Annotated in this window: 120 protein-coding genes, 1 tRNA gene, 1 pseudogene and 1 riboswitch (2 of these 123 only partly in view); of the genes and pseudogenes, 24 read left to right on the top strand and 98 right to left on the bottom strand. The window is 59.8% G+C overall.

The annotated features are described in order from the left end of the window. The 12 genes from rpoN to PYK22_RS16755 form a co-directional block, all read right to left on the bottom strand. Positions 1-109, bottom strand: partial view of an RNA polymerase factor sigma-54 gene (gene rpoN, locus PYK22_RS10955; RefSeq protein ID WP_041977160.1) — the 5' end (the start) only. The gene continues 1466 nt to the left of window position 1, outside the view; only the first 109 of its 1575 coding nucleotides appear in the window; the start codon lies at positions 107-109; the stop codon falls past the left edge of the window. A gap of 170 nt (positions 110-279) precedes the next feature. Further along, positions 280-1131, bottom strand: coding sequence for an LPS export ABC transporter ATP-binding protein (gene lptB, locus PYK22_RS10950; protein ID WP_211197678.1), 852 nt, complete (start codon positions 1129-1131; stop codon positions 280-282). 8 nt (positions 1132-1139) lie between these two features. Then, a complete protein-coding gene (locus PYK22_RS10945; protein ID WP_041977157.1) occupies positions 1140-3437 on the bottom strand; it encodes an LptA/OstA family protein in 2298 nt (765 codons plus the stop codon). After that, on the bottom strand, positions 3430-5166 hold the full coding sequence (gene recJ, locus PYK22_RS10940) for a single-stranded-DNA-specific exonuclease RecJ (RefSeq protein ID WP_060635572.1): 1737 nt from the start codon (positions 5164-5166) through the stop codon (positions 3430-3432). The genes PYK22_RS10945 and recJ overlap by 8 nt, the downstream gene beginning before the upstream one ends. 369 nt (positions 5167-5535) lie before the next feature. Then, entirely contained in the window at positions 5536-6423 is an 888-nt protein-coding gene (gene uppP, locus PYK22_RS10935; RefSeq protein ID WP_041977155.1) for an undecaprenyl-diphosphatase UppP, read from the bottom strand. 109 nt (positions 6424-6532) lie between these two features. Further along, positions 6533-7312 (bottom strand): SDR family NAD(P)-dependent oxidoreductase, encoded by a 780-nt coding sequence (locus PYK22_RS10930; protein ID WP_041977153.1) that lies wholly within the window; start codon positions 7310-7312, stop codon positions 6533-6535. A 43-nt stretch (positions 7313-7355) separates the two neighbouring features. Further along, positions 7356-9014 carry a ribonuclease J gene (locus PYK22_RS10925; RefSeq protein ID WP_060635571.1) on the bottom strand — a complete coding sequence of 553 codons (1659 nt, stop codon included), beginning with the start codon at positions 9012-9014 and terminating at the stop codon, positions 7356-7358. 85 nt (positions 9015-9099) lie between these two features. Continuing rightward, entirely contained in the window at positions 9100-10077 is a 978-nt protein-coding gene (locus PYK22_RS10920; RefSeq protein ID WP_041977150.1) for a COX15/CtaA family protein, read from the bottom strand. A 52-nt stretch (positions 10078-10129) separates the two neighbouring features. Then, on the bottom strand, positions 10130-10951 hold the full coding sequence (rsmA, locus tag PYK22_RS10915; RefSeq protein ID WP_041977148.1) for a 16S rRNA (adenine(1518)-N(6)/adenine(1519)-N(6))-dimethyltransferase RsmA: 822 nt from the start codon (positions 10949-10951) through the stop codon (positions 10130-10132). Positions 10952-11052: 101 nt separating this feature from the next. Beyond that, the gene (gene ribD, locus PYK22_RS10910; protein WP_211197677.1) at positions 11053-12267 is read right to left on the bottom strand and encodes a bifunctional diaminohydroxyphosphoribosylaminopyrimidine deaminase/5-amino-6-(5-phosphoribosylamino)uracil reductase RibD; all 1215 of its coding nucleotides are present in this window, start codon (positions 12265-12267) and stop codon (positions 11053-11055) included. After that, on the bottom strand, positions 12264-13418 hold the full coding sequence (ftsY, locus tag PYK22_RS10905) for a signal recognition particle-docking protein FtsY (protein ID WP_083437785.1): 1155 nt from the start codon (positions 13416-13418) through the stop codon (positions 12264-12266). The genes ribD and ftsY overlap by 4 nt, the downstream gene beginning before the upstream one ends. Positions 13419-13556: 138 nt before the next feature. Further along, a complete protein-coding gene (locus PYK22_RS16755; RefSeq protein ID WP_060635570.1) occupies positions 13557-15374 on the bottom strand; it encodes an HD domain-containing phosphohydrolase in 1818 nt (605 codons plus the stop codon). 223 nt (positions 15375-15597) lie between these two features. On the opposite strand from PYK22_RS16755, the gene PYK22_RS10895 reads away from it, so the two are divergent. From PYK22_RS10895 to PYK22_RS10870, 6 genes are all read left to right on the top strand, one after another. Further along, a complete protein-coding gene (locus PYK22_RS10895; RefSeq protein ID WP_041977146.1) occupies positions 15598-16215 on the top strand; it encodes an RNA polymerase sigma factor in 618 nt (205 codons plus the stop codon). Further along, a complete protein-coding gene (locus tag PYK22_RS10890) occupies positions 16212-16931 on the top strand; it encodes an anti-sigma factor family protein (RefSeq protein WP_041977144.1) in 720 nt (239 codons plus the stop codon). Before PYK22_RS10895 ends, PYK22_RS10890 begins: the two co-directional genes overlap by 4 nt. A 144-nt stretch (positions 16932-17075) precedes the next feature. After that, positions 17076-17519: a Spy/CpxP family protein refolding chaperone gene (locus PYK22_RS10885; protein ID WP_157770830.1), complete on the top strand. Its 444-nt coding sequence runs from the start codon at positions 17076-17078 to the stop codon at positions 17517-17519. Between the two features lie 195 nt (positions 17520-17714). Next, a complete protein-coding gene (locus PYK22_RS10880) occupies positions 17715-18443 on the top strand; it encodes an MlaE family ABC transporter permease (RefSeq protein WP_211197676.1) in 729 nt (242 codons plus the stop codon). A 7-nt stretch (positions 18444-18450) separates the two neighbouring features. Further along, positions 18451-19350, top strand: coding sequence for an ABC transporter ATP-binding protein (locus PYK22_RS10875; protein ID WP_060635569.1), 900 nt, complete (start codon positions 18451-18453; stop codon positions 19348-19350). 180 nt (positions 19351-19530) lie between these two features. Next, on the top strand, positions 19531-20676 hold the full coding sequence (locus PYK22_RS10870) for an MlaD family protein (RefSeq protein WP_041977137.1): 1146 nt from the start codon (positions 19531-19533) through the stop codon (positions 20674-20676). Between the two features lie 99 nt (positions 20677-20775). On the opposite strand, the gene PYK22_RS10865 is transcribed toward PYK22_RS10870, so the two are convergent. The 7 genes from PYK22_RS10865 to PYK22_RS10835 form a co-directional block, all read right to left on the bottom strand. Beyond that, complete coding sequence (locus PYK22_RS10865) at positions 20776-22242, bottom strand: ubiquitin-like small modifier protein 1 (RefSeq protein ID WP_041977134.1); 1467 nt, start codon at positions 22240-22242, stop codon at positions 20776-20778. Between the two features lie 3 nt (positions 22243-22245). Continuing rightward, positions 22246-22674 carry a Mov34/MPN/PAD-1 family protein gene (locus tag PYK22_RS10860; protein ID WP_041977131.1) on the bottom strand — a complete coding sequence of 143 codons (429 nt, stop codon included), beginning with the start codon at positions 22672-22674 and terminating at the stop codon, positions 22246-22248. Between the two features lie 46 nt (positions 22675-22720). After that, a complete protein-coding gene (locus tag PYK22_RS10855; RefSeq protein ID WP_041977129.1) occupies positions 22721-23671 on the bottom strand; it encodes a PLP-dependent cysteine synthase family protein in 951 nt (316 codons plus the stop codon). A 43-nt stretch (positions 23672-23714) separates the two neighbouring features. After that, positions 23715-24926, bottom strand: coding sequence for a trans-sulfuration enzyme family protein (locus tag PYK22_RS10850; RefSeq protein WP_060635568.1), 1212 nt, complete (start codon positions 24924-24926; stop codon positions 23715-23717). A 102-nt stretch (positions 24927-25028) separates the two neighbouring features. Then, a complete protein-coding gene (locus tag PYK22_RS10845; RefSeq protein WP_041977126.1) occupies positions 25029-25376 on the bottom strand; it encodes a sulfurtransferase TusA family protein in 348 nt (115 codons plus the stop codon). Next, complete coding sequence (locus PYK22_RS10840) at positions 25373-26236, bottom strand: sulfurtransferase (RefSeq protein ID WP_041977124.1); 864 nt, start codon at positions 26234-26236, stop codon at positions 25373-25375. Before PYK22_RS10840 ends, PYK22_RS10845 begins: the two co-directional genes overlap by 4 nt. Positions 26237-26409: 173 nt before the next feature. After that, on the bottom strand, positions 26410-27027 hold the full coding sequence (locus tag PYK22_RS10835; RefSeq protein WP_041977122.1) for a helix-turn-helix domain-containing protein: 618 nt from the start codon (positions 27025-27027) through the stop codon (positions 26410-26412). A 353-nt stretch (positions 27028-27380) separates the two neighbouring features. Here PYK22_RS10835 and PYK22_RS17615 point away from each other — a divergent pair, with 353 nt between their 5' ends. After that, the gene (locus PYK22_RS17615) at positions 27381-28073 is read left to right on the top strand and encodes a hypothetical protein (protein WP_162199841.1); all 693 of its coding nucleotides are present in this window, start codon (positions 27381-27383) and stop codon (positions 28071-28073) included. Positions 28074-28488: 415 nt separating this feature from the next. Here PYK22_RS17615 and PYK22_RS10820 read toward each other — a convergent pair whose 3' ends face one another. The 3 genes from PYK22_RS10820 to pyrR form a co-directional block, all read right to left on the bottom strand. Further along, the gene (locus PYK22_RS10820) at positions 28489-29805 is read right to left on the bottom strand and encodes a dihydroorotase (protein ID WP_041977342.1); all 1317 of its coding nucleotides are present in this window, start codon (positions 29803-29805) and stop codon (positions 28489-28491) included. A gap of 31 nt (positions 29806-29836) precedes the next feature. Continuing rightward, on the bottom strand, positions 29837-30853 hold the full coding sequence (locus PYK22_RS10815) for an aspartate carbamoyltransferase catalytic subunit (RefSeq protein WP_083437783.1): 1017 nt from the start codon (positions 30851-30853) through the stop codon (positions 29837-29839). 99 nt (positions 30854-30952) lie between these two features. Continuing rightward, complete coding sequence (gene pyrR, locus PYK22_RS10810) at positions 30953-31516, bottom strand: bifunctional pyr operon transcriptional regulator/uracil phosphoribosyltransferase PyrR (RefSeq protein WP_041977113.1); 564 nt, start codon at positions 31514-31516, stop codon at positions 30953-30955. A gap of 186 nt (positions 31517-31702) precedes the next feature. Here pyrR and PYK22_RS10805 point away from each other — a divergent pair, with 186 nt between their 5' ends. The 4 genes from PYK22_RS10805 (at position 31703) to PYK22_RS10790 (ending at position 38127) form a co-directional block, all read left to right on the top strand. Further along, a complete protein-coding gene (locus tag PYK22_RS10805; RefSeq protein ID WP_041977111.1) occupies positions 31703-34237 on the top strand; it encodes an AMP-binding protein in 2535 nt (844 codons plus the stop codon). A gap of 194 nt (positions 34238-34431) precedes the next feature. Next, complete coding sequence (locus tag PYK22_RS10800; protein WP_083437782.1) at positions 34432-35673, top strand: sensor histidine kinase; 1242 nt, start codon at positions 34432-34434, stop codon at positions 35671-35673. After that, positions 35643-36344, top strand: coding sequence for a response regulator transcription factor (locus PYK22_RS10795; RefSeq protein ID WP_041977107.1), 702 nt, complete (start codon positions 35643-35645; stop codon positions 36342-36344). Before PYK22_RS10800 ends, PYK22_RS10795 begins: the two co-directional genes overlap by 31 nt. Positions 36345-36528: 184 nt before the next feature. Then, positions 36529-38127: a porin gene (locus tag PYK22_RS10790; protein WP_157770828.1), complete on the top strand. Its 1599-nt coding sequence runs from the start codon at positions 36529-36531 to the stop codon at positions 38125-38127. A 34-nt stretch (positions 38128-38161) separates the two neighbouring features. Here the strand turns inward: PYK22_RS10790 and PYK22_RS10785 are convergent, their stop codons facing one another. Continuing rightward, the gene (locus tag PYK22_RS10785; protein ID WP_041977101.1) at positions 38162-39028 is read right to left on the bottom strand and encodes a uroporphyrinogen-III synthase; all 867 of its coding nucleotides are present in this window, start codon (positions 39026-39028) and stop codon (positions 38162-38164) included. A gap of 124 nt (positions 39029-39152) precedes the next feature. Between PYK22_RS10785 and PYK22_RS10780 the strand changes: the two genes are divergently transcribed. From PYK22_RS10780 to PYK22_RS10765, 4 genes are all read left to right on the top strand, one after another. Continuing rightward, the gene (locus PYK22_RS10780; protein ID WP_041977098.1) at positions 39153-41087 is read left to right on the top strand and encodes a MoaD/ThiS family protein; all 1935 of its coding nucleotides are present in this window, start codon (positions 39153-39155) and stop codon (positions 41085-41087) included. Positions 41088-41106: 19 nt separating this feature from the next. Then, complete coding sequence (locus PYK22_RS10775; protein ID WP_041977095.1) at positions 41107-41913, top strand: phosphoadenylyl-sulfate reductase; 807 nt, start codon at positions 41107-41109, stop codon at positions 41911-41913. Between the two features lie 17 nt (positions 41914-41930). Further along, entirely contained in the window at positions 41931-42398 is a 468-nt protein-coding gene (locus PYK22_RS10770) for a hypothetical protein (protein WP_041977092.1), read from the top strand. A gap of 74 nt (positions 42399-42472) precedes the next feature. Beyond that, positions 42473-43123, top strand: a complete 651-nt coding sequence (locus tag PYK22_RS10765; RefSeq protein ID WP_041977088.1) for a precorrin-2 dehydrogenase/sirohydrochlorin ferrochelatase family protein — start codon at positions 42473-42475, stop codon at positions 43121-43123. A gap of 166 nt (positions 43124-43289) precedes the next feature. Here PYK22_RS10765 and PYK22_RS10760 read toward each other — a convergent pair whose 3' ends face one another. From PYK22_RS10760 to PYK22_RS10495, 55 genes are all read right to left on the bottom strand, one after another. After that, complete coding sequence (locus PYK22_RS10760) at positions 43290-43817, bottom strand: YfiT family bacillithiol transferase (protein ID WP_041977086.1); 528 nt, start codon at positions 43815-43817, stop codon at positions 43290-43292. Between the two features lie 89 nt (positions 43818-43906). Next, the gene (locus tag PYK22_RS10755; protein WP_041977084.1) at positions 43907-44674 is read right to left on the bottom strand and encodes a ComF family protein; all 768 of its coding nucleotides are present in this window, start codon (positions 44672-44674) and stop codon (positions 43907-43909) included. 96 nt (positions 44675-44770) lie between these two features. Continuing rightward, on the bottom strand, positions 44771-45148 hold the full coding sequence (locus PYK22_RS10750) for a TraR/DksA family transcriptional regulator (protein WP_041977082.1): 378 nt from the start codon (positions 45146-45148) through the stop codon (positions 44771-44773). A gap of 70 nt (positions 45149-45218) precedes the next feature. Beyond that, the gene (locus PYK22_RS10745) at positions 45219-45680 is read right to left on the bottom strand and encodes a 23S rRNA (pseudouridine(1915)-N(3))-methyltransferase RlmH (RefSeq protein ID WP_041977080.1); all 462 of its coding nucleotides are present in this window, start codon (positions 45678-45680) and stop codon (positions 45219-45221) included. Further along, a complete protein-coding gene (locus PYK22_RS10740) occupies positions 45677-46612 on the bottom strand; it encodes a sigma-54 interaction domain-containing protein (RefSeq protein ID WP_060635566.1) in 936 nt (311 codons plus the stop codon). The genes PYK22_RS10745 and PYK22_RS10740 overlap by 4 nt, the downstream gene beginning before the upstream one ends. Next, positions 46612-47016, bottom strand: a complete 405-nt coding sequence (gene rsfS / locus PYK22_RS10735; protein ID WP_041977078.1) for a ribosome silencing factor — start codon at positions 47014-47016, stop codon at positions 46612-46614. Before rsfS ends, PYK22_RS10740 begins: the two co-directional genes overlap by 1 nt. Continuing rightward, a complete protein-coding gene (gene nadD, locus PYK22_RS16745; RefSeq protein ID WP_060635565.1) occupies positions 47013-47690 on the bottom strand; it encodes a nicotinate-nucleotide adenylyltransferase in 678 nt (225 codons plus the stop codon). Before nadD ends, rsfS begins: the two co-directional genes overlap by 4 nt. 3 nt (positions 47691-47693) lie before the next feature. After that, positions 47694-48743 (bottom strand): GTPase ObgE, encoded by a 1050-nt coding sequence (obgE, locus tag PYK22_RS10725; protein WP_041977075.1) that lies wholly within the window; start codon positions 48741-48743, stop codon positions 47694-47696. 131 nt (positions 48744-48874) lie between these two features. Then, positions 48875-49159 carry a 50S ribosomal protein L27 gene (gene rpmA / locus PYK22_RS10720; RefSeq protein ID WP_041977072.1) on the bottom strand — a complete coding sequence of 95 codons (285 nt, stop codon included), beginning with the start codon at positions 49157-49159 and terminating at the stop codon, positions 48875-48877. Between the two features lie 10 nt (positions 49160-49169). Further along, positions 49170-49478 carry a 50S ribosomal protein L21 gene (rplU, locus tag PYK22_RS10715; RefSeq protein ID WP_041977070.1) on the bottom strand — a complete coding sequence of 103 codons (309 nt, stop codon included), beginning with the start codon at positions 49476-49478 and terminating at the stop codon, positions 49170-49172. Between the two features lie 73 nt (positions 49479-49551). Continuing rightward, positions 49552-50934 carry an acetyl-CoA carboxylase biotin carboxylase subunit gene (accC, locus tag PYK22_RS10710; protein WP_041977068.1) on the bottom strand — a complete coding sequence of 461 codons (1383 nt, stop codon included), beginning with the start codon at positions 50932-50934 and terminating at the stop codon, positions 49552-49554. A gap of 9 nt (positions 50935-50943) precedes the next feature. Further along, complete coding sequence (gene accB / locus PYK22_RS10705; protein ID WP_211197675.1) at positions 50944-51558, bottom strand: acetyl-CoA carboxylase biotin carboxyl carrier protein; 615 nt, start codon at positions 51556-51558, stop codon at positions 50944-50946. A gap of 160 nt (positions 51559-51718) precedes the next feature. Next, complete coding sequence (rplQ, locus tag PYK22_RS10700; RefSeq protein WP_041977067.1) at positions 51719-52258, bottom strand: 50S ribosomal protein L17; 540 nt, start codon at positions 52256-52258, stop codon at positions 51719-51721. A 120-nt stretch (positions 52259-52378) separates the two neighbouring features. Then, positions 52379-53422 carry a DNA-directed RNA polymerase subunit alpha gene (locus PYK22_RS10695; RefSeq protein ID WP_041977065.1) on the bottom strand — a complete coding sequence of 348 codons (1044 nt, stop codon included), beginning with the start codon at positions 53420-53422 and terminating at the stop codon, positions 52379-52381. Positions 53423-53502: 80 nt separating this feature from the next. Next, a complete protein-coding gene (rpsD, locus tag PYK22_RS10690; RefSeq protein WP_041977063.1) occupies positions 53503-54141 on the bottom strand; it encodes a 30S ribosomal protein S4 in 639 nt (212 codons plus the stop codon). A 123-nt stretch (positions 54142-54264) separates the two neighbouring features. After that, positions 54265-54663, bottom strand: a complete 399-nt coding sequence (rpsK, locus tag PYK22_RS10685) for a 30S ribosomal protein S11 (RefSeq protein ID WP_041977061.1) — start codon at positions 54661-54663, stop codon at positions 54265-54267. 49 nt (positions 54664-54712) lie between these two features. Further along, a complete protein-coding gene (rpsM, locus tag PYK22_RS10680; RefSeq protein WP_041977059.1) occupies positions 54713-55096 on the bottom strand; it encodes a 30S ribosomal protein S13 in 384 nt (127 codons plus the stop codon). Positions 55097-55133: 37 nt separating this feature from the next. Next, entirely contained in the window at positions 55134-55247 is a 114-nt protein-coding gene (rpmJ, locus tag PYK22_RS10675) for a 50S ribosomal protein L36 (RefSeq protein ID WP_041977058.1), read from the bottom strand. Between the two features lie 21 nt (positions 55248-55268). Then, positions 55269-55490 carry a translation initiation factor IF-1 gene (gene infA / locus PYK22_RS10670; RefSeq protein ID WP_041977056.1) on the bottom strand — a complete coding sequence of 74 codons (222 nt, stop codon included), beginning with the start codon at positions 55488-55490 and terminating at the stop codon, positions 55269-55271. 93 nt (positions 55491-55583) lie between these two features. Next, entirely contained in the window at positions 55584-56360 is a 777-nt protein-coding gene (map, locus tag PYK22_RS10665) for a type I methionyl aminopeptidase (RefSeq protein WP_041977054.1), read from the bottom strand. Between the two features lie 41 nt (positions 56361-56401). Further along, positions 56402-57058: an adenylate kinase gene (locus PYK22_RS10660; RefSeq protein ID WP_041977052.1), complete on the bottom strand. Its 657-nt coding sequence runs from the start codon at positions 57056-57058 to the stop codon at positions 56402-56404. 52 nt (positions 57059-57110) lie between these two features. Then, the gene (secY, locus tag PYK22_RS10655) at positions 57111-58532 is read right to left on the bottom strand and encodes a preprotein translocase subunit SecY (RefSeq protein ID WP_041977049.1); all 1422 of its coding nucleotides are present in this window, start codon (positions 58530-58532) and stop codon (positions 57111-57113) included. A 137-nt stretch (positions 58533-58669) separates the two neighbouring features. Continuing rightward, positions 58670-59152 carry a 50S ribosomal protein L15 gene (rplO, locus tag PYK22_RS10650; RefSeq protein ID WP_235789164.1) on the bottom strand — a complete coding sequence of 161 codons (483 nt, stop codon included), beginning with the start codon at positions 59150-59152 and terminating at the stop codon, positions 58670-58672. Positions 59153-59160: 8 nt separating this feature from the next. Next, positions 59161-59364: a 50S ribosomal protein L30 gene (gene rpmD, locus PYK22_RS10645; protein ID WP_041977046.1), complete on the bottom strand. Its 204-nt coding sequence runs from the start codon at positions 59362-59364 to the stop codon at positions 59161-59163. Next, positions 59361-59870: a 30S ribosomal protein S5 gene (rpsE, locus tag PYK22_RS10640; protein WP_041977043.1), complete on the bottom strand. Its 510-nt coding sequence runs from the start codon at positions 59868-59870 to the stop codon at positions 59361-59363. Before rpsE ends, rpmD begins: the two co-directional genes overlap by 4 nt. 37 nt (positions 59871-59907) lie before the next feature. Then, entirely contained in the window at positions 59908-60321 is a 414-nt protein-coding gene (rplR, locus tag PYK22_RS10635) for a 50S ribosomal protein L18 (RefSeq protein ID WP_041977040.1), read from the bottom strand. A 60-nt stretch (positions 60322-60381) separates the two neighbouring features. Continuing rightward, the gene (rplF, locus tag PYK22_RS10630; protein WP_041977038.1) at positions 60382-60945 is read right to left on the bottom strand and encodes a 50S ribosomal protein L6; all 564 of its coding nucleotides are present in this window, start codon (positions 60943-60945) and stop codon (positions 60382-60384) included. A gap of 31 nt (positions 60946-60976) precedes the next feature. Then, positions 60977-61369 (bottom strand): 30S ribosomal protein S8, encoded by a 393-nt coding sequence (gene rpsH / locus PYK22_RS10625; RefSeq protein ID WP_041977036.1) that lies wholly within the window; start codon positions 61367-61369, stop codon positions 60977-60979. A 31-nt stretch (positions 61370-61400) separates the two neighbouring features. After that, a complete protein-coding gene (locus PYK22_RS17315) occupies positions 61401-61586 on the bottom strand; it encodes a type Z 30S ribosomal protein S14 (RefSeq protein WP_083437780.1) in 186 nt (61 codons plus the stop codon). A gap of 9 nt (positions 61587-61595) precedes the next feature. Further along, entirely contained in the window at positions 61596-62141 is a 546-nt protein-coding gene (rplE, locus tag PYK22_RS10620; RefSeq protein WP_041977034.1) for a 50S ribosomal protein L5, read from the bottom strand. A gap of 66 nt (positions 62142-62207) precedes the next feature. Continuing rightward, positions 62208-62552, bottom strand: coding sequence for a 50S ribosomal protein L24 (gene rplX, locus PYK22_RS10615; protein ID WP_041977032.1), 345 nt, complete (start codon positions 62550-62552; stop codon positions 62208-62210). Then, positions 62549-62917 (bottom strand): 50S ribosomal protein L14, encoded by a 369-nt coding sequence (rplN, locus tag PYK22_RS10610; protein ID WP_041977030.1) that lies wholly within the window; start codon positions 62915-62917, stop codon positions 62549-62551. The genes rplX and rplN overlap by 4 nt, the downstream gene beginning before the upstream one ends. A 127-nt stretch (positions 62918-63044) precedes the next feature. After that, complete coding sequence (rpsQ, locus tag PYK22_RS10605) at positions 63045-63383, bottom strand: 30S ribosomal protein S17 (RefSeq protein ID WP_235789163.1); 339 nt, start codon at positions 63381-63383, stop codon at positions 63045-63047. Between the two features lie 24 nt (positions 63384-63407). Continuing rightward, positions 63408-63629, bottom strand: coding sequence for a 50S ribosomal protein L29 (rpmC, locus tag PYK22_RS10600; protein ID WP_041977028.1), 222 nt, complete (start codon positions 63627-63629; stop codon positions 63408-63410). Further along, positions 63626-64054 (bottom strand): 50S ribosomal protein L16, encoded by a 429-nt coding sequence (gene rplP / locus PYK22_RS10595; RefSeq protein WP_041977026.1) that lies wholly within the window; start codon positions 64052-64054, stop codon positions 63626-63628. The genes rpmC and rplP overlap by 4 nt, the downstream gene beginning before the upstream one ends. 50 nt (positions 64055-64104) lie before the next feature. Further along, complete coding sequence (rpsC, locus tag PYK22_RS10590; protein ID WP_041977023.1) at positions 64105-64842, bottom strand: 30S ribosomal protein S3; 738 nt, start codon at positions 64840-64842, stop codon at positions 64105-64107. A 16-nt stretch (positions 64843-64858) separates the two neighbouring features. Continuing rightward, on the bottom strand, positions 64859-65278 hold the full coding sequence (gene rplV, locus PYK22_RS10585; RefSeq protein ID WP_041977021.1) for a 50S ribosomal protein L22: 420 nt from the start codon (positions 65276-65278) through the stop codon (positions 64859-64861). A 75-nt stretch (positions 65279-65353) separates the two neighbouring features. Next, the gene (gene rpsS, locus PYK22_RS10580) at positions 65354-65650 is read right to left on the bottom strand and encodes a 30S ribosomal protein S19 (protein ID WP_041977018.1); all 297 of its coding nucleotides are present in this window, start codon (positions 65648-65650) and stop codon (positions 65354-65356) included. Positions 65651-65686: 36 nt separating this feature from the next. Next, complete coding sequence (rplB, locus tag PYK22_RS10575; protein WP_041977015.1) at positions 65687-66517, bottom strand: 50S ribosomal protein L2; 831 nt, start codon at positions 66515-66517, stop codon at positions 65687-65689. Between the two features lie 52 nt (positions 66518-66569). After that, positions 66570-66875: a 50S ribosomal protein L23 gene (locus PYK22_RS10570; protein ID WP_041977013.1), complete on the bottom strand. Its 306-nt coding sequence runs from the start codon at positions 66873-66875 to the stop codon at positions 66570-66572. Between the two features lie 3 nt (positions 66876-66878). Next, a complete protein-coding gene (rplD, locus tag PYK22_RS10565) occupies positions 66879-67535 on the bottom strand; it encodes a 50S ribosomal protein L4 (protein WP_041977010.1) in 657 nt (218 codons plus the stop codon). A 44-nt stretch (positions 67536-67579) separates the two neighbouring features. Continuing rightward, positions 67580-68236, bottom strand: coding sequence for a 50S ribosomal protein L3 (gene rplC / locus PYK22_RS10560; RefSeq protein WP_041977327.1), 657 nt, complete (start codon positions 68234-68236; stop codon positions 67580-67582). Between the two features lie 88 nt (positions 68237-68324). Then, positions 68325-68648, bottom strand: a complete 324-nt coding sequence (rpsJ, locus tag PYK22_RS10555) for a 30S ribosomal protein S10 (RefSeq protein WP_041977008.1) — start codon at positions 68646-68648, stop codon at positions 68325-68327. Positions 68649-68673: 25 nt separating this feature from the next. Then, positions 68674-69861: an elongation factor Tu gene (gene tuf, locus PYK22_RS10550; RefSeq protein ID WP_041977007.1), complete on the bottom strand. Its 1188-nt coding sequence runs from the start codon at positions 69859-69861 to the stop codon at positions 68674-68676. A 56-nt stretch (positions 69862-69917) separates the two neighbouring features. Continuing rightward, complete coding sequence (gene fusA / locus PYK22_RS10545; RefSeq protein ID WP_041977005.1) at positions 69918-72014, bottom strand: elongation factor G; 2097 nt, start codon at positions 72012-72014, stop codon at positions 69918-69920. Positions 72015-72073: 59 nt separating this feature from the next. Then, positions 72074-72544, bottom strand: coding sequence for a 30S ribosomal protein S7 (gene rpsG, locus PYK22_RS10540; protein ID WP_041977003.1), 471 nt, complete (start codon positions 72542-72544; stop codon positions 72074-72076). Between the two features lie 31 nt (positions 72545-72575). After that, positions 72576-72974: a 30S ribosomal protein S12 gene (gene rpsL / locus PYK22_RS10535; RefSeq protein ID WP_041977001.1), complete on the bottom strand. Its 399-nt coding sequence runs from the start codon at positions 72972-72974 to the stop codon at positions 72576-72578. A gap of 474 nt (positions 72975-73448) precedes the next feature. After that, complete coding sequence (locus PYK22_RS10530) at positions 73449-74264, bottom strand: ABC transporter ATP-binding protein (protein ID WP_041977325.1); 816 nt, start codon at positions 74262-74264, stop codon at positions 73449-73451. Between the two features lie 16 nt (positions 74265-74280). Next, positions 74281-75231: an ABC transporter substrate-binding protein gene (locus PYK22_RS10525; RefSeq protein WP_083437779.1), complete on the bottom strand. Its 951-nt coding sequence runs from the start codon at positions 75229-75231 to the stop codon at positions 74281-74283. Beyond that, the gene (locus PYK22_RS10520) at positions 75206-75403 is read right to left on the bottom strand and encodes a DUF5522 domain-containing protein (protein WP_041976996.1); all 198 of its coding nucleotides are present in this window, start codon (positions 75401-75403) and stop codon (positions 75206-75208) included. Before PYK22_RS10520 ends, PYK22_RS10525 begins: the two co-directional genes overlap by 26 nt. A gap of 113 nt (positions 75404-75516) precedes the next feature. Further along, positions 75517-77937, bottom strand: coding sequence for a TonB-dependent receptor (locus PYK22_RS10515; protein ID WP_162199840.1), 2421 nt, complete (start codon positions 77935-77937; stop codon positions 75517-75519). A 231-nt stretch (positions 77938-78168) separates the two neighbouring features. Continuing rightward, positions 78169-78371: riboswitch (cobalamin riboswitch) on the bottom strand. A gap of 241 nt (positions 78372-78612) precedes the next feature. Continuing rightward, positions 78613-79701, bottom strand: coding sequence for an SH3 domain-containing protein (locus PYK22_RS10510; protein ID WP_157770827.1), 1089 nt, complete (start codon positions 79699-79701; stop codon positions 78613-78615). A 32-nt stretch (positions 79702-79733) separates the two neighbouring features. Next, positions 79734-80996 carry a M61 family metallopeptidase gene (locus PYK22_RS10505; protein ID WP_162199839.1) on the bottom strand — a complete coding sequence of 421 codons (1263 nt, stop codon included), beginning with the start codon at positions 80994-80996 and terminating at the stop codon, positions 79734-79736. Positions 80997-81356: 360 nt separating this feature from the next. Next, positions 81357-83549 (bottom strand): TonB-dependent receptor, encoded by a 2193-nt coding sequence (locus PYK22_RS10500; RefSeq protein WP_041976985.1) that lies wholly within the window; start codon positions 83547-83549, stop codon positions 81357-81359. Between the two features lie 128 nt (positions 83550-83677). Continuing rightward, entirely contained in the window at positions 83678-84019 is a 342-nt protein-coding gene (locus PYK22_RS10495) for a hypothetical protein (RefSeq protein ID WP_041976981.1), read from the bottom strand. Between the two features lie 104 nt (positions 84020-84123). Here PYK22_RS10495 and PYK22_RS10490 point away from each other — a divergent pair, with 104 nt between their 5' ends. Continuing rightward, positions 84124-84915 carry an SDR family NAD(P)-dependent oxidoreductase gene (locus tag PYK22_RS10490; RefSeq protein ID WP_041976979.1) on the top strand — a complete coding sequence of 264 codons (792 nt, stop codon included), beginning with the start codon at positions 84124-84126 and terminating at the stop codon, positions 84913-84915. A gap of 28 nt (positions 84916-84943) precedes the next feature. Here the strand turns inward: PYK22_RS10490 and PYK22_RS10485 are convergent, their stop codons facing one another. Further along, complete coding sequence (locus tag PYK22_RS10485) at positions 84944-85768, bottom strand: phytanoyl-CoA dioxygenase family protein (RefSeq protein WP_041976976.1); 825 nt, start codon at positions 85766-85768, stop codon at positions 84944-84946. A gap of 187 nt (positions 85769-85955) precedes the next feature. Here PYK22_RS10485 and PYK22_RS10480 point away from each other — a divergent pair, with 187 nt between their 5' ends. Together PYK22_RS10480 and PYK22_RS10475 are read left to right on the top strand one after the other, a co-directional pair. Beyond that, a complete protein-coding gene (locus PYK22_RS10480) occupies positions 85956-86414 on the top strand; it encodes an OsmC family protein (protein WP_041976973.1) in 459 nt (152 codons plus the stop codon). Between the two features lie 99 nt (positions 86415-86513). Next, a complete protein-coding gene (locus PYK22_RS10475) occupies positions 86514-87677 on the top strand; it encodes a pyridoxal phosphate-dependent aminotransferase (protein WP_060635562.1) in 1164 nt (387 codons plus the stop codon). A 3-nt stretch (positions 87678-87680) separates the two neighbouring features. On the opposite strand, the gene PYK22_RS10470 is transcribed toward PYK22_RS10475, so the two are convergent. The 3 genes from PYK22_RS10470 to PYK22_RS10460 form a co-directional block, all read right to left on the bottom strand. After that, on the bottom strand, positions 87681-88664 hold the full coding sequence (locus tag PYK22_RS10470) for a VWA domain-containing protein (protein WP_157770826.1): 984 nt from the start codon (positions 88662-88664) through the stop codon (positions 87681-87683). Between the two features lie 23 nt (positions 88665-88687). Further along, positions 88688-90034 carry a methylenetetrahydrofolate--tRNA-(uracil(54)-C(5))-methyltransferase (FADH(2)-oxidizing) TrmFO gene (trmFO, locus tag PYK22_RS10465; protein WP_041976967.1) on the bottom strand — a complete coding sequence of 449 codons (1347 nt, stop codon included), beginning with the start codon at positions 90032-90034 and terminating at the stop codon, positions 88688-88690. 77 nt (positions 90035-90111) lie between these two features. Further along, entirely contained in the window at positions 90112-91671 is a 1560-nt protein-coding gene (locus PYK22_RS10460) for a hypothetical protein (RefSeq protein WP_041976964.1), read from the bottom strand. A gap of 171 nt (positions 91672-91842) precedes the next feature. Here PYK22_RS10460 and PYK22_RS10455 point away from each other — a divergent pair. The 3 genes from PYK22_RS10455 to PYK22_RS10445 all read left to right on the top strand — a co-directional run bounded on the left by PYK22_RS10455 (position 91843) and on the right by PYK22_RS10445 (position 96138). Continuing rightward, positions 91843-91918, top strand: a tRNA-Thr gene (locus PYK22_RS10455). A gap of 803 nt (positions 91919-92721) precedes the next feature. Continuing rightward, complete coding sequence (locus PYK22_RS10450) at positions 92722-95055, top strand: Rne/Rng family ribonuclease (protein ID WP_041976962.1); 2334 nt, start codon at positions 92722-92724, stop codon at positions 95053-95055. 78 nt (positions 95056-95133) lie between these two features. Then, entirely contained in the window at positions 95134-96138 is a 1005-nt protein-coding gene (locus tag PYK22_RS10445) for an alpha/beta fold hydrolase (protein WP_060635561.1), read from the top strand. 96 nt (positions 96139-96234) lie between these two features. Here the strand turns inward: PYK22_RS10445 and PYK22_RS16740 are convergent, their stop codons facing one another. Then, positions 96235-98007 carry a sigma 54-interacting transcriptional regulator gene (locus tag PYK22_RS16740; protein WP_235789162.1) on the bottom strand — a complete coding sequence of 591 codons (1773 nt, stop codon included), beginning with the start codon at positions 98005-98007 and terminating at the stop codon, positions 96235-96237. Between the two features lie 39 nt (positions 98008-98046). Next, positions 98047-98568: pseudogene (locus PYK22_RS18385) on the bottom strand (tetratricopeptide repeat protein); the annotation flags it as partial. Between the two features lie 704 nt (positions 98569-99272). On the opposite strand from PYK22_RS18385, the gene PYK22_RS10435 reads away from it, so the two are divergent. Then, positions 99273-100175: an SCO family protein gene (locus PYK22_RS10435; RefSeq protein WP_162199838.1), complete on the top strand. Its 903-nt coding sequence runs from the start codon at positions 99273-99275 to the stop codon at positions 100173-100175. A gap of 94 nt (positions 100176-100269) precedes the next feature. On the opposite strand, the gene PYK22_RS18185 is transcribed toward PYK22_RS10435, so the two are convergent. The 14 genes from PYK22_RS18185 to PYK22_RS10370 all read right to left on the bottom strand — a co-directional run bounded on the left by PYK22_RS18185 (position 100270) and on the right by PYK22_RS10370 (position 111143). Beyond that, positions 100270-100395: a hypothetical protein gene (locus PYK22_RS18185; protein ID WP_268871523.1), complete on the bottom strand. Its 126-nt coding sequence runs from the start codon at positions 100393-100395 to the stop codon at positions 100270-100272. A gap of 39 nt (positions 100396-100434) precedes the next feature. Further along, positions 100435-101415 carry an electron transfer flavoprotein subunit alpha/FixB family protein gene (locus PYK22_RS10430; RefSeq protein ID WP_041976959.1) on the bottom strand — a complete coding sequence of 327 codons (981 nt, stop codon included), beginning with the start codon at positions 101413-101415 and terminating at the stop codon, positions 100435-100437. 87 nt (positions 101416-101502) lie between these two features. After that, a complete protein-coding gene (locus tag PYK22_RS10425; RefSeq protein ID WP_041976957.1) occupies positions 101503-102276 on the bottom strand; it encodes an electron transfer flavoprotein subunit beta/FixA family protein in 774 nt (257 codons plus the stop codon). 75 nt (positions 102277-102351) lie between these two features. Beyond that, complete coding sequence (gene fabF, locus PYK22_RS10420; protein WP_041976954.1) at positions 102352-103605, bottom strand: beta-ketoacyl-ACP synthase II; 1254 nt, start codon at positions 103603-103605, stop codon at positions 102352-102354. Between the two features lie 114 nt (positions 103606-103719). Next, the gene (locus tag PYK22_RS10415) at positions 103720-103965 is read right to left on the bottom strand and encodes an acyl carrier protein (RefSeq protein ID WP_041976952.1); all 246 of its coding nucleotides are present in this window, start codon (positions 103963-103965) and stop codon (positions 103720-103722) included. 48 nt (positions 103966-104013) lie between these two features. Then, entirely contained in the window at positions 104014-104982 is a 969-nt protein-coding gene (gene fabD / locus PYK22_RS10410; protein WP_041977314.1) for an ACP S-malonyltransferase, read from the bottom strand. A 55-nt stretch (positions 104983-105037) separates the two neighbouring features. Next, positions 105038-106024 (bottom strand): beta-ketoacyl-ACP synthase III, encoded by a 987-nt coding sequence (locus PYK22_RS10405; RefSeq protein WP_041977312.1) that lies wholly within the window; start codon positions 106022-106024, stop codon positions 105038-105040. 14 nt (positions 106025-106038) lie between these two features. Further along, positions 106039-107085: a phosphate acyltransferase PlsX gene (gene plsX, locus PYK22_RS10400; protein WP_060635558.1), complete on the bottom strand. Its 1047-nt coding sequence runs from the start codon at positions 107083-107085 to the stop codon at positions 106039-106041. Between the two features lie 24 nt (positions 107086-107109). Then, positions 107110-107295 carry a 50S ribosomal protein L32 gene (gene rpmF / locus PYK22_RS10395; RefSeq protein WP_041976946.1) on the bottom strand — a complete coding sequence of 62 codons (186 nt, stop codon included), beginning with the start codon at positions 107293-107295 and terminating at the stop codon, positions 107110-107112. A 119-nt stretch (positions 107296-107414) separates the two neighbouring features. Next, a complete protein-coding gene (locus PYK22_RS10390; RefSeq protein ID WP_060635557.1) occupies positions 107415-107951 on the bottom strand; it encodes a YceD family protein in 537 nt (178 codons plus the stop codon). Between the two features lie 133 nt (positions 107952-108084). Then, positions 108085-108345, bottom strand: coding sequence for a hypothetical protein (locus PYK22_RS17765; protein ID WP_041976943.1), 261 nt, complete (start codon positions 108343-108345; stop codon positions 108085-108087). Between the two features lie 81 nt (positions 108346-108426). Continuing rightward, complete coding sequence (locus PYK22_RS10380; RefSeq protein ID WP_041976941.1) at positions 108427-109281, bottom strand: 3-hydroxybutyryl-CoA dehydrogenase; 855 nt, start codon at positions 109279-109281, stop codon at positions 108427-108429. Between the two features lie 32 nt (positions 109282-109313). Further along, positions 109314-109784: a hypothetical protein gene (locus tag PYK22_RS10375; RefSeq protein ID WP_060635556.1), complete on the bottom strand. Its 471-nt coding sequence runs from the start codon at positions 109782-109784 to the stop codon at positions 109314-109316. Between the two features lie 171 nt (positions 109785-109955). Beyond that, positions 109956-111143: an acetyl-CoA C-acetyltransferase gene (locus PYK22_RS10370; protein WP_041976939.1), complete on the bottom strand. Its 1188-nt coding sequence runs from the start codon at positions 111141-111143 to the stop codon at positions 109956-109958. 203 nt (positions 111144-111346) lie between these two features. On the opposite strand from PYK22_RS10370, the gene PYK22_RS10365 reads away from it, so the two are divergent. After that, on the top strand, positions 111347-112315 hold the full coding sequence (locus PYK22_RS10365; protein WP_083437776.1) for a histone deacetylase family protein: 969 nt from the start codon (positions 111347-111349) through the stop codon (positions 112313-112315). Positions 112316-112326: 11 nt separating this feature from the next. Then, a protein-coding gene (locus tag PYK22_RS10360; protein WP_060635555.1) for a transglycosylase domain-containing protein crosses the window boundary here: on the top strand, positions 112327-112767 show its 5' portion. It continues 438 nt past the right edge of the window; only the first 441 of its 879 coding nucleotides appear in the window; the start codon lies at positions 112327-112329; the stop codon falls past the right edge of the window.

Genomic DNA, 112767 nt, shown 5'->3' with positions numbered 1-112767 from the left:
TGAGTTCGTTCAGCTCTAAAGCCGTCATCTGCAACATCTCGATGCGTTGCCGCAACTGCGGCGTCAGCACGAGGCGCTGCGAGAGATTGGTTGTGAGCTTAACCGACATAGATCACACTCATCATCCGCAAGCTGAGATCTGCGATCACTTGCCGCCTGATCGGCGCGGGGAAGATTATAACGCATTTGCTCTTAAAGCGCGTCACGTTGGAAGCCGAGGATCATCGCTCTTCGAATCAGCTTCGCTCGATCCCTCGATGCGGGAGGAAGCGGGGAATCTCACAGGCGGAACTTCTCACCGAGATAGAGACGCCGCACTTCTGGATCTTCCGTCAGTTCGAGCGGCGCACCGGAACGGAAGATCCTCCCTTCCGCCATGATGTATGCGCGATCGGTCACCCCCAAGGTCTCGCGCACGTTATGATCGGTTATCAAGATCCCGATCCCGCGGGCCCTCAAGTAAAGGATCATTCGCTGGATATCATCAACGGCCTTCGGGTCGATCCCGGCGAAAGGTTCATCGAGCAGAATGAACTGCGGATCGGTCGCCAATGCGCGCGCGATCTCCGTCCTTCTCCTCTCGCCGCCAGACAGGGCGTCGCCGCGCGTATTTCTGACATGTCCGAGCCCGAACTCTTCGATTAGCTCCTCAAGCCGCTTGAAGCGTTCGCGCCGCCGCAACCTCATCGTCTCGAGCACGGCGAGGATGTTCTCGGCGACGGTCATCTTGCGAAAGACTGAAGGCTCTTGCGGCAAGTATCCGATGCCTAAGCGCGCGCGTAAGTACATCGGGAGTTTCGTGATGTCGCGCCCGCCCAACAAAACCTGCCCCTTATCGGGACGCTCCAAGCCGATGATCATGTAGAAGGTCGTCGTCTTTCCGGCACCGTTCGCTCCCAGCAATCCGACGACCTCCCCACGTTCGACATGGAGACTGACGCCATCGACGACGCGCCTTCGCCCGTATGATTTCTCCAGACCGCTGGCGACGAGCGCCGTCGGCGAAGGCACAGCAGCGCGCTTCGTCTCCTCCTGTCGCGCTTCAAGGGACTGAACATCGACGACGTCAGACATCTGCATCTCTTCCGCTCCCTTTTCGGCGAGCTGTTTTTCCGCCGGTCCGGCAGCCATCGGGCCCCTCATTTCTGCCGCCGGACGCGATGGACCGAGTGCACGCGCCCCGTCGGACGCCCATTCTCGCCGCCCTCGGCGACAACGCGGCGATCGTTCAGATATACGGTCAAACGGCGACTCTCCGTGCTCCCCTGCTCGACATCTTCGACGCGCGCCGGGCTGCCGGTTAACACCACGACTTCGCCCAAAGCCGTGTATTGCGCCCAATCTCCGACGCCGCGCCGCCCGGGTTGCGTGAGGATGACATTGCGCTGCGCCACGGTCCGCTCCACTTCATTCGCCTCCTTGTTCAGATAAACCTCCGCCACTTCGCTCATCAACCGATCGGTCCCCTGCCTTATATCAACATGCCCTTCGTACCGAATCAAGCGATCGGCATCGAAATAAATCATGCGATCAGCGATGGCAAATACGGGGACGATCGCGCTCGATCCGCTCTCGACTTTGCGCCGCGCTCGATAGAACGCGCTCTGGACTCTGCCCTCGGCCTCCATACGGCGTTCCGCGCGCCGTAACGTCAATCGATCAGCGCGCACGAAGTTATCCTCCTGCCAAGCGCGGGCGTTGCCCGTGAAGATAGCGAGCCCATCACGATGATGAAACTCAGCCGCGTTAGAGGTGATGAACACGGGACTCTTCGTTTTAGCGAAAGGCGTGGCCCCGCCCGTTTGAGCTTGACTGTAGTAGGTGGTCGCCACATCTCCGCGCGCATAAGACACTTCGCGCTGCAAATCCGCGTCGATCTCGCGCGCTTTGACGCGCGCGCGATCATCCCAGACGGTCGGCTCGGCGCCGCGCAATCGCACCGTGCGCTCGCTCGCCACATAGGTGGCGTTTTCAGCCCGTCCATGTCGCTCTCCTTCATCGAAGCGCGCCTCGCCCAGGGCCTCGACGCGCTCGACATCCTGCGTGTCGCGAGCGAAGAGGGCGATCATCTTCTGCGCGGTGATCACCTTCTCGACCCGCTCCGCCGAAGGTTGTAAGGGGGTGATGACGAGTTTCGCGCCGCCGACGGCTGTAAATTGTTGCGCGAGGTTGTTCGTTTCGTAAAAGGCGCAATCGAACCGCGGAGCGTAGAGCGCCTTCCGTTCAGCAACGGGCGACGGGTGGGCCGGTTCGATGACGAGCTCCGCATTGCCGATAGCCTCAGCGCGCTCAAGATCGCGCCCGGAATCGCGCCAGAACAGATGAACGGAATCGGCCGTCAACCGCTTGTTCGCAGCACGCGGATCACCGGCGCGGGAGCGCGGCGCGGCCAATGTGATCACAGGGCGACCGTCAGCGCTCAGCGCGCGAAGGAGACTGCGTCCGCCCTGCGCGGCGAAATCGAGTTGGGCTCGCTCGGCCCGCAGCGCCGCTTCCGAATCGGCATCGAGCGTTCGCGCGCGCACATCGCGCATGGCGTCGGCGCGCTCCAACCTCTGCTCGTCGTCGAAGGCGAACTCCATCTGGGCCGCCAAAACTTCTGCCGCGTGCCCTTCATCTAAACTGCGCAGCAAAGCGTTGCCGCGCGCTTCGATCCGCTGCACCCTCTTCTCTTCGCTCAACCGCGCGACCAAAGTATCAGCGCTCATGCTATCTCGCCCTTGCTCGGCGGTCGCGCCGCCGGCGAAGACGACCGTCAGATTCCGCTGATCGAAATCGGCCCGCGCTGCGCGGATGATCATCGGCTTTTGATCCTTGCCCGATTGTCGCGCCTCGATGATCAGTTCCGCGCCGTTATGCAGTTCGAGCCGACGCGCTTTCGCGTCGATCATTGCACCGCCAGCGCGCCCGCGCACGTTGTCGCGAGCGAACGAGACGGCGACAGGGACTTCAGCCCGCTCTTCACGTTGATGGTAAGAGATCTGCTCGGCATCGACGAGCAAACGTTCATGCGTCTCCACATGAACGGCCCCGAAGAAATCTATCTTCTCCTCCGTAGGATCATAGAGCGCGCGACGCGCCGAGATCTTATCCGGCACCGCGCTCGTTTCGGGATAGTACTCGAGGTATACGTTCTCCAATTCGTGACGACCATCGGCATAAGTTACATCGCGCGCGGCGCGCAGCAGCAGCCGCAACCGATCGCCTTCCGTCACGCGCCGTTCATAACCTTCGACGACGCCGACCACTTCCTTTGAAAGAGTCGGACGCCCCGAAAGCATACGAAACGGCGTGCGGTTGCGCAGACGATAGTAAGAGACGATGACGACGATGAGGCTCGCCGCCAAAGCGACGAGCGCAACGACGCGCAGCAGACGCGGGATGCGCGCGCGCAAGTTGACGAAACGTATGCGACGATGCCTCCTGTCTTCAGTCATCGCTCACCCGATAATCCTCGACGACCAGCCGCAATCGTTCGCACTCCCTCCAAGAATCTATCTCCAGAGAATAGACCAATTCGATGATCTCATCAGGGCACGGGGTTCGCTTGCCATCTTCGATCGCCCTCCACCAGATGGCCTCTCTTTCGATCCCATCTTCGCCGACGACGGAGAATTTCAAGTGCCGCGCCGAAAGGACGCGCGGCTCGCCAACGACGCGCAACTTCCGCGTCAAAAACAGAGGCGAAGGCCAACCCGTCCCATAAGGCTCCAGCTTCCGCATCTCCTTTGCGAGTTCGAGCGTCAGGGCCTGCGCCGGAAGCTCCAGATCGATCCGCAGCGCCGGGATCAGTTGGTCGGGGCGCAACAACGAAGCCGCATGCTCATTCAATCGCCGACGCAATTCGTCGATTCGATCGCGCCGAATAGCCAATCCCGCCGCATGACGATGTCCGCCGAAGTTCTCGAACAGATCGGCGCAAGCGGTCAGTCCTTCGAGCAGATGGTACTCTTCGATGCTGCGCGCTGAACCATGCCCCATCTCGCCGTCGAGCGAGATGACGATCGCCGGACGCCCAACCTGTTCAACGATCTTCGAAGCCACAAGCCCGATGACTCCGCGATGCCATCCATCGCGCGCGACGACGGCGACATAATCTTGCAGCCCTTTCAGTTCGGCCAGAGCCTCCTTCAACAACTGACGCTGCAGGCGCTGGCGCTCCGCATTACGCTCGTTCAGCGCAACAGCCAAACGCCTAGCTTGCGCCTCATCGACCGCTTCGAGAAGTTCGACCACAACGCGCGCCGCATCCATGCGGCCCGCGGCGTTGATGCGCGGGCCGAGGCGAAAGCCTATGTCGTAGACGCTCATTCGCTTCCCCGGACCACAGCCTGCAACCTCCATCAACGCGCGCAAGCCGAGATTTCTCACATTAGGCAGATCCTGCAAACCGAGCGCGACGATGGCGCGATTCTCTCCGATGAGCGGCGCGACATCGGCGACCGTCCCGATCGCGACCAACTTGAGGAACCCCTTAATCGTTCGGTCGCTCGCCCGACCGTGAGCGCGCAAAAGCGCGTGCGCGAGTTTGAAGGCGACGCCGACGCCGGCAAGATTTTTGTCCGGATACGCGCAGTCGGCCCTGTTCGGATCGAGCACGGCGACCGCCGGCGGGATCCCGCTCTCTTCGTCCGGCAGATGGTGGTCCGTCACGATGACTTCGAGCCCTCGCTCTCTGGCCCACCGAAGAGGTTCATGGGCGCGAATGCCGCAATCGACGCTGATGACCAGATCATACCCTTCTTCATATGCCGCCGCGAGCGCCGCACGATTGATGCCATACCCTTCGGTGAAACGATGCGGGATGTGATATCCGGTCTCAAGGCCGAGCATCTGCAACGCGCGACGCAAGAGCGCCGTCCCGGTCGTTCCATCGACATCGTAATCGCCATAGATGAGCACCTTCTCACGACGTTCGATGGCGCGCGAAATGCGCTGGACCGCCACGTCCATCCCGCGCATCAACATCGGGTCATGAAGCTGATCGAACGATGGGTGCAAGATACGATGCGCGATCTCTGGATCGACCACACCGCGAACGGCGAACAGCGCGCCGATGAACGGCGAGATGCCGAGAGATCGACTCAACCGCGCGGCAGCCGCGCGATCATGCTCGCGCAAGATCCACCGCTTGCCGTCATGACCCAATCCGACGCTCGTCCCCATACTCCACCGATCAAAAGCCACATCTCAAGCCCAAGGCCCGTATTGTCAGCGCCAAGCCATCAACGCGAAAGCTCTCTCCTAAATTCTCTCCTAAATCGCCGCTCGATTGGATCGACCGATTCCCACGCATCGAATTACGACTCGAGATAGAGGCTGGTGAGAGTTGAAATTCAGCGGGGAGAAGATGACCACGCCGCTCGATGCTTGAAGACAGTCTCCCGGAACGATTGATCTCACTTAACCGCTCAAAACCCCCGGCTCGCGAACGATCGCTCAAGCGCGCTGCCATTTTAGATCATAAACTCCTCTCGAACCAGAGCCGAATCGATCCGCCTCGTGATCCGCAATCCACGCAAACGCTATTGCCCCTCAGTACAAAGGCTGAATCGTCCCCTTCGCCAAAAGGACGAGCAGCAGGATGCCGATGGCTAAGCGATAACCGATGAAGATGCCGGTCGAATGCGTCCGCAGATAACGCAGCAAGAACCAGATCGAAGCGTAGCCGACGATCCCGGCGACGGTCGTCGCTACCGACAACGGGAGGAAGCTGTGTGCAGGCAATTTCGCGATGGCCTCGTGAAGCTCCAGAAGTCCGCTCGCCAGAATCGCCGGGATCGAGAGCAAGAAGGAGAAACGCGCCGCCGTTTCGCGCGTCAAGCCAGCGAACAAACCTCCCATGATCGTCGAACCCGACCGACTCGCCCCGGGGATCAACGCCAACACTTGTGCGCATCCGACGATCAGCGCGTCGCGCCAACATAGCTCTCGCATCGTCCGCCGACGACTGCCGGTCCGCTCAGCTACGCCGAGCAGCAGCGCGATGACGATCAACATCGTCGCGATGATCCATAGGTTCTTCGTCAAAGTCCCTTCGATCTGCTTCTTGAAGCTGAGGCCGACGACGCCGATCGGAAGCGTCCCGAGGAAAATATACCAACCGAGCAGCGCGTCGGGCGAAAGCCGAGCGGCGGCGCGCTCCCCTCTCGCTTTCGCGCGCAAGAGGGTCAGATGGTCGCGAATGAAAGCCGCCGTGATGTTCGCGATATCGCGCGCGAAGTAGACTAAGACCGCGATCAACGTTCCCAACTGGACGACGGCTATCGTCGCCGTCGTCTGCTCAGCGCGCAAGCTCTGTTCGACTCCAGCATAAAGGTTAGTCAAACGAGCGGCGAAGATCAGATGGGCGGTTGAACTAATGGGAATGAATTCAGTTAATCCCTGTACGAGACCGAGCACGATCGCCTGCAGAATCGTCATCACTCAAGCTCCCGATTAAGATCCCTTAATCTTCTAAAGAATTCGGACCGGCTAGAATTTAGAACCTAAGTCCGCTTCCGCGCAAATAGGCCACCGGACCGATCTACGATCATCGGCGCCTAGCTTTCTGCGTGCGAGCCATCAACAGATCGTATAGGGGAGCGGGCATGAGCGCGAGCAGTTTGACGGTCGCGGCCAATTGCCAAGGGAAAGCGCAACTTCGTTTCCTCTTTTCGATGGCCGCGACGATTCGTTCGATGGCTTCGGGCAGATCGAGAAGGTAAGGCACTGGCGCGCGTCTTTGAGCGATCATCGGCGTCCGAATGAAGCCTGGGTGAATGACGGTCACAGCGACGCCCGTCCCTTGCAGATCGACGCGCAAGCTTTCGAAGAAGGTCGAAAGGCCAGCCTTGCTCGCGCTATAAGCCGCCGACCGGGGCAGTCCGCGGTAAGCGGCGAGGCTCGAGATGGCGACCAAATGGCCTTCGCCTCGCGCGACCATCTCGGGCAAAACCGCGCCAACGCAGTTCATCGCTCCGATGAGATTGATGGAGACGATCTCCGCCGCGCGCGCAAGATCGAACTTCGTCGCGGGCGTTTCGTCACCTATGCCGGCGTTTGCGATCAAAAGATCGATCGGGCCAAACGCTTGGCGCAAACTCTCGACGGCGCGCCGCACTGCACCCACATCGCGCACATCGGCGACGAGCGCTGTCGCGCGCCCGCCACCGCTTTCGATCTCGCGCAGCGCCCCTTGCAAAGCGTCGGCGCGCCGCGCGAGTAAGCCGAGCCGTGCACCGCGTCGGGCCAGTTCGACGCTCAACGCTCGCCCGATGCCGCTCGAAGCTCCGGTGACGAGCGCCGTCTTATTGGTCCAGTCGAATCCCACTCTCTTGGCGCGAAGGCCAAACTTCAGGCGTCGCAGTTATGCGTCAAAGTTGAACGATCACGGGTATGATGACCGGGCGCGTGCCCGTCTGGCGTTGAATGAAACGCTTGACCTCAAGCCGCACGCGCTCCTTGAGAAGCGTCGTGTCGCTCTTCTCCCTCGCCGACGCGCTCGCCACCGTTTCGGCGATGAGTCGCTTCATCTCCCGCAAGAGGCCATCCATACCGAGCAATCCATGGGTGGCTATTTCGGGCGGCGCTTCCAACTGTCCGGTCTCGCCGTTGATGGTGATGACCGGCGTGATCACGCCATCGTAAGCGAGCTGCCGGCGTTCGCGCACGATCTCGCTGTCGACCTCCTCGAATCCGACCTCGGTCTCGTCGATGAAGGTGCGACCGACCGGCCATTTATCGCTCACCGCCGCGCGCTTCTCATCGAGTTCGATGACATCGCCGTTCTCGACAAGGATGACGCGCTCCTCATCAAATCCGAGATGGCGCCGCAGATATTCCTTGTGGCGATAGAGCATCCTGTATTCGCCGTGGATCGGGATGACGAACCGCGGACGCACCGCCTCCGTCATCAGACGGATATCCTCTTGCGAAGCGTGACCGCTGACGTGGACCAAGCGCCGCTTCTCATCGTATATCTGCCCGCCGCGCTTGTAGATCTCACCGATCAAGCGAGAGATGGCCCGCTCATGCCCTGGAATGATGCGCGCTGAAAGCACGACCGTATCGCCCTCTTCGATCGCCACCCCCTTATAGCTCTGGGTGGCCATCTGCGGCAGAACGGAGCGCGGCTCGCTTTGCGAACCGGTCACCAGGAAGACGATCTGATCGCCATCGAGTTTCTTCGCCTCATCGAGCGAGACGAGGAGATCGACCGGTATATCCAAATATCCCAAGCGGTCCGCGATCTCGATATTCTTCTGCATCGAACGCCCCAGAACGCAAACGCGACGACCGAACCGCGCAGCGACGTCGAGCACGATCTGCTGTCGGTGAATGGAGGAAGCGAAGCAAGAGACGATGATGCGCCCCGGCGCTTCGGCGAAGATCTCTTCGAAGGTCGGGATCACCGCGCGCTCCGATGGAGTGCGACCGGGCACGGTCGCGTTAGTCGAATCGGACAGAAGCGCCAGCACGCCCTCTTGCCCATAACGCTGAAGCGCGCGTAGATCTATCGGGCTATCGACGACCGGCGTCTCGTCCACCTTGTAATCGCCAGTGTGGATGATGATGCCGACGGGAGTTCTGATCGCCAGCGCGAAACAATCGACGAGCGAATGCGAAACGCGGATGAACTCGATCTCGAAGACGCCGAGCTCCACGCGCTCGCCCGATTCGACGCGATGCAGCATGACTCTGTCGAGTAGCCCATGATCTTCAAGTCGGCTCTCGGCCAGAGCGATGGTGAAGGACGAACCGTATACCGGCACGTTGAATTTTCGCAGGATATAAGGCAACGCGCCGATGTGATCCTCGTGCCCATGCGTTAAGATGATGGCCGCGATCTCGTCGCGATACTCATCGAGCGCGGCGAAATCAGGGATGGCGACGTCGACGCCATAAACGCTCTCTTCCGGGAAGCCCATGCCGACGTCGATGATGAGCATCTCACCACCCGCGCGCACGGCCAGACAGTTCATCCCGAACTCGCCGAGCCCGCCGAGCGGGATGATCTCGACTTTATCTATCACCTTGAACTCTCTGCAGCTTTCATATCAAGATTGACCATCGCCATGCAGAATGTGACAGTATAGCATAGCTCGCTTTCGCGCACGCCTACGGTCGAGAGCGCGCGTCAAGTTGGGGCCGATCGCCGACGCGCGTAAGCGCCGAAGCGCTCAGCAAAACCAAGGTTACCCATAGAAGATCAGCCAGTAGCAGATGGACTAATTGCAACCATACCGGAGCGAGCAAGATCAGATTGATGACGCCCGCGCCGATTTGAATGGCGAGAAGCGACAACACGGCCCGGGCCAACCGCCGCACGCTCCTCTCTTTTCGCCAGAAGGCGAGCGCTCCGGCGACGAAGAGAAGATAGACTCCGATGGAAACGGCCAGCAGCGGATGCAAGACCCGCAAGCGGACGAGGAAATGCGCCGCCGGTGAAACGTCTTGAAGCAATCCTTCGCGCAAGGAATCTGCGGGGAAGAGCGTATCGCCGAGAGCGGCGACGGCGCCGCTCATCCCGACCAAGATCATCCCAACCAGTCCGACGGCGAGGATCGCGGCGACGATTCGGTTGTAGAGCCAACGAAACTCGCCGTCAACTTGCGCCCACCAAGCGGTCAACGCCATCGCCGCGAGCAAGAGAAAGGTATTCACCAGATGCGCCGCCAGCGACAGCGCACGCGCGAGCGAACGGTCGTGCGCGACCAATTCGAAGAGTACGAGCCCAGCGCCGATCAACGCCTCCGCGAGCATGAAGATGAGCGACGCGGTGGCCGCGCGCCTCACGATCCGCCCACGCGGATAGATGCGTCGCGCCCAGAAGAACAGCGCCACGACGAGTAACAAAGCCAGCCCGCTCGTCGCGCGATGCGTGAACTCGATCAAAGTCTCCGCCCGCGGCGAACGCGGGATGACCTCGCCGTTGCAGAGCGGCCAATGGCTTCCGCATCCCGCGCCGGATCCGGTCGCCCGCACGTATGCGCCCCACAAGATGACGGCAATGTTCACCACCAAAACCGCCCAAGCGAAGGCGGCAAACCGGTTCGCCGCCGAGCGCCCTCGCTCTACGGAGGAAACATTCTCCATAACGAACGCTCCCCGACCCTGCATGAGATCGAACATCTCACACCATCCGAGCTTAATCAAGCCGCGCGTCGAGCAGAACATGCGCGAGTCTGGCCCATTCTTCAAGCGTCAAGGTCTCGGCTCGCCGCCGCGCATCGATCCCGGCCAAAGCCAACGATACGACTGGCCCGCCGACGCGCGCGATCGACTCACCGATCTCCCCTTCGGCTCGGCGCAAATTGTTCAGAATGGTCTTTCGCCGCTGCATGAAACCGATCTTGACCAAACGCCAGAAGAAGTCTTCATCCGAAACGCTGATCGCCATCTGCGCGCGCGAACGCAGACGGATCACCGTGCTCCAAACCTTTGGGACGGGACGGAAAGCGCGCGGCGGCACATCGAAAAGGCGCTCCGCCTCGCAGTACGCTTCGATGAGGACCGATAGATAGCCCCGTTCACGCGCTCCAGCCGGAGCGACCATGCGCCAGACGACCTCTCGCTGCAACATCAGGACCATCTCACCGAGACACGCTCGATCTTCGATCAGACGTTGAACGATCGCCGTCGAGATGTTGTACGGGAGATTGGCGACGACTCGCGCTCTGGTCGCCGGGGCGATGATCGCGCAGTAGTCCAAAGCAAGCGCATCTCGTTCGATGAGCGCGAAATTTGCGCGATCGCCGAAACGCGCGCGCAAGACCGTAGCGAGATCTCGATCGATCTCGATGGCGATGACTCTGCCAGCCCGCTCGAGCAAAGAAGAGGTTAAAGCCCCGTGGCCCGGTCCGATCTCGACGATCGTCTCGTCGGCTCGCGGATCGACCGCCTCGATGATGCGCGCAATGACCTCTCGATCCTTGAGAAAGTGTTGACCGAGGCTCTTCTTCACGCGCATCGAAATTAAGCCGTTGGGTTCGCGCCCTCCGTCCCCCGCCCTCGCCGATGAATCACGCTGGATCGCCAGCCTCCTTCAAAACGATGGATCGCGAACCGCGCTCAGTCTGTCCAGATCGGATAGCCCGTGATCTCGACATCATCGCCGTGGCGCTCGACCTCAACCTCGCGCAGACGAATGGCCTCCGTCAACTTCTCGATCCCCAACTCACCGATGGCAACGATCCCATCAGCGCCGATGATCAGCGGAGCGATGAAGAAGGTGATCCTATCGACCAATCGATCCTTGATGAACCGCGAAGCGATGTTGGACCCGCCTTCGACGAGAACGCTCTGCACCTTGCGCCGCGCCAACTCGCCGAGCACAGCCGACAGACCGCCGCCGCTACGTACCACCTCTATCCCGCAAGCCTCGAGTTCCGCCGCGCGCTCTTGATCCGCCTCCTCGCTCGTGAAGACGAGCGTCGGCAATTCGCGCGCCGTCTGCGCCAACCTCGAGTCCTTCCTGAGCCTCAATCTCCCATCGAGCACGACGCGCACGAGCGGACGATGGCGCGGCAATCCGCTCCGATCGGTCAATAGCGGATCATCGGCGATGGCCGTCCCCGCGCCGATCAAGATGGCATCGCATTCGTGGCGCAGCTCGTGAACGCGCATGCGCGCACGCTCTCCGGTGATCCAATGCGCATCGCCCTTTGCCGTCGCGATTCGACCGTCGAGCGAGCAAGCCAGTTTCAAATGGACGAACGGGCGGCCCGTCCTCATGAAGTGCAGGTAGTGTTCGTTCAATCGCTCCGCCTCGCGCGCCATCAATCCAACGCTCACCTCAACGCCAGCCGCTCGCAACTGCGCGAATCCGCGTCCGGCGACCAGCGGGTTCGGATCCTCGATCGGCGCCACGAGCCGTCGAATGCCGGCGCGGATCAAAGCATCCGTGCAGGGCGGCGTACGGCCATAGTGCGCGCACGGCTCGAGCGAGACGTAGCACGTCGCGCCATGCGCGCGCGCGCCCGCTTGCTCGAGCGCGATCGTTTCAGCATGTTTGACTTGCGCGTAGACGTGAAATCCCTCGCCGATGACCCGCCCGCTCTCATCTACAATGACACAACCGACGAGCGGATTGGGGCTCGCTTGTCCGCGCCCGCGCGCTGCAAGTTCGAGCGCACGCCCCATGTAGTGAAGGTCGAGACGAGCCGCCACCGACTGTCCCGCCTCATCGATCTTTAGTTCGCAATCTCGCGTTCCCGATTTCAAATCCGCCTCGACTAAACCGCTCGGATTGAAGATCGCCGACAATTCACCTCGCGCGCCGATCATTCGAACAGATCGTTGACATATTGTTCGGGATCGAAGACGACAAGATCGTCGATCTTCTCACCGATGCCAGCATAACGGATCGGCAGCTTAAGCTCTTTCGCGATGGCGACGGCGATGCCGCCCTTGGCCGTCCCATCGAGCTTCGTCAACACGATCCCGGTAACGCCCGCCGTCTTTAAAAATTGGCGCGCTTGTTCTAGCCCATTCTGGCCCGTGACCGCGTCGATGACAAGCAAGGTTTCGTGCGGCGCGCCCTCGACCTCGCGCCCCGCCACGCGACGCATCTTTTCGAGCTCTGCCATCAGGTTCGATTTAGTATGAAGCCTTCCCGCCGTATCGACGATCAGGACATCGGTGCCGCGCGCTTTGGCGGCTTTCAACGCATCGAAGAGCACAGCCGCCGGATCGGTCCCTTGCCTCTGCTGGATCAACGGAACGCCTGTGCGTTCGGCCCATATCGCCAACTGGTCGGTGGCGGCGGCGCGAAAGGTATCAGCCGCGCAGATCAACACATCGTTGCCCTCGGCCTTGATGCGATGCGCCAGTTTGCCGATGGTCGTCGTCTTGCCGACGCCGTTCACCCCGACGATCATCATCACATAAGGGCGAATATCATCGGGCACAGAGGTCTCCGAAGCGACGCCGTTTCTCTCCGCCGCGCGCAATATCTCGAGCAACTCCCGCTTGATCGCCTCTTTGAGGGCGGCGAGATCGTTGATCTGCTGACGCGCGATCCCGCGCCGCACTCTGTCGAGGATTTCGAGCGTCGTTGGGACGCCGATATCAGCCGCGATCAACGCCTCCTCGAGTTCATCGAGCAGTTCCGCATCTATCTGCTTGCGTCCCTGAAATACGCTATCGAGTTTCTCTGATAATGACTCGCGCGTCGCTGAGATCGCCCGGCGAAAACGCGAGGCGAAAGCTTGCTCGAGCGCCGCCTCTTCCGCTTGTAACTCTTCGATGGTCTTGTCAAGCCCGAGGACCGAGGTGGAGAAAGAGGAGCGCGCGGGCGGCTCTTCGCCGAGCGCACCGGTTGAATCCTCAATCGGCCTCGCCTCCTCAGCGACCGGTGACGCTCGCTCTTCGACGGGTTGACCGAGACCGAGCGTGATGATCTCGTCCTTTTTCCGACGTTTCCAGAAAAGCCCCATGATTGCTGCTATGCGGATTTCGAGTTATGACTAAAGTGTAAGATTATGCAACTTAAATCCCATAAGCGCAAACCGGCGCAGTCAGAGCGCAAGCCCGCGACGCACCTGACGGTTCGACGCTCGACGAGATCGCGCGGCCTAAGCCGAGATGCGTTCAAGCGGCACGGAGGCGGGCGCAAGCTGCTCGGTCGAGCGCGAAGGGCGCACACCGACGGGGCGCACTTGACCGCTTCGATACGCTTCGATCAACGCTTGTACGACGCGGCCATCGTAACGCGTGCCGACGTGAGATTGGATCAGTTCGAGCGCCGTCTCCGCACTCATCCCGCGCTGGTACGGGCGATCAGTCGTCATCGCATCGAAGGAATCGGCCACCGAGATGATGCGCGCTTGAAGCGGTATCTCGTCCTCCTTAAGGCCTTGCGGATATCCCAACCCGTCCAAACGCTCATGGTGCATGTATATCCCCGGTAGGAACTCGCGCATCGCCGGAATTTGAGACATGATGCGATAACCTTTCTGCGGATGCTGCTTCATGATCTCGAACTCTTCATCCGTAAGCGGCGCGGGCTTCTTCAAGATCCGATCGTCGATCCCTATCTTGCCGACGTCGTGAAGCAATGCGCTGATTCTGACCTTTTCGACCTCATCCTCCGTCAATCCGAGCCTTCGCGCGATGGCGACGGAGAAGCGCGAAACCCGTTCGGAATGGCCGCGCGTGTATGGGTCTTTGTTGTCTATCGCGGTAGCCAAAGCCTTCACCGTGCCGATGAAGAGTTCGCGGTTCTCGTCCGCGGCGCGGCGCAGATCCTCAATGAAGCGTTCGAGTTGATCCGTCATCCGATTGAATGATGCGCCGAGTTCACCCAGTTCGGTGCGGCTGCTGATTCGGAGGCGATATGAGAAATCGCCGCTTGCGATGCGCCGCGCTCCGGCGGCTAACTCCTGCACCGGGCGAGTCAACTGGCGAGCGAAGAGCACTCCCGCGATCAAAGCGATCGTCGCCCCAACCAAACTGATCCCCCAAATCTGCGCGCGCATGTCCGACACCGAACGTAAAGCGGCGCGCTCATCTTGAACGGAGATGATCCCAAGCCGCGTATCTGGGCCAAGCTCCGCCGTGGCATAAGCGCCGAGCATCGCCACGCGCTTCCCATCGCGCTCCATCACGAAGGGCGAAAGGGCTGATTCGACCTGTGCGCCCATCTCCATCCAATCCTGGACCACTTTGAAATCGACCATCGACTTTGAAGCCAAAGCCACTCCAGGATCGGGATGAGCGACAGCCCGTCCGTTATCGTCGACGACGAAGATGACGGGAACCCCAGCCGTCAAAAGATCGTCCGCGCTACGCGTCGCCGATTGCCAAACGATCCGAAACACATCCTGGAAAGAGACGACCGCAACCACCGCAGCACTTATCTCCTCATCGTTCGTTCCGCTCATCACTGGCGCGGCGATCGTCCATCCCATCTCTTGACTCGAACGGATCAAGCGCGGGCGCCCCGTCACGACGCCCTTCCCCGACACGCGCGCGAGCACCGCCGCGATGCTCTCATCGACCTCCTCGCGCGTGATGGCGTCCGGCTTGTAAGCCAGATGCGGTTCACCTTGGACCGGCAGGATGGCGAGCGCGAGCAGATTAGGGTCGTCCTGAAGCGCGCGCCGCAACCGCGCATCGCTTCCCGTCGCCCCCATGACGCGCACTCCGCCGGCAAGCTCGAAGGCGCGCGCTAGCCCCGTCACCACATCGCGATAGCGTTGCCCGAAAAGCTCTATCTGCCGCGCCTTGTCGCGCACCAACTGGACCTGATAACGCGCCTCGACCGAGCGCAGCTCGGTCGCGCTCCGATCCGACAACAGCCATCCGGCCACTGCCAAGGGGATCGGCCCGATGACGAGAAGCGTCCCCAGGACGATGTGCAACAAACGAATGCGCTTCAGACGAATGGGCATGGACCAGAAAAGCGAACTCGGGGCGAGATCATAGGCGGGTTGCCGCCGAACGCTTCTTGATGCTACCTTGTGTCGGCGAAGCGTGTCAATGTTTTCATACCGAACTATCCACATCGTTCGCGACTTCAGCGGCGAAAAGTTTTGCCGTCCACCGCACGAACTGCGACGTCTAAAGTGATGGTGGCGGATGGACGCAGCACCACGGGCCTAGGCTGACAACGGGATGGAGACGGCGAGCGACGAGCAACTGGTCGAGCGGGCGCTGGCAGGCGATGCCGAAGCCTTCGGCGAGATCATGCGGCGCTGGGAACGGCGCATCTTCTTGCTCGCTTGCGGGATGCTCGGCTCCGAAGATGCGGCTCGCGATGCGACGCAGGAGACTTTCCTTTCCGCTTATCGGAACCTGCGAAATTTCCGCCGTGAAGCCAAGGTCTCGTCGTGGCTTCACCGGATCGCCGTCAACCAGTGCATCTCGTATATCAGGCGCGGGCGCGTGCGGGCTGAAACATCGCTCGACGGAGCAGGCGATCATGACGGAGAGCCGACGATCGCAACGGCGAACGTCAGACGCGCGCTCTCCCCGATCCACGAAATCGAAGAGAAGGAGCGGGAAGAAGCCGTCCGGCGCGCAGTCAACGCCCTTCCCCCGGAACTCCGTCAAGTGATCATCATGAAGGAGTTCGAAGAGATGACCTTCCAGGAGATCGCCGAAACGCTCCAACTGCCCGTCAGTACGGTGAAAAGCCGTCTCTATACTGCGCTCAAACAACTGCGCATGAGGTTAGAGAGGTTCGTCGCCGCAGAAGAGGAAGGACCGATCAAAGGTGGGCTAAGGAGATGAGAAGAGAGAGCGAAACATGCACATACTGGTCAGAGCTTATCGCGTACCTTTACGGCGAGCTGAGCGCGGATGAGCGCTCAGAGTTCGAAAGACACCTTCTCGCATGCGCGATCTGCCGCGAGGAACTGAGCGGCTTCGAGCGAACGCGCGCGTTCGTTCGAACGTGGAAAGCGAGGGCGGAAGAGGCGGCGGTCGGGCTACCTGCGATTAGCCTCGGGAGCGCCCCCAATCAGCCGCAATGGCGGCAGGCGCTGGCGGCGTTGCGTGAGTTCTTTGCGCTCTCCCCAGCGTGGTTGCGTGTGACGAGCGCCGTTGCCACGCTCGTCGTTTGCGCGCTGGCGGCGCTGGCTGTCGCCCATGCCGAACTGCGCGTCTCATCCGAAGGCGTCGCGTTTCGCACGGGGATCTTCAAACGCCCGCCCGCCCAAACTAAAGCGGCCTCCTCGGAACCGCTCTACACGCAAGAGGAGATGGAACGTATCGTCGCCGAGCGCATCGCCGCTGCGCGCGCTCAGATGCTCGATAGAATCCAAAGCGAACAGCTCGCAACCAGAGAGCAGGCGCAATCGATGCCCCATCCTTCGCCCGCGCAAGCGAGCGCTCAGCAGCCCGATTTTGAGCATCGCGTGAGGCGCTCAGAACAAGCGGCCGTCGCGCTCGCTCGCGACGACGACGCGCCGAGGTTATCGGACCTGTTGAGCGAAATCAGCGATTAGCCGGATCAATCGACCATGATGAAAGGTCTTAACACGATTCTTCGATTTTGGCTTCGAGGTCGCTTTCGCATGATGGAAGGCCTTAAGATCGAATTACATCCCTGGAAAATCGAAGGCGTGATTAGCCGCCTGGGCCTCCTCGCGATGCTCCTCTCAGCGATCGGAGCGCCTTCGCTCAAAGCTCAGGTCAGGAACCAAGCGCGTCCAGCGCAACCCATTCCGCAAGCTGGAGCGGCCAAGCCTAAACCAGTGCCGCCCCGCCCGTTGCTCGAGATACTCAATCTCACTCCCGAGCAGAAACAGCAGATCCGCTCGATCCGCCGGAAGAACGATCTCACCGGGCGGATGCTCCTTACGCGCCTGCGCGAAGCGCAACGCGCCTTGGACGAAGCGATCTATGCCGACAACCTTGATGAGCGCGAGTTCGAAGCGCGCGTTCAAGAATTGATCGATGCGCAATCAGCCGTCACGCGCCATCGCGCACGAGTTGAGCTCGAGATCCGCCGCATCCTCACTCCCGAACAGTTGAAGCTCTTCAAACAACTGCGAGAGCAGCAGCGCGCGCGCGCGAATCAACCGCGCCCGTGATCGCGCCCTTCTCGTCGGAACTCCCCCATCGGCGCCAATCGAATCTTGACGCTAGGCAGATTTTCTCGCAAGATAGCTTGCTTAGCTTGTCTTAAGCGGCGAAGGCATCCGCCTTAGCGCTCGTTCACCGAAAGGGACGGGCGCTCATAATCTTATATGAATATCGCCACACGTGTCCTGCTTGAAGTTCAAGAGATGACGCTGCTGGTTGTGTGGGCCGCACGCGGTCTGCTCAAACGCCCGCGCTACTTCAGCGAATGGATCACGCAGCTTGACATCATCGGCGTCGGTTCGCTAACGATCATCCTCTTGACCGGGTTCTTTACAGGCGGCGTCCTTACCCTCCAAACCTACCCGACCTTGAAGTATTATGGCGCCCAAGACCAGACGGGAAGGTTGGTTGCCATCTCGCTGGTACGTGAGCTCGGTCCGGTGTTGACCGCGCTCATGGTCACAGGGCGGATCGGATCGGCCATCTCCGCCGAACTCGGCTCGATGGTCGTCTCACAACAGATCGACGCGATGCGCGCGCTCGGCACCGACCCGATCCGCAAACTGGTCACGCCGCGCCTGATCGCTCTTCTCATCGCCCTTCCGCTCCTTACGGTCGTCGCCGATGTCATCGGGATCGGCGGCGGCATGATCGTCGCCACGACGCTCTATGATCTATCGGCGAACACCTTCTTTTCCGGAGTGCGCGATGGATTACAATATGAAGATATCCTCGGCGGCGTGATCAAACCGATCTTCTTCGCTCTGATCATCGGCACGGTCGCCTGTCGCCAAGGGTTGAAGACCGAAGGCGGGACCGTCGGTGTTGGACGCTCGACAACCACCGCCGTCGTCCTCGGCTCGATCTTGGTCATCATCGCGGACTTCTTCCTTGCCAAAGCGTTGCAGGTTATCCTAGAGACTCCATCATAATGTGAAAATGGCCTTCACGCAGAACATCCCATCGGTCGAAACGCCGGAGGCGCCATCCAAAGTGGCCGATATGCCGCCGGGGAACGAAGAATTTGCCGATCGCATCACCCCGGCGATCGAATTCCGCGATGTCCACCTCGCCTTCGATGACCACAAAGTGCTCGACGGCATAAGCTTCACCGTGATGAAGGGCGAGACGAAGATCATCCTCGGCGGGTCGGGCAGCGGCAAATCGACGATCATCAAACTGGTCCTCGGTCTACTCAAACCCGACGCCGGTCGCATCCTGATCGATGGTGAAGATATCACCGATTACGATGAAGCGGAGATGATGCGCGTGCGCAAGAAGATCGGAATGATCTTCCAAGAAGGCGCGCTCTTCGATTCGCTCTCCGTCTATGAGAACGTCGCTTATCGTCTGCATGAACAAGGCGTGCCTGAAGAGGAGGTCGAAGAAGAGGTGCGCCGTATGCTCCGCTTCGTCAATCTCGAAGATGCGATCGACAAGATGCCGAATGAACTTTCGGGCGGAATGCGGCGGCGCGTCGGGATCGCGCGCGCGCTCGTCGGCGATCCGAAGATCGTCCTCTTCGATGAGCCGACGGCTGGTCTGGACCCGCCGACGGCGCGAACGATCTGCGAGCTGGCGATCAAGCTCCGCGATCTTGAAGACGTCTCGTCCATCTTCGTCACGCACGAGATGAACAACGTCGAATACTTGACGAGCGAGTATGCCGTCATCGACGAACGCGGCAACGTCGTCTTCGAACAGGAAGGCGAACGCCTCTGTCTGCTCAACACGAAGATCATCATGATCCGCGATGGGCGCATCATCTTCAGCGGCACGGACGAAGAGCTCTTCAAATCCGACGATCCCTACATCCGCTGGTTCATCCGCGGCAAGTGACCTTCACTCGCGATCCGTTGACGATTCAGCGCCGCCATCCCTCGACAATCCGCAGCGTCGCATTTAAACTTTTCCGTATAGAGTCCGGTCATGACTCGGCAGCGCGGATTTGTCGAGCGCTCTTCACAAAGCCGCTCATGACCAAGCAGGTCAATTCAACCGATCGGGAATCAAACGCCTATGCCGCCAACCAAGAGGAAAGTCGGACTACGTGAACTGCGCGTCGGCCTGTTCGTCGTCATCGCCATCTCGATCTTGATCTTCTTGATCTTGAGCGCGGCGGGCGATTTGACGCCTTTTACGCCGAAACTCCACTTGCGCGCGCAATTTGCCAACGCCGATGGTCTGCGGCGCGGCTCCGAGGTCAGATTGGCCGGAGTGCGCGTCGGTACGGTTGAAGATGTCCGTCTGCTTCCACCATCGGACGATCCGAACGCGCCGAAGATCGAAGCGCTGATGGCGATCGAGGCCGAGATAGATGGGCGCCCGGCTGCGGAACGCATTCGCAGCGATTCGACGGCGCAACTCGGCTCGCCGAGCATCCTCGGCACCGATAAACTGATCAACATCACGCCCGGCACCGCCCTGGGCCAGCCGGTCAGAGACGGCGATCTGCTTCGCTCCAGCTCGGCCAACACGCTCGCCGACGTCACCGCCTCGAGCAACGAACTGGTCCAACAGCTCAACCAACTATCGCAACAGGTGACGGAGATCGCGCAGAAGATCAATGAAGGTCAAGGGACGCTGGGGCGATTCCTGAATGATGAATCCTTCTACAACAACCTGAACGCAGCGGTGCGCGACATCCAAGATGTCACACGCCGTTTGCGCTCCGGCGAAGGGACTGCGGGACAACTGATCAATGATCCGACCCTTTACAACAATCTCGCCTCCGTGACGGCCGAGCTGCAAGCCATCTCCGCCGATCTGCGGCGCGGGCGCGGCACCGCCGGACGGCTGCTGACTGATGAGGCCCTTTACAACGAGACTCGCACGGCGGTCGCGCGTTTGAACCGCTCGGCAGATGAGATCAACGCGATCATCGCCGATCTACGAGCCGGACGCGGCACATTCGGGAAGCTGCTCACCGACGAAGCCTTCTACAACGACGCGCGCTTGGCCATCGAACGCCTGAATGCGACGACGGCGCGGATCGACGAACTGCTCGCCAACGCGCAGCGCGGGGAAGGGACTTTCGGAAAGCTTCTAACCGATGATCAGCTCTACTCGAACTTCAACCAACTGTCGGCGGAAGCGGTCAAATTGCTTTATGATTTTCGCCGCGATCCGAAGAAGTATTTGAGCATCAAACTCTCGATCTTCTGACCGCGCGAACGAAGGCCACCAAAATGGGCCGATGTGCTTCGGCCACCGGAGGCGGTTCAAGCCGCGAAGCTTTCGGGCATGCGCAAGCTCCGGCGGATCTCAATACTTCGGCACGCTCGGATCGACCTCGTCCGACCAAGCCGTGATCCCACCTTTCAGATTGAGCAACCGACCGCTGAAGCCAGCGCGTTTTAAGGCTTCGATCGCTTTGGCGCTACGCACGCCGCTCTTACAATGAACGACGGTCTCTCTGTGTGGATCGATCTCGCCCATGCGATTGACCACCTCTTTGAGCGGGATGAGCTTAGCGCCCGGCAAGCGCGCGATCTCGTACTCAGCCGGCTCGCGCACGTCGATGATCTGGATCGATTCGCCACGATCGAGTCGCTCCTTCAATTCCCTCGCCGTTATCTCCTCCATCGTCTCGCTCGCCTCCGTCGGTTGCGCCGCCTCTTGCCCGCGCAATCCGCAGAACTCTTCGTAATCGATCAACTCTTTGATCGTCGCGTTCGGTCCACAGACCGGGCAGTTTGGATCCTTGCGCAATTTCAACTCGCGGAAGCGCATGCGCCAAGCGTCGATCAACAGAAGACGATTGATGAGCGGCTCGCCTCCGCCCAAGATCAATTTGATCACCTCGTTCGCTTGAATCGCGCCGACGATCCCCGGCAAAACGCCGAGCACCCCGCCCTCGGCGCATGAAGGGACGAGCCCCGGCGGCGGCGGCTCCGGATAGAGGCATCGGTAGCACGCGCCCCGCGCCGCCCAGAAGACGCTCACTTGGCCTTCGAAACGGAAGATCGATCCGTAAACATTTGGCTTCCCCGTCAGCACACAAGCGTCGTTGACCAGATAGCGCGTCGGGAAATTGTCCGTCCCATCGACGATGATGTCGTAGTCGCGAAACAGCTCGAGCGCGTTCTCGCTCGTCAAACGCAGATTGTAAGTCTCGATTTTGATATACGGGTTGATGTCTTGAAGACGATCGCGCGCCGATTCGATCTTCGGGCGCCCGACATCGCGCGTGCCGTGAATGACTTGGCGCTGCAAGTTGGATTCGTCCACCACATCAAAGTCGACGACGCCGAGCCGCCCAACTCCTGCCGCCGCCAGATACAAGCCGAGCGGAGCCCCGAGCCCGCCCGTCCCGATCATCAACACGCTCGCCGCCTTCAACTTCCGTTGCCCTTCCATCCCGACTTCCGGCATGATCAGATGGCGGCTGTAGCGCGCGATCTCCTCTTTGGTGAGCGTCGGCAGAACTTTCCGCTCTAAATCAGCCTCGATGGTCGCGCCTCCGGCGATCGAAGGCACGATCATCACCGTGTCGCCATCCCTCACCGGCGTTTCGAGCCCCGATCGGTGGCGTATGTCCTCATCGTTGACGTACACGTTGACGAAATTTCGCAGCTTGTTCTGTTCGTTGAATAGATGTTTACGCAATTCGGCGTGCTCGCGGGTCAACTGCTCCAAAGCCTCGCCAACCGTGCGAGCCTCGACACTCAATTCCGCACTTCCGCCGGCGTACTGCCGAAGCGCCGTAGGTATCAGGATCGTTACAGCCATCTTCTATACTCCTTTCGCGATCTCCTCCTCATCGAATTGCGAACGATCGTCACGCATCTGCCACGAACGCAACTCGTCCGCTCGCCCCTTCTTCACCGAAACGATGATATACGAATAAACCGGCCACGCGTGCTCCAGATCGTACTGCGAAGGCACCGCCGGATGATCCGGATGAGAGTGATAGACTCCAACGATCTCGAGCCCCCGCGCGCGCGCATGGCGCTCACCGCGCAACAGCTCTTCGGGGCGAATCAAGAACCGATTGCGCTTCGCCTCCTCTTCGCGCGCGTTGGAAAGCGGAAGAGTTTCGACGACACGCTTCCGCCCATCCTCCCCGATCTCTCCGATCAACAGCCCACAGCATTCGTATGGATAATCCCGCTCACCGTGCGCGCGTATCTCTTCGAGATGCTTCGCCTCAAGCGATATCATTCTGCCCTCGTCAAAAAGCCCCTTTCAATCGAGCGCCGCCGGATCTTCAATCGTCCTCGTTCCAGAACTCTTCGCTCATGTAGCGCTCGCCGCCATCGCAGAGGATGGTGACGACGACCGAACCGCGCGGTAGCTTGTGTGCCAATCGCAACGCGGCGAAGACGTTCGCGCCCGAACTGATTCCGACGAAAAGCCCCTCCTCGCGCGCCAAGCGACGCGCCATTCGCTGCGCATCTTCGGTCGAAACCTCGACGTTCTCGTCGGCCAGATGCGGATCATAGATGCCGGGCACGATTGCCGTCGGCATGTGCTTCATCCCCTCAAGACCATGAAGCGGCGAATCGGGTTGCATCGAGATGCAGCGGATCGCCGGATTGAACTCCTTCAAACGTCGCGTCGTTCCGACGAAAGTGCCCGATGTCCCAAGTCCGGCGAGGAAGTGCGTGATCCGGCCTTCGGTCTGCTGCCAGATCTCGACGCCCGTGCTTTCGTAATGCGCGCGCCAATTGGCTGGATTGTTATACTGGTCCGGATAGAAGTACTTCTCCGGCTCACGTTCGTAAAGCGCGCGCGCATGTCGTTGCGCCCCATCGGTCCCTTCCCGCGGATCGGTTTCAATGAGTTGCGCGCCGTAGACGCGCAACATACGCTTCCGCTCAGGGCTCGCATTCCGCGGCAAACAGAGCGCCACGCGATACCCGCGCGCGGCGCCGATCATCGCATAGGCGATCCCCGTATTGCCGCTCGTCGCATCCAAGATGGTCCGTTCAGGCGTCAACAGACCGCGCCTTTCGCCATCGAGGATCATCGCCAAAGCCGGTCGATCCTTAACCGAACCGCCCGGATTCATGTGCTCGGCCTTAACATAGATTTCGACCCCGGCGGGCAGATCCCGCGTGATGCGGCGCAGACGCAACAACGGCGTGTTGCCGATCTGGTCCACTACCGAATCGCCTTGTTTGACCCGCCCCGGTTTTTCCAATACAGCTTGTGTCATCAGATCCACTCACGCGAAGAATGATCCATCAAAACGATCGCCCTTACCGCATGCTCTTTTCGAGCGCCTGCTCGAGATCGGCGATGATGTCAGTCACATCCTCGATCCCTACCGAGATGCGAATCAGGCTATCGCTTATCCCTAACTTAGCCCTTTGCGCCGGAGACATCTCACGATGCGATGAGGTCGCCGGATGCAGCACCCCGGTGAACACATCGCCCAAACTCGTTGCGCGCACACACAGCCGAAGCGCTTCCATGAAGCGAAAGGCGGCCTCGCGCGAACCATCCTTCAACTCGATGGAGACCAGCCCTCCGCCAGAAAGGGCGCGTAAGACGCGCGCCGCCGTCTCGCGTTCATTCTCGACAAGCAGCGGATAGTGCACGCGCCGGATGAGCGGGTGCGACGCTAAACGCTCGGCCACGCGCCGCGCGTTTTCGCAATGCTGCCGCATACGCAGCGCGAGCGTCTTCAAACCGCGCAAGATCCCATACGCTTCCCACACGCTCAGGACTCCGCCGACGGTCTTCACCACCCCGCGCAATGCGAGCAGGTCCGCCTCATCGCGCGCCACGACCACGCCGCCGATCGCATCGGCGTGCCCGCTCAAATATTTCGTCGCGCTGTGCACGACGAAATCGGCGCCCAGCTCGAGCGGTTGACAAAGATAAGGCGTGGCGAATGTGTTATCGACGATCAAACGCGCCCCAACTTCGCGCGCCACCTCCGCACAGACATCTATCGGGCAGATCTTGAGAAGCGGATTGGAGATCGTCTCGACCAAAATGGCGCGGGGGCGCAAATCGCGCGCTGCCGCCCACAATCGCTCCCGCTCGCTCAGATCGACCAGCGCAACCTTTACGCCAAACGGAGCGAAGACCGTGTTGAGAAGCTGTAAGGTGACGCCGTAGAGATCCTGCGAAGCGAGGATGACCGATCCCGGTTCAAGCTCGCACGCGAGGAGCGCCGCATGTAACGCGGCCATCCCAGATGAGTAGGCGCACGCTCCCGCACCCTTTTCAAAGAGCCTTACCGCCTCTTCGAGCGCAGCCACGGTCGGATTGCCGTACCGCGTATAGACATATCCGCGCTCTTCGCCGGCGAAGACTCGATCGACTTCAACCATCGAATCATAGGTGTAAGTCGTCGCCGTATAGATAGGGGTCGTCGTCGGTTCTCCGGTCGGCCACCCCGCTCGCTCGCCCGCGTGAACCAACTGCGTCTCGAAGCTCAGCTCGTCAAGAGGTTGAGTCACCGCATCTGCTCCTTGATTAAGTAGATAATTAAGATCTTACGGCAACTCACCCCTCAATCCGAAATCTCCCCCGAGCGGAGATCGCCTCACTCGCCTGCGCGATCAAAGACCAGCCGCTTTCGCAGCTCTGCGGCGAAAACGGATGCGCGCTTCCCTTCCCGATTCTTCAAGCTCGCACACTTCGTAGCCGTTTTTACGCGCCCATTGGACGAGCGTAAAGGTCTGCTCGCGCACTCCCGTCAGAACCTCCAACTCCCCGCCAAGCGGCAATTCCTTGAGAGCGCGGATCGCGAAATTGACGGGCGAAGCGCCACACATCTCCTCGCGCCCGCGCAGATCGACGACCATTCTCGGCCCGCGCGGTTCTGACGCCTCGCCCGCCGTCAATGTGAGCTCCGCCTCAGTTGACATCGCCGCCTCAAAAGATGCTTCGCCCACGCGGCCTTTCATTCACCCTTCTCGATCGGCAACCCGACCGTATTCCCCCACTCGCTCCATGAACCGTCATAGTTGATGACGGTCGGATAGCCGAGCAGATACTTCAAAACGAACCACGTATGCGAAGAGCGCTCGCCGATACGGCAGTAGGTGATGATCGTCTTGTCGGGCGTCACGCCCTTGCCCTCATAGAGCTGGCGCAACTCATCCACCGGTTTGAAGGTGTCATCATCGGCTACCGCTTGCGCCCAAGGTATGTTGACTGCACCCGGAATGTGCCCGCCACGCTGAGCCGCCTCAGTCGGATATTCCGGCGGAGCCGTGATCTCCCCTTTGAACTCGGCGGGAGAGCGAACATCGACCAGTTTCACGTCATCGCGTTGATATGCGTAGGAGACTTCGGGCAAGAACGCGCGCAATCCCAAATCTATGCCATGACAACGATAGGTCGTCGGTTCGACTGTCGGCACCTCCTCCGTCATCTCACGACCCTCGTCGATCCATTTGCGCCGTCCGCCATTCAACAGCCGCACGTCCTTGTGACCGTAGATCTTGAAGACCCAAAAAGCATAAGTCGCAAACCAGTTGCGAAAATCTCCGTATAGAACGACGGTCGTCTCGGGTTTGATCCCGAGCCGCCCCATCAGCTTCTCGAACCCTTCCTTTGAGACGATGTCGCGCCGCACCGTGTCGTTGATATCCTGCTTCCAGTTGATCAATACCGCTCCCGGGATGTGGCCCAGTTGATATGCCGTCTCCGGCTCGTAATCGACCTCCACGATGCGAACGCTGGGATCTTGTAGATGCTGGGCCACCCAATCGGTCGAAACTAGGACTTCCGGGACAGCATAAGCCTTGATCGCTGTGCTCATAAGCTGACTCCTTTCCGCTCAATGCCGATTCGGTCATCGCCGACCGGCGGGATTTGCAGTGACGAGGAGCAGAGCGCACGCCGCCAATATAACGACGTACTTGTACAATATATCGAACAAAGATGTCAAGCGAAGGCCCCTTATCGCTTTCCGGTGCGCCGAAGCCTTGCCCTTTAGAAGCGTGGCTCGGCGTAAGTCATGACGAGGTACATCAACGTGTCGCGCGTTCCGGGGTTCTCATAGATATGAGGTACATCCGCGCGGAAATAGACGGCATCGCCCGCCCGCAGCTCGACCGGCTCATGATCGCCGACGGTCAAACGCAGCCGCCCCGAATGTACGACCAAGTTCTCGTAAGTGCCTTCTGGGTGGGCCACAGCATGTTCGACGTGTCCGGCGCGCAACCTGAGCTCGTAGAATTCGGCTCGCCGTCGCCGATCGAAGGGGAAAAGGGCGCGGCTCTCGAAACCGCTGTCTGCCGAACGCAGTATCCTAGCCCGATTGACCGGCAAGACCTCGACTTCTTCTGGCTCTTCGTCCCCCAACAGATCGGCAAAGCGGACATCGAGACCGCGCGCGATCTTCCAAAGCAGAGCGATTGTCGGCGTGCTCTCGCCCGCTTCGATCTGTCCTAGCATGGCTCGGCTGACTCCAGAGAGCGTAGCCAGTTTCTCCAAGCTCAAACCGCGCTGGCGACGAAGCCGAGCGAGATTCTCTCCCACACGTTTCTTCAGCTCGCGCGCCTCGCGCTCAGCCGCCAAACGTTCGTTCGATTCATCGGATGATTTCATAGTTCCCCAACCCTCTTCCGCGATCTCGTTCGAAAGCTTACACCAGATGACCGCGCCACGTCATGTTCATCGGCAAAAGCGCTACATCGCGAGCGCAATTGCGCCTCTCGCCGTCGCCCCTTTCGCCCGTCGAAGGCGCATACAACTTAGACGATTATCGTACACGAATTAGTGTAACTCTTCCGCCAGCGCGAAGGCGAGCCCGCCGTTTTCGCTTTCGCCCTTCGCCTGCAAATTGCGCGTTTAGGTCGAGTTTAGAGGTGATTCTTCGGCACATTCGAACTTGTGGCACGGCCATTGCTTAAGTAATCGGTGCTGGTCGCAAGGGATGACCGACTTTGGAGGAGAGGATGATGAGAGAGAGTGGACAAATGCTACGGGCGATGATCCTCATCGCTCTGATCCTGCTCGGTTCGATCGCCGTGGACGCGCAAACGCGCCGCCACACGACGCGGCCATATTCGCGTACCGCGCAGACGACACGTCGCTACACGATCTATGCCAATCAAACGATCCGCGTGCGTATGGACCAGCAGATCAGTTCCGAGACGGCGCGCATCGGAGACAGGTTCACGACGACGGTGGTCGATCCGGTCTACGCGAACAACGGCGTCGAAGTGATCCCAGCCGGAAGCAAGATCATCGGGCGCGTCACCAACGTTCGTCGGGCGGAGCGTCCGAGCAAGGCCGGCATGATCGAGGTGCAATTCATCTCCCTGCGGCTACCGAACGGGAGGACCTATCCGATCAACGGGTCGCTGACGGATCTGAGTTCGACCAACGCCAACTACGACCGTGAAGGTCAAGTGACCGGGCGCTCCTCGGTCAAACGGAACGCGGTCTTCATCGGCGGCGGCGCGGCCACGGGCGCGATCATCGGCGCAGCGGCGGGCGGCGGCAAAGGGGCCGGCATCGGAGCGGGCATCGGAGCAGGTCTCGGCGTCGCTGGTTCGCTGCTCTCGAAAGGGCAAGAAGCCGTCGTTAAATCGGGGACCGAATTTGGCGTCATCTTGAATCGCAGCATATCGCTGCCGGCTTATCGGTGAGAGTTCGCGCGAAAATCGGCGAGCCTCGAAGCTCGCCGAATGAGGGGGCCCGAACGCGGAGGGGAGAGCGCGGGCGGGCCTCCCTCGAAGATCTCAGCGCCCCAGCTAAAGCGTAAGCGAGCGCTGAAAACAAGGATCGGTCGCCCCGGCCATAACGTAAGCGGGCGACCGGGCAAGCGAGGCTCGCTGTGATTGGGGGAGAGCGCAGCGGGCCTCGATCGAAGAAGCTCACCCCTTTGGGGATGAGGCGGACGCGAGAGAGGCTACGGGAGGGGGAGAGCGTAAGCCTCTCTCTCGCCGCTTTCAAGGCTCAAATCCCATTTCACCCATCAGCGAAATTAAACCACCCGATCGAGACCTTACGCAAGAACGCCGACCGAGGTGCCCGAAGTGGACCAGCGTTTGTGGGACGAACTCAAGCGATCGCGCGCCTTCGATCTTCGAGCGAGGGATGAGTGTAGAGCACTCGTCCGGCGACGATCGTGGCCACCGCTGCGCCCTGAAAGGTCCAACCATCGAAGGGCGTATTGCGGCTTTTCGAACGCGATCGGCGCGCGTCGAAGGTCCAACGCAGATTCGGATCGAGGATCGTCACGTCGCCCCACGCACCGGGGCGTAACGTCCCTCTCCCCTCGAGTTTGAAGATGCGCGCCGGATTCGTCGAGCATAGTTCGACAAGGCGATCCAACCCGATGATGCCGCGATGGACCAGGCGATCGAAGGCCAGACCGATGGCCGTCTCCAGCCCCGTGATGCCGAACGGCGCGCGGTCGAACTCCAAAGCCTTCTCATCAGCATGGTGCGGCGCGTGATCTGTGGCAATGGCATCGATCGTCCCATCGCTTAGCGCGTCGAGGATGGCTTGAACATGATCGCGGCTGCGCAGCGGCGGATTCATCTTCGTGTTCGTATCGTAGCCTTCGACGGCCTCGTCCGTAAGCGTGAAATGGTGCGGCGTCACCTCACACGTGACCGATAGGCCGCGCTCTTTTGCGCGGCGCACAGCCTCGATCGCCCCGCGCGTCGAAACGTGCGCTAGATGAACGCGCGCGCCCGTCAGCTCCGCCAGCGCGCAATCGCGCCAAGCGTCCAGCTCTTCGGCCAAAGCCGGGATTCCACGCAATCCGAGACGCAGCGACCAGACCCCTTCGTGCATCACGCCATCCGCCGCAAGCGAACGATCCTCACAATGATCGACTACCGGCAGATCGAACCCGCGCGCATATTCCATCGCGCGACGCATCATGCCCGCCGAAGGGACGGGACGGCCATCATCGGAGACGGCGACGACGCCGGCCTCGCGCATCTCGCCCATTTCGGCCAATTCCTCGCCTCTCGAACCTTTCGTGATCGCTCCGATTGGGAAGACGTTGGCAAGCTGCGCGCGCTCAGCCTGCTCGATGATGAAACGAGTCACAGCCGCATTGTCGTTGACCGGATCCGTGTTCGGCATCGCGCAAACGCTGGTCCAGCCACCAGCCACCGCCGCCGCCGCTCCGGTCGCGATCGTCTCCTTGTACTCCTGCCCCGGCTCGCGCAGATGGACGTGAAGGTCGATAAATCCGGGCGCGACGATGAGCCCGGCGGCATCGAAAACCTCCGCACCTTCGGGCACGTCATCGGAGTAGTTCAGGATGCCAGCGACGCGACCATCTTCGATCAGCAGGTTGCGCCCCGCCTTGACCCCTTGCGAAGGATCGATCAAGTATCCGTTAGCGATTAACAATCTCATTTCGAACTCTTCGCTCTTCCGCCTCGACATCTTAACGATCAACCTTGCCCAACCCAGAACCACTCTCCTCGCTGATCAGCGCCGCCTCGCGATTCGCTTCGCCCTCGCCATCAGGTCTTAGCACGCCGCCGCCGAGCAAAAGGTAGAGCACGGCCATGCGCACAGCCAAACCGTTCGCCACTTGATCGAGGATCAACGAACGAGAGCCATCGGCCACTTCCGAAGCGATCTCGATCCCACGGTTGATCGGTCCTGGATGCAGTACGATCGCATCGGGCGCGGCGCGTTCCAAGCGTTTCAAATTGAGCCCATAATGGACCGCGTACTCGCGCAACGACGGGAAGAAGGCGGCATTTTGCCGCTCGCGTTGAATTCGTAGGACCATGACAACATCCGCGCCCTCGAGCGCGCGTTCGATCTTCTCCTCGAGCCTCACGCCGCGTTCGACCAGATCGCCGAAAGGTTGCGGGATGAGCGTCCCCGGTCCAGTCAAGCAAACTTCCGCGCCGAGCTTGGTCAGCAGATAGACGTTTGAGCGCGCGACGCGGGAATGCAGGATGTCACCGACGATCGTCACTTTCAGACCGGCGATGCGCCCTTTATGTTGCCGAATCGTCAGGGCATCGAGCAGAGCTTGCGTCGGATGCTCATTCGCGCCGTCGCCCGCGTTGATCACGCCGGCGCGGCATACGCGCGCGAGCATGTGCGGCGCGCCCGCCGACGGATGGCGGATGACGAGCAGATCCGGTGACATCGCCTCGAGATTGCGCGCGGTATCCAAAAGCGTCTCACCTTTGACGACGCTTGAAGCCGCCGCGCTGATGTTGATCGTATCGGCTGAAAGGCGCTTGGCCGCGATCTCGAACGAGGTGCGCGTGCGCGTCGAAGGCTCGAAGAAGAGATTGATCACCGTCCGTCCGCGCAGCGCGGGAACCTTTTTGATCTCGCGCTGCGAGATATCGCGGAAAGATTCAGCGACATCGAGCAAATGGGTGATCTCTTCAGCCGACAGATAGCGTATGCCGAGCAGATCTTTGCGCGTAAACATAACCGATGGCTTTTAGCTACTCCAACCGCTCTCGACGCCGGGCCAGTCCGATGGCGGACCTAAAAAAGGCGGCCTCAACGGGCCGCCTTTTCGAATCTCTCATCCCCTCGCTTCGGGGCGTTCGACGATCGCCACCCCTTCCTCTTCATCGAACTCTTTGAGCATCACCTTGATGATCTCGCTCTTCTTGGTCGGCACGAACTTGCCGACGAAATCGGCCTGGATCGGAAGCTCGCGATGCTCCTTGCCTCGATCGATCAGCACGGCCAAGCGCACGCGGCGCGGTCGCCCGAAATCGATCAGTTGATCGAGCGCCGCGCGGATCGTGCGCCCCGTATAGAGCACATCATCGATGAGCACGATGTTCTTCTCTTCGACGGTGAGCGGGAGCTCCGTCCGATTGACTACGGGATTAGGGCCAACCGTTGAGAGATCGTCGCGATAAAGCGTGATGTCGAGGATCCCGACGGGCGGACGCACCCCCTCTAGATCCGCAATCTTGTCGGCGATCCGCTCGGCGAGCGGCACGCCGCGCCGACGGATGCCGATCAAATAGAGATCTTCGACTCCCTGATTATCCTCGACGATCTCCGACGCAAGCCGAGCCAGCGCGCGATTGACGCGCACGCCATCCATGATGCGCGATTTTTCGACGAGTTCCATTTCGGCTCTGAAGTCTAACACAAAGTCGAAAGCGGACGGAAGAGGCAACTCCTCGCTTGTCACGGACGAGACGGAAGCTCGAAAATAGAGATTCGAAGCGAAAGAAAGCACGCGCCGGAGATAGCGCTCGAGGCGAGAATTAATGCGACCTGGAACCCGATTCCGCCCGCAAACGATCTGAAAGGCGTGCGAAACAGACTCACCGATCTGCTTGAGATCTACGCCCGACATGGCGACGCGGTCGCCTTCGTCGAACGGCGCGGTCTACGCGCCGTCCGTTGGTCATACCGACAGGTCGTCGAGACCGCATACAGAGTCGCGCACGAACTCGCCGCGCGCGGCATCGGGAAAGGCGATCGCGTACTCCTTTGGGCCGCTAACTCTGCCGAATGGTCCATCGTTTTTTGGGGATGCTGTCTGCGCGGCGCAGTTTTGGTCCCACTCGATGTCAGCAGCACACGCGATTTCGTCACGCGCGTGCGAGATCAAACGCAAGCCAAACTGCTCGTGCACGGCGATGAAATTAGACCGCTCCCATCGCTTCTCGCATTCAGCCTCGGAGAATTGATCGAGCAATCCGCACGCCATCCCGCCGAATCGCCCGTATCCGAAGAGAGCGCCGCAGATGATGCGGTCGAGATCATCTACACCTCTGGAACCACAAACGAACCGCGCGGCGTATGCTTGACCCATCGCAATCTGCTCGCCAACATCACCCCGATCGAACGCGAGGTGCAGAAATACCTGCGCTGGGAAAGATTGGTCCACCCGATACGCTTCCTCAACCTCGTTCCCCTCAGCCACATCTTCGGTCAATTCATGGGGCTCTTCATCCCGCCGCTCATCGGCGGCGAAACCATCTTTCAGCATTCGCTCAATCCATCGGAGATAGTCGCCACGACGAAACGCGAGCGCGTTTCGGTCATCGTCGCCGTGCCCAGATCGCTCGATAGCTTGCGCGAGCATGTGATAAACGATTGGGCCACTCGAGGCGAACTCGAAGAGAGACGCGAACTCCTATCGAAGGCCAAGGCGTTCTCCATAGCGCGGCGCATGCTCTGTTTCCGCGACGTACATCGTCGCTTCGGTTGGAAGTTCTGGGCATTCGTCGTCGGCGGTGCGACTCTGGCCGAGGAGACGGAGATCTTCTGGCGCCGCTTGGGTTTCGCCGTCATCCAAGGTTACGGTATGACCGAAACGGCGGCGCTCATCGCGCTTAATCATCCCCTCAAATCCAAAAGCGGCACGGTCGGTCGCGCCCTTCCTTCGAACGAAGTGAAGTTGGCGGAGAACGGCGAGATACTCGTGCGCGGAGACGCCGTCGCGCGCGGCTATTGGACCGGAAAGCTCGAACCGGTCACTGACGATCAAGGCTGGCTGCACACGGGAGATCTCGGCGAATTAGATGCTGAAGGCAATATCCGTTTCAAGGGACGGCGCAAGGACGTGATCGTCACCTCGTCCGGCGTGAATATTTACCCCGAGGATCTAGAAGCGGTTCTCCGCCGTCAACCCGAAGTGCGCGATGCATGTGTGGTCCGCATCGAGGACGAACGCGGCGGCGAAGAACCTTTGGCCGTTCTTTTGCTCGAAGGCGGCCCGCGCGAAGCCAAAAGGGCTATCGAACGCGCTAACGAACTGCTCGCTTCGCCGCAGCAGATACGTCGCTGGGCCATCTGGCCGGAACCCGATTTCCCGCGCACGCCGACGCAAAAGATCAAGAAGCGCGAAGTGCTTGCCAGACTCGGTCTCCCCTCTTCGACGACTGCCGATCGGGGCGATCTGCTAAACGATCTGATCGCTCAATTGACCGGCATTGAAAGCGGATTACGACCCGAGATGAAACTTTCGACCGACCTTGCGCTCGATTCGCTAGGACGCATCGAACTGCTGAGCGCTTTGGAGAACAGACTACAGGTGCATTTCGACGAAGCCGCGATCACCGAAGAGACGACGATCGGCGATTTAGAACGGATGGCGCGCGCTCTCTCTCCCACAAGATCACCTCAATACCCTTACGCCGATTGGCCGCGCCGATTTCCCTTCACCTGGCTCAGGATCATCTTCTTCTACGCGCTCATGCTGCCGCTCGTCCGTCTGCTGGCGCGCGCGCGCTTTTACGGCACCGAGCGCCTGCGCGACCTGACCGGACCGGCGCTCTTCGTCGCCAATCACGTCACGATGGTGGACCACGCGCTGATCCTCGCCGCCCTTCCGGCTCGCCTGCGCCACCGCCTTGCGATCGCGATGGATGGAGAACTGCTGCGCGAGTGGCGCTGGCCTGAAAAGACCCTCGGCTGGCTAACGCGCTTGCGCTTGCTGGGCCAGTACTTTCTGGTCGCCGCGCTCTTCAACGTCTTCCCCTTGCCGCAACGGGGCGGATTCCGGCGAAGCTTCGCCATCGCCGGGGAACTGGTCGATCGCGGTTGGAGTCTGCTCGTCTTCCCCGAGGGGAGACGCACCGAGACCGGAGAGATGGATCGCTTTCGCCAAGGCGCGGGCCTCCTCGCCACGCAACTCGATATTCCGATAATCCCCGTGAAACTGCTCGGACTATTCGAACTCAAAAAGCAGAGGCGCTTTAGCGCTCCACCGGGCCACATTCGAGTCGTCTTGGGTGCCCCGTTACGCTTCGCCCGAAACTCGGATCCGGCTCAAGCGACCCAGGAACTCGAAGATCGAGTCAAGCGCCTAGAAGCCGAACGGCAATCGGATTCATAGCTCCACCAAAAGATTTTAACGCTTCGGCTCCCTCCTCCGCGCCAGCCCAAAGAGCCGGGAATCGGGCCTTCCGCTGCGGAAGCCTCCGTTATATTGGACGGTTCGGAAAAAATCTATTGCGTGAAGGGAGAAAGATTAATAATATCACTTGCTGCGGCGAAGACCCAATTCCGCTGAAATGGGGAGAGCGTATTATGTCCCCTCTTTTTGAAAAAAGAGTCTCCCACTACGCCCTAGCGGTGACTGGCGTCATGGGTACGACGTGGACGCTCGCCCAATTTCAATCGCATACCGGTCCATTGACCGCCGCATCCATCCTGCTACTTATCATCCTTTTCGCCGCGATAGCTGGCGGGAGCGAGATAGCGATCGCTGCTTCTCTAGCCGGAATAATCTGTTTCAACTCGCTCTTTCCCTTCGCCACCGAAAGCGCCGCCTCAACGCATATGGACCGCTGGCCAACGCCCTCTTTCGCTTGGCTCGCCGACCCGCCCACGAGATATTCGAGCCACTGGCTCATTTCGATCGTATTTTTGGTCGTCGCCGTGACGGTCGGGAGACTTTCGTCATACGCGAGAAGGTGCGCTGCGCGCGCCACAGAGAGCGAACTTGAGGCACAACGGCTCCGCCGCGAACTGGAGGCGACCTTCGAGCGCGTCGAGATCGTCAAAGCATTGCGGCAAAGCGAGCGTTTGAAATCAGCGCTGCTCGATGCCGTGGCGCATGATGTCTATAGTCCGCTCACCTCGATCAAAGCTTCTGTGACGACGCTGCTCGATGAAGAGCGGGCGAGGACGCTCGAAGGGGAACCGGTCGTCCTCAACGGTCGAGAACGCCGTGAGATGCTCGAGATCATCAATGAAGAATGCGATCGACTCAACAGCTTCGTCGAGAGCCTCTTCGAAGTAGCGCGCCTTGAGGCCGATCAAGTGGGGCGCGGGGGCGAAACGCTCGAAAGGATCATCCGTAATGCGCTCGATCGCGCGAAGACGGCGATTCGTCAGCATGAAGTGCGCGTCGAGATCGAACAAGACCTTCCGACGGTCTCTGCCGCTCATCAGAGCATCGCCGAAGTCATTTACACGTTGCTCGATAACGCAGCTAAGTACTCGCCTCCGCGAACAAAGATCCTCATCACGGCACGGCGCGCTTCATCACGTCTTGTCCGCGTCGCCGTCGAAGACGAAGGCCCTGGGATCCCGATTGGGTTGCGCAAGCGCGTTTTCGACAGATTCTTCCGCGCCATAAACAACGGAGAAGGGCGGCGCGCTTCGACGGGTAAAGGCATCGGTCTGACGATCGCGCGCGAAATAGTCGAGGCCTACGGCGGGCAGATTTGGATCGAAAGCGGAACAGGGGGGCACGGGACGCGCGTCGTGTTCACCGTTCCGATTGAAGAGAGACGATGGAAAGAAGACCGCGCATTCTCGTCGTAGATGACGAACAGCAAATCATCCGCGTCCTGCGAACGAGCCTGGCGACGCACGGTTACGAGGTGCGCACCGCGACCGACGGGCTCTCAGCCCTTGAGATCTTCAAAGAGTGGACGCCCGATCTGGTGCTCACCGATCTGATGATGCCGGGGATCAACGGTTTAGAACTGTGCCGAAGATTGCGCGCCATTTCTCAAGTGCCGATCCTCATACTTTCGGTTAAAGGCGAAGAGAGAGCGAAAGTCGAAGCTTTGGATATCGGGGCCGATGACTACATCACCAAACCTTTCGGCTGCGCCGAGCTTCTGGCGCGCGTGCGCGCGGCGTTGCGCCGCGCGGCGATGCCGGCCATCGGCGACTCCATAAAAGTGCTCGAAGCGGGCGATTTTCGCGTGGATCTCGAAACGCGCACCGTCCTCGCGTGCGGGCGCGTCGTGCGCCTCACCCCGAAGGAGTTCGATCTGCTGACCTTCTTCATGCGCAACGCCGGCAAGGTGCTCACCCACCGGAAACTGCTCAGCGCCGTATGGGGCGGCAGTTATACCGAACAGCCCGAATACCTGCGCGTCTTCATCGGAAACTTGCGCAAGAAGATCGAACCCGACCCGAGCAATCCGCGCTACATTCTGACAGAACACTGGGTCGGTTACCGCTTCAATCCCCAAGGCGAATGACCCATCTGGTAAGGACCAGTCTGACGAACTCTTCACGGACCTCTTACCCGAATTAGAAGGCGGATAGACACGATGAACCGTTCGAGTCTTACGAATTCTTTACGGACCTTTTACGCCATCTTTATAGGCCTTGGCCTACTATTGCGCTTCAATCTGGAAAGCCTTCCTTCAAGGAGTTTTGCCGATGCGCGAGGAGCATATCATAAGCGAAGCGTCCGAATCGGACCATTCTTTGCCAAAGCCCGGTCATCGCTTGACGCGGCGAGCGTGCCGATGCATCGGCAGATTGAGGCTGTGGATCGCGCTAACTTTCGCTCTATCTTCCCTCTTCGTCGGAAGCGAAATGGCCAAGGCTCAAACTAGCCAAAGCGCCAAAGTCGAAGCGTTAACCCAACTGGGCCACGATCGGCATCCCGCTCCCGAGGAGAAGGCGAATGAGCCAAACTCGGAATCTACCGAGCGCGAAGCCCGCCTTTTGAAACGGATCGAAGAGTTAGAGCGCCGACTCGCGGAGGTCGAAGCCAAATTAGGACAACGGTCTTCAGTCGCCACTGACGCCGAAATTGCGCAAGGGATGAATGCGACCGCCAATGTCGATGCCCCGCCGCCATCGACCGAGCGGAAGGATGATGAGGAGAATCGCCAGGTGCTCGAATTCTTCCGCGGGACGACGCTCAACCTTTTGTTTGACGGCTACTATAGCTACAACTTCAACCGCCCAGCTGGTGGCGTTAACCTGCTCCACTCCTACGACGTGTCATCGAACAGCTTCAGCCTCAATCAAGCGGCCATCGTGATCGAGCGTGCGCCCGATGTGGAACGCGGGCGAAGATTCGGCGTGCGACTCGACTTGCAATTCGGGCAAGCGACCGAAACGCTGCAAGGTAACGCGGCCAATGAGATGAGGCCGCAAGTCTATCGCAACCTCTGGCAAGCTTACGGGACTTATGTTTTTGACATCGGGCGCGGCTTGACGGTCGATTTCGGCAAGTGGGCCAGCTCCTTCGGATACGAGACGACCTACACGAAGGACAATTTCAACTATTCGCGCTCGCTGCTCTTTGCCGCGCTTCCGGCTTATCACTTCGGGATGCGCGCTTCTTATCCGATCAACGATCGGGCCAGTGTGACCTACTATCTGGTCAACGGTCTCCAACAATCCGAAGATTTCAACGGCTTCAAATCGCAAGCCGTCTTATTGAGCCTCAAACCATCATCGCGCTTGACCTCGCAATTCAACTACTACGTCGGGCGCGAAGGGCGCGATCGCGCTCCCGTTCTCAATCCCGAATTCGCCTCGTTACCGACCCAACCCGGACTTTCGACCGATATCGTCCGCCCGATCCCTACGGGGCGCTACCATATCCTCGACACCTACCACACGATCAAAGCGTCGAACCGGCTCATATTCGCCATCCAAGCCGATTACATCATCGGGCGCGTCTTCGAAAACAGTCCGCCAGCGAGTCTCTGGGGCGGCGCAGGGTATATCCGCTATCAAGTCAACCCGAAACTCGCATTCGCCGGTCGATTCGAATACATTTCAGAGAAGGCATCGCCTCTTGGCGGGTTGTTCAGCGGAATCACTCAAGCGCTCAAAGAGCATACCATCACGGCAGAGTACGCTCTGACCGACGGGTTCCTGTGGCGCGCTGAATATCGCCGCGATTTCTCCAATCAGCCCTTCTTCCTGACAGAGCGGCCCGGTGAGTTGAAGAGGTCACAAAACATCGTCACCTTCGGCTTACTTTGGTGGATCGGGCGCAAAGAGGGCGCATGGTGACTTTGACGCTTTCACCTCAGGGGGATCGAGAGCTTTATTGACGATCAATAGCTCGCTTCTCTTTCAAGAGATCGTGGCTGCGCTCGGCAGCCTCTCTGACGAGAACGCCCATCTTTGAGCGCGATGGCTCCATATCGCTCGGCAGCCCGCATTCGCGCAGTGCCTCGCTGGTGACCGGTCCGATCGAAGCGACCGCGATGCGCCCGAAAGCTGCGCGCAATCTTTCCTCCACCCCGAGCTCGGCAGCGAACCGCAGAAGATGCGCAACCTGCGCGGAAGATGTAAAGAGCGCGACATCAACTCTGCCCTCGATGATCGCTTCGACCGCTTGCCGAAGCGGAGCTATATCTTCCGGGAAAGCCCACTGATAGACCGGAATGCGCCGCACGAGCGCGCCGCGCCGTTCCAATTCCCGCACTAGCTCCTCATTCGATACGCCATACTCTTGAATGGCGACACGCAATCCTTCGCGCAGAAGTTGACGCGCGTCGAACTCGGCGAGCAACTCGCGCCACGTATGCGGCTCTCCGGTCGTCACATCAACCCGTATGCCCAACTCCCTGAGCGCCGCCGCCGGTTTCGGGCCACGGGCGGCGATGATTATCCGCGACAAAGCTTCGGTCAATCGCGCGGGCGAGTGGCGAACTGTGATCGTGCGCCAGAGAGAGCGCGCTCCGACTCCCGTCAGAAAGATGACCATGTCCAAATCGCCGGCGAGAAGCGCACACGCGAACCGCTCGGCCTCCACGTTACCGTCCAACGGCACCTCGCGCATGGACGGCGCGACCAGAGGTTCGCCGCCGTAATTGCGGATGAGCCGCGCCATCTCATCACGGCGGCGACTTTCGAAAGAGACGACGCGAAGTCCATCGAAACCGACGAAAAGCGTATCCGCGAACATGAGCCTCGATCCTAACGCCTCACGGGCCTTGACAACTTTGGCAATATAATTTACATTCCCTCCGCTATATTGACAAGGGCTTTTGGCGGGAGATTTCGGCGGGACGCCCGCCTGATGAGTTGAGATGATAGCGAAACAGACGGCAATCGGTGGAACGAGCAGAGCGGTTGAGCCGACTTGGGATCTTGTGCTCAAGCGCAATTCGATCGAGCGCATGAAGCAGGAGAAGTTCCCGCTCGATATCGTCAAGGAACTTCCCGAGATGATCGCTCGCGGTTACGAGGCGATTCCTGAAGAGGATATCGTTCGGCTCAACTGGTGGGGCTTGACCCACGATAAGCCGAAGGTCGGGACCTTCATGGTTCGCATCAAAGTTCCCGGCGGGCGCATCACCCCACAGCAGTTGATCGCCGTTGGGGAGCTTTCGCGGCGATACGGCAAGAACTACGGCGAGTTGACCACCCGTCAAGGCATACAGTTTCACTGGGTGAGGCTCGAAGAGTTGCCCCAAGTGCTCGACGCGATTCAAGCGGCAGGACTCACCACGGTGGGAGGCGAAGGCGATACCGTACGCAACGTGACGAGTTGTCCGGTCGCCGGCGTCGATCGCGATGAGCTATTCGATGTGCGACCGGTGATTGCCGAAGTGGTCCGGTTCTTCTACGGCAATCGCGACTACTCGAACTTGCCGCGCAAACACAAGTACACGATCAGCGCTTGTCCAGCCCAGTGCAACGCGCCGGAGATCCATGACGTGGCGCTCGTCGGCACGATCAAGGATGGGCGTCCCGGTTTTGCTGTGCGCGTTGGCGGGGGACTATCTTCGACGCCGCGCATTTCGCGCGATTTGGGCGTCTTCATCGCTCCGGAAGAGGCCGTGGAGGTCCTCCGCGCCATCACCGACACGTGGCAGAGCAATTTGCGCTATCGCGTGAGCCGCGCCAAGGCACGCATCAAGTTCTTGGTCGACGATTACGGGCCTGAGGGCGTGCGCGCGATGGTCGAAGAGAGGCTCGGAAGAAGGCTCGAAGATGGACAGGCTCCGTCGCCTTCCGCCGATACGGATCATCTCGGCATACATCCGCAGAAGCAGGAAGGTTTTTATTACGTTGGCGTTCCGGTCCCGATGGGTTGGGTGCGTGGCGATCAATTGATCGCCCTTGGCGAACTGGTCGGCGAATTCGCCGGCGATGTGCGCTTCACGCGGATGCAGAACCTCATCGTGACCGGAGTTCCAGAAGAACGATTGGCGCATCTGGCGCGGGAGTTAGCACGGATCGAGTTCGAACCGCAGCTCAACAAAGTATATGGGCGCTCGATCGCATGTACCGATCACCGCTTCTGCAACTATTCGGTGGCCGAGACGAAGGGCAAACTCAAGGAGATCCTCGCTGAGCTCGAACTGAGATTTGGAGACGCCGTACAAGACCTGCGGATCTTCATGGATGGCTGCCCGCACGCCTGTGCTCATCACTGGGTCGGCGACATTGGATTGCAGGGGACGACGACCACGCATCCGGTCAAAGGCGTGCGCGTCGAAGCTTATGACGTCTGTTTGCGCGGCGGCTTAGGGACGAAGACGGCGATCGGCAAGCCGCTGTTGCGCCGCCTGCCCGAAGATCAAATCACCGAGGTCATTTGCCGGCTCGTCGGCGCGTGGCTCACGCTTCGAGCGAAACGCGGGGAAGATTTCGATTTCCGCGCCTTCGCCGACGCGCATACGGATGATGAATTGCGCGCGATCGCGCTCGGCGAGATGAGTTACGCCGTTGAGGAGCGAGCGCAGCGTCCGGTCGTCTGCGTTCCCGGAATGCTGCTGCAATTTTCCGAAGGCGCCGATCGCATCGAAGTCGAAGCGCGAACGGTGCGCGAAGCTTTGGAAGCCTTGCGCCAGCGTTATCCGCGTCTGGTGGACCAGATCGTCGCCCCCGACGGGACGCTGCTTCCATCGATCAATCTCTTCATCGGCGAAGAGGACGTGCGCGGCCTGGGCGAACTCGATGCGCCTTTGGCAGCGGGTCAAGAGTTGATCATCCTTCCGGCGTTATCGGGCGGATGAATTTCGTAGGGAGGATTCGATGACACATCGCGTGACGTTCGATGATTTGGAGATCGGCGAGATCGCCATGGAATTAGACGACCACGATCCTCAAGAGGTGATCGCTTGGGCGCTGGAGACTTTCGGCGATCGCGTGGCGGTCGTCACCGCCTTACAAGCTGAGGGCATGGCGATCCTCGACATGGCGGCGCGCCTTCGCCCGGATGTCCGCGTCATCACAGTTGACACCGGACGCTTGCCACAGGCGACCTACGCCTTCATGGATCAAGTGCGAGAGCACTACCCGCAAATCAACTTCGAGATCATCTTTCCGGACCGCCACGAAGTGGAGGCTTTAGTTCGACAGCACGGCGTGAACCTCTTCTATCGTTCCGTGCCGCTTCGACTCCAGTGCTGTCAAGTACGCAAGGTGCGCCCCCTCGTGCGCGCGCTCGAAGGTTTGGATGCTTGGATCACCGGCCTACGCCGCGAGCAATGGGCTTCGCGCGCCAACATCCGCAAGGTCGAACTGGACCACGATCACGACGGCATCGTGAAAGTCAATCCGCTGGCCGATTGGACCAAAGAGGAAGTGTGGGGCTATCTGGAGGATAACGACGTCCCCACGCATCCGCTTTACGCCCAGGGTTACACGAGCATCGGCTGCGATCCTTGCACGCGCCCGATTCAACCCGGGGAAGATGATCGCGCGGGTCGATGGTGGTGGGAGCAGGGCGCGCCGAAAGAGTGCGGCATTCACTGCCCGATCGAGACCGGCGGCTTCGAACACGAAGCGCACGCCATACTCGGACACGGTGCGACAGAGAAGCATCAAGTAAGCAACTGACCGCTAGGATTAAGGCGTTGACTGAGGAGATCGAAGGCTTAAAGCTCACCGAAGAGGAGGCCACATCGATAGCCGAAGAGGCCTCGGCTTTAGCTGAAGCTTTATCGGGCGTGCGAAGATCGCGCGCCCTTTTATTAGCCGAAGCAGCCCGCGAAGGGGCCATTCCGGCAGAATTGATCGACGTTTTAGAAGGTCTCGCCGTGCTCGTGTTGCAGACCGGGCGCGCGCGACAACGCTCCGGGGCAGAGGGCGAGAGGCTCTGGACGCGACTACTACTCCACACTCCGCGCGGGCGCGAGCTTCGCGAGCAGATCGCAGCGGTCAACCGCGCCCTTCAAGCATTGATCGGGCGTCGATTGGACAGCGTGCGCGTGGAGATGCGCACGCTGGGCCACTTCACGCTCCATCTCAGCAGCGAGGGCGTAGCGATCACTTTGGCGATACGAGCCGATGGCGTGCAAATCGAAAGCCTGAGCGCAGGTTAACATCGATTTCGCCTGAGAGCGATCCCTTTCAGTTTGAACTTACGCGGATCGCGATTAAAATCTCCCCGTTCGAGATGAGCTATTATCCAGTCTTCCTCAATTTGCGCGATCGACGTTGCGTCGTCATCGGCGGCAACGAGATAGCTGAAGCGAAGGTTCGGGCGTTGCTTGAGGCCGGCGCTCGAGTCACGGTCATCGGGAAAGCGCTCACTCCGAGACTCGAAGGTTTAGCGGCGGAAGGGAAGATCGAAGCCATCCGCCGGAACTATCAGCGCGGCGATCTCGAGGGCGCCTGGTTGGCGATTTGCTGCGAAGAGCGCACGATCAATCACGCCATCTGGGAAGAGGCCGAAGAGCGGCACATCTTCTTGAACGCCGTGGACGATGTGCCACATTGCAGTTTCATCGCCGGAGCCGTTCATCGGCAAGGCGATCTCATCGTCGCGATCTCGACTTCTGGCAAGGCTCCGGCGCTCGCGGTACGTTTGCGCGATCGGATAGCCGCCGAGGTCGGCCCAGAATACGCCGCTTTTCTCGAACTCGCCGGCGAGATGCGCGAAGAGATCGCCCGGCGCGTCCCCGATCTGACAGCGCGCACTGAATTGTGGTACCGCCTCGTCGATTCGAACATACTCCAAACCCTGCGCCGAGCGGATATCGCCAGCGCCCGCCAGCGCTTCGGCGAACTCATCGCCGAAGCTGAACAGAAGGCGAAGCGGCGTTGATCTCCCGCGCGTTCCTCTCCCAATCGAACGCAAGTGGCGCGAAGACGCTCGGCTCAACTGGACCAATCTCGCTCTCTCTTCCCCTCCCGATCGAATGCAGGTAGCGCGAAGGCTCCGTCAAAACACCCCATTGCTATATATCGCGAGAGCCGCATCGACAAGCTGATCACCATCCCATGCGCTGACGCAATGAAGTAATTTGCGCGATGTGATGACGTCCGTGCCAAGCATATAAAGCGAGATGTTTATCCAAGGAGACGATCCCCCATTCGGGGTGGCGAAAAGTGCGCGCAAAATCCGCCTCGCCGAGCGATCTGAGCAGCATCACCCATCTCATGTGTAGCGCTTCGAGCAACGAGAGCGAGATTTCAATCGGAGCCGCTCGCGCATCCTCTAGTTCGGCCCAACTGCCTTCAAGAAATGTCTTGATTACGGGCTCATCTTCGGTCAACGCAAGCTTGAAGCGCATATAGGCATTCAAATGGCTATCGGGCAGGTGATGGACCACTTGCCTAACGGTCCACCCTTGAGGTCGATAAGGCGTATCGAGTTGCTCCTCCGATAACCCTGCGACCGCCAGTCGGAGCCTGCGGGGCGTCTCCGCTATCTCATCGATGAAGATCAGCCTCTGTTCGGCTGTGACCTCGTCCTTGAAATTGAAACGACCGATCGGGTAGCGCAGGTCTTCCATCATGATTCCGTCTCCTAAATACTTGGCGCTCGGATCCCTCGAAGTTTACGCCGGCTCGGGACGTTGTCAAGGCGATTTCCGATTTTGAAATTTCACCGAATCCCTCCCGCTTCTGCCTCAGCGCGAACGACACGCGCGATCGTTAGGATGAAGACCGCACGTGCGCCCGCTTCGAGAAGCGCTTGGGCGCAAGCTGACACGGTCGCGCCCGTGGTGAACACGTCATCGACGAGAAGCACATTTTCGCCTTCGATCAGCCGCCTCTTCGCGACGGCGAAAGCTCCTGCGACGCTTTCGCGGCGCGCGCGTTCATCCATGAGCGTGCGATGAACCTGTGTATGGACCACACGTATGAGCGCCTCCTCTCTTACCGGCCAACCCGTCCGGCGAGCGATCGCCCGAGCGATGATCGCCGCTTGATTGAACCCGCGCTCACGCTCGCGCTGCCGATGTAGCGGCACTGGCACGATACACGTCGCGCGATGAAGTGGCTCGACTCTCGCCAATTCGAGCAATAGATCGCGGAGCCGCGTTCCGAGATATGGCTTGCGCTTCAAATCGAGTACGGCAGCGCGCAACGCGCCCTCGTATAGCCCCACGGCGCGTGCGGCGGTGAAGGTCAGCGAAGAGCATAGCTGACATTGCGAGATGATTTCAGAAGAGAGCAGAGGCGCGCCGCAACGCGAACAGATCGCCAACTCACGGATCAACCGCGTCTCGCTCCAACACGCAGCACAAGCGGGCAGATCGTCATGACTTTCGACGCTTGCGCGGCAGACGGCGCACGCTTGCGGATAGATGAGCGCGAGGGCGGCATCGCGCCCTATCCCGAGGCCGGTTTTGATGGCGGACGCAAGCACGGACGAACCATCGGAAAGAAGAAAGCAGCCCCTGCGAATGACTCTCGCTCCGCAAAGGGCCGCGTCAAATGGACGCGCGGGATGACGCCACGTCGATTAAGATTGACTCTCCTCCTCCTGATCCAATAAGCCGCGCTCGTATAGATCCTGACAACGAAGACAGTATCGAGCCCACGGCAGGGCCTCTAAACGCTTATCCGGAACCGGTTCACCGCAATTCACGCACAAGCCGTAATCGCCCTCTTCGATGCGCTGCAAAGCCTCGTCTATCAGGCGAAGCAATTGCCGATCGTTGTCGGACATCGAGACCATCAGCTCTTTAGCGTATGCGTTGGCCGCCATATCGGCTGGATCTTGTGTCTCCTCCATATCGCGCTCGCGGCTACGCATCTCCGCTTCCATCACCTGACGAAAGAGGGCTTCACGTCTTTCCAGTAGTCTATCGCGAAACGTTTTCAACCTCTTCTTATCCATACGCGCTTTTAGATTCCTCCATCCCCTTGCACCAATGCGGAGAAGAGAGACCGCTCTCCTCCGCTCAGGCTCACTTCTGATAAGGCAACCCGCGTATGATCGTATACGCGCGGTACAACTGTTCGACCAGTAGCACGCGCGCCAATTCGTGCGTCAACGTCAATCGTGACAATCGCCAACGCAGATTAGCGCGCTCTTTGATCTCCGGGGCAACCCCCAGATGACCTCCAATGATGAAGGTCACCTCCTTCAAGCCATTCACTTGCCATCTCTCGAGCTGTGAGGCGAGTTCATGCGAACTCCATTCCTCCCCTTCCGTATCGAGAAGCACGACGAAAGCATCGGGGCGCAACGAAGCTAGGATGCGCTTGCTCTCATCCTGAAGCACGCCTCGCTCGCTCGATCCTACCCCCTCACGGAGCTCAATGATCTTGCATGAGACGAAGCGCGTCAACCGACGTATGTACTCCTGCAAAAGGCCGCGAATGTGTTCATTCTTAGTTTGACCGATCCAGACGAAACGGAATCTCATCTTTTCACGCTCTCTATGTGGTATCGTGCGATCTTCTCGTACAGGTTCTTGCGGCTTATCCCGAGAATACGCGCCGCTTCGGACTTATTGCCGCGCGTGGCAGCGAGCGTTTCGCGAATGTACTCGGCCTCGACCTCGGCGAGCGTCGGACGCGCGCGGCGCCTCCGCTGAGCCTTCGCTGCCATGCGCACGGCCTCAGGCAGATCGGCGATGTCGATCCTCTCGCCGTCGCAGATGATGACGGCCCGCTCGATGATGTGCATCAATTCGCGCACGTTGCCCGGAAATTCGTAATCTTCCAGCGCGGCGATCGCCTCGCGCGAAAACCCCTTGATTCGCCGGCCATGTTTGCGGCCAACCGTCGCGAGGATCTCTTCCGCCAAGGCGCGCACATCCATACGCCGTTCGCGAAGCGGCGGCAACTCGATCCGCACGACGTTCAAGCGATGGAAGAGATCTTCGCGGAACGTGCGCCTCTTCACAGCCTCATCCAAATCGACATTGGTCAAAGCGATGATCCGCGCATCGATGCTGATTCGACGGCGCCCACCGAGCCGCTCGAATTCGCGCCGCTCGATGACGCGAAGCAGCTTCGCTTGCGCTTGCAACGACAAGTGTGCGACCTCGTCGAGCACGAGCGTGCCGTTCTGGGCCGCTTCGAGGCGGCCCGGTTTCGATCGAATCGCGCCCGTAAACGCTCCGCGCTCATAGCCGAAGAGTTCGGCCTCGATCAACTCCTGCGGGAGCGCGGCGCAATCTATCTTGACGAAAGGGGCCGCAGCGCGCCGACTGCGCGCGTGAATGAAACGCGCCAGAGCATCCTTCCCCGCCCCGGATTCGCCCGTTATCAGAAGAGTCACGTCCGTCGGCGCGACGCGCTCGGCCAGTTTTATCACCTCTTGCATCGCTGGAGATTTGGCGACAAGTTCCATCACTCGCGTGCCACGCCCGGCCCGCTCAGTTCAGGCAATTCGATTCTCTTCGCCTCACGCCACAAACGCTCGAGATCGTAGAAACGGCGCGCGCGCTCCTCAAAAACATGAACGACGAAATCGCCATAGTCGAGCAAGATCCACTCCGCCGTCGTATACCCTTCGACGTGCGAAGCCCTGACGCCCGACTTTTCTAGCCGTTCGAAGACCTCATCGGCGATGGCCTGCACTTGACGGGCGCTCGTCCCGCTGGCGATCAAAAAATAATCGGTGAAATTGGCTATCTCGCGCAAATCGAGCACGATCGGCTCTACAGCCTTCTTGTCGCTGGCCGCTTCCATCGCGGTTCGCAGCCTCTGGTCCAATTCGGGCGGCGAAGTTCCTTTGGTTAGATCGCGTCTCATTCCCCCTTTAAGCGATTCGAGTAAAGTCCATGCTTTCGGATATATTCGGCCACGGGCGCTGGCACCAACGAGCGGAGCTCTCTGCCTTCGCTTGCGGCACGCCGCACCTGCGTCGCCGAAACATCCACCGTCACGACGTCCGTCAGAAAGATCCTCCCCTCCTCGCTCGCTCCGAGCGTTCGCCGCGCTTCATCGGCTTTCGCCCCGCAGAGATCGACAATGCGTGCTCTGATAGCCGGCGTGACGTGATCGGTCCGCAAGGTGTGACCGGGGCGAGCGACGACGATGTGATCCGTCATCGTCAACACCTGCTCCCAATCGCGCCACGTTTTGATCTCCTCCCATGAGTCGGCGCCCATGATGAAGAAGAGGCGCGTTGAATCGTTAAACTTTGCGCGCAAACGGGTCAAAGTGTCAACCGTATAGGGTCGTTCTGGCGCTTCCAATTCGACTGTCGAAAGGCGAAAGCGTTCCTCATCTTGCGTCGCCAGCGCGAGCATCGCAAAACGGTGAAACGCGGAAGCGACCTCCGCTGCCCGTTTGTGCGGCGCAACATAGGCCGGGATGAACGAGACCGCATCGAAGGCGAAGAAGCTTATGAGCGCCCGTGCCACGGCGATGTGTCCATTGTGGACTGGATCGAACGTTCCACCGTAAAGAGCGACTCGCCTCATCACTTAAGCCCCGCCAGGCCGAACTTCAGCCGCCTCACGCAATTCATCGAGCGCCCTGATCTCATCGAGCTTCCTTCCTACGACGCGCACCAACTCGGCGACCCCGCTCCCGGCGACGGCCGAGATCGCATGGAAATCGCGCCCATCCGCCAAAACGCGCGTGCGCAGACGCTCGAGCCGCTCGGGCTCATCGAGCGCATCGACCTTCGTCGCGACGACGATCTGCGGCTTGTTTGCCAGATCTCCGCTATACTCGGCCAGCTCGCGATTGATCACTTCATAGTCGCGCACCGGATCGCGCCCCGAGAAAGAGGAGATGTCCACAAGATGCAACAACAAGCGCGTCCTTTCGATGTGGCGAAGGAATCGATCGCCTAACCCGGCACCTTCGTGCGCCCCCTCGATCAGCCCCGGAATATCCGCGACGACAAAGGTGCGAAAATCGCCTAGATCTACGACCCCTAGGTGTGGCTCCAAAGTTGTGAACGGATAATCGGCGATCTTCGGCCGCGCGGCAGAGATGGTCGCGATCAAGGTCGATTTTCCGGCGTTCGGGAAACCGACCAACCCGACGTCAGCCAGAAGCTTTAATTCAAGCTGAAGCTCCCGCTCCTCACCGGGACTCCCTTCTTGGTGGTAACGCGGCGCGCGGTTGGTTGAACTGGCGAAATGGGCGTTGCCATATCCGCCGCGCCCGCCGCGCGCGGCGAGGAATCGAGCGCCATGTTCCGCCAGATCACAGAGCAACTCGCCCGTTTCGGCGTCGAAGACTTGCGTTCCGACCGGGACCCGCACCACGACATCCGCCCCGTCGCGCCCAGTGCGATTGGAGCCTTCGCCGTGTCGTCCATTCTCGGCGACGTGTTCGGGATTGTAGCGCAAATGGAGAAGCGTATTGAGCGAACGGTCGGCTTCGAGCCAAACATCCCCCCCACGACCGCCGTCGCCTCCCGATGGACCACCGCGCGGCACATACTTTTCGCGGCGGAAAGCGGTCACGCCATTGCCTCCGCGACCGCCACGAACCCTGATTTTCGCTCTGTCTATGAACACAAGATTTAGATGCGCAGCTCGGCTCGCCGGGAGCCAGCCGTCCCTCGCGCAGCCTCCTCGCCCAAGAACAGAGCGACGCCCGCACTTCGATCAGGCGCGAGCGTCGCTCAATCTCACAGATGGGGAGAAACTCACGCGGCGAGTTGCTCCGCGGCTGCGGCCTCTTCTGGGTAAACGCTGATGAATTTCCCCAAACGCCCTTTATCCTCAAAGCGGACGATCCCATCGATCAGCGCGTACAACGTATCGTCTTTGCCGCGCCCAACATTCTTGCCCGGCTTCCATTTAGTCCCACGCTGCCGCGCGAGGATATTGCCGCAAAGGACGCGCTCGCCGCTGAACTTCTTCAATCCGAGTCGTTTCCCTACCGAATCGCGACCGTTGCGCGAAGAGCCAACGCCTTTCTTGTGTGCCATCTGACCTCCTTTATCCGATCGAATCTATCCTTACGGTCGTATAGCCTTGCCGATGCCCCTTTTTACGCTTGTACTGTTTGCGCCGCTTCTTCTTGAAGACGATGATCTTCTCACCGCGCCCATGCTCGATGACCGTCCCCACGGCGCGCACGCCATCGACGACGGGAGCGCCGATGCGGACGCCCTCATCTCCGGCGAAGAAAAGGACATCGAACTCAATCTGCGAACCGGCCTCTTTGTCGAGGCTCGGCACGCGTAAGGTCGCGCCCGGCTCAACGCGAAACTGTTTGCCGCCCGTTCTGATGATTGCGTATGACACGTCGTTCCTCCTCTCGGCTCCGGAAAAGGGATCGATTATAGAGACTATCTCCGCGCACCGTCAATCGCCGCCCTCAATGGGCAGCGGAGAGACGCTCCTGCTCACGCGCGAGGAACTCCTCCATGAACTTGGTCGAAAAGTCGCCCGAACGGAACCGCGGATCGTCCATGATCCGTAGGTGAAGCGGGATCGTCGTCTTTATCCCTTCGACCACCATCGCTTCGAGCGCGCGGCGCATGCGCGCGATCGCCAGCTCGCGCGTGCGCGCATGGACGATCACTTTAGCGATCATCGAATCATAGTATGGCGGCACGACATAACCGGGATAGATCGCCGTATCCACGCGCACACCCGGTCCGCCGGGCAGATTACAGGCCGTGATCAGCCCAGGCGAAGGGGCGAACGTCAACGGATCTTCGGCATTAATACGGCATTCGATGGCATGGCCGACGATGATCACATCATCTTGCGCGAAGCCTAACTCTTCCCCCTCGGCGATGCGGATCTGATTGCGCACGATATCGGCGAGCGTGACCATCTCGGTCACGGGATGCTCGACCTGAATGCGCGTGTTCATCTCCATGAAGTAGAAGCTCCCATCCTCGTCGAGCAGAAACTCGACCGTCCCGGCGTTCGAATAGCCGACGCGCTTGCACGCTTCGACCGCCGCCCTTCCCATGCGCTCGCGCAGCTCGGGCGTGAGGGCGGGAGACGGAGCTTCTTCGATCAATTTCTGATGGCGCCGCTGCACCGTACAATCGCGCTCGCCAAGATGCACGCAGTTTCCATGCTCATCGGCGAGGATCTGGATCTCGACGTGACGCGGGCGTTCGATGTAACGCTCGATGTATATGTCGCCATTTTTGAAGGCTGCCGTCGCTTCGCTCGAGGCCGTTTGCAATGCCGGTCCGAGTTCCTCCGGACGGCGCACGATCCTCATCCCGCGCCCGCCGCCGCCCGCCGCCGCCTTCAAGATGATCGGATAGCCGACTTCGCGCGCGATCGCCAGAGCCTCCGCCTCAGAGCGAACGGGTTCAGGACTGCCGGGCAAGATCGGCAACCCGGCCTCTTTCATTGCCCGGCGCGCCTCGACTTTGTCGCCCATCAAACGGATGACATCGGGGCGCGGACCGATGAATTTGATGTTGCAGGCTTCGCAGATTTCGGCGAACTGGGCCGATTCGGCCAAAAAGCCATATCCCGGATGGATGGCATCGACGTTTGTGATCTCCGCCGCGCTGATGACCGCAGGGATGTTCAGATAGCTCTGGGCCGATGGGGCGGGCCCGATGCATATGGCCTCATCGGCGAAACGCACGTGGAGCGCATCGCGATCGGCCTCCGAATGGATGGCCACCGTGCGAATCCCCATCTCCTTGCACGTCCAGATGATGCGACAGGCGATCTCGCCGCGATTAGCGATCAGGATCTTGCGAAACCTTTTGATCGAGCGCATCTTCTCGCCTCAGTCGAGCCGAATGCCAAAGAGCGGTTGACCGTATTCAACCGGCTGCGCGTTCTCAACGTAGATCTTCTCAACCGTGCCGCTCACTTCAGCTTTGATCTCATTCATCAGCTTCATCGCCTCGATGATGCAAACGACCGTCTCCGGTTCGACGTGACTGCCGACCTTCACGTAAGGCTCCGCCGTCGGCGAGGGCGCGCGGTAGAAGGTGCCGACGATCGGCGAAGTGATGATGTGCAGCTTCTCTTCCGGCTGTTCATCCTCGCGCCGCTCCCTTTCGATCTCAACCGTAGCGACTGGGCCACTATTTGGCGGAGGCGGAGCGACGATCCCCGTTTGACCTACCGGCGCCGATGTTTGCACAGAGGCCAGTTCGCGGCGCAAGCGCACGCGGAAACCTTCCTGTTCGAGTTCGAACTCGGTAAAGCCATGCGTGGCGATCAATCCCACGAGCTCGCGCAATTCAGCCATGTTGATGACCGGCGCCGGGCCAGCCCCGGCCTGATCGCCTTGCGGTTCACGCCGATGCTTGGCCCTTTGGAATCTCCGCCGCGCGCCGCCCCCTTTTTGCAACTGGTCGCCTCCCGGAGCCGTGATCGCCTCTTGTTCGTCCATCCCTTACCTCCGCATCCGCTCTACAAAATTTGAAGCTCCAACCACGGCGTTTGAGAGCGGCGATTGGAGCTTCCACAAAATGAGTTGAACCGTCCTCAGCAGAAATGGTTTCGCGCTCTCATCGCAGGCGGGCCCTTCTCCATAGCCGGACCGATCGCTGCTACTCGTTCTCCGCCGACGAAGATTTGGCTCGATCGCGCCCTTTCTTCGAGGCTTTCTGGTTCGACCTCTTTTCAGCTTCGCGACGTTCGCGCGGGTTATCCACGAGTTCGATGATCGCCAGTTCAGCGTTATCGCCGACACGCCGTCCGAGCTTGATGATTCGCGTATAACCGCCCGGACGGTTCAGATACCGCTCGCTCAGCTCGCCGAAAAGGCGTTTCAAAGCCGCCACGCCTGCCGTTCGCCCTTCGCCGCGCCGCCCATCGACCGCCGCTCCGCGATTGCCCGCATGGAAGTAGGCCGCCGCCAAGCGCCGATAGTGGAGCGCTTTGGCCGCATCCTCCTTCTCCACAGCGCGCGCGCGCCGCGAAAGGGTGATCGCCCGTTCGACAAACGGCCGCAACTCCTTCGCCTTCGGCAGCGTGGTGATGATCCGCTCCTCGCGCGAAGTGATCAGCGAGGTAGCCAGATTGCGCAACAACGAGAGGCGGTGTTCGGTCGTCCGCCCCAGTTTACGATGTGCCTTTAAGTGTCTCATGGCTTAACGCTCCCTCAAACGGGACAAGAGCCCCAGCCTCATTCCTCAATGGACCGGCGAGAGTGCCTTCCGGATGAGAAGCGAAGCGCTCAGGAGCTGGCGCTTCGCTTGATAAGTTCGCTACTCTTCGTCGCCCTCCTCTTCGTCGCCACTGGCCTTCCCACGCCGTCTTCCGGGGATCGGGTTCCCCTGCTCATCGAACTCCATACCGAAATCGAGCCCCATGCTGTGGAGGATCTGCTTGATCTCTTGCAGCGACTTCTTGCCGAAGTTCTTCGTCGAAAGCATCTCCTCCTCGGTCCGCTGGACGAGATCGCGGATGGTACGAATGTTCGCGTTCTTCAAGCAGTTGTACGAGCGAACCGAGAGCTCCAGATCATCAACCGAGCGATCGAGTATGTCGTTGCGCGGCAACGGCGGACGTTCGACGTTCGTATAAGCATAATCGTCCGCATCCTCCTCGAAGTTGATGAAGATGTTCATGTGGTCTTTGATCAATTTCGCCGCCAACCCGATCGCATCCTCGGGGCGGACCGAGCCATCCGTCCAGACCTCGAGCGTCAGTTTATCGTACTCGGTGTTCTGGCCGAGGCGCGCCGCTTCGACCGTGTAGTTGACCTTCTTGACCGGCGTATGGACTGAATCGATGGGGATATATCCGAGCGAGAGGTCTTCATCGTAGTTCCGATCCGCCGGCACGTATCCGCGCCCTCGTTTCAACCTCATCTCGATGTTGAGCGATCCGCCTTCGCTGATCGTCGCGATATAGATGTTCGGATCGAGGATCTCAACATCGGAGTCAGCTTGGATATCTCCCGAAGTCACCTCGCATGGCCCCTTTTTGGAGATGAAGAGCGTCTTCGGCTCGTTCGTATGGAGTTTGAAGGGGATCTGTTTGAGATTGAGGATGACATCCGTCGCGTCCTCGACAACTCCGCGAATGGGCGAGAATTCGTGCTCAACGCCCTCGATCTTCACGGCTGTGATCGCCGCTCCTTCGATCGAAGAGAGCAACGCGCGACGCAAAGAGTTGCCGATGGTCGTTCCGAATCCGCGCTCGAACGGCTGAGCCCAAAACCGCCCATACCGCTCGGTGAGCGTTTCGGTGTCCACCACCAAACGACGTGGCATTTGAAATCCGGTCCAAAGATTGTTCTGGTCCATAGCCATTCTTCTTTTTCGGATATAGAGGTTTGATTCAGGCTACCGGCATCACCCCCGAACCAGCAGCTTGAACCGGCTGATCACTTGCTGTAAAGTTCGACGATCAACTGCTCGTTGATCTGCCGATCGATATCGTCGCGTTGCGGCAAGCGCGCGACCCGCACGCTCATCTCCTCTCCCTCGACCGGCACGAGCCATGACGGACGCCCGCGACCGGCAGCCGTCTGCCACGCTGCCTCGACCTGTGGGATGCGCCGACTCGCCTCGCGGACGCTGATCTGATCGCCGACGTTCACCTGAAACGATGGGATATCGACTTTGCGTCCATTCACCGCGATATGCCCGTGCACGACCAGTTGACGCGCCTGCCGACGCGATGTCGCAAATCCCGCCCGGTAAACAGCGTTATCGAGTCGCCGTTCGAGCAAGATCAGCAAGTTCTCGCCCGTGACGCCCTTCATGCGCGCGGCGCGCTCGAAATAGTTACGGAACTGCCGTTCGAGGACGAAGTAGATGCGCTTTACCTTCTGCTTCTCGCGCAACTGTTGCCCGTATCCGACCAACGCCTTGCGCCGCGCGAGCGCCCCGTGCTGTCCGGGCGGTTGCGTTCCCCGCTTTTCGATCGGACATGAAGGTTTGTAACACTTGTCCCCTTTCAGGAAAAGCTTCGCTCCTTCGCGGCGGCACAGACGGCACACCGGACCATGGTATCTCGCCACTTAACCTTTCAAGCCTCCATTCTTCAGCTGCTCTGCAACCCGCAGAGCGCGGAAAAGTTTACAGGCCGAATCGAATCGGCCCTTCATCCTTTGGAGACGGCCTTCGCTGCCATCCCCGGCATATCAAACTCTACGCCGCTTCGGCGGACGACACCCGTTATGCGGGATGGGCGTCGTATCGCGAATCGCCGTGATCTTCAATCCGGCGCTGTGAATGGCGCGGATCGCCGATTCGCGACCGCTGCCCGGCCCCTTAACCCGCACCTCGCACTGCTGCATCCCTAACTCTTTGGCTCGGCTCGCCGCATCGAAAGCCGCCTGCTGGGCGGCGAACGGAGTCCCTTTACGCGAACCGCGGAATCCGCGCGCGCCCGCCGACGACTGGACGAGCACGTTGCCCTCGAGATCGGTGACGGAGATCAAGGTGTTGTTGAAAGACGCCGAAATATGGACGATCCCAACAGGGATGTTCTTCTTCTCTTTCTTCCGAAAAGTCTTCTTCTTCCCGCCAGCCTTTGCCATATCCCCCCAACGGTCTAAGAGATTTGTTTCTAGCTATCGCCCTTCGGTCTTACTTCTTGCCGGGCGTCTTCTTCTTCGCCACGGTCGCCCGCCGAGGACCTTTGCGCGTGCGCGCGTTGGTGTGCGTCCGCTGCCCGCGCACAGGCAATCCGCGACGATGGCGCAGGCCACGGTAACAACCGATATCCATCAATCGCTTGATGTCCATCTGCACGCGCTTACGCAGATCGCCCTCGACATCCCCCTGTTGCTCGATGATCGTGCGGATGCGATTCAATTCATCGTCCGTCAGATCGCGCACTCGCTTGTCGGGACTGACCCCCGCCTCTTGCAGGATCGCGTTCGCGCGCGCGCGCCCGATCCCGTAAATGTACGTCAAACTGATCTCGACCCGCTTATTCGCCGGTATATCGACGCCAACGATTCGTGCCATCTACGCTCCGCTCCGAGAGATTTGCCTTGAGATTGCCTCACTTCTGCCGCTGCTTGTGCTTTGGGTTTTCGCAGATCACGCGCACCACACCTTTGCGGTGAACGATCTTACACTTGTCACAGATCTTCTTAACCGACGCTCGCACCTTCATCTATCCGACCTCCTCCAAGGGCTACTTGTAACGATAGGTGATCCGACCGCGAGTCAGATCGTACGGCGAAAGTTCGACGAGGACGCGATCTCCAGGCAGGATGCGGATGAAGTTTTTGCGCATCTTGCCCGACACATGCGCGAGCACTTGATGATGGCTGTCCTCCAGTTCGACGCGAAACATCGCGTTAGGCAATGTCTCGATGACCTTGGCCGTGACTTCGATCGCCTCTTCCTTCGCCATACTCCCCACGTATGATCTTGAAAATCTGTCGGTTGGCAAACTATGTATGCTAGCACAACGATTTTCGTTTTGCCAAATGGCGCGAAGCCTCCTTTAGTCTGCCACCAGGACGGCCTGTTTTTCTTCGACGAGCGTAAGTATTTCCGGTCCTTCTTCTGTGATCGCCACCGTATGTTCGGTGTGCGCGCTCGGCAAGCCATCGGCTGTCACGACTGTCCAGCCATCGGCCAGCGTTCGCGTCCTATAGGTCCCCATGTTGATCATCGGCTCGACGGCAAAGACGTATCCGGGCTTGATCTTAGGCCCCGTCCCTGGCGTCCCGTAGTTGGGGATCTGCGGCTCTTCGTGCATCCGTCGCCCTACGCCATGCCCGCAATATTCGCGCACCACCGAAAACCCATTGGCCTCAGCGTGTCGCTGCACGGCCCAGCCGATGTCGCCGACATGTTTGCCCGGATAACACTGTTCGATGGCCCGTTCCAAACATTCCTCCGCGACGCGGATCAATCTGAGCTTTTCGGCGCTCACGCGCCCAACCGGGAAAGTCCAGGCCGTATCGCCCACATACCCGTTCAGCGTTGTGCCGCAATCGATCGATAGGATATCCCCTTCACGCAATTTATAGTTCGATGGGAATCCATGAACGATCTGCTCGTTAACTGAAGTGCAGAGCGAGAAGGGGTAGCCGTGATACCCTTTGAAGGTCGGCACCCCGCCGGCATCGCGGATCAGCTTCTCCGCCATGCGATCCAGTTCAAGAGTGGTGACGCCGGGGACGATCATCCGCCGCAGTTCTTGAAGCACGAGGGCCGCCAACCGCCCCGCGGCGCGCATCTTTTCCAACTCCTTCTTCGACTTTGCGATTATCACTGTATCAACAAGACGCCGATTGCGCCATCATCCGTTGCCCATCAGGCCCCGTTGAGAACGATCCGCTCTATGTCCTTATAGATCTCCTCGGGCGCGCGCATGCCATCGACCCGATGCAGCCTCCCCGCAGCCTCATAGTAATCGATCAACGGGCGCGTCTGCTGTTCATACGTCTCCAACCGCACGCGCACTTTTTCGGGTACATCATCAGAACGATGGATGAGTTTCGCCTCCGGATGCAGATCGCACCGCTCATCGTTCCGCGGCGGCTTGAAATAGACGTTATAGATCTCCCCACACACCGGACACGTTCGCCGCCCGGTCATCCTCTTCTCCAAGATCTCCAATGGAACATCGACGAGGATGGCTGTGATCGCGTGCCCCTGCTCTTCGGCCAGCTTTTCGAGCATCTCGGCCTGCACCGTGGTGCGTGGGAATCCATCGAGGATGTAGCCATTTCGGCAATCCGGCCGGCCCGTCCGTTCGCGCACGACGCGCACCACTAAGTCATCCGAGATCAGGCGGCCCGAGGCTTGTACGGCGCGCACCTCCTCGGCCAGGGGCGAATCCTCTTGTGCGAGCGCGCGGAAGATATCTCCCGTCGCAATCTGCGGCAGACCGGTCCGCTCCTGAAGGAGGCGCGCTTGCGTCCCCTTGCCGGCGCCCGGCGCGCCCATGAGAACGATGATCTTCGCCATAAGAGCTAAACGCTTGCTGATCTTGCTCCCAACGTCCCGCGCGCGAGATCCATCACGGTCTTCGCCCGCGCATCGGTCTTCCGCCCGGCCCCATGAACCCTTCGTAGTTGCGCATGATGAGTTGCGCTTCGACCTGCGCCGCGGTATCCATCGCGACGCCGACAAGGATCAGCAACGAGGTTCCGCCGAAATAGAACTGATAGCCCATCCCGGTTGGGATCCATGACAATCCGGGCGTGGTGCTGAAGAAAGCATCGAGCGTCTGCCCGATCACAGGTAGCCGCCCGACCTTGAAACCGTTCAGCATCAACTGCGGGACGAAAGCGACGAACGCCAGATAGATCGCTCCAACCGTAGTGAGTCGCGTGACGATCGTATTCAGATACTCTGCGGTGCTCTTCCCAGGCCTGATCCCGGGGATAAATCCGCCATGCTTGCGCAGATTGTCCGCCACCTCTTCGACGTTGAAGATGATCGTGATGTAGAAGAAGGTGAAGAAGATGATGAGCGCCATGTAGAGCAGCTCGTAATACGGATCGCCGCCGTGAAACTGCTGGAAGAAGCTATGGATCCGACTCGCCCAAGATGTCGGGTTGTTCGGGTCATACGGCACGAATTGCAAGACGGTTTGCGGCATCGCTAAGACGGAAGCGGCGAAGATGACCGGGATGACGCCGCCCATGTTGATCTTGATGGGCAAATAGGTCTGCTGTCCGCCAAGCACTTGCCGCCCGATCTGTCGTCTGGCGTAGCTGATCGGCACTTTGCGCCGTGCCGATTCGATGAAGACGATGAACGCGATCAAAGCGACGAGGACGGCGACCATGACGATGACGCCGAGCGTCGCCAGCGTGTCGCCGCTGCGGACGCGCTCGAGGACCTGGGCCACACCGCGCGGCAAGCCGATCACGATCCCGACGAAGATGAGCAGCGAGATCCCATTGCCGACGCCACGTTCGGTGATCTGCTCGCCCAACCACATGACGAAGATCGTGCCCGTCGTCAGCGTCAAGATCGTGCTCAACATGAACCCCCATCCGGGATCGCCGACCCCATTGATCTGCAACCAGCGCGCGACGAACGTCGTCTGCAAAGCGCACAGACCGACCGTCAGATAGCGCGTGTACTGATTGATCTTCTGCCGCCCCATCTCGCCTTCTTCTTGCAGTTTCTTCAACTGCGGCGAGACGACGGTCATCAACTGTAAGATGATCGAAGAAGTGATATAAGGCGTCACGCCGAGCGCGAAGATCGAGATCGTGCGGAAATTCCCCCCTGAAAAGAGATCGAGCACGCCGAGCAGGGTCATTCCGACCTCGCCCCATAACATCTCGAGGCGCTCCTTGTTGATGCCCGGCGCCGTGATGTGTGCGCCCAACCGATAGACGGCGAGCATGGCCAACGTGAACACGATCCGCTTGCGCAGATCGGGCACGTTCATCATGTTCCGGATGGCATTAAGGAATTTCTCCATACGGCTGCCCCTCTTTCGCGCGAAAGCGCGAGATCGAGTCTGGGCTGATTATCGCAGATGGCCTCACCACAAGAGAAGGGCGGCGAAGAGACGTTCCTTTGCCTCCCCCTCGCCCTTACGATTTACAGCGCGACCGCTCAGCTCGAACTTTCGCCGCCGCCCGTCGTTCGTTCGATGATAGTCACCGCGCCGCCCGCCGCCTCTATCTTTTGGCGCGCGCTCGCCGTAAAACGATGGGCCGAGACGCGGAGCGGTTTCGTCACCTCGCCATTGCCCAAAACGACGACATCGCGCTTCGCTTTTTTGATGAGGCCGCGTTGATGCAGGATCTCGGGCGTGATCTCCGCATTGGCCTCGAAGTTCCGGTCCAGTACGGAGAGGTTCACCTCGACCCATTCGCGCTTGAAGGCGTTATTGAACCCGCGCTTCGGCAAACGCCGTTGCAACGGCATCTGGCCGCCCTCGAACCCTCTCCGCAAACGATAGCCGGAGCGCGATTTCTGCCCCTTGTTGCCGCGCCCGGCGGTCTTCCCCAACCCTGAACCGGGCCCGCGCCCGAGGCGTTTCTTCTTGTGCGTCGCGCCTTCGGGAGCACGCAGATTGTTTAGACCGATAGCCATCCTTAACCTCACTCCACGATTCGCAATAGATGCGGCACCTTGGCAATCGCTCCGCGAATAGCGGGCGTGTCAGGCTGTTCGATGATCTGATTGAGTTTGGTAAAGCCCATGCTGCGAATGATCCGCTTCTGATGTTTCGAGCGCCCGATCGCGCTCCGGTAATATTGCACGCGGATCTTCCTGACCGGATCTTGGCGACGCTCTTCGCTCATAGAAGCTCCTCCAGCTGCTTGCCGCGCAACCGCGCCACATCGACCGGATCTTTGATCTGAAGCAGGCCATCGAAAGTAGCGCGCACGACGTTGTGCGGATTGGTCGAACCGAGAACCTTGGTGCGCACATCGCGCACGCCAGCGGCGCGCATGATCGCGCGCACCGCTCCGCCGGCGATAATGCCCGCGCCCTCTTCAGCCGGTTTGAGAAGAACGCGCCCGGCTCCGTGCTCGCCGATGACCTCATGCGGCAGAGTGTTCCCAGCCAGCGGCACGCGGATCAGATTCTTTTTCGCCGCTTCGATCGCCTTCTTGATCGCGATCGGGACTTCGCGCGCTTTGCCGGTCCCGAAACCGACATGGCCAGCCCCGTCACCGACGACGACGAGCGCGGCGAAACTCAGGTTCTTACCGCCCTTGACCACTTTGGTCACGCGGTTGATCGAGATGACCTCGTCTTGCAGATTGAGCCCTTCCGGTGAAATCTTCTGTCTCGGTCTTCGCATGATCGATTCCAAGATCTTTTACAGAATCGCTCCCCCATCAAGCGGCCTCGGCCTGCGGCTTCTCGCGCCGCTCACGCCGCTTCTCATCCTTATTTAACCCCGCCTCGCGCGCCGCATCCGCCAGCGCCTTGACGCGCCCGTGATAGCGATAGCCGCCGCGATCGAAGACGACCCGTTCGATCCCCTTGGCAAGCGCACGCTCGGCGATCAGTCGCCCGACGGCGCGTGCCGCGTCGATCTTGCCCGCGCCGTTCAACTTGCCGCGCAATTCCGGATCGAGCGTCGAGGCCGCCGCGAGCGTTCGCCCCTCGTCATCGTTGATGATCTGCGCGTAGATATGCTTCGCGCTGCGAAAGATCGCCAAGCGCGGACGCTCCGCTGTGCCACGCACGCGACGCCGTATACGCCGGTGTATAGCTTCGCGTATCTCTGCTCGAGTCTTTTTCGCCATCTCCGACTTCCCTTATGAAAATTCTAGTTCGCTCTTCCAGTCTCACCACAGACGCACGGCTCACTTGCCCGACTTCTTGCCCTGTTTGAGTTTCAACGGCACGTCGGCGTAGCGCACTCCCTTCCCCTTGTAAGCATCGGGCTTGCGCAAGCGGTGCATCTCGGCAGCCACCTGACCGAGCTTCTGTTTGTCGATCCCGCTCAGAATGAGCGTCACTTGATACTGCGGGATCGATTGCTTCGCTTGCACGCGCTCGGTCTTGACATCGATCCCATCCGGCAATCTGTATTCGATCGGGTGCGAGTAACCGAGCGAGAAGACGACCGTTCGCCCTTGCACGTCAGCTTTGTAACCGACGCCAACGATATCGAGCTCTTTGGTGAACCCTTGCGTGACGCCGATCACGGCGTTATTCGCCAGCGCGCGTGCCAACCCATGCTGTGCGGCGTACTGGTCCGATTCCCGTTCCGCGCGCAATTGCCCATCCTCGAGCACGAAACGGATGCCCGGCGGGATGGGCGTCACGAGCGTCCCTTTCGGCCCCTTGACCTCCAACTCGCGCTCGCGGATGGTGACCGTCACGTTGTTTGGGATCGGGATCGGCTTCTTTCCTATCCTTGACATCGCTCCACCCTCACATAGATCCTTTGCGGCTTCAGTAGACCTTCGCCAACAGTTCGCCGCCGACGTTCTCGCGCCGGGCGCGTTTTCCCGTCATCACGCCGCGCGGCGTGGAGATGATGCTGATGCCGTAACCGCCGAGAACCCGCGGGATCTCACGCGCGCCGACGTAGACGCGCCGCCCCGGACGGGAAACGCGCTCGAGATGCGAGATCGAAGAGACGCCGCGCGTGTCGTAACGCAAGAAGATGCGAATGACGCGGCGCGCCCCCTCGCCCTTGACGACGAAGTTGTTGATGTACCCTTCCTCTTTGAGAATCCTGGCGATCTCTAACTTCAGTTTAGAAGCCGGAATATCGACGCGCGAATGGCCTGCGGCGATCGCATTGCGCATCCGCGTCAGCATATCGGCGATCGGATCCGTCATCGTTGATTCACCCCGATATAAGCTCGCTTGACTACCAACTCGACTTGATCACGCCGGGGATCTGCCCCTGCAAAGCTAATTGCCGGAAACAGATGCGGCACAGCTTGAATCGCCGCAAGTACCCACGTGGCCGTCCGCAACGCTCGCACCGCGAATGGGCGCGAACGGCGAATTTAGGGCGACGTTTTGCCTTAACGATTTTCGATAGCTTAGCCATACCTCTCTCTCATTGCTGCCGAAACGGCATGCCCAATCCGCGAAGCAGCGCGCGCGCTAGATCATCGTTGCGCGCCGTCGTCACGATCGAGATGTTCATGCCGCGCAGCTTATCAACCTTATTGAAATCTATCTCGGGAAAGATCAGCTGTTCGCGTATGCCGAGCGTGTAGTTACCGCGCCCATCGAAGGAGTTAGGAGAAACGCCGCGGAAATCGCGCACGCGCGGCAGCGCGATGGAGATCAAACGATCGAGAAACTCATACATCCGATCGCCGCGCAGCGTGACCATCGCGCCGATCGGCATCCCCTTGCGGAGCTTGAACGCGGCGATCGATTTTTTGGCGCGCGTGATCACGGGCTTCTGCCCAGTGATCGCGGCCAACTCCTCAACCGCCGTATCCAGAATCTTCACATTCTGCGTCGCTTCACCTAACCCCATGTTGATGACGATCTTCTCAAGGCGCGGGATCGCCATCGGGTTCTTGATCCCGAACTCTTTGGCCAGAGCCGGAGCGACTTCATTCTTGTACTTCTCTTTCAACCTCGGTACCATCGTTCAATCGCCTCACTAAGAATCGTTCGGGTCTCGCCTGATGATCGGCGTTTCCGAACCTCGCGCTCAAGCCTTATCGAGCGCGGCGCCGCTGCGTACGGCGATGCGCGTCTTCGTTCCATCCTCATTGATCTGGTAACGGACGCGCGTCGGTTTCCCCGTTTCCGGATCGATCAGTTGAACATTTGAGATGTCTATCAACGCCTCTTTCTCGATGATCCCGCCGCCGCGCCCTGTTGCGCGATTGGCGCGTTCGTGCCGTTTGACGATGGCGATGCCTTCGACGCGCACTTTGCCTTTATCGGGCAAGACTTCGAGCACGCGCCCGCGCTTATTGCGATCGCGCCCGGCGATGACGATCACCTGATCGCCCTTCTTGATCTTGCACCGCCGCGTGCCTCGCTTGCTCATATCACCTCCGGAGCCAGACTGACGATCTTCATGAAGTTCTTATCGCGCAGCTCGCGCGCCACGGGACCGAATACGCGCGTCCCGATCGGCGTGCCGTCGTCTTTGATGAGCACGGCGGCGTTTTGATCGAAGCGGATGTAGGTGCCATCCTTGCGGCGCACCTCTTTGCGCGTGCGCACGATGACGGCCGAATAGACGTTCCCTTTCTTTGCGACGCCATCGGGCGCAGCCTCCTTCACCGTGACCTTGATCTTGTCGCCGAGGCTCGCCGTGCGCCCGGTCGCGCCGCCGATCGGGCGAATCATCTCGACGCGACGCGCGCCGGAATTGTCGGCCACCTCCAAAGATGTGTGCATTTGAATCATGGCTGCTTCACTCCATCCAGCATGGTGTCAGTCTATAGAGCAGTTCCCCACCGCGCCGTGAGCTGAACATGTCGCTCGCCCCCTCGGGGGATCAAAAGCCTCAACGGAATCCTTCCGACCCGTCCCCTCACTTCTCCGCTTTCTGTAGGATCTCCACGACGCGCCACCGCTTACGGCGCGAGAGCGGGCGCGTTTCGACGATGCGCACCTTATCGCCCATGGCGGCACCTTTGTCATTGTGCGCCATGAACTTCGATCTGCGCCGCACATATCGACGATACTTCGGATGTTTGACGAGCCGATCCACCTGCACGACGACCGTCTTCTCCATCTTATCTGAGGTGACGATGCCGATCCTTTCGACACGCCGCCCCCGCTTCTTCGCAGTCGTCATCTGTCCGGCGGATGACGGCTCCGCCTGACCCATCCCTTCCACGTTCATCTCCTGTTCGCTCATCTCTGCCATCTTCGCGAGAACCTCCCGCGCCCCTTAGGCGGCGCTCTTCTGTCGCTTCAACTCACGCTCGCGAAGCAACGTCTGCACGCGCGCTAATGTCTTCTTCTCTTGACGAATGCGTTTGACGGCGTCGAGCTCTCCGAGCGCAAGTTTGAATCGCAAGCGAAAGAGCGACTCTTTGAGTCGCGCGGCCTCTTCGCGCAACTGTTCGTCGGTCATTTCGCGCAACTGATTCAACTCCTCACGTCGTTTCATAACGCCCCTTTCTCCTGTTCAGCGCGGGTGACGAATCGCGTCTTGATCGGCAGTTTCTGTGCCGCCAGTCGCATCGCTTCGCGCGCCATCTCCTCGCTTACGCCCTCGATCTCGTAAAGGATGCGCCCCGGTTTGACGACCGCGACCCATCCTTCGGGCGCGCCCTTGCCTTTCCCCATGCGCGTCTCCGCCGGCTTCTTCGTCACCGGCTTATCCGGAAAGATGCGAATCCAGATCTTCCCGCCGCGCTTGACATAGCGCGTGATGGCGATTCGCGCCGCCTCGATTTGACGATTGGTGATCCACGCCGGTTCCAACGCTTTCAATCCGTATTCGCCGAAACTGATCTGGTTCCCGCGCGTCGCTTCGCCCTTCATGCGCCCGCGCATCTGTTTGCGGTGCTTCACCTTCTTCGGCATCAACATAGCGCTCTACTCTCCGCTTAACGATTCAGGTGCAGTGCAATTTCGATCGCTCACGCCCGTTCGCCGCGCGGGCGACGTTCCCCCTCGCGTCGGCGTCCGCGCCTTTCTCCGCGCGTTTCGGTCAACGGATCGGTGTTCGTGCCGCGCGCCATCGCCGCTTTCGGATCGAGGATCTCGCCGCGATTGATCCAGACCTTGACGCCGATGACGCCGTATGTCGTGTAGGCCTCCGCGAAACCGTAGTCGATGTCTGCGCGCAACGTGTGCAATGGGAGTCGCCCTTCCAAATACCATTCGCTGCGCGCGATCTCGGCCCCGTTCAACCGACCGCTGACCATCACCTTGACGCCCTCGGCGCCGAAGCGCAAGGACTCCTCGACGACCTTGCGCATGGCCCGGCGGAAGGCGACGCGCTTTTCGAGTTGCGCGGCGATCTTCTCCGCCTGAAGCTGAGCGTTCAACTCAGGGCGTCGGATCTCTTGGATCGAGATGAGAACCTCGCGCCCGGTCTTACGCCCGATCTCCTCCTTGAGCTTTTCGATCTCGGCGCCTTTGCGTCCGATGATGATGCCGGGGCGCGCCGTATAGATGATGAGCTTCATGCGATTGGCCGCGCGTTCGATGTCCACGTGTGAGACGGCTGCGCCCGCAAAGCGCTCCTTCAACTCCTTCTTCAGCTTCAGATCTTCGATCAGAAGATCGCCGAAGTTGCGCTTGGCGAACCAGTGCGAATGCCAATCCTTGTTATACCCGAGACGAAATCCGTATGGATGAACTTTCTGACCCACTTCCTTCGCTCCCTCTTCACTCCTCTTGGTTTCCGGTCGCAGCCTCTGGCGCTTTCGCCCGTCTCGTTGCCTTCTCGCTGCGCTCCTCGGTCGAAAGGAGCAACGTGATATGGCAATAGTGGCGTCGCTCGCGGTAAGCGCGCCCATGCGGAGCTGGACGGATGCGATAACGTCGCTTGGTCGGCCCTTGATCTACGTATGCGGCCTTGATCCACAGCTCGTCTGGATCGATCGCGATGTTGTCTCTCTCCGCCAACTCCGTCGCGTTGGCGATCGCCGACCGTAAACATTTCTCCACGGTCCGCGCCGCGCGTTTGTTCGCATAGCGCAAGATAGCCAACGCCTCATTGACGTTCTTGCCACGGATCAGGTCAACGACAAGCCGCGTCTTCTGCGGCGATCCACGTTGATATCTGGCTCTTGCTATCGCTTCCATACCGCACTCCACAACCTTCGCGGTCAGCCCGCCGAAGCGCCCGTTTCGACGCTTTGCGTTACCGCGCGTGCCATCCTACTTCTTTCCGACCCTCGCCGACTTTTCGGCCTTCGTTCCCGGATGCCCCTTGAAGGTGCGCGTCGGCGCAAATTCCCCCAGCTTGTGGCCCACCATATTCTCCGTCACATAGACCGGGATGTGCCTCTTCCCGTTGTGCACGGCGAAGGTGAGGCCAACCATCTCGGGCGTGATGGTCGAGCGCCGCGACCAAGTCTTGATCGCTGGCGGTCGTTGCCCGCTCTCACGCGCCTGCTGCACCTTCTTCAACAGGTGCTCATCGACGAAAGGTCCTTTTTTGACCGAACGTGCCATAAATCTTCCGTTCCGCTTCGCTCAAGTTACGGAGAACTACTTCGCCCTTCGATCGCGCACGATCCATTTTTGCGTGCGTTTATTGCGCCGCGTCTTGTAGCCGCGCGTCGGCTGTCCCCAAGGGGTCACGGGGTGCCGTCCGCCGCTCGTGCGCCCCTCGCCGCCGCCGTGCGGATGATCCACCGGGTTCATCGCCACGCCGCGGACGTGCGGGCGAATCCCTTTCCAGCGCGAGCGCCCGGCTTTGCCCAAACTTTCGTTCTCGTGCTCAACGTTGCCCACTTGGCCGATGGTGGCCATGCAATCGACCGATACCAAGCGGATCTCGCCCGATGGCATGCGGATCTGCGCGTAATCCCCTTCTTTAGCGAGAAGTTGCGCGAACGATCCGGCGGCGCGCACGAGCTGCCCGCCCTTGCCGGGGCGCAGTTCGATGTTGTGAATCTGCGTGCCGAGCGGAATATTACGGATCGGCAATGCGTTGCCCGGCAAGATGTCAGCATCGGGCCCGCTCATCACCATCTTCCCGACCTCCAACCCGACCGGAGCGAGGATGTAACGCTTCTCGCCATCCAAGTAGGTGATAAGCGCGATGTGGGCCGAGCGGTTCGGATCGTACTCGATCTGCGTGACGCGCCCGGGGATGCCGATCTTGTCGCGCTTGAAATCGATGATGCGATAGAAGCGCTTGTGCCCGCCGCCGCGCCGCCGGACGGTGATGTGCCCGTAATTGTTGCGCCCCGAGATGCGCTTCTTCGGCACGAGCAGAGACTTTTCCGGCTCCGCCCCGGGCGTCAACTCATCGCGCGTCAGATAGGTTTGATAACGTCGCGCTGGCGATGTCGGTGTCAGTTTTTTGATGCCCATAATGCACCCCGTACGGTTTTCGGAAGATCAAGGGCCGAGCTCTCTGAGCCCCCTAGACCATCTCGCCGTAATCGACCGGTTTCTCTCCAGCCTTCAAAGTCACGTAAGCCTTCTTCCAGGCTGGACGCCGCCCCTCGAAGCGTCCGCGCCGCGTCACCTTGCCCCGGCAGTTGATCGTGCGCACCTTCTCGACTTTGACGCCGAAGATGCGCTCGACAGCTTCCTTGATCTCCGGCTTGGTCGCGCGGCGATCGACGCGGAAAGTGAGCAATTGGCGCCCACCTTGCGCCTCCTCTTTGGCGACGAGCGCCTTCTCCGTGATGACCGGCGCTTTGATGATGTCCCAGATGGTCCGCATCTCTTACGCCTCCTTCTGGCTAACGCTCCTTTCAGGATCGAGCCGCTGCGCCAATCTCTCGGCGGCAGCGCGCGAGATCAGCAACTTTTCGTGATAGAGCACGTCATAGATGTTCACCTCGTCGCTCTCGACGACTTTGACGCGCTCGACGTTACGCGCCGCCAAGATGAGATTGCGGTTATCCTTTGAATCGACGATGAGCGCCTTGCTTCCGTCCACGCCAAGAGTCGCCATCGCGCGCACGAACTCCTTGGTCTTCGGCTGATCCAACGAGAAGCTGTCGATCACGATCAGATTGCCTTCGCGAAGACGCTCCGATAACGCCGAGCGCAGCGCGCCGCGCCGCATCTTCTTCGGCAGCGCGTAAGACCAATCGCGCGGTTGCGGTCCGTGGACGTTGCCGCCACCCTTCCACAGCGGCGAGCGGATCGAGCCGACGCGCGCCCGCCCCGTCCCTTTCTGCCGCCAAAGCTTACGCCCGGAACCGGAAACGTCGCCGCGCGTCTTCGTCGCGACCGTCCCCGCGCGCTTATTGGCGAGGAAGTTGCGCACCGCAGCGTAGATCAACGCCTCGTTTAGCTCGACGCCGAAGACCTCATCGGGAAGCTCGACCTCCCCGACCTCCTCGTTCTTCAGATTGCGCACCTTTACGGTTGGCATAAATCAAACTCCGCCTCAATTCGACGAGCCCGCTTTGGATCGGCTCAGCGCTTCGTTTTGGTCGACTTCTTGATGATGACGACACTGCCGTTTGCGCCGGGCACGGCGCCGCGCACCAAGAGCAAGTTCCGCTCCGCATCGACGCGCACCACCGTCAACCCTTTGACCGTCACGCGCCGATCCCCCATGTGCCCGGCAGCGCGCGTCCCCTTCAGAACGCGCGAGGGGAAAGCCGATGCGCCTATCGATCCCGGCGCCCGCACATTCATCGAACCATGCGATTCGGGGCCGCGATTGAAACCATGCCGCTTGACCGTCCCGGCAAAACCGCGCCCTTTGCTCCGCCCCGTGACATCGACGATCTCGCCGTCCTTGAACTGATCGACGGAGACCTTATCGCCCACTTTGATATCATCAGGCGAATGCTCCAGTCGAATCTCTTTGAGTACGCGCGTCGGCGGCACACCGCCACCCGTCTTCTCGAAGTGGCCGCGCATGGGTTTGTTGACCCGCTTCAACTTGATTGGCCGATCCTCGACCAACCCGAGTTGGACGGCGTTATATCCATCCGGCCCAGCCGCCGACTTCTTCTGTACGACGACGCACGGGCCGGCCTTGATCACTGTCACCGGAGTGACCGTCCCGTCGGGCGCGAAGATCTGCGTCATCCCAAGTTTTCTGCCGATGATGCCGTTGATCATCTTGAACCTCAACAACTGGTGATCGGAGGTAATAGGCGAGGGGCGATAGGTTGCCGCCAGAGTTCATCGCCTATCACCAGCCGCCAATCTATCTTTCCCTGCCGAACGCTTTGATCTCGACGTCAACGCCTGCCGGAAGATCCAGTTTCATCAGCGCGTCCACGGTCTGTGGCGTCGGATCGAGGATATCCACGAGACGCTTGTGCGTGCGAATTTCGAACTGCTCGCGCGATTTCTTGTCAACATGGGGCGACCGCAGGACCGTGTACCGGTTCTTCACCGTCGGGAGCGGTATAGGCCCCGCCACACGCGCCCCGGTCCGCTTGGCCGTCTCCACGATCTCGGACGCCGACTGGTCCAGCAAGCGGTGATCGTAAGCCTTGAGTCTGATCCTTATCTTCTCGTTCAGCATGGTCCTATTTCAGCGCTCCAAACCTCTATTCCAGTATTTCGGTGACGGTGCCAGCTCCAACCGTCCGCCCACCTTCCCGAATCGCAAACCGTAACCCCTTCTCCAACGCCACTGGCGTGATCAACTCCACCTCCAAATTCACATTGTCCCCGGGCATCACCATCTCCACCCCCTCAGGCAACTTCACCACCCCAGTCACATCCGTCGTCCGAAAATAAAACTGCGGCCGATACCCACTGAAAAACGGCGTGTGCCGACCCCCCTCCTCCTTCGTCAATACATACGTCTCGGCCCGAAACCGCACATGCGGCGTGATCGTCCCAGGCTTGGCAATCACCTGCCCACGCTCCACATCCCGCCGCTCTACACCCCGCAACAACAACCCTACGTTGTCACCTGCAACCCCCTCGTCCAACAGCTTCCGAAACATCTCGATCCCGGTCACCACCGTCTGCCGCGTCGGACGCAAACCCACAATCTCCACCGGCTCGTTCAACCTTATCCGCCCGCGCTCGATCCGCCCGGTCGCCACCGTCCCGCGCCCCTGTATCGTAAAGATGTCCTCGATCGGCATCAAAAACGGCTTGTCCACATCCCGCTCAGGCGTCGGTATGTAGTTGTCTACGGCCTCCATCAACTCCAACACCGTCTGCTCCCACTTCTCCTCCCCATTCAACGCCCCTAACGCCGACCCACGAATCACCGGCACCTCGTCACCAGGAAAATCATACTGACTCAATAACTCCCGCACCTCCAACTCCACCAAATCCAATAACTCCGCATCATCCACCGCATCCACCTTGTTCATAAAGACCACCATCGCCGGCACCCCCACCTGCCGCGCCAACAATATGTGCTCCCGCGTCTGCGGCATCGGCCCATCTGTCGCCGCCACCACAAGAATCGCCCCATCCATCTGCGCCGCACCCGTAATCATGTTCTTCACATAATCCGCATGCCCAGGACAATCCACATGCGCATAATGCCGCTTCTCCGTCTCATACTCCACATGCGCCGTCGCTATCGTGATCCCCCGCTGCCGCTCCTCCGGCGCATTGTCGATCGTCTCAAACGACCGATACTGCACACGCGGATTCCTCTTCGATAACACCCGCGTGATCGCCGCCGTTAACGTCGTCTTCCCATGATCCACATGCCCTATCGTCCCTATGTTCACATGCGGCTTCGTCCGATCAAACCTCTCTTTGCTCATATTCCCTTCTCCATCTTCACCAAGATTTTCTCATCAAACCTCAGATCTCTAGTCGATCATTTGGCCACCCCTTGCACGCGCGCGATGACCTCATCAGCGATCTGCTTGGGCGCTTGCTCATAGCGCTCGAAGTGCATGGTCGAGGTGGCGCGCCCCTGCGTGAGCGACCGAAGATCGGTCGTGTAGCCGAACATCTCGGCGAGCGGCACGAGCGCCGTGATCACCTGCACGCCGCCGGGCCGCGCTTCCATCTTCTCGATGCGACCGCGACGCGACATCAAGTCGCCGTTGACCGCCCCCATGTACTCTTCGGGCGTGACGATCTCGACGCGCATGATCGGTTCCAGCAGGACCGGGGCGGCCTTCTTCACCGCGTCTTGGAACGCAAGACTGCCGGCGATATGGAACGAACGCTCGTCCGAATCGACTTCGTGGTACGAACCGAAGACGAGCTTGACTTTGATATCGACCATCTCGTAGCCAGCCAAGTAACCGCGTTCCATAGCATCGCGGATCCCCTCTTCGGTCGGCTTGATGAACTCCTTCGGAATGACGCCGCCGGTGATCAGGTTCTCGAAGACGAACCCCTGCCCCGGAGCCGGTTCGATCTCGATCTCGACGTGACCGTACTGACCGCGCCCGCCCGTTTGCCGCTTATAGATCGCCTTGCCTTGCGCCGGCTGCGTGATCGTTTCGCGGTAGGCGACCTGCGGCTGTCCGACGTTCGCTTCGACGCCGAATTCGCGGCGCATGCGATCGACGATGATCTCCAGATGCAACTCGCCCATGCCGGCGATGATCGTCTGGCCGGTCTCCTGATCGGTCGAGACGTTGAAGGATGGGTCTTCCTGCGCCAGACGTTGCAACGCCGTGCTCAACTTATCTTGGTCGGCGCGCGTCTTCGGTTCGACCGCGACGCGGATGACCGGCGTCGGGAACTCCATCGCTTCGAGCACGATCGGATGGGCTTCGTCGCAGATGGTGTCGCCCGTCGTTACGTTCTTCATCCCACCGATGGCGACGATCTCGCCTGCGCTCGCCTCCTCTATGTCCTCGCGCTTGTTGGCGTGCATGCGCATCAAGCGTCCGACGCGCTCTTTCGAATCCTTGGTCGAGTTGTAGACATATGTCCCCGCGCTGATCTTGCCGCTATAGATGCGCACGTAGGAGAGCTGCCCGAGATGCCGATCGGTCATGATCTTGAAGACCAAACCGCTGAACGGCGCGTTCTCATCAGCCGGACGGGTTTCCTTCTCTCCTGTTTTCGGGTTGGTGCCTTCGACTGGCGGGATGTCGAGCGGGCTGGGCAGATAATCGACGACGGCATCGAGCAGCGGTTGCACGCCTTTATTCTTGAAGGCGGCGCCGCCCAAAACGGGCACGAGCTTCTGCTCGATGGTTCCGCGCCGCAGCGCCGCGCGGATCTCATCTTCGGTGATCTCCTCGCCCTCCAAGTACTTGACCATCAAGTCGTCGTCAATGCTGGCGACCGCTTCGAGGAGCTTCTCGCGCGCGGCGGCAGCCTCTTCTTTGAGTTCCTCAGGGATGTCGATCACCACGTACTCGGCCCCTTTGGTCTCATCCTTCCAGACGAGGCCGCGCATGCCGATCAGATCGACGACGCCGCGAAACTCATCCTCAAGGCCGATTGGGATCTGGATGGGGACGGGATTGGCCCCGAGCCGATTGACGATCGACTCGACCGAACGGGTGAACGAAGCTCCAGCGCGATCCAACTTGTTGATGAAGCAGATGCGCGGGACGCGGTATTTGTCCGCCTGCCGCCAAACCGTTTCAGATTGCGGCTCGACGCCCGCGACGCCGTCGAAGACGGCAACGGCACCATCGAGCACGCGCAAGGAGCGTTCGACCTCCATCGTGAAGTCCACGTGGCCCGGCGTGTCGATGATGTTGATGCGGTACTCTTGACCGAACCGACGCCAAAAGCAGGTCGTCGCGGCGCTCGTGATCGTAATGCCGCGCTCCTGCTCCTGCGGCATCCAGTCCATGGTCGCCGTGCCCTCGTGCACCTCGCCGAGCTTGTGCGAAACGCCCGTGTAGTACAGGATGCGCTCGGTGGTCGTCGTCTTTCCGGCATCGATGTGCGCCATGATGCCGATGTTGCGAAATCTCTTTAAATCGTGCTTAGGCATAACTCTCTGATATCAGGCGATGTGTTGTGGGCGACGAAGATGATCGCCCTTTACACCTATCACCATCTGTAATGCGCGAAAGCTTTGTTCGCTTCCGCCATGCGATGCGTATCTTCCTTCTTCTTCACGGCGCCGCCGCGATTATTCGCCGCATCGATCAACTCCGCCGCCAAACGTTCGACCATCGTCTTTTCGCCGCGGTTGCGCGCCGCTTGAATGATCCAACGGATGGCCAAACTGCCGCGCCGCTCGGTCGGCACTTCGACCGGCACCTGATAGGTCGAACCGCCGACGCGGCGCGATTTGACTTCCACGGTCGGACGGACGTTGTCCACAGCCCGTTTGAACAGTTTAAGCGGATCTTCGCCAGTCTTTTCCGCGACGCGATTGAGCGCCGTGTAAAAGATCCTCTCCGACAAAGACTTCTTCCCGTCCCACATCATGCAGTTGATGAACTTGGTCACCAACGGGCTGTTGTAGATGGGATCGGGCGGAACCTCGCGTCTTTCAACGATCCTTCGTCTCGGCATAGTCCCTTTACTCGCCTTTAAAACCCACCCTTTATTTCTTGGCCGCTGGCGCAGCGCCCGCCTTCGGACGCTTGGTGCCGTACTTCGAACGCCCTTGCTTACGGTTGGCCACCCCCGCTGCATCGAGCGTCCCGCGAATGACGTGGTAGCGCACGCCCGGCAGGTCCTTGACGCGCCCGCCGCGGATGAGCACGATCGAGTGCTCTTGAAGGTTATGCCCTTCGCCCGGGATGTAGGTCGTCACCTCGATCCCATTGGTCAGGCGAACGCGCGCCACCTTGCGCAGCGCCGAATTCGGCTTCTTCGGCGTCTGCGTGTAGACGCGCGTGCAGACGCCGCGTTTTTGTGGATTCCCCTGCAGCGCCGGGCTGGCCGTCTTATACTTAACCTTCTGACGCCCCTTGCGAACTAATTGACTGATCGTCGGCACGACTCTCTTCTCCCCTTCTCATCCTAGCAAAAGCGCAAACTCACCCCGCTCACCTGCTTCTTGTCGGACCCCTCATCCGCACAAGACAAGCTTCGCGGCGCGCTTCCGAAAAAGCCTCTAAGAAGACCCGAAATTCGAGGGAGTTCTGATGTCGCTCTCTTGGCGGGTGCGGATCCTGGCTCCCTTCTAGCCCGACTTATCTGTGGCGTCGCACGCTCTAGGAGAGATCTCCACTTTATCGCGAGCTCCTACGCCCCAGTTTCGCGCAAGAGCCTTTACGCCACAATAACCGTCAACCACGCGACATCGGCGCCAATCGTCGCCGATGTCGAGCAACGCCTCCGCACCGACAGAACCTCTTCGACGTTGCCTTTTGCTGATACGAAAGCTTTGGACGTTGCAGTCCAAAGGGCGAAATATACACAGCGCCTCTTTCTCTGTCAAGCGAGGTTGAGGGGATTTTTCTCCGGTGGCCTATTGATCTTCGGACCAGACGAAAAGATGTCCGCCGCTCAGGCTAACTCGTATGCGCTCGTCGTCGTAAACGTCGCGCAGAACGTCATCGCGCAAGACTTCCGCTGGCGCGCCGACCGCGACGATCGCTCCGCAACGCATGGCGCAGACCTGATCGAATCTGGCGTCGAGCAGTTGCAGATCGTGCGTGACGACGAGCGCCGTCAATCCCCTCTCATCGCGCAATCGACGCAGATGGCGCATGAGCGCGGCGCGATGCTTCAGATCGAGCGAGGATGACGGCTCATCGAGCAACAAGCACTCCGGTTCCTGTGCCAGCGCGCGCGCCAACATGACCATCTGCCGCTCGCCGCCAGAAAGCTCGGTCATTCGCCGCTCAGCCAAATGCGCCGCCTCGACCGCGGCCAATGCATCGAGAGCGAGGCGACGGTCGCGCTCGCTTTCGAAACGGAATCGTGGCGTATACGGACTACGCCCAGTCAGGACCACTTCGAGCGCCGTGAACGGGAAGACTGTGCGCATAGTCTGCGGCACGTAGGCGATGTACCGAGCGCGCAAGCGTCCGTCCATTTCGTAAAGATCCGCCCCCTTAAAAGACACTGTGCCGCGTTGTGGGCGAAGCAATCCGCAGAGCAACTTAATCAGCGTCGATTTGCCCGATCCGTTCGCGCCGATGAGCGCTGAGACCGTCCCACGCATTAACCGTAGCGAGGCTCCACAAACGACACAGGGCCCTTTAGGGTAAGCGAAGTAGAGCGAGCGCGCTTCCATCAGCGTGCCCGGATCGAGGTCATCTCGCCTTCGTTCACCGCTCATCTTCAGATTCAAAGCGCTAACTGCGAGCGTCTGGCGCGGCGCTCGCTTTGAAGACTTCCGGATGAATGATCTCAGCAAAAAGGCGCGCCGTCGCTCCGACGAATTGAGACGGATGGAGCACGGACGGATCGCGGATCGGGTGGACGCGCTCTTCGCGCACGGCCTTCAACTGCGGCAACTCCGCTTTCCAGACGGCGACGGGGTCTTCGGCAAATCGCCCTTGCGCCCCTTGTACCATGTCGATGATCACATCCGGATCGAGCGCAACGACAGCCTCTTTCGATATTCGTCCGTAGCCGATGCCCGCGGGCGGCGCAACAGGCTCGCCGCCCGCGATCTTGATCAGATCACAAAGGAAGCTTCCCTCGGTAGCGGCGTAAAGATCGCGCAACGTCCCCGGCACGCGATCAACGATGCAGAGGACGCGCGGGCGATTCAATCCGCGCGCCCTCTGACTGATCTCCTCCAGCGCCGCGCGCGTTTGCGCGATGAGTCTTTCCGCCTCGGCATGATTTCCGGTTGCCTCTCCGATCAGACGCATCGCCGTGAAAGCATCTTCGAGCGTCTGCCCGGGCACGGCAAGCGTTTTGATTCCCAAACCTTCCAGGCGATCACGCACAAACGGCGCTTGTGCCTCTGTGACGATGACCAGATCAGGTTGTAACGATGCGATGCGTTCAACGTTCGGATTGGACCATCCACCGACACGCGGCAAGCGCTCGACTTCCGGCGGATATTGGCAATAGTCCGAGACGGCGACGACGCGGTCGAAAGCGCCGATGCCGTAAAGTATCTCGGTGATGCTCGGGCTCAAGGAGATGATGCGCCGCGGACGTTGCGCCACATGATTCAACGCGGCGCGTTGACAGCAGAGCGATAGAACCGAGAAAGACAGGGCGAGCGCTAGGAGTCGGGCGAGCGCGGCGCGAGCGATGGGGGGTTCATCCGTTTTGCGACCGCAGATCATCCCGCTCCGCCTCTTCCCTCGCCGTAAGCGCAGCTTCGTCACCGTATGGACAATGGCGACAGTTATTCCCGCAACAATAGCCGCGCTTCAAGTGAAAGCGCGCCGTAAAGACCATCACCGAACCCTCCCAGTAGTAATCCTCGCCTTCGATGAGTGTAGACCTTCGTTCCATCTGTCTGCGACGCTGCCCTCGATTCTGCTTCGCAAGCGGCGTTGGTTGAAAGGTGTAAACCTTCGTTCCACTTGTTTGCGACGCTGCTCTTGACGAAGTCTATTCCGCTCCCCTCAGAAACTGAGGCTGGCTCCGGCGCGCGCCGTTCGTCCCGGCGTGCGGAAACCGCTCTCGTAGTTGTCGCGATCTAATAAGTTCTCGATCACGCCGAAGAGGCGCAGCATCTTCCGCTCGGAGAGTGGCACAGCGTAGTTGGCGACGAGATCGGCTTTTACCAACGGGCGGAAACGGTAGACGCGACTCGTAAACGAATTCGGATCGTAGATCGGCGCCAGATAACTGCTCGTCGCTGCCAGATCGAAGTTCAAGGTCAGGCGCCGCGCAAAACGTTGCGTCACGAGCACGTTGAACTGATGCGCAGGGATGACCAAAGAGCGGATGACGCCGCTGCCGGCAACCTGCGGCGTTCGCTGGATGCTGTTCGTGTACGTGTAAGCCGCAGAGATGCTGAGAGAGCGCGCGACAGATGTTTCGGCGCTCAGTTCGACGCCGCGCGCGATTCCGCCCGGGCGATTCAAGTATCCGCCGAAACGTCCGAAAGGATCCGTCGCTGGGTTGATCGCTCCCGAAAAGTCGAACTCGATCGTCTCCTGCAAGCGCGTGTAGAAATAGGTCGCCGAAGCTCTGATCCGCGAAGAGAGGAATGTCTGGTCCAAACCGCCATCGACCGAGATGGATCTTTCGGGCCGAAGCCGCGGATCGCCATACACCGAATAACCGAAGAAGCTGCTGAAGGAAGCGCCGAACCGTTCATAAAGCGACGGCGCACGATAGCCGTTGCCGACATGCGCGCGCAGTTTCGTCCCCGTCGAACGGAACACGTAGGCGATGGCGCCATCGCCCGTATAAGCGTTCGGCGGAGCCTCGAAGGCGATGTTCTGATAAGGCGCGCGCGCTATCGGCTCGAATCTCGGGCGCTCGAGAGAAAAGAACTGCGCGCGGAAAGCGAGCAGAAGTTGCAACTGATCGTCGAGAAGACGAAATTGGTCTTGCGCGTAAAAGGCGTGACTGCGCTCGGTCACATCGACGGCGAAGTTATCCGCCGGATTCACCTGAAACGAGCTGTTCCTGAAATTCTCGCTCTCGAACTCGTAACCAGCGATGACGAAGTTGCTCTTCGATGGGCGCCAATCCGCGCGCGCATCGAACGTGTGAATCAACCCATCGTAATCGGAGCGCGTGTTTCCTCTTGGTTCGAACGGCGATACGCCCGCCGGTCCATCGCGATAGATGCGCCGCGTGTCGAGCGCTTGATAGGCGAGCGCGACGCCCAAGCCATCACGCAAACGCGCCGTCAAGCGCATGGCGCCGCTCAAGAACCGCTGAGCTTGCGAGTTGTCCGGATCGTCGGCTTGCGGGATGAAGTTCGCCGTGCCGATCTGAAGTTGCGAGATCGGCGTGCCCGCCTCATAACGCCGAAGCTCCGCCAGCGAAAGCGGCACGGCTTCGATGATACCGTTCGGCGGAAGAGCGCCGACGGCCTGCGGGCTTTCGTTCAACTGCAAGAATGAATCTGCCGCATACAGGCGTGCGCTCAGCGTCACGTTCGGCGTAAATCGCACTTGTGCGCGCCCTTGCGCGCTCGTATTCCGCGCTCGATCATCGCGATCGAGTCCGCGCATGATATTCAGGTGGCCGATCCCGAAGCTGTAGATCAACCTATCATCACCGCTCCCACCGGCAAACTGCGCGCGGCTGCGGAAGAGGCCGAGCGAACCGCCTTCGGCTAGCAGTTCGCCACGCATCGGCCCGCCGCCATCATCCGTCATGATCTGCACGACGCCCCCGATGGCATTCGTCCCGTAGATGGATGATCCAGAGCCGCGCAAGACTTCGACGCGGCTTACGTCCGTCACCAACAGATCGCTCAAGAAGGTCGTCGCATCGGCCTGCGGGGATGAGGGATCGCGCAAACGAAAGCCATCGAGCAACACAGCCGTATCTTGATTGCGCAGACCGCGGATCTTGATCGAAGTCAACGCGCCGGGCGTGCCGAGTTGCTGCACGCGAAGTCCGGGCAGCCGGCGTAAGGCCTCCGCGATGAAGATCTCGTCTCGCTCCTCGAGCTCTTGCCGGTCCACCACGCTGACCGATTTCGCCACCTCGTCGATCGTTTGTGCGGCATCTGTCGCGCTGACGATGACGCTAGCGCTCACCCCGGCGGGCTCAAGCTTGACATCCAGAGTCGTATCTCCGCTGAGGCTCACCGTGCGCGTCGCGCGCGCGAACCCCGCGGCCTCGACTTCAAGCAAATACTCGCCCGAAGCCAATCCGCGAAAGACATAGGCCCCAGCCTCGTTTGTAACCGTCGCAAGGCTGACGGAACGATCGCGCGCGTAGAGCGTGACTAAAGCTCCAGCGATGCTCGCGCCTTGCGCGTCCAAGATGCGCCCGTCGAGGCGAGCCGCGCTCTGCGCCGAAACGATCGTCGAACCGATGGTCAAAGAGAACATGAGAATGATCGATCTCGCCACTAGCTTCATGTCAACCTCGGAGACTGATTTGGAAGAATGGTGCACTCGAGCGAAGGGGATAGAAAGGTGTGGCAAGAAGAAAGCCCTCGACTTCCGGATGGAAGACGAGGGCCGTGCGCAAAAGAGGTCAAGACTGCCAATCGCTCTCTTCTCGCCGACGCCACTCGCTCTGTTCCCGGAGCGTAGCGGTCGCCCTCCGTTCGAGCGCGCGAATCGCTTCACATCTTTCGCTCGCACGCCCAAATGCAGGCAAGGTTTCCTGACTCCCGGCTCGAACGCATCGCTTCACGGCCTTCCCCGCTCTCCAGCGCGAGTGACCATTAGAACGGAAGCGCTGCATCGCCGGTTACAGTGGCGGGCACCGTGTGGGTTTTCCACCCACTTCCCTTGAACCTGCAACGGCCAGTTGAAACGCCTTCAACTGGAGGCGATCAAAACGTTCAAAGAGCCGTAATTCCACCTGCTGAAGGGCGGAGAATCTACCACTTGGGCGCAGAGACCGTCAAGTCATTCGATGGCGCGTCGAATGATGAGCCCAAAGCTTTATGCCAGATCGCTTCTATCTGGGACAGAGCTAATCACACCACCGCTCGACTCGAACCAAAGCTTTATGCCAGATCGCTTCCATCCCACAATCTAGTAAAGGCTCGATCTATACCGAAGATCAAAATCACTTCATCGCCGCCGAACCTCACTGGGCGGCTCGACGCGGATCAGACCGCGTTCATCGCGTCGCACGCGATAGCGAACCTCTCTTATCTGCCCGTCGCTGCCTTGTATGCGCACGCTGAAGGTCTTTTCGCTGCCGCTCCTTTCGACGCGAAGCGGCAAAAAGCCGCGCACGTCGCCGCTTCGATACGCGATGTAGTGCTCTTGTTTATCGGCATCGTATCCGAGCACGAGGATGCGATCGAAATCCGGATCGGTCGGTCTAGGCGGACCACCGGCGCCGCTTCTTTCCAGAATAACCCAACTACCTGGGCGCGCGTCATCAGGAATCGCCCCTCTCGCGTCGTTGCTCGCAACGGCTCCATCATCGAGCCTTTGCCAAGCGACGAATTCACGCCCCGTGCGGTAGAAGATGATGTCGCTCGGGACAGCCAATTCAACCTGTTTCCCGTAGATCCAGCCAGCAGGAGCCGGAGAGACCGAAGGATCCAACCGCACCTTGTACCAAAGCTCATACTCCTCTTCTGGCCCAACCTGTTCATCCTCTCTGCGCGGCGCGCGCCGCGGTGCAGCGCTCTTCGGCACGTCATCCGTCTCTTCGGTCTCGGCAGTTTTAGGTTTGGGCGTGTATTTCCAACCGACTATTTCGAAATGGGCGCCGCTTTCCAAACGCATCAAAATGTTGTCATCACTACTACGATCGGGCGATAGCCGCAGATTGCTCGCCGCGCGAAGCTGGCCGACGGCTTGCGCTGGAGTATTCTGATCCTCTTGGGCGAGTTTGCGCGATAGATCGATCATCTCTTGCAACACGACGTAACGCGCTTCGATCCAACCTTCGGTTTGATCCAGATCGTGCGCCCGCACGCGATACCACCGTTCGCCGTTCTCCGCCGTCGTCTCATCAAGAATGTCGAGCACGGCACCGCGCTCGACGGCCAGAAGATCGGCGGCCACAACAGCCGTGGAGCTTCTGATTTGCGCGCGCCTGGCGATGACGATCCCCGTATCTCTCCTGCCGGAGATCGACCCACAAGCGCAAAGCGCCGACAACAACAGACAACCGATAATTCGCCGTAGGCGACGCACCATCATCGGAATTGAACCAAGCCTTCCATTCGCTTCCTTCAAAACTCTCTCCGACGTTCCCGCTTCCGCGGTGAAACATCTGCGCGCGGATTGTAACCGAGTTCGCGCCATAACTCCCGCTGGCTCGATGAGAGTTCATCGCTGAGCATCAAACGCACGCGCCCATTCATCGCCTCGGTTCGCAACCCGAATGGCGCGACCAATTCAGCTAGGGAGATCACGGCTGGCCGTTCGATGAATCGCGCAACGATGTCCGCCATCATCCCATCGACGCGCAGGATCTCTAAAGCAGCTTCGTTCCCATCCGCCGCCGTCCCAGATGCCTCCTCCATCCCGTAACGGCGGAAGAGACGCCGATAGAGTTCGTCGAGCGTCAGCCGATTCTTCGTTCGCTGTCGCAGCATCAGGTCGTAAAGGAAAGCGATCAGCATCCCCTTGTTGTAAAGGAGCGCGTTCGTCCCAGCCCAACGACGCTTAGACGCTTCGACGAGCGATTGACGCCCATCATCGCCCGAAGAGAGGTAAGCATTATAGGCGCGTTCGAGCGCGCGCAGGTAATCCTGAAAGGTGAGCAACTCGACCCGTTGTGCGATGCGCATCGCTTGATAGAGCGTGAAGCCCTCGTAAAACCAAGCGTATTCGCCCGTCAAGCCGAGTCCGTTCGGCACCCATAGATGGAAGAGTTCATGGGCGAGCGAGACGGCAAACGAAGGCAAAACCAGCGGGGAGCGATCAGCGCGCGCTAAGAAGATAACCGTCCCGCCGAGCGTCTCCGCGCTCCAGCGTTGGGCGCTGTCCGCGGCGGGGAAAGGGGCGACCGAAACGAGGGCGTTTGCGCGCGGCCTCGCTCCGAAAGCCTTCTCCTGCGCCTCGATGACGCGCGCTAACTGGTCCGCCAACTCATCGTCTCTGAACGGCCATGTTCCGGCGATCACGAGCGAAAGGCGCATCCCCTTGACTCTGCGTTCGACGAGCCGCTCCCCGACACCGAGCACGAACACCGCCTCTCGAACCCGTTCGACCTCGAATGCGCCATCCCGTTCCCGCTCGGTCGAAAAGACCTGCCAACCGATAGGGAGCGAAAGATCGATCTTCGCTCGTTCGATATTCGTCGGCAGGAGATCGTCGAGGATCAACAGACCGTGCTCTGCCGTCAACCATGAAAGATGAGCGGCGTTCTCGGGTGGCCCCATCGGCTTCAATCGCACTTCGTACTCGAACCTTCTGGCCGGGCGCTCCGCGCGATATTCGCCCGCCGCGAGCCGACGTGCGCCGATCTCCTCTCCATCATCACTTCGCAACCTGAATCCGCCTACCCTTTCGGCGATTCCCCCAATCCCGGCGCGCGCTTGGCGAAAAGACCAATCAGTAACCGCACGGGCGCTTTCCCCGACGACGCGAACGCCCACGCTAGGTTCGACCTGCAACCTGACAGTGGCGACGGATTGCGCTCGCGCATCGGCTAGGACGAAGAGCGCGATCGCGACTAAGCAATGCGGAGGACACTTCGCGAGCTTGATGGACATGCGAGTTAGTTTGAGCGAACGCGCGAATTATTTCAATCGCATAGCTCAACGAGCATCGCATACAACGAATTTGCGAAAAAGCTGTGAGGGGGCTCGACGCCCCCTCATTTTCGCGAGAGTAAAGCGCGCTTCAGTCTAGAAGAAGCGTAAAGTGTAGGAGACGCGCACGCCGCGTCCGATCTCGGGAGCGAGATCCTTGATGAACGACAGGTGATTGCGATAAAGCTTGTCGCCCAAATTGAACGCCTCTATGCCGAACACGTGCAGACGGTGTTGCCGCGGGATGGTATATGAGGCGAGCAGATTGACGATGCCGTATCCGGCGGTCGGCCTCTCGGTCGGGAAGACCTGATCTTGCCGATCGACCATGACGACCTCAGGCCGAACGCTCAAACCGCTGAGGCGGAAATCCAATCCGACGCGACCGCGCGCCGGCGGGATGCGCGGCAAGGGCGTGTCGGTCGAGACGATCCGCGCGCTCACCGAATCGAACCCCAGATTCAAGAAGAGGCGATCGGGCACCAGTCCTATCTCCGCGCTCAACTCGGTCCCCATGTATCGACTCTTCGCCTGTGAGTAATCGGCCACCGGCAAAGCATCTTTGATCTCGCCAGTCGGCGCGAGGAAGACGAAATCCCCGATACGGTAGTAGAAGAAGCTGGCCTCTCCGCGCACCCGCCGCGTCGCGTAGCGAAGAGCGAGATCGATCCCGTTGCCGAGCTCACGTCGCAAGTTCGGATTGCCTATCTCGAAGGTCAACGTCCCGACATGCGGCCCGTTGTTATACAACTCCTCGAGAGCTGGGGCGCGATAAGAGTGCGTATAATTTGCGACGAAGGTCGCGTTCTTGCTGATGCTGAAGCGGAACCCAGCCGCCCCCGAAAAGCCCGTGAAAGATCGCCTCCGCGCTCCGCTGGGATCGTAGCGCGTGTTCTCGATGCGCCCACCGAACTGGAACCCGACGCGCTCAAAATCGAACTGTTGCAAGGTGAAAGCGGCAATGACGTTTTGCCTGACCGGCGGCGCAAGAGCCTCTTCGCCGATCGTCTCATAATCGCGATGTAACCCAGAGAAGCCGAAACTGCCGGACCAACGCCCGCGCCTCTTCTGTTCGAAAAAACCACGATACGCGTATTGTTTATTATTGAAAGTCGTATCGGCTACGCCGTCCTTCAGCTCCTGATGCCGATAATCCGAGTAGTCGAACGAAAAACGCGCGCCGCCGATGAACGAATTGAGTTCATGCCATCCGCCGCTCAAGCGCACATCGTGCCGGCGCATCGAAAGATCTATCAGCCCAGATTCGCCGCCCAACTCTCCAGCAAAAGGCACCCCGTATCTTCTCCGATCGTAGTCGTACCCGAAGGCGAGGAAACGGCGACCGGTGTAATATCCGAGTCCAACTCCACCGTTTCCATAACGAGTCTTCGAGTTGAGAACTGGACCGATCGGCGTCTCGTAATCTCCGGTGCGCTGTCCGCTGAGGTTGCCCCAGAACAAAAGATCGCCCGCCCCATACTCGAATCCTCCGCCGCCCCCGCCGAGCGCATTGGCCGTTCCAGCGCTGCCAGTCAAATAGCCGCGCAGACCGCTCTGCGGACGGTCCGGATTATCGAAACGACCGCTGATGGCGTTGACGACGCCGCCGATCGCATTGGACCCGTAGAGGAGAGTGGCCGGGCCACGCACGACCTCTATTCGATCGACAGATAGGACATCGATCGGTTCGCCGTGATCGCCCGACTGCGAACCGAGCGAGCCGACCCCAAGTCCATCCTGAAGCACTAAAACACGATCGCCGTCGAAACCGCGAATGACCGGGCGCGCGGATCCCGGACCGAAGCTACGTTTGGCGATCCCAGGTTCGTTCTCCAGCGCCTCGCCGAGCGAAGTGTGACTGCGCTGCACGAGATCGATGGAGTTGACGGCGGTGACAGATTGATAAGCCTCGAGCGCAAGCTGCTCTTGCCCGGTCGCCGTCACCGTCACCTCCTCGCGGATCGGCGCAAGTTTCAGGCGAAAATCGAGCGTCGCCGTCTCACCGGCGCGAATGGTCACCGTTTCCACAGCATCGGGGAACCCAGCAGCGTGGACGATGACGCGATACGTGCCCGGCGGGATTTGCTGAAACTCGTACTTACCGTCCTCGTCGGTATTTGTCGCGCGACGTAACTGGACGATGGAGACGTTGGCGTTATGAAGCGGCTCGCCGCTCTGGTCCAGAACGACGGTGCCGCGCAAACTGCCTGTCCCTTGCGCAAACGCGCGCGGCGTCCCACTCAAAACGACGATCAATGCCAAGATCCTAAAGATATCCTTCCTCCGCATATCGATCTCCTCCTAAATAAGGCCGTGCAAATACGACCGATGTGCTCGACCGAACGCATGAATGCTACGAGCGAGACCTGGTTCTCGCTCGCAAGCGGCGAATGTGGTGCGCTTCGACGGTTAAGAGATCAGATGCGCGGAGGCGCGCGACTCGAAAGGCTTAGGCAAGCGAGATAGCGATATGAATCGACAAACGAGGTGCGATGCGCCGAGACGCTGAGCGGGGCGACCAAGCTCACCAGCGAGTAAGCGGGATCGCTGACGAATTCCCGCTGCAATTGACAGAGCAGACAATGTGGCGCCCCGTCCTGCCCTGAAGAATGGGCCGGTTCGCTATCGCCTGCCACTCGAGCGGCCAAAGGGGAGTGCAAGGGTCGTTCTAGGCGGTGATAGTGCGTCGCGTTGACGAGAAAGGCGTAAACGGTGAGCAGGAGCAAAACGATCGCCGCTTTGGAGTTGAACCGTCTCATCCGCCCCGAATCCCTCTTGCGCTTACGATTTGCTCCTGTTGAACCTTAGTCGTAGATTAAGCCATAGCGTAACAGATCTGTCAAACCGCATCAGAGGTCCATCTATGGAACGATCGAACGAACGCAAAATATCTTTTCCACAAGACCTGTTGCGTGACAAAGTGGCCATCATCACCGGAGGCTCGCGCGGCATCGGGCGCGCGACGGCTCAACGCATGGCCGAGGCCGGCGCACATGTTGTCATAAATTTCGTTGGCAACGAAGAGGCGGCGAAGCAAACGGTTGAGGAGTGCCGGGCCTTCGGTCGTGAAGCGCTGGCCGTGCGCGCCGACGTGGCGAAGCTGGACCAGTCGAACGAACTCGTCAAAAAGGCTATTGAGCGATTCGGTCGCGTTGACGTCATCGTCGCCAACGCTGGCATCTGGGAAGGAGCTCCTATCGAGGAGATGGGAGAAGAGCTGTGGGATCGCGTCATCGACTTGAATCTTAAAGGGACGTGGAGCATCTGCCGCGCCGCTATTCCCTACATGAAAAGGCAGAAGGGCGGTTCTATCGTCATCGTCAGTTCGACGGCGGGGCAACGCGGGGAAGCCGGTTATTCGAACTACGCGGCCTCGAAGGGCGGGCAGATAAGTTTCACGAAATCGCTCGCCGTCGAACTGGCGCCCGAGATTCGCGTCAACTGCGTTGCGCCCGGATGGGTTGATACCGACATGTGCCAAGGGGTCTTCGCGGACGAAGATTACAAGCGGCGCATTATCGAGACCATCCCGCTGCGGCGCGTCGCGCAACCGGATGATATAGCGACCGCCATCGTCTTTCTCGCCTCCGACTGGGCGCGACACATTACGGGCGAAATACTGAACATCAACGGCGGTTCGGTGCTCTGCGGTTGAGGAGTTAAAAACGCGGCGGACGCTCCCTTTACGCGGCCTGATAAAGAAGCGGGTTGAGCGGACTAGCGGCCACCTCGCCGGGCCGCTGTCCGGGATGAAAAACCTCCATATCGACTCGGCGGTAATCGTTATCGGGCTCCATGATCCGCGCGCCATCGGCATAGTAGATGATCGTCATCACTTCGCGCACGCGATCGCTCCGATTCGCCTGAGCGCAGTGCAGCACGTAGCCAGCGTGAAAGGTCGCATCGCCGGCGCGCAGGTCGTAGCTGACGAGCGGGAAACCGCGCTCCGCGATCAGTCGCTCGAAGAAGCGCTGCGCTTCATCCGAGATGATCAAGCTTCCCAACTGGCCTTCGCGATGCGATCCGGCTGCGAAGGTCATCGTCCCTATCTCGCGCGGCGCATCGACCAAAGGCATCCACATCGTGATCGTGTGCTCGGTCGAAAGCGGCCAGTAGACCTGATCTTGATGCCAAGGCGTCTGTTTGCCGCCGGGCGGTTTGAAAAGGGCTTGATCGTGATATAGACGAACGCCGCTGACGCCCATCAGCTCCGCGGCGATCTTCGCAAAACGGCGCGCGAAGACGAAGCGGCGCACGGCCTCGCTCTTCAACCAAAGATTGGTCACCTGAATGAAGATCTCGCTGTAATCGTCTATCTTCTGCGGCTCTTTGCGACGCGCGTTCTCGTAGACAGCTTCCTCGATCAAAGGCCGATATGCGGCGACCTCTTCTTCCGAAGCCACGCCGCGCAGAAGGATGAACCCATCACGACGATAGCTTTCGATCTGCTCCGAAGTGAGAGGATAATCTTCAACCAGTTCGGGCAAGTTCTCTGCGGGCAGCGGCATCTTATTTGCCCCCTCTTCGCCTCCGAAGGCTCGGCTTCAACATAGCCGACTTCTGATTCGATTGACAAGTCCGGTCGAACCTGTCAACCTTTCCCACAGTCAGGAGAAATCTCTCTTCGGAAGCGATGGCGCTTTTTGTCGAACGCCATCGCTTCACCACCTCAGCATACAGAAAGGAGCGTGACTTATGTCAGATATTCAACGTACAGCGGAAGCGACGTGGACTGGGAATTTGCGCGGTGGCGAAGGCAAGATCAGCAGCACGAGCGGCGTGCTGCGCGACGCGGGCTACAACTTCGCCACGCGCTTCGAACAGGCGCCGGGCACCAATCCGGAAGAGTTGATCGCCGCCGCACATGCGGCTTGCTACAGCATGGCCTTCGCCGCGACGCTCGAACGCAAAGGGCATCAACCGCAAAGCATCACGACGCGCGCAACCTGCACAGTCGCGCCACAACCGACAGGTGGCTTCAAAATCACCAAGATCAAACTCGAAACCCGCGGCAAAGTTCCGGGGTTAGACCAAACGACGTTCGAACAAGTGGCCCGCGAGGCTGAACAGATCTGCCCCGTCTCGAACGCGCTTCGCGGCGGCGTCGAGATCGAACTCGACGCTAAGTTGGATGAACAGGCCATGTCGGCTTGAGCCGGCAAACGTCTCCTTCTCATAGCCCAGAGAAGAACTGCAGGCGCGGCCCGTCGAAGCCACGCCTGCTTCTTCCTTCAAATTCGCCGCATCACGAAGATGCCGATGAAAGATTCGTGGCCAGCATTTCAACCGCCGCGTCGTTTGCGCGGGATTCAAAAGAGCGCCATCCGCCAGCTTTTCGATCGCGCTCCGACTGGCAGCATCAATCTAGGCTTAGGCGAGCCTGACCTGCCGACGCCGGAGATCGTCCGACGCACGGCAGCGCGCATCGTCCTCGAAGAGCAGAACGGTTACACGACCCATGCGGGTCTTCCTGCCTTACGCGAATTGATCGCGCGCGATTACGCCGATCTTTCACCGGATCGGGTGATCGTCACGGCAGGTTCGCAAGAAGCCCTCTATCTTGCCCTCATGACGCTCGTCGAAGAAGGCGACAAAGTCCTGCTTCCCAATCCGGGATTCGTCGCCTATCCGGCGATCGTGCGCATGGCCGGAGGCGAAGCGAGCTTCTATCGCCTGCCAGCCTCGCGCGATTTCGCTTTCGATCCCGATGAATTTCGTCGCCGCCTCGATCGGCGCACCAAAGTCGTCGTGCTCACGAGCCCATCCAATCCGACGGGGCGCGTCCTTACGCGCGAGGATTTGATCGCCATCGCACGGGCATTGGACGAGATCGGCGCCTGGATCATCAGCGATGAGATCTACCGCGAGCTTTACTACCTTCCGGAACGTCCGCCTTCGATCTCGGAATTCTACGAACGCACGATAGTCATCGGAGGCTTATCAAAAGCGCTGAGCATGACGGGATGGCGTTTGGGCTGGTTATGCGGACCGGCGGACGTCGTCTCGAGCGCCCTCGTGCTTCATGGGTACGTGACGACGTGCGCCTCGACGATCGCGCAAAAGGCCGCCCTCGTCGCCTGGACCGATGAAGCGTCACGCGCGCGCGCGCAAATTCGCGCGACCTTCCGCGCGCGGCGCGATCATCTACTTGAGATGATCGTCGATCGCCTCGAGCGGCGCGCGATCGTTCCCGAAGGAGCCTTCTACACGATGCTCGACGTGCGCGCTGACGGTCCCTCTTGGACGATCGCCGAACATCTGCTCGCCCACGGCGTTATCACCGTTCCCGGCTCCGCCTTCGGCGATGAAGCGGAAGGCTTTTTGCGCCTCTCCTTCTGTCTCAACGAGGAAGCCCTCGCCGAAGGCGTGAGTCGCATGAAGAGCGCTTTTCAAAGTTTGCGCCGCAACCCAGCATGACGTCTATCCTTTCGGCGAGTAATAGCCGCGGCGCGTTCGGACCCGTGCACCGGGATGCGTCTTCACCAACAAGCTTATGCGACGAAAGCGACCATCCTGCGGATCATCCGTCGCGTAATAGCTCAAGACATACTGCTGGGCCAAGTCGGCGGCTATCTGGGCAAACGCCCGATCGAGATCTTCAGTGGAAGACGGAACATAGACCATCCCGCCGGTCTGCTCGGCGAGCTCTTGCAAACGCCTTTCCGCCACTAGGTCACGCAGGTTCGGATTGTCGCTGCCGCCCGTTTGCACGGCATAGACCTGACAATCGGCGGCGATGACCTGGCTGAGCGCGCTTTCGAAACTCGTATCGCTGATCGTGTCGGCTCCGTCGGAGATGATGACGATGACGCGCCGCCCCTGCTGCGGGCGCAGATAGGTCGCCGCTTGCGCGAGGCCATCGAGAAGGGCTGTGGCTCCAACGGGCTTACCGAAACTCTCGATGGCGCGCACAAGCTTTTCGACATCGTTCGTCAAAGGCTGCACGAGTTCGGCTGTCGTCGAAATTGAGAAGAGCGCCGCCTGATCTATCGGACGGATGACGCGCTGGAAGAACCTGATGGCCGCACGTTTTTCGAACTCCCGCGTCGCCGTGATGCTCGCGCTGTTATCGAATAGGACCGCCATCCGCACGGGCGATTCGGAACGCATCAGTTCGCTTATCGGCTTGACTTGCCCATCGATCTGCAATTCGAAATCCTGAAGACCGAGGTTCGTAAGCGGGCGCCCAGCCTCGTCCGTCACAGAGGCGGGGATCGGAACGAGCCGCGAGGCGATCTTAATGATCTCATCGCCGAGGTCTTGCTCGGAAACGGTTGAACGGATCGGCGCGGCGCTCCGCGACGGCGCTGGCCCCTGTTTGGCTTTCGCGTCGCTTGACTTTTTGACGTTACGCCCAGATTGCGATCGGACGCTCTGTGTTAACAGCAGGCACGCTATCCCCACGAAACACCAAAGCAACGCGGGCATCAAACGGTTGAAGCGACCGTCTCTTCCTTTTCGAGCATGCGGAGCCATTCTTCCCACGCCTGCAGGGCAAGCTCGACTTGGCGTTGATGGCGCTCGCGCTTCGTCTTCAACCCGCGCTTTTCCTCCGAACTCAACGGCTCGAGCAACGCGAACGTGATGTTGATCGGCTGATAGTTCTTCGGATCGGCGGACGAGACGTATCGCGCCAGAGCCCCGATCGCCGTGCGCGAAGGGGCAACGACCGGTTCCAAACCGGCTAACACGCGCGCCGCATTGACCCCAGCCAACCATCCCATCGCCACGGATTCGACGTAACCTTCGACTCCGGTGATCTGCCCGGCGAAGAAGAGGCGCGGACGGGCGCGCAGTTGCAGCGTCGGCTGCAAAAGACGCGGCGCGCAGATGTAGGTGTTACGATGGATCTGTCCGAACTGAAGGAATTCGGCGCGCTCCAAGCCGGGGATCAGCCGGATGACGCGCGCTTGTTCGCCATAACGCAAATGGTTCTGAAAACCAACGATGTTATAGGCATCGGCCAGAACGTTCTCCGCCCTGAGCTGCACGACGGCATATGGTTCGCGCCCTGTGCGCGGGTCGATCAAACCGACCGGCTTCATCGGGCCGAAACGGAGCGTGTCGCGCCCGCGACGCGCAAGCTCTTCGATCGGGAGACAGGCTTCGAACCAACGCGCTTCTTCAAAGCGCTGTAATGGCACGCTTTTGGCCGTGATCAGAGCTTGATAGAAGCGCTCGTACTCCTCCTCGTTCAGCGGGCAATTCAGATAATCATCCCCACCTTTGCCGTAACGGGCTGCGCGGAAGGCCACCCTCATATCGATCGAATCGGCGGCGACGATCGGCGCGATGGCGTCGTAAAAGTACAGATGATCGCTCCCCGTAAGGCGCGCGATCTCTTCGGCCAAAGCATCGGAGCAGAGCGGCCCAGCCGCGATGATCGTCACACCCTGCGCAGGTATACGCCGCACCTCCTCGCGAACCAACTCAATGCGCGGATGCGCCGCGATCCGGCGCGTCACGTAATCCGCAAAGGCGTGACGATCGACGGCCAGCGCGGCTCCGGCGGGAACGCGCGTCGCTTCCGCCGCTTCCATGATCAGCGAGCGCGCACGCCTCAACTCCTCCTTTAACAGATACGGCGCGGTGCCCGGCTCATCAGACTTCAGTGAGTTCGAGCAAACTATTTCGGCAAGCTTGTCCGTTCGATGGGCCGGAGTCTGCTGGACCGGTCGCATCTCGTAAAGGCGCACGCGCGCGCCGCGTTCCGCCGCTTGCCAAGCGGCTTCCGCGCCGGCCAAACCTCCGCCAATGACGATGATCTCACTCATGCTAACTCCCTAACCCGCTTCGCTCCCCCTTCAGACGAGAACTTCGATGTGATCGCGGGAGCTGACTGTTGCTCGACTTACGGTTTCACAGTTTCGATTTTAACGCCCTCGACCCGCGTATTGAAGCGGCGATAGTCGCCGTATTCCAGCGTGCTGTTGAGCTCCACTTTTGAAAAGAGGAAGAGCCGCGCGGCGATGTTGAACTCGGCGAACCGCGGGAGCCAAACGCCTTCGGGGAGGCGGGTCTGCTCGAAGACGATGGCCGCTCCGGGGCGGAACGAAGCGATTAAGCCTCCACCTATCTTGAAATCGCGCAGCAGCCGGGCTTCAAGACGCGCAACCTGCTTATCCTCGACATCGATCCAAATCGTGCCTCCGAGCCGTGCGATAACGGACTCGACGCGATTCCGCGGGCGATAATCTGGCCGCGGACGGAAGTCGAAAACCAGCGTCCGACGTCCGCGGAAATCCTCATAGCGCGGCGAGACCATCTCACAGACCTTGAAGAAGTCCGTGATCTTGAACTCATCGTCAGACTGCGTTCCATCGCGCTTCTCCTTCTCGCGCTCAGCGCGGGCGATGATCCCCGCCACCCGCGCCTCCTCTTTCGCCGCCCGATCCGGAGAGAGCGGAACGCCATCTTCGCTAACCAATTTGCGAACGGAGAGCCTCTTCGGCCCCAACAGCGGATAGACTTCGTAGACGCGCACCGTCTCCTTCTTCACATTGCCCCGACCATCGACCTCGCGCCTCGTCTCCTTAAGCGTGAAGGTGTACTCGCTGATGCGACGCTCCAACTCCTCTTGATTCCTCTCGGCTTGGCGAAGGAAGGCCTTGAAATCGAATGTCTCATCTTGAGGCGGATCGAAAACCTTCCTCTCCAAACCGATCTCGCGTTTGACGTCCACCAAATCGAGCGCCAAGTAGGGCGTCCCGCGCCACCAAACTTCTACGCGATGCGGTTCAAGTCCACCATTTACGGTTCGATAATCGCTGAAGCTCATCGACAGCCCGGCAATCTCATCGAGCGTCTTCAGCAACAATCCGCTCCGCGCGCTGAACGAACATCGCACACGCGCTCCATCGCGAGAGGTGAATTCGACGATGTAGACCAACTCGCCGCCATCGAACGCGCGTCCTACGGTTTGCGCGCGAATGCCCGCTTTCTTGAATTCGGCGAAACGCATAGCGCCGAGCGTCGCCCAGAGCCGCGCCCTCTTCGCCCCATCATCCGCGAGCGTATGAACGGTGTGACCGATCGACACCCAAGCCGAGTTCCCGTTTACCCCGATGCGCCTTTCGTCGCCATTCAACTCGAGATCGGCGCGGAAATAGGACGGACGAAGGAATCGCGTTGTCACGGTGCCTTGCGCACTACCAGCTATCCTCCACAAATAGATCGCTCCAGCCGCCCCCTTGCCGCCCAAAGCTTTCGAATAGTGGCCGATCAACTTTTCCGCCGAAGGGAGCCCCTCCTTGCGCTGCGCGACTGAACCGCCAGCGAAGATACAGACCGCTAATGCGGCGAGCAAGGCACGACAGAAGCGATCCCCGCGACGTGACAGGCGGGCCGCCGCGGCAAACCGACTGGGTTTATCAGAATCGCGCCTCAAGGTGTCCTTACGCTCTTCGATCAACCCGACTCTCTCAATCGAACTTCGAACGCCGATTAGACCGGACGGTCAAAGTCGCGACCACAACCGCTTAAGTTTAAAGCGTACAACGGCAGCGCACCGTTGTCGATCAAGCGCTCCCCTCGCCCCGAACTTGACAGTCAGAAACGGTGCCCACTATATTTTGAGTTTCGAGCCGGCTTAGCTCAGTTGGTAGAGCGTCTGATTCGTAATTAGAAGGTCGTGGGTTCAAGTCCCACAGCCGGCTCCAAAAGCAGATTCCCGGGGCAACCCGACATAGCTTGCGAGTTAAAGTTCTAGGTCCGTTATCCGCTTTCGGGATGTCGCCGACGCAGCGGCGTGGCCTCTATGCTTAGCCCTGCGGCGAAGATCCCACGAGTTCAATTCTTCGCAGGCGAATTTCTTAACCGATCGCTCACATCTTATCCGCCTCCTGATCGCGCTCCAACCGATCTTCTCGCCGAGCGAGTCATCATCTTATCCGCTCGCTTCCTGATCGCGCTCAGCGATCCATCCTTTGGCTTTTGCCCCATCTCTCAGCTATACTTTGTTGCTCGCCCTGCGCTAGGAAGCTTTGAGCGAAGCGCGCACCGTAAGACTTCGGGTTGCACGCATCCAGGCGGGCGGGTGCCTAAGATTTTGGCAAGCGATGTTGTAAAGGTGACTTGCTTTTCTGGCGGATGAGTGCGAGATTTTCCGCGCCGCGCGGCAGGGACAACCGTAAGACAGACAGATAAGCTGCCGTTGGAAAGGTTCTGCAAGCTGCGGTTTAATTGTTGACGACGGTGAAATCCGTTCCGTCACGTTCGGGCCGCGACAAGTTCTGAAGCTTATACGGTCTTGCGTGTTAAGTTCCGCGGCTTCCAACTCAGCGAAGCTGCGTCCGAACCAGCGCGCGACGCGCGCGCGTTATTAAGCTCACGTCCGAAAGACCGCAAGGGCGGCGAAAAGTCCCCTCATTCTGCCCGCCGGAGCGAAGGTCCGCACAACGTCCGCTCTCAGAACAACGCTTGCAGGCGAATTCGCAGCGCAAGAGGAGACGGATTTCGAAAGATGCCGAAAGAGATGATCATCAGCGTCAACGGACGCGAAAAGAAGATCGCGATAATCGAGGACGGACAAGTCACAGAGTTTTACATCGAACGCGGCGAAGCCAATCAAGGCGTCGCAGGCAATATTTATAAAGGGCGCGTAATGCGCGTCCTTCCGGGGATGCAATCCGCCTTCGTCGATATCGGGTTGGAGCGCGACGCATTCCTCTACGTCTCGGATTTCTTCGACGAAGAGGAGGAGTACGAGCGCATAAAAGTTCCAACAGGCGAATCGGCGCGGGCGACAGAATCGCCCCAATCTCGCCGATCGGCGCCAACCGAAGAGCGCCCACAGGATCTGCTCACAGAGGCGACGCCTAGCCCGATCGAACTGGCTGAAGATGAGGGATCGCCGCTCGCGTCCCCATCGGCAGAAGAGGCGTCTCCCGAACCTAAAACGGAAGAACTGCGTCCAGTGGAAGATTTGACCACCCCCTTCGTCGCCGAATCGAGTTTCGAGCGCATCCTCGATGAAGAGGTCGCCGCCGAGGAAGGGGAACTCTTCAAGGATGCCATCCTTCAAGAGCGGCTTTCTGACGAGGTTCGGGCCATCGAGTTTGACATCGAACCGACCTCAACCGCGGAAGTCGGTTCGATCCTTCCCTCTTCAACCCCGTCACCTTCGGGACTCGAGCGCGTCGATGACATCGAGCCAGAGGCGCAATCGCACGAGGAGAGAACGCCCCCTTCGCTCGCCTCTGAGGTCCAGCCCGTCGAGAACGAGACACAGCCTCGCCGCCGATCGCGCAGCAAGAAGGCTGCTGGTGAAACCGAGGAGACGGCGAGCAAACGACGCGGGCGGAGCAAAAGCGGCGCGTCGGAACAGACCTCGACGGCGCGGCGTAAACGGCGCAAGGCCGAAGCGGAGGGGAGCGAAACCCAGCTCGAAGACCGAGAGGCGCGCCTCTCTTCGTCGCGATCGCGCGCCGAATTCGCTCGGCGGCGGCGCAGACGACGCGCGAAACAACAGCCAGAGACGCCCGCCGAGACATCAAACGGCAACGGCGCCGACGCGGCAGCGGAAGTCGCCGAAGCGCTCCCCGGGCGCGCCGACGGATCGCGCCACCCGCATCCAAGCATCACGGAACTTTTGCGCGAAGGGCAGGAGATACTGGTCCAGATCGCGAAAGAACCGATCGGGCAGAAAGGCGCGCGCATCACCTCGCATATCGCCCTTCCCGGACGCTATCTCGTCTATATGCCGACGATTGAGCACATCGGCGTGTCGCGAAAGATCGAATCGGCCAACGAGCGCGCACGGCTGCGCAAGCTGATTCAAACCATCATGCAAGAAGAGGACGTGCCATCCGGCGGCTTCATCGTGCGCACGGCGGGCACGGGCGTCAGCGAAGCGGCGCTGCGCGAGGACGCGCGCTATTTGATCCGCACTTGGTTGGATATCCGTCGCACTGCCGAAAGGGTCAAAGCGCCCGCGCTCATCCATCGCGATCTCGACCTAGTTCAACGCATCCTGCGCGATCAACTCTCGGATGAGTTTACGGCCATTCGCGTCGACTCCGAAGAGGAGTATCTGCGGATCGTCGAATTCGTCAACCGGATCCAACCACGCCTCGTCAATCGCGTGAAACTCTATACGCGCGATGAACCGATCCTCGAAGCCTATGGGGTGCAGCAAGAGATCGATAAAGCGATCAAACCGCGCGTCTGGCTGAAATCGGGCGGCTATCTGGTCATCAATCAGACGGAAGCGCTCGTCGCCATCGATGTCAACACCGGCAAGTTCGTCGGACGCGGCAGCAACCGCCTCGAAGACACGATCACGAAGACCAATCTCGAAGCCGTCGAAGAGATCGCGCGTCAAATACGTTTGCGCGATCTCGGCGGTATCATCGTGCTCGACCTGATCGATATGGAGGAGCGGCGCAACCGCCAGCGCGTTCTGCAAGCGCTGCAAGAGGCGTTGCAACATGACAAGTCGCCGACGAAGGTTCTCTCCTATAACGACTTCGGTCTCGTCATCATGACGCGCAAGCGCGTCAAGCAATCTCTCGAACGGACGCTTTGCTCGCCCTGTCCGTATTGCCAGGGAGCCGGTCTGGTCAAATCGCCGCAGACCATCTGCTACGAGATCCTCGAAGAGGCGCGCCGACTCGCGCGCAGCATGAACGGCGAGCCGATCAAACAAGTGACGCTGCGCGTCAATCCAGAAGTCGCGCGCGCTCTACGGACGACGGAGCGCGACGTGCTCGCGGAAGTGGAGGAATATCTCGGCGCAGTTGACATCACGAGCGACGAAAGCGTTCATCAAGAGCAGTTCGACTTCGCCTTCGTCTGAGGTTGAAAGCGAGAATGGAGCGCGGTGGGCGATCAGCGACCGCGCTCCAGATCTCCGCCTAAAGTTTAGAGATCCTCTATGAGCGAGAAGAGGGGAAGAAAGTGGTGGACGGGCTGGAAAGGGATAGTCGCTGGCGGCGCTGGCTTAGCGACGCTCGTCACCTTCAACGCCATCGCTAAACGACGGCGCCATCGGACGTCCGACCCGCCGGAAGAAGGCTGCCCCGGAGAGATTCAGTCTTACAGGTGGGAGCAATGGAACATCATCTATCGAACTGCCGGCCCAGCATCGGCCCAACCCATCCTTTTCATCCATGCGATATTGGCCGGCTCATCGAGTTACATGTGGCGGCGCAACATCGCGCCTTTGGCGGATCGGTTCCGCATCTACGCCCCAGACCTTCTCGGTTTCGGCTTCTCCGATAAACCCGCCGTCGCTTACACCGCAGAGCTATACGTCGAGCAACTGACCAGTTTCATACGCGATGTCATCAAGCGACCGACTCATATCGTCGCCAGCTCGCTCGGGGCGGCCTTTGCAGTTCGCCTCGCCGCTGAACGGCCCGATCTGGTCGATAGCCTCGTCCTCATCTCGCCAACTGGCATGACTAACACGCACGGACAGCCCGGAACGGCGAGCGCCTCTTTCTACGGACTCCTTCATTCGCCCATCCTCGGCGCCTCTTTCTACAACGTCATCGCAAGCGAACGGAGCTTGCGCGATTACGCACGGCGCTATCTCTACTACGATCGCAACTCGGTCACGCCCCAACTCGTCGCGCACTACTACGCCATGAGCCATCAATCCGGCGCTCAGCACGCGATGGCCGCTTTCTTTTCAGGCTCTTTGAGCTGCGACATGCACTCCAACTTCGCGCGACTCAGCCGACCGGTCACGATCATCTGGGGACGCGAGGATCGGAACAATTCCGCTGAGAACGCGAGGCTCCTTCTCGCGCTCAATCCGCGCGCGCGGCTCGTCATCTTCGATCGCTGTCGCATGATGGTGCAAGAGGAACAAGCCGAAAGGTTCAACTCTCTTCTGCACACTACGCTCACCGAGAAACGCAGCGCCGCCGCTTGAAACGAATCCGAGTTCCGCCTCATCTGGACATGGGCCTTTCGAAGGCTCGTCCCGATTCGGTTATGGCGAGACGCCCCGAACCACGACCAAAACTCTTCAACCCGATCCGACCTTCCCCGTCGCCAAAATTCGGCCAGACTCAGCCCGCGCACGCTTGACTTTTTCGGGCGCCGCGCTCACGCCACCCGATTCCCGCGCCGCCCCCCCGTTCATCGACTTCCGACACGAAGCCGATCCTTTCGCCACCAAATCTTTGTGCCTCGTGTGAAGGATGAACGAAAGCCGCTGATGCGTTATCCCAAGCAGGCGCGCCGCCCGCGTAACGCGCCAACCGGATTGTTCGAGCGCGCGGCGGATCAGCTCAGCCTCGTAGTGATGGACCTCCCGTTCGAGCGAACACCCGGCCCAAACATCGACAAAGCCGATCTGCTGCGCCATCCGTAAACCGACGATCTCGATCGACTCCGGTCCGATAGTCACACCATCTTCAGCCATGATGAAGGTCCGTTCGATGAGCGTTCGCAGCTCGCGGACATTCCCTCGCAACGGCAATTTCTGTATGGCGGCTAAACACTCGTCGCTGAACTCGATCCGCTTGCGATAGCGGCGCCGCGCATCGGCGATGAAGTGGAGCGCGAGCGCACGGATGTCTTCACTCCTTTCGCGCAAAGGTGGAATGGTGATTTGAAAGGCGAAACGATAGTAGAGATCCGGACGGAATCTCCCCTCTTCAACCAATCGCCCGAGATCGCAGTTCGTCGCCGCCACGATGCGCACATCGATCCGGTCCGGCTTACCGCCACCTACAGCAGAGACCTCACCGAGTTCGATCAAGCGCAAGAGCTTCGCTTGGACCGCTGCGCTCAATTCGCCTATTTCGTCGAGAAAAAGAGTGCCACCCGCCGCCTCGCGCGCCGCGCCAGCATAATCACTGACGGCATCGGTGAAGCTACCTTTGCGATGGCCGAAGATCTGCGACTCGAAGAGCGTCTCGTTCAAAGCGGCGCAATTGATCGCCACAAAACGCCCCGGCCTTCCACTCCATTCGTGCATCAGACGCGCCAAGACCTCTTTTCCGGTACCGGTCTCACCGAGAATCAGAACGGAGGCATCGCTCGAAGCCACTCGTCGCGCGTAATCGAGCAGCGCAGCTGTCTGCGGCGAGGCATGGACGAAAACCGTCTGGTGAGATGGGCGTTTCTGCCCCGATATTATCCGGCGCGCGCAGCGGCGCAGTCGCTCATGCAACTCGCTCGATCCGGCACCGAGCAAGTCATCAGCTCGTTCATATGCCTCGCGCAACTCTTCGAACGCTAAGCGCTCACCGAGCTCTTCGCAGAGAGCGAGCGAAGCGTTCACCGCCTGTTCGACGTGCCCCACCTCTTCGGCGACCTTAAGGGCGCGCTCGAACGCCATCTTCGCTTGATCGAATTGTCCCAGGCGAGCGAGCGCTGAACCATGTGTGACGAGCGCTTCGGAAAGGAGCGAACGCTCATCCCCGCGCGCGAGCGCATTGACCGCGCGACGGATGGTGCGCTCAGCCGCCGAATTGCGCCCCTGGGCCAGCAACGCGCGCGCGCGCGTCTCATCGACTTGAGCCAAACTGCCGATATCGCGCAGACTCTTGAATAGACGGCGCGCCCGCTCCAAGTGCAAGCTTGACTCCTCAAATCGCTTGAGCTTGAAGAGCAGGAAACCGATGTTGTTCTCAACGCGCGCACAGTAGCGCAGATGTCCGGCTCGCTCGAAATAGTAGCTAGCTGCGGCGTACTCTATCAGAGCTCGATCTACATAGTCAGATCTCCGCTCAAGATCACCCAAGTTACGCAGAACGATAGCAAACGTATTATGGAATCTCCCTTTAACCAAATCGCTGCAACAATCAACCAGATGTTTCGCTCTATTCAAAAATTCAAGGGCGGCCAAATAAGAACCAGCAGAACGTTCAACCTCGGCACTACGGATGAGAGCAACCGCTTTTAACTCATGATTACCCACAGACTCAATCGAGCTAAGAGCTGCTTGCAATATTGTGCGCGCTTCATTGAACGAGCCTTCCCGCCAATAACACCAAGCTAGTTCAAGCTGAGCCTCGAAGATCTTCTCTGCATCACCGAGGCAATCAAAGCATAGTAATCCTCTGGTTATTAGATCTTTTGCCCTTTCCTGCGCTCCTTTAATGCGACGCGCGCTGCCCAACCATCCAGTCAAGCTGCCGACGCGAAGCAATACTTCTCCTATTGTTATCTGGTTCAATCCATCAAGCGCAAGATCTTCATCAAAACCAGGCCATATCTCACCGAGCACCCGCGCAGCCGCTTCGTAATTACCTATCTCTTCAAGCTCCTTTGCCCGCGCACACCGTAGAAGGATTTGGGCATCTGAACTACCCGCTGCACTGTTCCCTCTCACGGCTTTCGTCTTCAACATAAGATGAGGTTCCCTATCAAAATTTTCTTGTACAACCTTCTAACACAGATGCTATCATGCTTACATCCCAGCAACATAGGTCAAACTGTCCAACCGATCGGTTCGGCTGTTTGACTATAACTTTATAAGTTTCAGGAGATTGGAAATGAGATTTTTGCGTCAACTTTTCGCCATCGCCCTTCTCGCCTGTGCTTTCACCCTCTCTACTTTCGCAGGCGAAATGGGCACAGGCTATACATCCTCTCCCACAACCACTGCCGCAGGAGAGATGGGGACGGGATATACTGGAGAAATGGGTACCGGATCAGCTCAGACTTCCAGCTCTTTCGTCCAGATCTTCCTGCTAACGCTACAGGGAGTATTGCCGCGCCTATAGGGCCCTTAAACTATAGGCTCCCGTGAGAGCTTAAGGGTTAGGGCAAAGTTGGTGCGCAATCTTTCTTCGCCATTCGTGGCGAAGCGGTGTTGGTATATCTTTAGCGTGCTCTTTCTCAATCAACACTTGTACCTTCTCACTCATCTCCACTCTTTTTTAAAGATCTCGCTGCCGAAAGACAGCGAAGCAATTTTATTCTCTCTCCACTTGCAATTACAAGGATAATGATTCCGCTAGGCCCGAATTCGAATCCCTTAATGAACTTGCTTCTAAAGAGATGCTATACTTTGCCAAAGACCGAAAATTTATGCCTTAGAAAAAGATGATCATGAGCAGGAATTTGCTTATATTACTTTTGCTCTCCTATGCGCCATTAAGCGCCTGCACCTCTAATCAAGAGGCACCACATGCTTCGCCGAACGCCAAGCGCTACGATTTAAGAGGGACAGTCGTTTCGGTCGATCGCTCGCACAAACAGGTTATCATCGCGCACGAATCGATCCCCGGTCTCATGGATGCGATGACCATGCCATTTACGCTCTATAGCGATTGGGCTTTCGACACGCTCGCTCCCGGCGACCAGATACAGGCGACGCTCGTCGTCGACGGCGATCGCTCTTGGCTAGAAAACCCAGTCATCGTGCGAGGCGAAGCGGCAGCTCAACCCCCGCCGTCTTCAACCGAAGCCCCTCCCGGCACAGAAGTCCCCCCTTTCACGTTCATCAATCAGGATGGCGCGCGCGTTCGGCTGGTCCAGTATCGTGGCCGCGCGTTGGTGGTGACCTTCATCTATACGCGGTGTCCGCTTCCGGACTACTGCCCGCTAATGACCTCTAACTTCGCAACCATTCATCGGCAGATGGAATCCATCCCTGAGCTAGCGCACCGCGTGCATCTATTGAGCATCACGGTAGATCCAAGCCATGATACGCCGGCGGTCTTGCGCACCTATGGGAGAGAGCGGGCCGGATTGCTAGATTTCAAGGATTGGGAATTCCTCACAGGCTCGGAGGAAGAGATCCGCCAAGCGGCCCGTTTCTTCGGCCTCGACTATTTCCCCGAAAGCGATCAGATCATTCACAACCTGCGCACCGCCCTCATCGCGCCCGATGGGAGGCTCGTCAAAATCTACCGTGGCAACGATTGGAAACCGGATGACGTTATAAGCGACCTGCGCGGTCTACTGAAAGAGTCCGATGCGCACACTCAGCATTTGCACACTCAACATTAAAGCCGAATCGTTCAGCACGCCGTGAATTTACAAGAGGAGGCGCCGCCGTTGCGCGTCATGCCTGCGGCAGAGAGTTCGTTCGACGCCGTTTGGGTCAACTTCCGCCAATCCAGGTGATCTTCAGATGAAGCGAGAGATAATCTTCTTTCGGTGAAGAGGGGCGCGCCCCCAGCTTGAGCGATGGGGAGAATGTCAGGTTCGGAACTTCTTCAACGCCCATCTGGAGGAACTTCTCCGCGGCGCATACCCGCGAGAGATGTCACGTTCGGAACTTCTTCAACTCCTCGATCAAAGCCGGAACGACTTCGAACAGATCGCCGACGATGCCGTAATCGGCGACATCGAAAATTGGCGCTTCGGGATCTTTGTTGATGGCGACGATGGTCCCGGCGTTCTTCATGCCGACGAGATGTTGAATGGCGCCGCTGATTCCCAGCGCGATATAGAGCTTCGGCGCGACCGTTTGTCCAGATGAACCGATCTGCCGATCGATCGGCAACCATCCGGCATCGCAGATGGGGCGGGAAGCGGCCAATTCGCCGCCGAGCAAATCGGCGAGTTGTTGCGCGAGCGCGAGGTTCTCTTGGCTTTTGATGCCGCGCCCGACAGCCACGATGATCTCCGCCTTGGAAAGATCGACCGCTTGCTTGACTTCCTGAAAGGCCGGTTCCGGCTTGGTGCGCGGTTCGTTTATTTCGAGATCGATCTGCGAGATGTTCGCTCCAGCGCCCTTGGCCGCTTGCTCCGCGCGATAAGCGCCAGATTGAAAAGTGACGAAGATCGGCGGGTCATCATCTGACGCGACATCCGCATCCATCTTCCCGAGGAAGACCCGACGAGTGAAGATCGGTCTCCCTTCGACCACGTTCACGCGCACGCAATCGCTTATGAGATCGCGTTTGAATCTCGCGGCCAATTTCGGAGCGAAATCGCGCACAAGATAGGTATGCGGCATGATGACATATTTAGGGTTCACCATCCGCACAACATGTTCCATCGCCTGCGCATAAGCGTCCGGCGTGTACTCGGCGAGCCGCTCATGATCGATCTGAATGACACGGCTTAGATCGTAACCAGCCAGTTGCGCTGCCAGCTCGGCGACGCCGTATCCTAGCAGGACCGCTTCGATCGCTTGTCCTAACGTTCGGCCCAACGTTTGAGCCGCCGCGATCGTCTCGAATGTCGCTCGATTTAGGCTTCCACCGCGCTGTTCAGCGAAGACCAGGATGCCGTTGGCCATAAACGGAACCGTTCCTTTGATCCCTCTCGAAATCTGAATTCGATCGATGTGATCGGGGAGCCTTAGCTGCGGCGAGAACGCTCCCCCTCAAATGACCCGCACTTCGGCGTGCAGTTTCTCGGCAAGCTGCGCCGCAGCCGCCTTAGCATCGCCGTTACCGAGAAACTGCGTCTGCTTGCTCTTCTGCGGAGCGTACACCCTCTCGACGCGCTGATGCACCAGTTCACCGAGGTTTTGGATTGAAGGCTTCACCTCTCGAATCTCCTTCTTCTTGGCCGCCATGATGCCTTTGAGCGTCGCGTAGCGGATCTGATTGATCCCAGATTGAATCGTCAGCAAAGCCGGGAGAGGAATACTGGACCACTGATACCAGCCGCTCTCAAGCTCGCGTTTGACGCGCAACGCGTCGCCGGTCTTCTCGATTTCGATGACGATCGTCGCATGAGGTAGGCCGAGAAGCTCCGCGAGTATCACGCCCGTCTGCGCATAACCATAATCGTCCGATTGTAGCCCAGCCAAGATCAGATCGGGACGCTCATCGCGGATCGCTTCGGCGATGAGCGAGGCGCTCGCCAGCGGCGGAAGGTGCGCCAAGTCATCGCCGACGATGTGGACCGCCCGATCGGCGCCGCGCGCCAACCCATCTTTGATCATGCTCTTGACGCGCTGCGGCCCCATCGAACAGATGACGACTTCGCCGCCGTGTTTCTCCTTCAAGCGAAGCGCCTCTTCGAGGGCATAAGCATCGGATTCGTTCGCCTCGTAGGATAAGTCGCCTTCTTCGATCCATGTGCCTTCGCGATTGATACGCAACACGGCATCTCTGTTCGGCACCTGTTTCATCAAGACGATCGTCTTCATAGCGCGCTGAGCTGGCCCGCCGTTTGTTCTCCCGTTCAACTTTTTCCGAAGCGGAAGACGTTCGCGGTCGCCAATCTACTCCTCCTCGTATCTTCGAAAGAGCAAGGCGGCGTTCGTCCCGCCGAAACCGAAGGAATTCGACAGGGCGCATTCGATCTGCGCTTCGCGCGGTTCGTTCGGCACATAATCGAGATCGCAATCTGGATCCGGCGTCGTGTAATTGATCGTCGGCGGGATCATCTTGCGCGCGATGGCGAGCACGGAGAAGACGGCTTCGATCCCACCCGCCGCGCCGAGCAGATGCCCGGTCATCGATTTAGTCGAACTGACGGCCAATCTGTAGGCATGCTCGCCGAACGCCTTTTTGATCGCCAGAGTCTCGAGCCGATCGTTGTAAGGGGTTGAAGTCCCATGTGCGTTGATATATCCGACCTGCTCAGGGCGCACGCCCGCATCGCGCATCGCCATCTGCATGACGCGCACCGCGCCCGAAGCCGTCTCATCCGGCTGCGTGATGTGGTAAGCGTCGGCGGTCATGCCGTAACCGGCGATCTCGGCGTAGATGCGCGCGCCGCGCCGCCGCGCAAATTCGAGCTCTTCGAGGATCATGATCCCGGCCCCCTCGCCGATGACGAATCCGTCGCGTTCCGCGTCGAAGGGGCGTGAAGCGCGCGGCGGATCATCGTTCCGCGTCGAAAGAGCGCGCATTGCGGCGAATCCGGCAACGCTCATCGGCGTGATCGCCGATTCCGCGCCGCCGCAGATCATCACATCGGCGTCGCCGCGCTGGATGATCTTGAAAGAATCGCCGATCGCGTGCGCGCCCGCTGAACACGCGGTCGCCGTCGCGGAGTTTGGTCCCTTCGCTCCGGTGCGAATCGAAACCTGCCCGGCGGCCAGATTGACGATAGCGGATGGGATGAAGAAAGGCGAGACGCGACCGGGCCCCTCTTTCAGCAGCTTCGAATGTTCGCGCTCGATGGCCCAGAAATCGCCGATCCCGCTGCTGATATACGTGCCGACGCGCTCGGCTATCTCGGGCGTGATCCGCAAGCCGCTGTCGCGCAAGGCTTCATCCGAAGCGGCGATGGCGTAATGGATGAAGGATCCCATCTTGCGCGCCTCTTTCTTCTCGACATAGTCGAGCGGATCGAAATCCTTCACCTCAGCAGCGATGCGGACGGGGAAATCCGAAGCGTCGAACTTCTTTATGTAATCGACGCCACTTCGCCCCGCCATCAAACCGGCCCAGGTCGCCTCGACCGAATTGCCGATCGGAGTGACCAGACCGAGCCCAGTAACTACGACGCGACGTTTCACAAGGTCCATCCCTCAATGCTCGAATTCTTTATCCCAAAAGCCTGACACCATCGGCGCGTTTTCGAGATTCAAGGAACCGATCGCGGCGAAGCGCGCTCAAGAAGCGCCACTCCGCCGCAACCATCATTTCTTCAGATGCTGGTCGATGTAGTTGTAAGCATCCCGCACGCTTTGGATCTTCTCGGCATCCTCATCTGGAATCTCTATGCCGAACTCTTCTTCGAACCGCATGACGAGCTCCACGGTATCCAACGAATCCGCGCCGAGATCGTCGATGAAACGCGCGTTAGGTGTCACTTCGTTCTCATCTACTCCAAGTTCATCAACGATTATCTGTTTGACTTTAGCTTCGATCTCCGGATCGGGCATTGCGCTTGCTCCTCCTAATCGAAATGATGGAACCTCACACTTAAAGGATTAATGCGGGTGAGCGGTCGTCAGCGAACCGCTTCCGATGAGTCCATCGAGCGTCGCACGCAAACTTCGAGCGTCCTCCGCGTTCAACGTGCGCGCGCGCTCGATCGTCTGTCGAATAAGCCCAGAGAGGACCTTTCCCGGACCTATCTCGACGAAAACCTCAACCCCTTCGCGCTCCAGAAGCGCGACCGATTCCCGCCAGCGGACGGGCGCCGCCACTTGTCGCACGAGCGCTTCGCGCGCCTCCGCCCCGCGCCGAACGATCGCCGCATCGACGTTCGTAACGAGCGGCGTGGCGAGATCGTTGAACTTGACGGCCTCTAGGTCGCGCGCCAATCTCTCTGCCGCCGGGCGCATCAACTCACAGTGGAAGGGCGCGCTTACTGGAAGGCGCACCGCCCGTTTGGCGCCGCGGGCGCGCAAGACTTCGATCGCGCGTTCGACCGCTTTGGCGTGGCCGGCGATCACGATTTGCGATGGGGAATTGATGTTCGCTGGCGCGCAGACGCCGTCTTCGGAAACTTCGCGACACGCTTCTTCGACCGTCTCCAGACTCGCGCCGAGGATCGCGGCCATCGCGCCGACCCCGACGGGCACTGCCTCTTGCATATACCGCCCGCGCGCGCGCACGATCCGCAGCGCAGAGGCGAAATCCATCGCGCCCGCGGCGACGAGCGCCGAATACTCGCCCAGACTGTGCCCGGCGACGAAGGCCGGTGCTGGCGCCCCTTCGGCCTCGAGCGTCCGTAAAGCGGCGATCGAAACGGTCAGAATCGCCGGTTGCGTATTCTCCGTCAACTGCAACGCCTCCGCCGGCCCTTCAAAGCACAGGCGCGAGAGCGCAAAGCCGAGCACGTCATCGGCCTCTTCGAAGACCTGACGCGCGACCGCGAAATTATCCGCAAGGTCGCGCCCCATCCCAACGCTCTGCGACCCTTGACCGGGGAAGACGTAAGCTAAACGCCCCATCGCCATTCGGTTCTACAACACGCTTCGTGCAAAAAGCAAGGCTCGACTCAGGCCTCTACCAGCGCAACAGCGCTCCGCCCCATGTCACCCCGCCGCCAAAGGAGGCCATCAGCACGAGATCACCCGGACGCACGCGCTCCTGTTCGACGCATTCGTCAAGCGCGATCGGGATCGACGCGGCTGAAGTATTCCCATGCCATGCGATGTTCGAGTAAACCTTCGAAGGATCGACGCCGAGTTTTTCGGCGACGGCATCCGTTATGCGTTGATTCGCCTGATGCGGGATGAAGAGATCGACATCGCGCGCCTCTTTTCCCGCCTCTTGCAACACTTCGAGCGCCACTTCGGCCATGGCGCGCACGGCCACTTTGAAGAGCTCGTTGCCGCGCATCTTGTAGTAGTGCAAGCCGCAGGCCAGCGTCTCCGGCGTCGTCCCTAAACGCGTCCCGCCGCCCGGCGCATAAAGATGCTCGGCGTATCGCCCGTCCGAACGTATGCGCGTCGCCAATATCCCACGCTCGGGCTCGACCGGCCCCAGCACGGCAGCCCCGGCGCCATCGCCGAACAGCACGCAGGTCGAACGATCCGTGTAATCGACGTACCGGGTCAGGACTTCGGCCCCGATGACGAGCGCATAGCGAATCCGCCCGCCGCGAATCATCTCCCGAGCGAGCGCCAATCCATAGATGAAGCCGGAGCAAGCTGCCGCGAGATCGAACGCGGCAGCGCGATGCGCGCCGAGTTCAGCCTGCACTAAACACCCTGTGGAGGGGAGGATCTGGTCCGGCGTGACCGTCGCGCAGATCAGCAGGTCTATGTCGAGCGGATCGATCCGCGCGCTTTCGATCGCTTGCCGTCCGGCGCGCACCGCAAAGAGCGAGGTGTATTCATCAGGCGCGGCCTTATGCCGCTGCTTGATGCCCGTGCGTGTGGTTATCCACTCATCGGAAGTATCGACCATCTTCTCCAGATCGGCATTGGTCAAAACGCCTTCCGGATACGAACGCCCCGTGCCTAAAATGCCTGCATTCACATTGCCCATCGTCTCTTCGATCCTCACTCGACCGCTGCGCCCGATACCTCTTTCCGGTCCAACAAGGCGGTCGCGATGTTTCGTTCGATCTTCTCGTTGGCGGCATTCAAGACGAAGTCGCGCGCGTTGCGGATAGCGTTACGGATGGCGCGGGCGCTGGAACTCCCGTGTGCGATCATCACCACTCCGCGCACGCCAAGAAGCGGCGCGCCGCCGATCTCAGCATAATCCAATTGGCGCTTGATCCGACGGAATGCCGGACGCGCCAGCATCGCGCCCGTCCGCGTGATGACCGAAGCGCTCAGTTCGCGCCGAATCAGCGCGATCATCATCTCAGAGAGGCCCTCGGAGAGTTTCAACATCACGTTGCCGGTGAAACCATCCGTGATGATGATATCGACCGCGCCAGTGAACACGTCGCGCCCTTCGACGTTACCGACGAAGTTGATCTGTTCGAGCTCGCGCAAGAGCGCGAAAGCCTCTTTGGTCAGTTCGTTGCCCTTGACCTCTTCCTCGCCGATGCTCATCAGCCCCACTGTTGGGCGTTCGATCCCGAGCACGGCACGCGCATAGGCATCCCCCATGATGGCAAATTGCGCGAGGTGCGTGGGCTTGCAGTCGGAGTTTGCGCCAACGTCCAACAACAAGGTCGGGCGACCGGCCCGCGTCGGGATCAAAGCTGCCAGAGCCGGGCGGTCCACTCCGGGCAACGTTCCCAGAACCATCATGGCCGTCGCCATCGCCGCGCCCGTATTTCCCGCCGTCACGAATCCGTCGGCGTGACCTTCAGCGACAAGTTTGATGGCGACCCGCAGAGAACTCCTCTTTTTGCGCCTCACCGCGATCGCCGCGGGCTCATCCATGCGCACGACTTCCGGCGCCTCGACGATCTCGATGCCGCGATCGCCTTGATGATGCCACCCGCAACGCCTCAACTCCGGTTCGAGTTTGTCGGGCTGCCCGACGAGAGCGATCCTCACGCCGAGGTCGCGCGCGGCGGCCAGCGCGCCGTCGATCTCCGCTTGCGGCGCGTGATCGCCACCCATCGCATCCAACGCAATTCGAACCATTATCGCGTTTCAGCCCGCGCTGGGCTAAAACTCTTGCCCGACGCGCAGGACCACTCGCCCCTTATAGTAGCCACACTTCAAACACACGCGATGCGGTAAGCGCGGCTCTTGACAGTTCGGACAGAGCGAGAGATTGGGCGCCCGAAGGGCGTCGTGCGCCCGCCGTTTGTTGCGCCTCGATTTCGAATGGCGTCGTTTCGGATTCGGCATAAGCCCTCCACTACTACGAGTAAAATAGCCTTGGATTTTAACCGAAGCAGCCGCGAACCCGCGACTGCTCGAAATCGCACGCGAATTTGGCTTTGAAGATCCGGCACCGCCGTCGAGGCTTACTCCCCGTCCGCCTCCTTCTTCCTCTTCCATGCGGCGAGCGCGGCCCAGCGCGGATCGATCTCCGCCGCTTCACACTGACAATCGCCGAGATTAAGATCCGCGCCGCACCGCGGACACAGGCCACGACACTCCTCGCGACACAGGCGACGCATGGGGAGCGCGAGCAAGAACTGCTCGCGGACCAGTTCATCCAAATCGACCTCGCCGCCGCTAAAGACCGATTGCGCCATCTCATCGGCGCTCAGTTCGAGATCCTCCGCCGTGGCATCATCCTCTTCAGGTACATACGAGACGTCGATCTCGGTTTCGACGAGCGTCTCGAACTCGCGCAAACAACGATCGCACAGCGCGGCGACGCGCGCCGTCAACCGACCCTGGAGGAGCACCTCGCGACCTTTGCGCCAAATCCTACCGTGTACCGTCGCCGGCGCGATCAACCGTATGCGCTCAGCCTCGAACGAGAGCGCTTCTGGCGCATAATCCTGCCGAAAAGATGTGCCCTCGATGGTGAGTCTCTCGACCTCGAACCTCATCTTTCCGCTCACCTTAATCGCAGAACATTCACCAGAGGCACAAAAGGAGCAATTATAATGGTCACCGCGAGAGTGTCAATCTTGGACGCGGAGGGGCCAGCCCCTTTTGGCTTCTGACAAACGCGCGCAAAGTTTACGATCTTTTGGTGAGAAGAGCGCTCAACTCCGCCCGCAAACGCGCGACTTCTTTCGAGAGAGCTTCCACCCTGCTCTCCAAAACCGAGAGACGAGCTAAGAGATATTCGTCACGCGCAGCCAGTTCCTCTTCCTCAAAGCGGAGAGCCGCCGGACGCGAGATGAGCATCAGACGCATCCCGCATCTTGAGCAGTACTCCTCGCCCGAAGGGTTCCGCGCCAAACATAGCTGGCAGTAGATTTTCTCCGTCGTCAGCATGGCACTAGAGAACCATAGAAAGCGTCCCCATCAGGTGGAAAAAAGAGATTCAGCGCCATTCGGCGCCCGCGAGACCGGCTCTCAGTACTCGTAAAAGCCGCGCCCGGTCTTACGGCCTAACCATCCCGCATCTACATAACGTTTGAGCAATGGACAGGGGCGATACTTCGGATCGCCAAACTCCTCGTATAGAACGTTGAGGATCGCCAAACAGACATCCAAACCGATCAGATCGGCCAACGCGAGTGGGCCCATCGGATGGTTCATGCCGAGCTTCATGATGCCATCGATCGCCTCGCGCGTCGCGACGCCCTCTTGCAAGGCGAAGATCGCCTCGTTGATCATCGGCATCAGGACGCGATTCGACACGAAACCGGGCGAATCGCGACATTCGAGCGGCGTCTTGCCCAGCCTTTCGGCCAACAGGCGCGTGCGCTCGACGGTCTCATCGGAAGTCGCCAAGCCGCGCACGATCTCGACTAGCTTCATCACGGGGACGGGATTCATGAAATGCATCCCGACGACCCTGTCCGAACGGCGCGTCGCCGCGCCCAATTTGGTGATCGGGATCGAAGAGGTGTTCGAAGCGAGGATCGCTTCAGGTCGCACCACTTGATCCAATGTGCGGAAGACTTCCGCTTTGACCTCAGCATCTTCGCTGACAGCCTCGATGACGAAATCGGCCTCGGCGAACGCGCTCCATTCGATCGCCCGCTCGATGCGTCCGATGATCGCGCGCTTCTCGTCCACGCTCAAACGCCCTTTATCAACATCACGCTGCAAGTTCTGCTCGATCGCAGCTAGGCCGCGCTCGAGATGCTCCTCTTTCACATCGCGCAAACGGACACGGTAACCGGCGCGCGCCGCCACTTGCGCGATCCCACTGCCCATCGTCCCGGCTCCGACGACGCCGATCGTTTCGATCTTCTCTTCCATTTAATCTCTCCCGCTCGTGATCGAGATTCGGCTCAGCTTCGCCAATCGGGCGGCCTTTGCTCCTCCAGCCTCTGCTCCTCTTGCCATAGGGATTGCGCCGGCGGCCTCAAATTCAAGCGTTGTGCGCTATTTTGCGAGTAAAGCGCCCTGCCCTCTTCGCCGAGGAGGAACCAAAAGGTGTAGATGGCCAGAGCCGTGCCGAAAGGGATATTCAGCGCCGCCACCGCTCCGGCGATGAGCGCAATCGTGCGCGCCCATCCCTTCCTCTTCAACAACCCGATCCCAGCGGCAAGCGACAATCCCGTAACCGATAGGCCGAGCAAAACGACGAACGCCATTAAGGCGAAGAGGAGCCAGGCGACCGCTGGAGCCTCCGGATCATGACTGATCAAGCCGAGGACGAGCGCAAAGTAGAATGCGACAAGGCTCAAAAGCACGAAGCTCACGCCGCCGTAAACTGTATGCGCGATCCCGAGCAATCTGTTGTGTTCCTGTGCCGTCATAAGCCAGCTCCTCTGCGAACATCTTTCGATAAGGCCTCGCTCGCGAATCGATGGATCAACGGAAAGCTCGACTTTGCCGCTTCTGGCCCAGTTGAGAGATCATTTGTCACCTTTCGACCTGACTCTTGAAACCAATCGACTGTTTCCTGGTCCAGCAATTGAGAGACTTTGTCACCTTTCGACGGCCATCGCCACGGCGTTGCCTCCGCCCAAACACAGGGCCGCGATGCCGCGCCGCGCGCCGCTTCGTCGCATCTCGTAAAGCAGTGTGGTGAGCACGCGCGCTCCCGAATTACCGATCGCGTGGCCCAGCGCGACCGCTCCGCCGTTGACGTTGACGCGCTTCGGATCGAGTCCCAACTCGCGCATGATGGCGACTAGCTGTACGGAGAAAGCCTCGTTGATTTCAAACAGATCGACTTCGCTCAAAGCCCAACCGGCCTTCTGCAACACGCGCCGAATCGCCTCGACCGGGGCCATCATCACCATCTTCGGCTCGACTCCGGACGAAGCGTAAGCGACGATGCGCGCCATCGGCTCCACGCCAAGCGCACGCGCCCGTTCGAACGAAGTGACGACCAGAGCCGAAGCGCCGTCGTTGACGCCGGGCGCATTGCCCGCCGTCACCGTGCCGCCCTCTTTGAATGCCGGCTTGAGCTTGGCCAAAGCTTCGAGCGAAGTATCTTCGCGCACCGGCTCATCCGTATCGAAGATGATGGGCGCGCCCTTCTTTTGCGGAATTTCGATGGGGAGAATTTCGTCCTTGAATTTTCCGGCTCTGATCGCGGCGACCGCTTTGCGATGCGAATTGAGCGCGTATTCATCCTGCTCCTGACGACTGATCCGATAAAGCTCGGCGACGACTTCGCCCGTGTTCCCCATGTGGTAGTTTTCAAATGCACACCACAATCCATCGTGGATCATCGCGTCAATGAGCGTCCCGTGCCCCATGCGATACCCTTCGCGCGCTTTCGGCAGAAGATACGGCGCGTTCGACATCGACTCCATCCCACCAGCGACGATCACCGCGGCATCGCCCGACCTGATGCTCTGCGCCGCCAACATCACGGCCTTCAGCCCCGACCCGCAAACCTTGTTGACCGTGAAGGCCGAAACAGTGTGCGGCAAGCCGCCTTTGAGCGCGGCTTGGCGCGCCGGATTCTGGCCCAGACCGGCTTGAATGACACACCCCATGATCACTTCGTCGATATCTTCAGGCTTAACGCCCGCACGTCGCACGGCTTCGCGCACGACCATCGCCCCGAGATCGGTCGCCGAGAAATCTTTCAGCGCCCCCAAGAACTTCCCCGTTGGCGTGCGCACAGCACTGATGATGACCGCCTCGTTTCCCTCAAGCATCTTCCTCTCCTTGAAACTTTATTCCCCAAAGCGACGATTCGCCAGAATCTTTCAACCGCTCAGGACAGATTATACGCCGCCACGATGGGTCACAAGCAAGTTGAAGGTGACTATTCGTGATTTTAGGATGAAACATCGAAGAATCCGTGATGGGCCCGGACTTCAACAATAGCGGCGACATCGGGTTATAATCTCGACGACACATGCGCGTTTGGTACAGTCCACACTACTACGCGAACATCGGCGAAAACCATGTCTTTCCAATGCGCAAATTCGCGCTCGTGCGCGAGCGCCTGTTGCGCGAAGGCACGCTACATTTGGAAGAGATCGCCGAATCCCGACCGGTCGCACTGGAAGATGTCCTTCTGGTGCATACAGAGGATTACATCACGCGCCTTCGCGCTGGCACTTTGACCGAACGCGAGCTTCGCCGCCTCGGGTTACCCTGGTCGAAGGCCTTGGTGCGCCGCTCGCTGCTTGCCGCTGGGGGCACATTATCCGCTGCGCGCTGGGCGCTAGCACACGGCGTCGGTTCGAACTTAGCGGGCGGCACGCACCACGCCTTTGCCGATCGCGGCGAAGGATTTTGCGTCCTGAACGATGTGGCGATCGCGATCCGCGCGCTGCAGCGCGAGCGCCTCATCGAACGCGCCGCAGTGATCGACTTGGACGTTCATCAAGGCAACGGGACGGCGACGATCTTCGCCGACGACCCGCGCGTCTTCACCTTCTCGATCCATGGGGCGAAGAACTATCCGCTCTTCAAGGCGCACTCGACGCTCGATATCGCATTGTCTGATGGCGTGCGCGATGCGGAATATCTCGACACGCTGCAGGAGAGTTTGCCGCAAGTCTTCGCCCACGCCCCCGATATCGTCTTCTATTTGGCGGGGGCCGATCCATATCGCGATGACAAACTGGGGCGACTCGCCCTGACCATTGAAGGGTTGCGCGCGCGCGATGAGATCGTGTTAAGGGAATGCCGACAGCGGAAGATACCTATCGTGACGGTGATGGCCGGAGGTTATGCGAAAGAGCTTGGCGATACGGTCGAGATACATTGCAACACGATCCGCGCGGTTCGCGCTATATTCGAGACGATGAACGCTCCCGTTGCGCAACCCACGGACCGCTCTGTAGCGGATTCAGAGCATATGCCGTCGGAGCGATAGGTCACTTGGCGATGTTCAAATGGCTCAAACGCATCCTCATCTTTTCGCTGCTGGCGATCCTTCTTTGGATCGCGGCTGAGGCTTCGCTTTACTACTATTGGGTCCGGCAATTGCGCGACCACAATCCGCAGACGACCGCGCTCATCGAGCAGCGCGCGCGCGAAGCGCGCGCCCGCGGCGAGGAACCGAAACGCTTTCAACAATGGGTTCCGCTCAGCCGCATCTCCGTCAACCTGCAACGCGCGGTGATCGCCGGCGAGGATCACAACTTTGCCACCCATAACGGGTTCGACTACGAGGCGATTCGCCGGGCGTGGGAAGAGGCGCAACGCGAGGCCGAACGTGAAGCGCGCGCCGAAGGCGATCAGGACCCGACGGATTGGATCCCGCCTTTGCCCGCTTTCAAGCGCGGGGCTTCGACCATCACGCAACAGCTCGCCAAGAACCTCTTC

It is taken from the genome of Pyrinomonas methylaliphatogenes (assembly GCF_000820845.2).
Taxonomy (GTDB): Bacteria; Acidobacteriota; Blastocatellia; order Pyrinomonadales; family Pyrinomonadaceae; genus Pyrinomonas; species Pyrinomonas methylaliphatogenes.
This window is presented reverse-complemented; position numbering and strand designations above follow the sequence as displayed.

Bases quoted from the DNA above. Each gene is read 5' to 3' on its own strand.
- lptB (WP_211197678.1), bottom strand. From the start codon at position 1,131: ATGGCTGCCGGACCGGCGGAAAAACAGCTCGCCGAAAAGGGAGCGGAA.
- PYK22_RS10945 (WP_041977157.1), bottom strand. From the start codon at position 3,437: ATGACTGAAGACAGGAGGCATCGTCGCATACGTTTCGTCAACTTGCGC.
- recJ (WP_060635572.1), bottom strand. From the start codon at position 5,166: ATGGGGACGAGCGTCGGATTGGGTCATGACGGCAAGCGGTGGATCTTG.
- uppP (WP_041977155.1), bottom strand. From the start codon at position 6,423: ATGACGATTCTGCAGGCGATCGTGCTCGGTCTCGTACAGGGATTAACT.
- PYK22_RS10920 (WP_041977150.1), bottom strand. From the start codon at position 10,077: ATGGAGAATGTTTCCTCCGTAGAGCGAGGGCGCTCGGCGGCGAACCGG.
- rsmA (WP_041977148.1), bottom strand. From the start codon at position 10,951: ATGCGCGTGAAGAAGAGCCTCGGTCAACACTTTCTCAAGGATCGAGAG.
- ribD (WP_211197677.1), bottom strand. From the start codon at position 12,267: ATGATCGGCGCGCGAGGTGAATTGTCGGCGATCTTCAATCCGAGCGGT.
- ftsY (WP_083437785.1), bottom strand. From the start codon at position 13,418: ATGGGGCTTTTCTGGAAACGTCGGAAAAAGGACGAGATCATCACGCTC.
- PYK22_RS16755 (WP_060635570.1), bottom strand. From the start codon at position 15,374: ATGCCCATTCGTCTGAAGCGCATTCGTTTGTTGCACATCGTCCTGGGG.
- PYK22_RS10895 (WP_041977146.1), top strand. From the start codon at position 15,598: ATGGAGACGGCGAGCGACGAGCAACTGGTCGAGCGGGCGCTGGCAGGC.
- PYK22_RS10890 (WP_041977144.1), top strand. From the start codon at position 16,212: ATGAGAAGAGAGAGCGAAACATGCACATACTGGTCAGAGCTTATCGCG.
- PYK22_RS10885 (WP_157770830.1), top strand. From the start codon at position 17,076: ATGCTCCTCTCAGCGATCGGAGCGCCTTCGCTCAAAGCTCAGGTCAGG.
- PYK22_RS10880 (WP_211197676.1), top strand. From the start codon at position 17,715: ATGACGCTGCTGGTTGTGTGGGCCGCACGCGGTCTGCTCAAACGCCCG.
- PYK22_RS10875 (WP_060635569.1), top strand. From the start codon at position 18,451: ATGGCCTTCACGCAGAACATCCCATCGGTCGAAACGCCGGAGGCGCCA.
- PYK22_RS10870 (WP_041977137.1), top strand. From the start codon at position 19,531: ATGCCGCCAACCAAGAGGAAAGTCGGACTACGTGAACTGCGCGTCGGC.
- PYK22_RS10865 (WP_041977134.1), bottom strand. From the start codon at position 22,242: ATGGCTGTAACGATCCTGATACCTACGGCGCTTCGGCAGTACGCCGGC.
- PYK22_RS10860 (WP_041977131.1), bottom strand. From the start codon at position 22,674: ATGATATCGCTTGAGGCGAAGCATCTCGAAGAGATACGCGCGCACGGT.
- PYK22_RS10855 (WP_041977129.1), bottom strand. From the start codon at position 23,671: ATGACACAAGCTGTATTGGAAAAACCGGGGCGGGTCAAACAAGGCGAT.
- PYK22_RS10845 (WP_041977126.1), bottom strand. From the start codon at position 25,376: ATGAAAGGCCGCGTGGGCGAAGCATCTTTTGAGGCGGCGATGTCAACT.
- PYK22_RS10840 (WP_041977124.1), bottom strand. From the start codon at position 26,236: ATGAGCACAGCGATCAAGGCTTATGCTGTCCCGGAAGTCCTAGTTTCG.
- PYK22_RS10835 (WP_041977122.1), bottom strand. From the start codon at position 27,027: ATGAAATCATCCGATGAATCGAACGAACGTTTGGCGGCTGAGCGCGAG.
- PYK22_RS17615 (WP_162199841.1), top strand. From the start codon at position 27,381: ATGAGAGAGAGTGGACAAATGCTACGGGCGATGATCCTCATCGCTCTG.
- PYK22_RS10820 (WP_041977342.1), bottom strand. From the start codon at position 29,805: ATGAGATTGTTAATCGCTAACGGATACTTGATCGATCCTTCGCAAGGG.
- PYK22_RS10815 (WP_083437783.1), bottom strand. From the start codon at position 30,853: ATGTTTACGCGCAAAGATCTGCTCGGCATACGCTATCTGTCGGCTGAA.
- pyrR (WP_041977113.1), bottom strand. From the start codon at position 31,516: ATGGAACTCGTCGAAAAATCGCGCATCATGGATGGCGTGCGCGTCAAT.
- PYK22_RS10800 (WP_083437782.1), top strand. From the start codon at position 34,432: ATGTCCCCTCTTTTTGAAAAAAGAGTCTCCCACTACGCCCTAGCGGTG.
- PYK22_RS10795 (WP_041977107.1), top strand. From the start codon at position 35,643: ATGGAAAGAAGACCGCGCATTCTCGTCGTAGATGACGAACAGCAAATC.
- PYK22_RS10790 (WP_157770828.1), top strand. From the start codon at position 36,529: ATGCGCGAGGAGCATATCATAAGCGAAGCGTCCGAATCGGACCATTCT.
- PYK22_RS10785 (WP_041977101.1), bottom strand. From the start codon at position 39,028: ATGTTCGCGGATACGCTTTTCGTCGGTTTCGATGGACTTCGCGTCGTC.
- PYK22_RS10780 (WP_041977098.1), top strand. From the start codon at position 39,153: ATGATAGCGAAACAGACGGCAATCGGTGGAACGAGCAGAGCGGTTGAG.
- PYK22_RS10775 (WP_041977095.1), top strand. From the start codon at position 41,107: ATGACACATCGCGTGACGTTCGATGATTTGGAGATCGGCGAGATCGCC.
- PYK22_RS10765 (WP_041977088.1), top strand. From the start codon at position 42,473: ATGAGCTATTATCCAGTCTTCCTCAATTTGCGCGATCGACGTTGCGTC.
- PYK22_RS10760 (WP_041977086.1), bottom strand. From the start codon at position 43,817: ATGATGGAAGACCTGCGCTACCCGATCGGTCGTTTCAATTTCAAGGAC.
- PYK22_RS10750 (WP_041977082.1), bottom strand. From the start codon at position 45,148: ATGGATAAGAAGAGGTTGAAAACGTTTCGCGATAGACTACTGGAAAGA.
- PYK22_RS10745 (WP_041977080.1), bottom strand. From the start codon at position 45,680: ATGAGATTCCGTTTCGTCTGGATCGGTCAAACTAAGAATGAACACATT.
- PYK22_RS10740 (WP_060635566.1), bottom strand. From the start codon at position 46,612: ATGGAACTTGTCGCCAAATCTCCAGCGATGCAAGAGGTGATAAAACTG.
- rsfS (WP_041977078.1), bottom strand. From the start codon at position 47,016: ATGAGACGCGATCTAACCAAAGGAACTTCGCCGCCCGAATTGGACCAG.
- nadD (WP_060635565.1), bottom strand. From the start codon at position 47,690: ATGAGGCGAGTCGCTCTTTACGGTGGAACGTTCGATCCAGTCCACAAT.
- rpmA (WP_041977072.1), bottom strand. From the start codon at position 49,159: ATGGCACACAAGAAAGGCGTTGGCTCTTCGCGCAACGGTCGCGATTCG.
- accC (WP_041977068.1), bottom strand. From the start codon at position 50,934: ATGCGCTCGATCAAAAGGTTTCGCAAGATCCTGATCGCTAATCGCGGC.
- accB (WP_211197675.1), bottom strand. From the start codon at position 51,558: ATGGACGAACAAGAGGCGATCACGGCTCCGGGAGGCGACCAGTTGCAA.
- rplQ (WP_041977067.1), bottom strand. From the start codon at position 52,258: ATGAGACACTTAAAGGCACATCGTAAACTGGGGCGGACGACCGAACAC.
- PYK22_RS10695 (WP_041977065.1), bottom strand. From the start codon at position 53,422: ATGGACCAGAACAATCTTTGGACCGGATTTCAAATGCCACGTCGTTTG.
- rpsK (WP_041977061.1), bottom strand. From the start codon at position 54,663: ATGGCAAAGGCTGGCGGGAAGAAGAAGACTTTTCGGAAGAAAGAGAAG.
- rpsM (WP_041977059.1), bottom strand. From the start codon at position 55,096: ATGGCACGAATCGTTGGCGTCGATATACCGGCGAATAAGCGGGTCGAG.
- rpmJ (WP_041977058.1), bottom strand. From the start codon at position 55,247: ATGAAGGTGCGAGCGTCGGTTAAGAAGATCTGTGACAAGTGTAAGATC.
- infA (WP_041977056.1), bottom strand. From the start codon at position 55,490: ATGGCGAAGGAAGAGGCGATCGAAGTCACGGCCAAGGTCATCGAGACA.
- PYK22_RS10660 (WP_041977052.1), bottom strand. From the start codon at position 57,058: ATGGCGAAGATCATCGTTCTCATGGGCGCGCCGGGCGCCGGCAAGGGG.
- secY (WP_041977049.1), bottom strand. From the start codon at position 58,532: ATGGAGAAATTCCTTAATGCCATCCGGAACATGATGAACGTGCCCGAT.
- rplO (WP_235789164.1), bottom strand. From the start codon at position 59,152: ATGGCTATCGGTCTAAACAATCTGCGTGCTCCCGAAGGCGCGACGCAC.
- rpmD (WP_041977046.1), bottom strand. From the start codon at position 59,364: ATGAGCGAAGAGCGTCGCCAAGATCCGGTCAGGAAGATCCGCGTGCAA.
- rpsE (WP_041977043.1), bottom strand. From the start codon at position 59,870: ATGCGAAGACCGAGACAGAAGATTTCACCGGAAGGGCTCAATCTGCAA.
- rplR (WP_041977040.1), bottom strand. From the start codon at position 60,321: ATGGCGAAAAAGACTCGAGCAGAGATACGCGAAGCTATACACCGGCGT.
- rplF (WP_041977038.1), bottom strand. From the start codon at position 60,945: ATGTCAAGGATAGGAAAGAAGCCGATCCCGATCCCAAACAACGTGACG.
- rpsH (WP_041977036.1), bottom strand. From the start codon at position 61,369: ATGACGGATCCGATCGCCGATATGCTGACGCGGATGCGCAATGCGATC.
- PYK22_RS17315 (WP_083437780.1), bottom strand. From the start codon at position 61,586: ATGGCTAAGCTATCGAAAATCGTTAAGGCAAAACGTCGCCCTAAATTC.
- rplE (WP_041977034.1), bottom strand. From the start codon at position 62,141: ATGGTACCGAGGTTGAAAGAGAAGTACAAGAATGAAGTCGCTCCGGCT.
- rplX (WP_041977032.1), bottom strand. From the start codon at position 62,552: ATGAGCAAGCGAGGCACGCGGCGGTGCAAGATCAAGAAGGGCGATCAG.
- rplN (WP_041977030.1), bottom strand. From the start codon at position 62,917: ATGATTCAAATGCACACATCTTTGGAGGTGGCCGACAATTCCGGCGCG.
- rpsQ (WP_235789163.1), bottom strand. From the start codon at position 63,383: ATGGCAGAGATGAGCGAACAGGAGATGAACGTGGAAGGGATGGGTCAG.
- rpmC (WP_041977028.1), bottom strand. From the start codon at position 63,629: ATGAAACGACGTGAGGAGTTGAATCAGTTGCGCGAAATGACCGACGAA.
- rplP (WP_041977026.1), bottom strand. From the start codon at position 64,054: ATGTTGATGCCGAAGAAGGTGAAGCACCGCAAACAGATGCGCGGGCGC.
- rplV (WP_041977021.1), bottom strand. From the start codon at position 65,278: ATGGAAGCGATAGCAAGAGCCAGATATCAACGTGGATCGCCGCAGAAG.
- rpsS (WP_041977018.1), bottom strand. From the start codon at position 65,650: ATGGCACGTTCGGTCAAAAAAGGACCTTTCGTCGATGAGCACCTGTTG.
- rplB (WP_041977015.1), bottom strand. From the start codon at position 66,517: ATGGGCATCAAAAAACTGACACCGACATCGCCAGCGCGACGTTATCAA.
- PYK22_RS10570 (WP_041977013.1), bottom strand. From the start codon at position 66,875: ATGCGGACCATCTGGGACATCATCAAAGCGCCGGTCATCACGGAGAAG.
- rplD (WP_041977010.1), bottom strand. From the start codon at position 67,535: ATGCCAACCGTAAAGGTGCGCAATCTGAAGAACGAGGAGGTCGGGGAG.
- rplC (WP_041977327.1), bottom strand. From the start codon at position 68,236: ATGATCAACGGCATCATCGGCAGAAAACTTGGGATGACGCAGATCTTC.
- rpsJ (WP_041977008.1), bottom strand. From the start codon at position 68,648: ATGCTGAACGAGAAGATAAGGATCAGACTCAAGGCTTACGATCACCGC.
- tuf (WP_041977007.1), bottom strand. From the start codon at position 69,861: ATGAGCAAAGAGAGGTTTGATCGGACGAAGCCGCATGTGAACATAGGG.
- fusA (WP_041977005.1), bottom strand. From the start codon at position 72,014: ATGCCTAAGCACGATTTAAAGAGATTTCGCAACATCGGCATCATGGCG.
- rpsG (WP_041977003.1), bottom strand. From the start codon at position 72,544: ATGCCGAGACGAAGGATCGTTGAAAGACGCGAGGTTCCGCCCGATCCC.
- PYK22_RS10530 (WP_041977325.1), bottom strand. From the start codon at position 74,264: ATGAGCGGTGAACGAAGGCGAGATGACCTCGATCCGGGCACGCTGATG.
- PYK22_RS10525 (WP_083437779.1), bottom strand. From the start codon at position 75,231: ATGATCTGCGGTCGCAAAACGGATGAACCCCCCATCGCTCGCGCCGCG.
- PYK22_RS10520 (WP_041976996.1), bottom strand. From the start codon at position 75,403: ATGGAACGAAGGTCTACACTCATCGAAGGCGAGGATTACTACTGGGAG.
- PYK22_RS10510 (WP_157770827.1), bottom strand. From the start codon at position 79,701: ATGATGGTGCGTCGCCTACGGCGAATTATCGGTTGTCTGTTGTTGTCG.
- PYK22_RS10500 (WP_041976985.1), bottom strand. From the start codon at position 83,549: ATGCGGAGGAAGGATATCTTTAGGATCTTGGCATTGATCGTCGTTTTG.
- PYK22_RS10495 (WP_041976981.1), bottom strand. From the start codon at position 84,019: ATGAGACGGTTCAACTCCAAAGCGGCGATCGTTTTGCTCCTGCTCACC.
- PYK22_RS10490 (WP_041976979.1), top strand. From the start codon at position 84,124: ATGGAACGATCGAACGAACGCAAAATATCTTTTCCACAAGACCTGTTG.
- PYK22_RS10485 (WP_041976976.1), bottom strand. From the start codon at position 85,768: ATGCCGCTGCCCGCAGAGAACTTGCCCGAACTGGTTGAAGATTATCCT.
- PYK22_RS10480 (WP_041976973.1), top strand. From the start codon at position 85,956: ATGTCAGATATTCAACGTACAGCGGAAGCGACGTGGACTGGGAATTTG.
- PYK22_RS10475 (WP_060635562.1), top strand. From the start codon at position 86,514: ATGCCGATGAAAGATTCGTGGCCAGCATTTCAACCGCCGCGTCGTTTG.
- trmFO (WP_041976967.1), bottom strand. From the start codon at position 90,034: ATGAGTGAGATCATCGTCATTGGCGGAGGTTTGGCCGGCGCGGAAGCC.
- PYK22_RS10450 (WP_041976962.1), top strand. From the start codon at position 92,722: ATGCCGAAAGAGATGATCATCAGCGTCAACGGACGCGAAAAGAAGATC.
- PYK22_RS10445 (WP_060635561.1), top strand. From the start codon at position 95,134: ATGAGCGAGAAGAGGGGAAGAAAGTGGTGGACGGGCTGGAAAGGGATA.
- PYK22_RS10435 (WP_162199838.1), top strand. From the start codon at position 99,273: ATGAGCAGGAATTTGCTTATATTACTTTTGCTCTCCTATGCGCCATTA.
- PYK22_RS18185 (WP_268871523.1), bottom strand. From the start codon at position 100,395: ATGGGCGTTGAAGAAGTTCCGAACCTGACATTCTCCCCATCGCTCAAG.
- PYK22_RS10430 (WP_041976959.1), bottom strand. From the start codon at position 101,415: ATGGCCAACGGCATCCTGGTCTTCGCTGAACAGCGCGGTGGAAGCCTA.
- PYK22_RS10425 (WP_041976957.1), bottom strand. From the start codon at position 102,276: ATGAAGACGATCGTCTTGATGAAACAGGTGCCGAACAGAGATGCCGTG.
- fabF (WP_041976954.1), bottom strand. From the start codon at position 103,605: ATGGACCTTGTGAAACGTCGCGTCGTAGTTACTGGGCTCGGTCTGGTC.
- PYK22_RS10415 (WP_041976952.1), bottom strand. From the start codon at position 103,965: ATGCCCGATCCGGAGATCGAAGCTAAAGTCAAACAGATAATCGTTGAT.
- fabD (WP_041977314.1), bottom strand. From the start codon at position 104,982: ATGGGGCGTTTAGCTTACGTCTTCCCCGGTCAAGGGTCGCAGAGCGTT.
- PYK22_RS10405 (WP_041977312.1), bottom strand. From the start codon at position 106,024: ATGGGCAATGTGAATGCAGGCATTTTAGGCACGGGGCGTTCGTATCCG.
- plsX (WP_060635558.1), bottom strand. From the start codon at position 107,085: ATGGTTCGAATTGCGTTGGATGCGATGGGTGGCGATCACGCGCCGCAA.
- rpmF (WP_041976946.1), bottom strand. From the start codon at position 107,295: ATGCCGAATCCGAAACGACGCCATTCGAAATCGAGGCGCAACAAACGG.
- PYK22_RS10390 (WP_060635557.1), bottom strand. From the start codon at position 107,951: ATGAGGTTCGAGGTCGAGAGACTCACCATCGAGGGCACATCTTTTCGG.
- PYK22_RS17765 (WP_041976943.1), bottom strand. From the start codon at position 108,345: ATGCTGACGACGGAGAAAATCTACTGCCAGCTATGTTTGGCGCGGAAC.
- PYK22_RS10380 (WP_041976941.1), bottom strand. From the start codon at position 109,281: ATGGAAGAGAAGATCGAAACGATCGGCGTCGTCGGAGCCGGGACGATG.
- PYK22_RS10375 (WP_060635556.1), bottom strand. From the start codon at position 109,784: ATGACGGCACAGGAACACAACAGATTGCTCGGGATCGCGCATACAGTT.
- PYK22_RS10370 (WP_041976939.1), bottom strand. From the start codon at position 111,143: ATGCTTGAGGGAAACGAGGCGGTCATCATCAGTGCTGTGCGCACGCCA.
- PYK22_RS10365 (WP_083437776.1), top strand. From the start codon at position 111,347: ATGCGCGTTTGGTACAGTCCACACTACTACGCGAACATCGGCGAAAAC.